This window comes from Sphingomonas sp. 7/4-4, assembly GCF_027941955.1.
GTDB lineage: Bacteria > Pseudomonadota > Alphaproteobacteria > Sphingomonadales > Sphingomonadaceae > Sphingomonas.
Map to the genome: position 1 here is coordinate 1,260,218 of NZ_CP115960.1, position 113,994 is coordinate 1,374,211.

At 66.1% G+C, this 113,994-nt stretch carries 90 protein-coding genes, 1 tRNA gene and 28 pseudogenes (2 of these 119 only partly in view); 63 read left to right on the forward strand and 56 right to left on the reverse strand.

The window, feature by feature from the left end:
• The 4 genes and pseudogenes from cobA (PIB19_RS06410) to nirB all read right to left on the reverse strand — a co-directional run.
• A protein-coding gene (gene cobA / locus PIB19_RS06410; protein ID WP_271240132.1) for a uroporphyrinogen-III C-methyltransferase crosses the window boundary here: on the reverse strand, positions 1 to 407 show its 5' portion. The gene continues 373 nt to the left of window position 1, outside the view; 407 of the gene's 780 nt are visible here — the first part of the coding sequence; its start codon is at positions 405 to 407; its stop codon lies off the left edge, out of view.
• Positions 400 to 2,986, reverse strand: a pseudogene (locus tag PIB19_RS06415) (molybdopterin-dependent oxidoreductase). Before PIB19_RS06415 ends, cobA (PIB19_RS06410) begins: the two are co-directional and overlap by 8 nt.
• A gap of 184 nt (positions 2,987 to 3,170) precedes the next feature.
• The gene (nirD, locus tag PIB19_RS06420) at positions 3,171 to 3,509 is read right to left on the reverse strand and encodes a nitrite reductase small subunit NirD (protein WP_271240133.1); all 339 of its coding nucleotides are present in this window, start codon (positions 3,507 to 3,509) and stop codon (positions 3,171 to 3,173) included.
• A pseudogene (gene nirB, locus PIB19_RS06425) lies at positions 3,506 to 6,030 on the reverse strand (nitrite reductase large subunit NirB). The gene nirD and the pseudogene nirB overlap by 4 nt, the downstream one beginning before the upstream one ends.
• Between nirB and PIB19_RS06430 the strand changes: the two are divergent.
• A complete protein-coding gene (locus PIB19_RS06430; protein ID WP_271241077.1) occupies positions 5,989 to 6,261 on the forward strand; it encodes a hypothetical protein in 273 nt (90 codons plus the stop codon). The pseudogene nirB and the gene PIB19_RS06430 sit on opposite strands and share 42 nt — an antisense overlap.
• Positions 6,262 to 6,373: 112 nt before the next feature.
• Here the strand turns inward: PIB19_RS06430 and PIB19_RS06435 are convergent, their stop codons facing one another.
• The 5 genes and pseudogenes from PIB19_RS06435 to PIB19_RS06455 all read right to left on the reverse strand — a co-directional run bounded on the left by PIB19_RS06435 (position 6,374) and on the right by PIB19_RS06455 (position 12,609).
• Positions 6,374 to 7,573: an alginate export family protein gene (locus tag PIB19_RS06435; protein ID WP_271240134.1), complete on the reverse strand. Its 1,200-nt coding sequence runs from the start codon at positions 7,571 to 7,573 to the stop codon at positions 6,374 to 6,376.
• Positions 7,574 to 7,619: 46 nt separating this feature from the next.
• Positions 7,620 to 8,875 (reverse strand): annotated as a pseudogene (locus PIB19_RS06440) (nitrate/nitrite transporter).
• A 223-nt stretch (positions 8,876 to 9,098) separates the two neighbouring features.
• Positions 9,099 to 10,304 carry a CmpA/NrtA family ABC transporter substrate-binding protein gene (locus PIB19_RS06445; RefSeq protein WP_271240135.1) on the reverse strand — a complete coding sequence of 402 codons (1,206 nt, stop codon included), beginning with the start codon at positions 10,302 to 10,304 and terminating at the stop codon, positions 9,099 to 9,101.
• A 4-nt stretch (positions 10,305 to 10,308) separates the two neighbouring features.
• Positions 10,309 to 10,881 (reverse strand): annotated as a pseudogene (locus tag PIB19_RS06450) (ANTAR domain-containing response regulator); the annotation flags it as partial.
• A gap of 54 nt (positions 10,882 to 10,935) precedes the next feature.
• Positions 10,936 to 12,609, reverse strand: coding sequence for an MFS transporter (locus tag PIB19_RS06455; protein ID WP_271240136.1), 1,674 nt, complete (start codon positions 12,607 to 12,609; stop codon positions 10,936 to 10,938).
• A 101-nt stretch (positions 12,610 to 12,710) separates the two neighbouring features.
• On the opposite strand from PIB19_RS06455, the gene PIB19_RS06460 reads away from it, so the two are divergent.
• From PIB19_RS06460 to PIB19_RS06485, 6 genes and pseudogenes are all read left to right on the forward strand, one after another.
• On the forward strand, positions 12,711 to 12,977 hold the full coding sequence (locus PIB19_RS06460; RefSeq protein ID WP_271240137.1) for a DUF6356 family protein: 267 nt from the start codon (positions 12,711 to 12,713) through the stop codon (positions 12,975 to 12,977).
• Between the two features lie 4 nt (positions 12,978 to 12,981).
• Positions 12,982 to 14,328 carry an FAD/NAD(P)-binding protein gene (locus PIB19_RS06465; protein WP_271240138.1) on the forward strand — a complete coding sequence of 449 codons (1,347 nt, stop codon included), beginning with the start codon at positions 12,982 to 12,984 and terminating at the stop codon, positions 14,326 to 14,328.
• 161 nt (positions 14,329 to 14,489) lie between these two features.
• Positions 14,490 to 15,530: a 4-hydroxyphenylpyruvate dioxygenase gene (gene hppD, locus PIB19_RS06470; RefSeq protein WP_271240139.1), complete on the forward strand. Its 1,041-nt coding sequence runs from the start codon at positions 14,490 to 14,492 to the stop codon at positions 15,528 to 15,530.
• A gap of 126 nt (positions 15,531 to 15,656) precedes the next feature.
• Positions 15,657 to 16,932 (forward strand): annotated as a pseudogene (gene hmgA / locus PIB19_RS06475) (homogentisate 1,2-dioxygenase).
• 26 nt (positions 16,933 to 16,958) lie between these two features.
• Entirely contained in the window at positions 16,959 to 17,312 is a 354-nt protein-coding gene (locus tag PIB19_RS06480; protein ID WP_271240140.1) for a Rieske (2Fe-2S) protein, read from the forward strand.
• Positions 17,313 to 17,395: 83 nt separating this feature from the next.
• Positions 17,396 to 18,610 (forward strand): isovaleryl-CoA dehydrogenase, encoded by a 1,215-nt coding sequence (locus PIB19_RS06485; RefSeq protein WP_271240141.1) that lies wholly within the window; start codon positions 17,396 to 17,398, stop codon positions 18,608 to 18,610.
• Here PIB19_RS06485 and PIB19_RS06490 read toward each other — a convergent pair.
• From PIB19_RS06490 to PIB19_RS06505, 4 genes are all read right to left on the reverse strand, one after another.
• Positions 18,598 to 19,095 (reverse strand): hypothetical protein, encoded by a 498-nt coding sequence (locus PIB19_RS06490; RefSeq protein ID WP_271240142.1) that lies wholly within the window; start codon positions 19,093 to 19,095, stop codon positions 18,598 to 18,600. The genes PIB19_RS06485 and PIB19_RS06490 overlap by 13 nt on opposite strands.
• Before the next feature lie 435 nt (positions 19,096 to 19,530).
• Complete coding sequence (locus tag PIB19_RS06495) at positions 19,531 to 20,148, reverse strand: SGNH/GDSL hydrolase family protein (RefSeq protein ID WP_271240143.1); 618 nt, start codon at positions 20,146 to 20,148, stop codon at positions 19,531 to 19,533.
• A complete protein-coding gene (locus PIB19_RS06500; RefSeq protein WP_271240144.1) occupies positions 20,108 to 20,707 on the reverse strand; it encodes a hypothetical protein in 600 nt (199 codons plus the stop codon). Before PIB19_RS06500 ends, PIB19_RS06495 begins: the two co-directional genes overlap by 41 nt.
• 21 nt (positions 20,708 to 20,728) lie before the next feature.
• Positions 20,729 to 22,801, reverse strand: a complete 2,073-nt coding sequence (locus PIB19_RS06505; RefSeq protein ID WP_271240145.1) for a M13 family metallopeptidase — start codon at positions 22,799 to 22,801, stop codon at positions 20,729 to 20,731.
• A 125-nt stretch (positions 22,802 to 22,926) separates the two neighbouring features.
• Between PIB19_RS06505 and PIB19_RS06510 the strand changes: the two are divergent.
• From PIB19_RS06510 to PIB19_RS06545, 8 genes and pseudogenes are all read left to right on the forward strand, one after another.
• Positions 22,927 to 24,566, forward strand: a pseudogene (locus PIB19_RS06510) (carboxyl transferase domain-containing protein).
• A gap of 62 nt (positions 24,567 to 24,628) precedes the next feature.
• A complete protein-coding gene (locus PIB19_RS06515) occupies positions 24,629 to 25,135 on the forward strand; it encodes a hypothetical protein (RefSeq protein WP_271240146.1) in 507 nt (168 codons plus the stop codon).
• Entirely contained in the window at positions 25,132 to 25,608 is a 477-nt protein-coding gene (locus tag PIB19_RS06520; protein ID WP_271240147.1) for a DUF4440 domain-containing protein, read from the forward strand. The genes PIB19_RS06515 and PIB19_RS06520 overlap by 4 nt, the downstream gene beginning before the upstream one ends.
• Positions 25,605 to 25,928 carry a DUF3088 family protein gene (locus PIB19_RS06525; RefSeq protein ID WP_271240148.1) on the forward strand — a complete coding sequence of 108 codons (324 nt, stop codon included), beginning with the start codon at positions 25,605 to 25,607 and terminating at the stop codon, positions 25,926 to 25,928. Before PIB19_RS06520 ends, PIB19_RS06525 begins: the two co-directional genes overlap by 4 nt.
• Positions 25,925 to 27,862 (forward strand): annotated as a pseudogene (locus PIB19_RS06530) (acetyl/propionyl/methylcrotonyl-CoA carboxylase subunit alpha). The gene PIB19_RS06525 and the pseudogene PIB19_RS06530 overlap by 4 nt, the downstream one beginning before the upstream one ends.
• A 96-nt stretch (positions 27,863 to 27,958) precedes the next feature.
• Positions 27,959 to 28,459, forward strand: a complete 501-nt coding sequence (locus PIB19_RS06535; protein ID WP_271240149.1) for a GNAT family N-acetyltransferase — start codon at positions 27,959 to 27,961, stop codon at positions 28,457 to 28,459.
• Positions 28,460 to 28,464: 5 nt separating this feature from the next.
• A complete protein-coding gene (locus PIB19_RS06540; RefSeq protein ID WP_271240150.1) occupies positions 28,465 to 28,917 on the forward strand; it encodes a MaoC family dehydratase in 453 nt (150 codons plus the stop codon).
• A gap of 16 nt (positions 28,918 to 28,933) precedes the next feature.
• Positions 28,934 to 30,142 (forward strand): flavin monoamine oxidase family protein, encoded by a 1,209-nt coding sequence (locus PIB19_RS06545; protein ID WP_271240151.1) that lies wholly within the window; start codon positions 28,934 to 28,936, stop codon positions 30,140 to 30,142.
• On the opposite strand, the pseudogene PIB19_RS23530 reads toward PIB19_RS06545, so the two are convergent.
• The 7 genes and pseudogenes from PIB19_RS23530 to PIB19_RS06570 form a co-directional block, all read right to left on the reverse strand.
• Positions 30,139 to 31,604, reverse strand: a pseudogene (locus PIB19_RS23530) (flavin-containing monooxygenase). The gene PIB19_RS06545 and the pseudogene PIB19_RS23530 sit on opposite strands and share 4 nt — an antisense overlap.
• A gap of 158 nt (positions 31,605 to 31,762) precedes the next feature.
• Positions 31,763 to 32,526 (reverse strand): annotated as a pseudogene (locus tag PIB19_RS23535) (translocation/assembly module TamB domain-containing protein).
• Between the two features lie 23 nt (positions 32,527 to 32,549).
• Positions 32,550 to 33,221, reverse strand: coding sequence for a translocation/assembly module TamB domain-containing protein (locus tag PIB19_RS22895; RefSeq protein ID WP_336297276.1), 672 nt, complete (start codon positions 33,219 to 33,221; stop codon positions 32,550 to 32,552).
• Positions 33,152 to 35,875, reverse strand: a complete 2,724-nt coding sequence (locus PIB19_RS22900; RefSeq protein ID WP_336297277.1) for a hypothetical protein — start codon at positions 35,873 to 35,875, stop codon at positions 33,152 to 33,154. The genes PIB19_RS22895 and PIB19_RS22900 overlap by 70 nt, the downstream gene beginning before the upstream one ends.
• Positions 35,876 to 35,998: 123 nt before the next feature.
• Positions 35,999 to 38,068 carry an autotransporter assembly complex protein TamA gene (locus PIB19_RS06560; RefSeq protein ID WP_443018737.1) on the reverse strand — a complete coding sequence of 690 codons (2,070 nt, stop codon included), beginning with the start codon at positions 38,066 to 38,068 and terminating at the stop codon, positions 35,999 to 36,001.
• A 178-nt stretch (positions 38,069 to 38,246) separates the two neighbouring features.
• Positions 38,247 to 40,323, reverse strand: a pseudogene (locus PIB19_RS06565) (malate synthase G).
• Between the two features lie 66 nt (positions 40,324 to 40,389).
• A complete protein-coding gene (locus tag PIB19_RS06570; RefSeq protein ID WP_271240153.1) occupies positions 40,390 to 40,845 on the reverse strand; it encodes a MarR family winged helix-turn-helix transcriptional regulator in 456 nt (151 codons plus the stop codon).
• Positions 40,846 to 41,102: 257 nt separating this feature from the next.
• Here PIB19_RS06570 and PIB19_RS06575 point away from each other — a divergent pair, with 257 nt between their 5' ends.
• Positions 41,103 to 41,681 carry a hypothetical protein gene (locus tag PIB19_RS06575; protein WP_271240154.1) on the forward strand — a complete coding sequence of 193 codons (579 nt, stop codon included), beginning with the start codon at positions 41,103 to 41,105 and terminating at the stop codon, positions 41,679 to 41,681.
• Between the two features lie 9 nt (positions 41,682 to 41,690).
• On the opposite strand, the gene PIB19_RS06580 is transcribed toward PIB19_RS06575, so the two are convergent.
• The 4 genes and pseudogenes from PIB19_RS06580 to PIB19_RS06595 all read right to left on the reverse strand — a co-directional run.
• Positions 41,691 to 42,095, reverse strand: coding sequence for a hypothetical protein (locus PIB19_RS06580; RefSeq protein ID WP_271240155.1), 405 nt, complete (start codon positions 42,093 to 42,095; stop codon positions 41,691 to 41,693).
• Positions 42,070 to 42,363 (reverse strand): hypothetical protein, encoded by a 294-nt coding sequence (locus PIB19_RS06585; protein ID WP_271240156.1) that lies wholly within the window; start codon positions 42,361 to 42,363, stop codon positions 42,070 to 42,072. Before PIB19_RS06585 ends, PIB19_RS06580 begins: the two co-directional genes overlap by 26 nt.
• Positions 42,364 to 42,421: 58 nt before the next feature.
• Positions 42,422 to 42,961 carry a 16S rRNA (guanine(966)-N(2))-methyltransferase RsmD gene (gene rsmD / locus PIB19_RS06590; protein ID WP_271240157.1) on the reverse strand — a complete coding sequence of 180 codons (540 nt, stop codon included), beginning with the start codon at positions 42,959 to 42,961 and terminating at the stop codon, positions 42,422 to 42,424.
• An 835-nt stretch (positions 42,962 to 43,796) separates the two neighbouring features.
• A pseudogene (locus tag PIB19_RS06595) lies at positions 43,797 to 44,345 on the reverse strand (pseudouridine synthase); the annotation flags it as partial.
• A gap of 209 nt (positions 44,346 to 44,554) precedes the next feature.
• On the opposite strand from PIB19_RS06595, the gene PIB19_RS06600 reads away from it, so the two are divergent.
• A complete protein-coding gene (locus tag PIB19_RS06600) occupies positions 44,555 to 44,986 on the forward strand; it encodes a response regulator (protein WP_271240158.1) in 432 nt (143 codons plus the stop codon).
• Between the two features lie 17 nt (positions 44,987 to 45,003).
• Here PIB19_RS06600 and PIB19_RS06605 read toward each other — a convergent pair whose 3' ends face one another.
• Positions 45,004 to 46,140 (reverse strand): aromatic ring-hydroxylating oxygenase subunit alpha, encoded by a 1,137-nt coding sequence (locus PIB19_RS06605; protein ID WP_271240159.1) that lies wholly within the window; start codon positions 46,138 to 46,140, stop codon positions 45,004 to 45,006.
• Between the two features lie 327 nt (positions 46,141 to 46,467).
• Here PIB19_RS06605 and PIB19_RS06610 point away from each other — a divergent pair, with 327 nt between their 5' ends.
• Genes PIB19_RS06610 through PIB19_RS06620 form a run of 3 tightly spaced genes read left to right on the forward strand, consistent with a single transcriptional unit; the run spans position 46,468 to position 49,102 of the window.
• A complete protein-coding gene (locus PIB19_RS06610; RefSeq protein ID WP_271240160.1) occupies positions 46,468 to 47,844 on the forward strand; it encodes an AmpG family muropeptide MFS transporter in 1,377 nt (458 codons plus the stop codon).
• Positions 47,844 to 48,605 carry a tetratricopeptide repeat protein gene (locus PIB19_RS06615; protein ID WP_271240161.1) on the forward strand — a complete coding sequence of 254 codons (762 nt, stop codon included), beginning with the start codon at positions 47,844 to 47,846 and terminating at the stop codon, positions 48,603 to 48,605. Before PIB19_RS06610 ends, PIB19_RS06615 begins: the two co-directional genes overlap by 1 nt.
• The gene (locus PIB19_RS06620) at positions 48,602 to 49,102 is read left to right on the forward strand and encodes a DUF2939 domain-containing protein (protein WP_271240162.1); all 501 of its coding nucleotides are present in this window, start codon (positions 48,602 to 48,604) and stop codon (positions 49,100 to 49,102) included. The genes PIB19_RS06615 and PIB19_RS06620 overlap by 4 nt, the downstream gene beginning before the upstream one ends.
• Positions 49,103 to 49,708: 606 nt before the next feature.
• Here PIB19_RS06620 and PIB19_RS06625 read toward each other — a convergent pair.
• From PIB19_RS06625 to PIB19_RS06635, 4 genes and pseudogenes are all read right to left on the reverse strand, one after another.
• Positions 49,709 to 51,117, reverse strand: a pseudogene (locus tag PIB19_RS06625) (coniferyl aldehyde dehydrogenase).
• Positions 51,117 to 51,371, reverse strand: coding sequence for a hypothetical protein (locus tag PIB19_RS22905; protein WP_336297278.1), 255 nt, complete (start codon positions 51,369 to 51,371; stop codon positions 51,117 to 51,119). Before PIB19_RS22905 ends, PIB19_RS06625 begins: the two are co-directional and overlap by 1 nt.
• Before the next feature lie 291 nt (positions 51,372 to 51,662).
• The gene (locus PIB19_RS22910) at positions 51,663 to 51,923 is read right to left on the reverse strand and encodes a prepilin peptidase (protein ID WP_336297279.1); all 261 of its coding nucleotides are present in this window, start codon (positions 51,921 to 51,923) and stop codon (positions 51,663 to 51,665) included.
• Complete coding sequence (locus PIB19_RS06635) at positions 51,913 to 52,173, reverse strand: hypothetical protein (protein ID WP_271240163.1); 261 nt, start codon at positions 52,171 to 52,173, stop codon at positions 51,913 to 51,915. Before PIB19_RS06635 ends, PIB19_RS22910 begins: the two co-directional genes overlap by 11 nt.
• Before the next feature lie 86 nt (positions 52,174 to 52,259).
• On the opposite strand from PIB19_RS06635, the gene PIB19_RS06640 reads away from it, so the two are divergent.
• The 3 genes and pseudogenes from PIB19_RS06640 (at position 52,260) to PIB19_RS06645 (ending at position 54,466) form a co-directional block, all read left to right on the forward strand.
• A complete protein-coding gene (locus tag PIB19_RS06640) occupies positions 52,260 to 53,447 on the forward strand; it encodes an acetyl-CoA C-acyltransferase (RefSeq protein WP_271240164.1) in 1,188 nt (395 codons plus the stop codon).
• Positions 53,448 to 53,501: 54 nt separating this feature from the next.
• A pseudogene (locus tag PIB19_RS23540) lies at positions 53,502 to 53,792 on the forward strand (Gfo/Idh/MocA family oxidoreductase); the annotation flags it as partial.
• A 140-nt stretch (positions 53,793 to 53,932) separates the two neighbouring features.
• Entirely contained in the window at positions 53,933 to 54,466 is a 534-nt protein-coding gene (locus PIB19_RS06645) for a Gfo/Idh/MocA family protein (protein ID WP_271240165.1), read from the forward strand.
• A gap of 5 nt (positions 54,467 to 54,471) precedes the next feature.
• Here the strand turns inward: PIB19_RS06645 and PIB19_RS06650 are convergent, their stop codons facing one another.
• The gene (locus tag PIB19_RS06650) at positions 54,472 to 54,948 is read right to left on the reverse strand and encodes an SH3 domain-containing protein (RefSeq protein ID WP_271240166.1); all 477 of its coding nucleotides are present in this window, start codon (positions 54,946 to 54,948) and stop codon (positions 54,472 to 54,474) included.
• Between the two features lie 92 nt (positions 54,949 to 55,040).
• Here PIB19_RS06650 and PIB19_RS06655 point away from each other — a divergent pair, with 92 nt between their 5' ends.
• Positions 55,041 to 56,039 (forward strand): 2-hydroxyacid dehydrogenase, encoded by a 999-nt coding sequence (locus tag PIB19_RS06655; protein WP_271240167.1) that lies wholly within the window; start codon positions 55,041 to 55,043, stop codon positions 56,037 to 56,039.
• Between the two features lie 52 nt (positions 56,040 to 56,091).
• Positions 56,092 to 56,523: a DUF6766 family protein gene (locus PIB19_RS06660; protein WP_271240168.1), complete on the forward strand. Its 432-nt coding sequence runs from the start codon at positions 56,092 to 56,094 to the stop codon at positions 56,521 to 56,523.
• A gap of 6 nt (positions 56,524 to 56,529) precedes the next feature.
• Here PIB19_RS06660 and PIB19_RS06665 read toward each other — a convergent pair.
• The 4 genes and pseudogenes from PIB19_RS06665 to PIB19_RS06680 form a co-directional block, all read right to left on the reverse strand.
• A pseudogene (locus PIB19_RS06665) lies at positions 56,530 to 57,226 on the reverse strand (glutamine amidotransferase).
• 95 nt (positions 57,227 to 57,321) lie between these two features.
• Positions 57,322 to 58,724, reverse strand: a pseudogene (locus PIB19_RS06670) (NAD(P)H-dependent flavin oxidoreductase).
• Positions 58,725 to 58,790: 66 nt separating this feature from the next.
• A complete protein-coding gene (locus PIB19_RS06675) occupies positions 58,791 to 59,924 on the reverse strand; it encodes a glycosyltransferase family 4 protein (RefSeq protein ID WP_271240169.1) in 1,134 nt (377 codons plus the stop codon).
• Positions 59,925 to 60,041: 117 nt separating this feature from the next.
• Positions 60,042 to 60,905: an alpha/beta fold hydrolase gene (locus PIB19_RS06680; protein WP_271240927.1), complete on the reverse strand. Its 864-nt coding sequence runs from the start codon at positions 60,903 to 60,905 to the stop codon at positions 60,042 to 60,044.
• Between the two features lie 18 nt (positions 60,906 to 60,923).
• On the opposite strand from PIB19_RS06680, the pseudogene PIB19_RS06685 reads away from it, so the two are divergent.
• A pseudogene (locus PIB19_RS06685) lies at positions 60,924 to 62,275 on the forward strand (protein adenylyltransferase SelO family protein).
• A gap of 88 nt (positions 62,276 to 62,363) precedes the next feature.
• Positions 62,364 to 63,778: pseudogene (astD, locus tag PIB19_RS06690) on the forward strand (succinylglutamate-semialdehyde dehydrogenase).
• On the opposite strand, the gene PIB19_RS06695 reads toward astD, so the two are convergent.
• The 3 genes from PIB19_RS06695 to PIB19_RS06705 are packed head-to-tail and all read right to left on the reverse strand — an operon-like array spanning position 63,709 to position 65,526.
• The gene (locus tag PIB19_RS06695; RefSeq protein WP_271240170.1) at positions 63,709 to 64,698 is read right to left on the reverse strand and encodes a DUF899 domain-containing protein; all 990 of its coding nucleotides are present in this window, start codon (positions 64,696 to 64,698) and stop codon (positions 63,709 to 63,711) included. The pseudogene astD and the gene PIB19_RS06695 overlap by 70 nt on opposite strands.
• Before the next feature lie 31 nt (positions 64,699 to 64,729).
• Positions 64,730 to 65,200 (reverse strand): SRPBCC family protein, encoded by a 471-nt coding sequence (locus PIB19_RS06700; RefSeq protein ID WP_271240171.1) that lies wholly within the window; start codon positions 65,198 to 65,200, stop codon positions 64,730 to 64,732.
• Entirely contained in the window at positions 65,197 to 65,526 is a 330-nt protein-coding gene (locus tag PIB19_RS06705; RefSeq protein ID WP_029935101.1) for an ArsR/SmtB family transcription factor, read from the reverse strand. Before PIB19_RS06705 ends, PIB19_RS06700 begins: the two co-directional genes overlap by 4 nt.
• A 101-nt stretch (positions 65,527 to 65,627) precedes the next feature.
• On the opposite strand from PIB19_RS06705, the gene PIB19_RS06710 reads away from it, so the two are divergent.
• From PIB19_RS06710 to PIB19_RS06755, 10 genes are all read left to right on the forward strand, one after another.
• A complete protein-coding gene (locus tag PIB19_RS06710) occupies positions 65,628 to 65,828 on the forward strand; it encodes a hypothetical protein (RefSeq protein ID WP_100281514.1) in 201 nt (66 codons plus the stop codon).
• A gap of 466 nt (positions 65,829 to 66,294) precedes the next feature.
• Positions 66,295 to 66,510, forward strand: coding sequence for a YdcH family protein (locus PIB19_RS06715; protein ID WP_271240172.1), 216 nt, complete (start codon positions 66,295 to 66,297; stop codon positions 66,508 to 66,510).
• Positions 66,511 to 66,600: 90 nt separating this feature from the next.
• A complete protein-coding gene (locus tag PIB19_RS06720) occupies positions 66,601 to 67,236 on the forward strand; it encodes a Bax inhibitor-1/YccA family protein (protein WP_336297321.1) in 636 nt (211 codons plus the stop codon).
• Positions 67,237 to 67,240: 4 nt separating this feature from the next.
• Positions 67,241 to 67,543: a TFIIB-type zinc ribbon-containing protein gene (locus PIB19_RS06725; protein ID WP_271240174.1), complete on the forward strand. Its 303-nt coding sequence runs from the start codon at positions 67,241 to 67,243 to the stop codon at positions 67,541 to 67,543.
• Positions 67,544 to 67,658: 115 nt separating this feature from the next.
• Positions 67,659 to 69,002: a glycoside hydrolase 5 family protein gene (locus PIB19_RS06730; RefSeq protein WP_271240175.1), complete on the forward strand. Its 1,344-nt coding sequence runs from the start codon at positions 67,659 to 67,661 to the stop codon at positions 69,000 to 69,002.
• A gap of 106 nt (positions 69,003 to 69,108) precedes the next feature.
• Entirely contained in the window at positions 69,109 to 69,894 is a 786-nt protein-coding gene (gene cobA, locus PIB19_RS06735) for a uroporphyrinogen-III C-methyltransferase (protein WP_271240176.1), read from the forward strand.
• Positions 69,891 to 70,187, forward strand: coding sequence for a DUF2849 domain-containing protein (locus PIB19_RS06740; protein WP_271240177.1), 297 nt, complete (start codon positions 69,891 to 69,893; stop codon positions 70,185 to 70,187). Before cobA (PIB19_RS06735) ends, PIB19_RS06740 begins: the two co-directional genes overlap by 4 nt.
• A gap of 121 nt (positions 70,188 to 70,308) precedes the next feature.
• Entirely contained in the window at positions 70,309 to 71,943 is a 1,635-nt protein-coding gene (locus PIB19_RS06745; RefSeq protein ID WP_271240178.1) for a nitrite/sulfite reductase, read from the forward strand.
• A gap of 114 nt (positions 71,944 to 72,057) precedes the next feature.
• A complete protein-coding gene (locus tag PIB19_RS06750; protein ID WP_271240179.1) occupies positions 72,058 to 72,486 on the forward strand; it encodes a DUF934 domain-containing protein in 429 nt (142 codons plus the stop codon).
• On the forward strand, positions 72,479 to 73,258 hold the full coding sequence (locus PIB19_RS06755; protein WP_271240180.1) for a phosphoadenylyl-sulfate reductase: 780 nt from the start codon (positions 72,479 to 72,481) through the stop codon (positions 73,256 to 73,258). The genes PIB19_RS06750 and PIB19_RS06755 overlap by 8 nt, the downstream gene beginning before the upstream one ends.
• A 57-nt stretch (positions 73,259 to 73,315) precedes the next feature.
• Here PIB19_RS06755 and PIB19_RS23545 read toward each other — a convergent pair.
• Positions 73,316 to 74,175 (reverse strand): annotated as a pseudogene (locus PIB19_RS23545) (DUF1521 domain-containing protein).
• A 360-nt stretch (positions 74,176 to 74,535) separates the two neighbouring features.
• Between PIB19_RS23545 and PIB19_RS06765 the strand changes: the two are divergent.
• From PIB19_RS06765 to PIB19_RS06775, 3 genes and pseudogenes are all read left to right on the forward strand, one after another.
• Positions 74,536 to 76,046: pseudogene (locus PIB19_RS06765) on the forward strand (tryptophan halogenase family protein).
• Positions 76,047 to 76,282: 236 nt separating this feature from the next.
• Positions 76,283 to 78,784: a TonB-dependent receptor gene (locus PIB19_RS06770; RefSeq protein WP_271240928.1), complete on the forward strand. Its 2,502-nt coding sequence runs from the start codon at positions 76,283 to 76,285 to the stop codon at positions 78,782 to 78,784.
• A gap of 446 nt (positions 78,785 to 79,230) precedes the next feature.
• Positions 79,231 to 79,983: an MBL fold metallo-hydrolase gene (locus PIB19_RS06775; protein WP_271240181.1), complete on the forward strand. Its 753-nt coding sequence runs from the start codon at positions 79,231 to 79,233 to the stop codon at positions 79,981 to 79,983.
• A 401-nt stretch (positions 79,984 to 80,384) separates the two neighbouring features.
• Here the strand turns inward: PIB19_RS06775 and PIB19_RS06780 are convergent, their stop codons facing one another.
• The 3 genes from PIB19_RS06780 to PIB19_RS06790 all read right to left on the reverse strand — a co-directional run bounded on the left by PIB19_RS06780 (position 80,385) and on the right by PIB19_RS06790 (position 83,825).
• Complete coding sequence (locus PIB19_RS06780; protein WP_271240182.1) at positions 80,385 to 81,080, reverse strand: hypothetical protein; 696 nt, start codon at positions 81,078 to 81,080, stop codon at positions 80,385 to 80,387.
• A 138-nt stretch (positions 81,081 to 81,218) separates the two neighbouring features.
• Positions 81,219 to 82,067 (reverse strand): LytR/AlgR family response regulator transcription factor, encoded by an 849-nt coding sequence (locus PIB19_RS06785; protein WP_271240183.1) that lies wholly within the window; start codon positions 82,065 to 82,067, stop codon positions 81,219 to 81,221.
• A gap of 261 nt (positions 82,068 to 82,328) precedes the next feature.
• The gene (locus PIB19_RS06790) at positions 82,329 to 83,825 is read right to left on the reverse strand and encodes a replicative DNA helicase (protein ID WP_271240184.1); all 1,497 of its coding nucleotides are present in this window, start codon (positions 83,823 to 83,825) and stop codon (positions 82,329 to 82,331) included.
• A gap of 82 nt (positions 83,826 to 83,907) precedes the next feature.
• On the opposite strand from PIB19_RS06790, the gene PIB19_RS06795 reads away from it, so the two are divergent.
• The 6 genes and pseudogenes from PIB19_RS06795 to dcd all read left to right on the forward strand — a co-directional run bounded on the left by PIB19_RS06795 (position 83,908) and on the right by dcd (position 88,519).
• Positions 83,908 to 84,390, forward strand: a complete 483-nt coding sequence (locus PIB19_RS06795; RefSeq protein ID WP_271240185.1) for a UPF0262 family protein — start codon at positions 83,908 to 83,910, stop codon at positions 84,388 to 84,390.
• 99 nt (positions 84,391 to 84,489) lie between these two features.
• Positions 84,490 to 84,990 carry a DUF7010 family protein gene (locus PIB19_RS06800; protein ID WP_271240186.1) on the forward strand — a complete coding sequence of 167 codons (501 nt, stop codon included), beginning with the start codon at positions 84,490 to 84,492 and terminating at the stop codon, positions 84,988 to 84,990.
• A gap of 18 nt (positions 84,991 to 85,008) precedes the next feature.
• On the forward strand, positions 85,009 to 85,461 hold the full coding sequence (locus tag PIB19_RS06805) for a cytidine deaminase (RefSeq protein WP_271240187.1): 453 nt from the start codon (positions 85,009 to 85,011) through the stop codon (positions 85,459 to 85,461).
• A 62-nt stretch (positions 85,462 to 85,523) separates the two neighbouring features.
• On the forward strand, positions 85,524 to 85,874 hold the full coding sequence (locus tag PIB19_RS06810) for a hypothetical protein (protein ID WP_271240188.1): 351 nt from the start codon (positions 85,524 to 85,526) through the stop codon (positions 85,872 to 85,874).
• Between the two features lie 77 nt (positions 85,875 to 85,951).
• Positions 85,952 to 87,907, forward strand: coding sequence for a sialate O-acetylesterase (locus tag PIB19_RS06815; protein WP_271240189.1), 1,956 nt, complete (start codon positions 85,952 to 85,954; stop codon positions 87,905 to 87,907).
• A gap of 59 nt (positions 87,908 to 87,966) precedes the next feature.
• A pseudogene (gene dcd / locus PIB19_RS06820) lies at positions 87,967 to 88,519 on the forward strand (dCTP deaminase).
• A gap of 45 nt (positions 88,520 to 88,564) precedes the next feature.
• Here the strand turns inward: dcd and PIB19_RS06825 are convergent.
• From PIB19_RS06825 to PIB19_RS06845, 5 genes and pseudogenes are all read right to left on the reverse strand, one after another.
• On the reverse strand, positions 88,565 to 88,918 hold the full coding sequence (locus PIB19_RS06825) for a tetratricopeptide repeat protein (protein ID WP_271240190.1): 354 nt from the start codon (positions 88,916 to 88,918) through the stop codon (positions 88,565 to 88,567).
• A 172-nt stretch (positions 88,919 to 89,090) separates the two neighbouring features.
• Entirely contained in the window at positions 89,091 to 89,516 is a 426-nt protein-coding gene (locus PIB19_RS06830) for an ExbD/TolR family protein (RefSeq protein WP_271240929.1), read from the reverse strand.
• A 51-nt stretch (positions 89,517 to 89,567) separates the two neighbouring features.
• A pseudogene (locus PIB19_RS06835) lies at positions 89,568 to 90,023 on the reverse strand (ExbD/TolR family protein); the annotation flags it as partial.
• 90 nt (positions 90,024 to 90,113) lie between these two features.
• Entirely contained in the window at positions 90,114 to 90,905 is a 792-nt protein-coding gene (locus tag PIB19_RS06840) for a MotA/TolQ/ExbB proton channel family protein (RefSeq protein ID WP_056613673.1), read from the reverse strand.
• A 77-nt stretch (positions 90,906 to 90,982) separates the two neighbouring features.
• Entirely contained in the window at positions 90,983 to 91,660 is a 678-nt protein-coding gene (locus PIB19_RS06845; protein WP_271240191.1) for an energy transducer TonB, read from the reverse strand.
• A gap of 576 nt (positions 91,661 to 92,236) precedes the next feature.
• On the opposite strand from PIB19_RS06845, the gene PIB19_RS06850 reads away from it, so the two are divergent.
• Positions 92,237 to 92,683, forward strand: coding sequence for a hypothetical protein (locus PIB19_RS06850; RefSeq protein WP_271240192.1), 447 nt, complete (start codon positions 92,237 to 92,239; stop codon positions 92,681 to 92,683).
• A gap of 180 nt (positions 92,684 to 92,863) precedes the next feature.
• Here the strand turns inward: PIB19_RS06850 and PIB19_RS06855 are convergent.
• Positions 92,864 to 93,236: pseudogene (locus PIB19_RS06855) on the reverse strand (dihydroneopterin aldolase).
• A 138-nt stretch (positions 93,237 to 93,374) separates the two neighbouring features.
• Between PIB19_RS06855 and PIB19_RS06860 the strand changes: the two are divergent.
• The 4 genes and pseudogenes from PIB19_RS06860 to PIB19_RS06875 all read left to right on the forward strand — a co-directional run bounded on the left by PIB19_RS06860 (position 93,375) and on the right by PIB19_RS06875 (position 96,264).
• The gene (locus PIB19_RS06860) at positions 93,375 to 93,896 is read left to right on the forward strand and encodes a GNAT family N-acetyltransferase (RefSeq protein ID WP_271240193.1); all 522 of its coding nucleotides are present in this window, start codon (positions 93,375 to 93,377) and stop codon (positions 93,894 to 93,896) included.
• A 25-nt stretch (positions 93,897 to 93,921) separates the two neighbouring features.
• Positions 93,922 to 94,492, forward strand: a pseudogene (locus PIB19_RS06865) (DUF1285 domain-containing protein).
• Positions 94,489 to 95,085, forward strand: coding sequence for a CoA pyrophosphatase (locus PIB19_RS06870; RefSeq protein WP_271240194.1), 597 nt, complete (start codon positions 94,489 to 94,491; stop codon positions 95,083 to 95,085). The pseudogene PIB19_RS06865 and the gene PIB19_RS06870 overlap by 4 nt, the downstream one beginning before the upstream one ends.
• Positions 95,073 to 96,264, forward strand: a pseudogene (locus PIB19_RS06875) (CCA tRNA nucleotidyltransferase). The gene PIB19_RS06870 and the pseudogene PIB19_RS06875 overlap by 13 nt, the downstream one beginning before the upstream one ends.
• Here the strand turns inward: PIB19_RS06875 and PIB19_RS06880 are convergent.
• The 4 genes and pseudogenes from PIB19_RS06880 to PIB19_RS06895 all read right to left on the reverse strand — a co-directional run bounded on the left by PIB19_RS06880 (position 96,234) and on the right by PIB19_RS06895 (position 101,366).
• Positions 96,234 to 97,849, reverse strand: a pseudogene (locus PIB19_RS06880) (putative bifunctional diguanylate cyclase/phosphodiesterase). The pseudogenes PIB19_RS06875 and PIB19_RS06880 sit on opposite strands and share 31 nt — an antisense overlap.
• Positions 97,850 to 98,011: 162 nt before the next feature.
• Positions 98,012 to 100,251 (reverse strand): annotated as a pseudogene (gene parC, locus PIB19_RS06885) (DNA topoisomerase IV subunit A).
• Positions 100,252 to 100,468: 217 nt separating this feature from the next.
• On the reverse strand, positions 100,469 to 100,741 hold the full coding sequence (locus PIB19_RS06890) for a LysR substrate-binding domain-containing protein (RefSeq protein ID WP_271240195.1): 273 nt from the start codon (positions 100,739 to 100,741) through the stop codon (positions 100,469 to 100,471).
• Positions 100,695 to 101,366 (reverse strand): LysR family transcriptional regulator, encoded by a 672-nt coding sequence (locus PIB19_RS06895; protein ID WP_271240196.1) that lies wholly within the window; start codon positions 101,364 to 101,366, stop codon positions 100,695 to 100,697. Before PIB19_RS06895 ends, PIB19_RS06890 begins: the two co-directional genes overlap by 47 nt.
• A gap of 104 nt (positions 101,367 to 101,470) precedes the next feature.
• Here PIB19_RS06895 and PIB19_RS06900 point away from each other — a divergent pair, with 104 nt between their 5' ends.
• From PIB19_RS06900 to purQ, 5 genes are all read left to right on the forward strand, one after another.
• Positions 101,471 to 101,620, forward strand: coding sequence for a hypothetical protein (locus PIB19_RS06900; RefSeq protein WP_271240197.1), 150 nt, complete (start codon positions 101,471 to 101,473; stop codon positions 101,618 to 101,620).
• A gap of 125 nt (positions 101,621 to 101,745) precedes the next feature.
• Positions 101,746 to 102,660 (forward strand): DUF4349 domain-containing protein, encoded by a 915-nt coding sequence (locus PIB19_RS06905; RefSeq protein ID WP_271240198.1) that lies wholly within the window; start codon positions 101,746 to 101,748, stop codon positions 102,658 to 102,660.
• Between the two features lie 180 nt (positions 102,661 to 102,840).
• Positions 102,841 to 103,620 (forward strand): phosphoribosylaminoimidazolesuccinocarboxamide synthase, encoded by a 780-nt coding sequence (purC, locus tag PIB19_RS06910; RefSeq protein ID WP_056613695.1) that lies wholly within the window; start codon positions 102,841 to 102,843, stop codon positions 103,618 to 103,620.
• 191 nt (positions 103,621 to 103,811) lie between these two features.
• Positions 103,812 to 104,042 (forward strand): phosphoribosylformylglycinamidine synthase subunit PurS, encoded by a 231-nt coding sequence (gene purS, locus PIB19_RS06915; RefSeq protein ID WP_271240199.1) that lies wholly within the window; start codon positions 103,812 to 103,814, stop codon positions 104,040 to 104,042.
• Positions 104,039 to 104,704 carry a phosphoribosylformylglycinamidine synthase subunit PurQ gene (gene purQ, locus PIB19_RS06920; RefSeq protein WP_271240200.1) on the forward strand — a complete coding sequence of 222 codons (666 nt, stop codon included), beginning with the start codon at positions 104,039 to 104,041 and terminating at the stop codon, positions 104,702 to 104,704. The genes purS and purQ overlap by 4 nt, the downstream gene beginning before the upstream one ends.
• Before the next feature lie 29 nt (positions 104,705 to 104,733).
• Here purQ and PIB19_RS06925 read toward each other — a convergent pair whose 3' ends face one another.
• Positions 104,734 to 105,432: a substrate binding domain-containing protein gene (locus tag PIB19_RS06925; RefSeq protein WP_336297281.1), complete on the reverse strand. Its 699-nt coding sequence runs from the start codon at positions 105,430 to 105,432 to the stop codon at positions 104,734 to 104,736.
• On the opposite strand from PIB19_RS06925, the gene PIB19_RS06930 reads away from it, so the two are divergent.
• Positions 105,341 to 105,577, forward strand: coding sequence for a hypothetical protein (locus tag PIB19_RS06930; protein WP_271241078.1), 237 nt, complete (start codon positions 105,341 to 105,343; stop codon positions 105,575 to 105,577). The genes PIB19_RS06925 and PIB19_RS06930 overlap by 92 nt on opposite strands.
• Here PIB19_RS06930 and PIB19_RS23550 read toward each other — a convergent pair.
• Positions 105,509 to 105,646, reverse strand: a pseudogene (locus PIB19_RS23550) (LysR family transcriptional regulator); the annotation flags it as partial. The gene PIB19_RS06930 and the pseudogene PIB19_RS23550 overlap by 69 nt on opposite strands.
• A 103-nt stretch (positions 105,647 to 105,749) precedes the next feature.
• Here PIB19_RS23550 and PIB19_RS06935 point away from each other — a divergent pair.
• Positions 105,750 to 106,700 carry an NmrA/HSCARG family protein gene (locus PIB19_RS06935; RefSeq protein WP_271240202.1) on the forward strand — a complete coding sequence of 317 codons (951 nt, stop codon included), beginning with the start codon at positions 105,750 to 105,752 and terminating at the stop codon, positions 106,698 to 106,700.
• Positions 106,701 to 106,749: 49 nt separating this feature from the next.
• On the opposite strand, the gene PIB19_RS06940 is transcribed toward PIB19_RS06935, so the two are convergent.
• From PIB19_RS06940 to PIB19_RS06950, 3 genes are read right to left on the reverse strand one after another with little or no spacing between them, the layout of a single operon-like run.
• A complete protein-coding gene (locus tag PIB19_RS06940) occupies positions 106,750 to 107,577 on the reverse strand; it encodes an alpha/beta hydrolase (RefSeq protein WP_271240203.1) in 828 nt (275 codons plus the stop codon).
• Positions 107,578 to 107,612: 35 nt separating this feature from the next.
• A complete protein-coding gene (locus tag PIB19_RS06945) occupies positions 107,613 to 107,981 on the reverse strand; it encodes a hypothetical protein (protein ID WP_271240204.1) in 369 nt (122 codons plus the stop codon).
• A complete protein-coding gene (locus tag PIB19_RS06950) occupies positions 107,981 to 108,730 on the reverse strand; it encodes a queuosine precursor transporter (protein ID WP_271240205.1) in 750 nt (249 codons plus the stop codon). Before PIB19_RS06950 ends, PIB19_RS06945 begins: the two co-directional genes overlap by 1 nt.
• Before the next feature lie 57 nt (positions 108,731 to 108,787).
• On the opposite strand from PIB19_RS06950, the gene PIB19_RS06955 reads away from it, so the two are divergent.
• The 5 genes and pseudogenes from PIB19_RS06955 to PIB19_RS06975 form a co-directional block, all read left to right on the forward strand.
• A tRNA-Arg gene (locus PIB19_RS06955) sits at positions 108,788 to 108,864 on the forward strand.
• Between the two features lie 143 nt (positions 108,865 to 109,007).
• Complete coding sequence (locus PIB19_RS06960) at positions 109,008 to 112,424, forward strand: BapA/Bap/LapF family large adhesin (protein WP_271240206.1); 3,417 nt, start codon at positions 109,008 to 109,010, stop codon at positions 112,422 to 112,424.
• 288 nt (positions 112,425 to 112,712) lie between these two features.
• A pseudogene (locus PIB19_RS06965) lies at positions 112,713 to 113,135 on the forward strand (TolC family protein); the annotation flags it as partial.
• A gap of 13 nt (positions 113,136 to 113,148) precedes the next feature.
• A complete protein-coding gene (locus PIB19_RS06970) occupies positions 113,149 to 113,856 on the forward strand; it encodes a TolC family protein (RefSeq protein WP_271240930.1) in 708 nt (235 codons plus the stop codon).
• Positions 113,853 to 113,994, forward strand: the 5' end (the start) of a protein-coding gene (locus PIB19_RS06975) for a type I secretion system permease/ATPase (RefSeq protein ID WP_271240931.1). The gene runs 2,015 nt beyond the window's last position; 142 of the gene's 2,157 nt are visible here — the first part of the coding sequence; its start codon is at positions 113,853 to 113,855; its stop codon lies off the right edge, out of view. The genes PIB19_RS06970 and PIB19_RS06975 overlap by 4 nt, the downstream gene beginning before the upstream one ends.

Consider the following 113,994-nt stretch of genomic DNA (forward strand, 5'->3'; position numbering starts at 1 on the left):
GAGATGCCCGCCGAGGCGGCCGCCGCGCTCGCCGCTGTTACGCCGGGGCAAATCCGCGCACGCACGCCGATTTCGGCCAGTGCCGCCATTTCCTCCATCGAACGCCCGAACATCGAGGGGTCGCCGCCCTTCAGCCGCACCACGCGCTCACCCGCCAGCGCCGCCTCGACGAGCAATGCGTCGATCGTGCCCTGATCCTTCGAGTGCCGTCCCGATCGCTTGCCCACCGGCACCTTGCGCACATGATCGGGGATCAGCGCCAGCACGCCCTCGCCCACCAGCGCATCGTAGAACACCACGCTCGCCGCGCGCAGCAGGCGCTCAGCCTTGCGCGTGAGCAGATCGGGATCGCCCGGCCCCGCGCCGACCAGCCAGACCTCGCCCAGCCCGATGCCATCCTCATGCATTGGCGACGCTCCTGTTCTGCTCGATCAACCGGCGGATCGCCGGGCGGCACGAGCCGCAATTGGTGCCGGCCGAAAGCGCCGCGCCGACAGCCTCGACGCTGGTCAGTTGCTGGCTGGCGACTGCACTGACGATCGTCTTCAGCCCAACGTCGAAGCACAGGCAGACGATCGGTCCGCGATCCTCGCGCGCGCCCGGCGGTGCGCCCGCCAGCACGGCCGGGCTCGCCGCCTCGCCGATCTGCGCGATCAGCCACTCGCGCGACGGCAACAGCCCCTCGCGCGTGACGAACAGCGCCGCGGCAAGCTTGCCGTCTTTCAGCACGGCCACGCGCCGCGACCCGCGCGCGCGATCGACTGCCTCGACACGCTCGCCCTTGGGCAGCAGCGCGTCGAGCTGCACCGGATCGCCCTGACCGGCGAGCTCGTACAGCACGCCTCCGGCGACCTGCACGCGCGTCGCCCACAGGCAATCGGGCTGCTTCACTTCGCCTGTCGCGAGCAGGAAGCCGCGCCATTCGATCGCCACCGGCGCGATCGTGGCCGGCGTGGACTTGAACCCGGGCTGCCCCGAATGCGGATCGACCAGCGGCCGCGGCAACAGCCCGGTGCGCCCGCCGGTCGATTGTTGATCGGTCCAGTGGATCGGCACGAACAATTCGCCGCGGCGCTGGCCGGTGCTGAGCGTGACACGGAACACGCTGTCGCCCTGCGGAGTCGACACGCGCGCCAGTCCGCGGTCGGCCAGGCCCAGCTCCACGGCATCGTCGGGATGCACCTCGACCAGCGGCTCGTCGCGGTGCCGGGCGAGCTTCGGGCTCAGCCCGGTGCGCGTCATCGTGTGCCAGTGATCGCGGTAGCGCCCGGTGTTGAGCGTCAGCGGCCATTTGGCGAGCGGATCCTGCAGCGTCATCTGCTGCACCGGCACCAGTCGTGCTTTTCCGTCCGGGGTCGGGAAACGTCCGTCGGCAAACGCATCGCCGCCCCAGCGGAACGGCGCGAGCGCTTCATAAGCGTGGTTGCCGATCGCCACTTGCTCGCGCAGCTCGAACAGTCTGGCGCCCTGGTTCTGATAGGCCGAGAGCCGGGCATGCTCGCGGAAGATCTCGGCGGGGCGATCATAGGGAAAGGCCGTGCGCCACCCCATCCGGCGCGCGACCTGCGTGACGATCCACCAATCAGGCCTCGCTTCGCCGGGCAGATCGAGCACGGCGCGCTGACGGCTGATCCGCCGCTCCGAATTGGTGACCGTGCCGTCCTTCTCGCCCCAGGCGGCGGCGGGCAGGCGGACATGCGCGAACTTGCTGGTGTCAGTATCGGTGACAACATCCGAGACGACGACGAAGGGGCATGCCGCCAGCGCCTCGCGCACGCGGCCGGCATCGGGCATCGAAACCGCCGGATTGGTCGCCATCACCCACAACGCCTTGATCCGCCCCTCGCCCACCGCGCGGAACAGGTCGACTGCCTTGAGGCCCGGCTTGCACGCCATATTGGGCGCAGCCCAGAAGCGCCCGACGCGCGCGACATCGTCCGGCACGAAACCCATATGCGCCGCGAGTGTCGAGGCAAGCCCGCCGACCTCGCGCCCGCCCATCGCATTGGGCTGGCCGGTGATCGAGAAGGGCGCCGCGCCGGGCTTGCCGATCCGTCCGGTGGCGAGATGCAGGTTGACGATGGCATTGACCTGATCGGTGCCGCGCAGCGACTGGTTCACGCCCTGGCTGAACAGAGTGACCGTGCGCGGATGCGCGGCGAACAATTCGAAGAAGCGCCTGAGGTCGGCAGGCGGCAAGTCACAGGCCTTCGCCACCGACCACAGGTCGCTCCTCTCCAACCTTGTCCCAGAAATCGTCGGGTACGCTGACGCTGCGGGACAGGTAGGTCTCGTCGATCAATCCGTTGGCACGGCAATGCGCGAGCAGGCCGTTCATCAGCGCGACGTCGCTGCCCGGCTTGATCGGCAGATGCAGATCGGCCTCGTCGGCAGTCTCGGTGCGCCGCGGATCGATCACCACCAACTTCGCGCCGGCGTCGCAACGCGCGCGGATACGCTGATAGACCACGGGATGGCACCAGGCGGTATTCGAACCGACCAGCACGAACAGATCGGCTGCGTCGAAATCGTCGTAGCTCGCCGGCACCACATCCTCGCCGAATGCGCGGGTGTGGCCGGCGACTGCGCTCGACATGCACAGCCGCGAATTGGTGTCGATGTTCGCCGAGCCGATGAACCCCTTCATCAGCTTGTTGGCGACGTAATAATCCTCGGTGAGCAACTGGCCCGAGACGTAGAATGCGACACTGTCGGGCCCGTGCTCGGCGATCGTCTGGCGGAAGCGCTTTGCCACCAGATCGAGTGCCTTGTCCCAGCTTGCCCGGCGATTGCCGATCACGGGAAAGAGCAGCCGGCCCTCCAACCCCACGGTCTCACCGAGATGCGTGCCCTTGGAACAGAGCCGGCCGTAATTGGCGGGATGCTCGGGATCGCCCTTGATCTCAACCGAGCGCGCGCCGGTGCGCGTTGCGAGAATGCCGCAGCCGACGCCGCAATAAGCGCAGGTGGTGCGGACAACACTCAAAAGCCCCTCCCCTTCAGGAGTATCGGGCCGGTCAGGCTCCCAGCCTGACCTAAATCGCGCGGGGCGCGATTTACCCGATACTGGGTTGGGGTGGGGGCTGTACTGGCGAGGGAAGGTCTCGGTGAGACACCTGCCCCACCCCCAACCCCTCCCCTGAAGGGGAGGGGCTTATATATCGCAATCCTCACGCCGCCGCCTTCATCGCACCCGCGCGGCAGATCAGCACCCGCCCGGCGTTGATCTTGACCGGAATCACCGGCGTGCACCCCTTGTCGCCGCCCTGCGCCTCGCCGGTCCGCAGTGCGATGTTCCAATTGTGCAGTGGGCAGGCGACGCTGTGGCCGTGGACGATGCCCTGGCTCAGCGGCCCGCCCTTGTGCGGGCAGCGATTGACCAGTGCGAAGACCTGATTGTCGCCGGTGCGGAACACAGCGATCTCCTCGCCTCCGTCCACGGGCACGGTGCGGCTGCCGCGCACCGGGATTTCGTTCAGCCAGCCGATGTCGAGCCATTCGCCGATCATGCGATTTCCTCCAGACGGGGTTTGAATGCGGCCATATGCGCGTGCTGCTCGCGCGCCTCGCCGGAGGCGCGTTCGGCCCAGGGATCGTCCTGGCTGAAGGTCTGTGAGTGCCAGAAGCGCGCCGCCATCGCATCGCGGGTTTCGGTGTCCTCGACGATGCGATCCTTGAGGTATTGCAACCCGACGCGCTCGATCCACGGCGCGGTGCGCTCGAGATAGCGTGCTTCCTCGCGGTAGAGCTGCACGAAGGCGGCGGCATAATGCATCGCCTCTTCCTCGGTCGCGACTTTCACCAGCAGGTCGGTCACGCGGACATGGATGCCGCCATTACCGCCGACATGAAGCTCGTAGCCGGAGTCGACGCAGACCACGCCGAAATCCTTGATCGTCGCCTCGGCGCAATTCCGCGGGCAGCCCGAGACCGCCATCTTGAACTTGTGCGGCATCCAGCTGCCCCAGAAGCCGCGCTCGAGCTTGACGCCCAGCCCGGTCGAATCCTGCGTGCCGAAGCGGCACCATTCGGAGCCGACACAGGTCTTCACGGTGCGCAGCGCCTTGCCATAAGCGTGGCCGGAGACCATTCCCGCGGCGTTGAGATCGGCCCAGACCGCCGGCAGGTCCTCCTTCTTGATCCCGAAGATGTCGAGCCGCTGGCCGCCGGTCACCTTGACCATCGGGGCGTTGTACTTCTCGACCACGTCGGCGATCGCGCGCAGCTCGGTGGGGTTGGTGAGCCCGCCCCACATCCGCGGGACGACGGAATAGGTGCCGTCCTTCTGGATGTTGGCGTGCATGCGCTCGTTCACGAAGCGGCTTTGCTGATCGTCGACATATTCGCCCGGCAATGCACAGAGCAGATAGTAATTGAGCGCGGGGCGGCACGAGGAACAGCCGTCTGGCGTCGACCAGTGCAGCATCTGCATCACTTCGGGGATCGAACGCATTCCCTGCGCGACGATCTCGCGGCGGACGTCGTCGTGGCCGAAGCTGGTGCATTTGCACATCGTCTTGGGGCCGGCCTGGACTTCGTCGCCCAGCGTCAGCGCGAGGAGGTTCTCGACCAGCCCGGTGCACGAGCCGCAGCTTGCCGAGGCCTTGCAGCCGGCGCGCACTGCGTCGAGGCTGCACGCGCCCTTCTCGATGCAGGCAACCACCTGGCCCTTGGAGACGCCGTTGCAGCCGCAGATCTCGGCATCGTCCGAGAGCGCCGCAACGGCCGCCTTAGGGTCCGCGGCGCCCCTCCCTGGGCGAAGGCCTGGCCGAAGATCAGCACGTCGCGGAGCTGGGAAACGTCCTCTTGGCGTTTGAGCAGGTCGAAATACCAGCTGCCGTCGCCGGTATCGCCGTAGAGCACCGCGCCGACGATGCGGTCGTCCTTGACGACCACGCGCTTGTAGACGCCGCGGCTGGCGTCGCGCAGCACGATGTCCTCGGCGCCGTCGCCGCCGGAGAAATCGCCCGCCGAGAAGACGTCGATCCCCGAGACCTTGAGCTTGGTCGAGGTGACCGAGCCCTTGTAGCCGCTATGCTTCTCGACCAGCCCGTCGGCGAGCGCGCGGCACATCTCCCAGAGCGGGGCGACGAGGCCATAGACCTGTCCGGCATGCTCGACGCACTCGCCGACCGCGAGGACGTTGGCGTCGCTGGTCACCATGTGATCGTCGACCTGGATGCCGCGGCCGACCGCGAGGCCGGCCTCGCGAGCCAGCGCGGTGTTCGGGCGGATGCCCACTGCCATCACCACGAGGCTGGCGGGGATCACCCGGCCGTCCTTCAGCTTGACGCCTTCGACGGCATCGGTGCCGAGGATTTCGGCAGTGTCCGCCCCGGTCAAGATCGTCTGCCCGCGCGCCTCGAGCGCCGACTTGAGCAGCCAGCCCGCCGCTTCGTCGAGCTGGCGCTCCATCAACGTCGGCATCAAATGGAGCACGGTGACCTTCATGCCGCGCAGGCTGAGCCCGTGCGCGGCCTCGAGCCCGAGCAGCCCGCCGCCGATCACCACTGCGGCGCCGCCCCCATTCGCCTTTCCAGCTTCCGCCGCGGCGAGCATCGCGTCGACGTCGCTCATGTCGCGGAAGCTGATCACGCCGGGCAGATCCTTGCCGGGCACCGGGATGATGAAGGGATCCGATCCGGTGGCGATCAGCAATTTGTCATAGCCGAGCGTGCGGCCGTTCCGCGAGGAGATCGTCTTGCCCATGCGATCGATCGCAGTCACGGGATCGCTCGCGATCAGCTCGATACCATTGTCGCGGTACCAGTCGAGCCCGTTGATCACGATCTCGTCAAAGGTCTTCTCGCCCGCGAGCACCGGCGAGAGCATGATCCGATTGTAGTTCACATGCGGCTCGGCGCCGAAGATCGTCACGCGGTAGCGGTTCGGATCGCGCGCCAGCAATTCCTCGACCGCGCGGCATCCCGCCATGCCGTTGCCGACCACCACGAGATGCTCGCGGCGCACGGGCACGCCGGGAGCCCCTTGCGCCGCCTCGCCGGTCCATTCTTCGCCAATCAGCTCCATGCTCAAGCTCCAGAACGCAAAAAACCGCCATGCGGGCCGCTGGAAAAATCCAGCGCCTGCATGGCGGCCTTGCCAATTCACCCTGACCGGCAGTTGCCGATCGATGCACCGCCGGTTCCCGACCCTGGGAGCGGCAGCTATGTCTCGTTCGGGCGTCCTTGCCCGATCGGCGCCATGATGCTGATCTCGCGCGGACTTGTTCAAGTGCGAATTTTGCATTGCAGCAAATGAGCCGGTGAACCGCGCTCCAAACCGTCACCCCGGCGAAAGCCGGGGCCCAGAGTTTCTGTGCCGTGTCGTTCGCGACTCTGGATCCCGGCTTTCGCCGGGATGACGAAGAAAGTTAAAGCGCCCAATCGAGCTGCAGCCACAGCTTCCTGGTGTCGGTAGCGAACAGGTCCGCATTGTAATCGGCGTAGCGCACCGAAACCGTCGTCTTGCCCAATTTGCCGCTGGCGAGCAGATCGAGCTCGTCGCCATAATGGCGCACCAGCCGGTCGCTTTCGAAGCGATGATAGACCGCCTGCAGCGACACGCCCTTGAACGGCCCCGCGGCCTTCCAGCCATAGCCGAGGCTGCCATAGAGATCGCGCACGCCGTCGGGCGGGGTGGACAGGAACCTGTTGGCCCAGCCCTCGAACTTGACATTGCTGCCTAGCGGAAACTGGAAGGAAGTCAGCGCCACGCCCTTGTCGGCGCCGAGCACTTCATAGCCGGCGCCCAGCTTGAACCCGGAAACCTCCAGCCCGGCATCGAGCAGATAATAGTCCGCGCGATAGTCGTTGGGATTGTGCCCATATTCGGACTGGGTCGCATAGCTCGCCTGGTACGAGAGCTTCGCCGCCGCCGACAGCTTCTGCGCTCCCGCCAGCCGCACGCCATAGCTCTGGCTCGACAGCCGATAGCCCTGCACCGCGGCCTCGTCCTGATCGATCAGATAGGCGAAGCCGGTGAGTGTCCCGACCGGCGTCGCGTACGACAAATTGGCGAAGACATTGTCGCCGCCGATCCCCGGTGGCCGCGCGCCATTGCCCTCGACGCCCCAGACCGTCCGCACGTCCCAGGCGTAGCTGACATCGGCCTTGAGGCCCTTGAGCGGGGTGAGTTCGACCCGCACCGCGTCGAAGGTCTGGCTATTCTGGCGGAAAGCGCCGTTCCCGACGAAGCGCTCATCGTCGAGTGCGATCCGCTGCCGCCCGGCAGTGACCGCGAACGCCTTGGTCTTGTACTGGATCTGGGCGCGGTAGAGCGCGATATTCTCCGGATCCGCCACCAGCGGCCGCGTCGCGGCGCCGTGGAGCCCGTCATAAAACTCGTCGATCACCGCCATCGTGCCCTGCGCCTCGACCAAAGCGGTCCACGGCCCGGTGGAGGCCTGCACGCCCGCGCGCACCCGCACCGTCAGCGCTTCGGCATCCTCGGCCAGCCCGTCCTGCTCGCCATGTTCGTAACGCACGCGCGCCTCGACCAGCGGCTTGATCTCCTGGGCGCACGCCGGCCCCGCAACGGCCAGACCGGCCGCCGTAAACAACGTGAATTTCATATCGGTCCCCTTCTGCGGGACGGAGGCTGAGCCCCGTCCCTCGCGTTCAGATACGCGCGCCGCTGGTCCAGGTCGAGCGCCAGTGCGCCTTGACCAGCAGCAGTCCGGCCAGTGCCACCAGCGCCAGCGCCGCGAAGATCAGGAACCCCGCCGAGAAGCTGCCGGTGAGCTGCTTGGCGAAACCCAGCGACGAGGCGAGATAGAAGCCGCCGATCCCGCCGGCCATGCCGACCAGCCCGGTCATCACGCCGATCTCGGCCTGGAAGCGCTGCGGCACGAGCTGGAACACCGATCCATTGCCGGTGCCGAGCGCGAGCATGGCAAGGACGAAGAGCGCCAGCGCGCTCGTCACGCTCTGGGCCATGCTGACCCCCGCCAGCGCCAGCGCCGCCACCACGAACACGCCCGACAGCGCCTTCACGCCACCGATCCGGTCTGCCAGCGCGCCGCCCAGCGGTCGCACCAGCGATCCGGCGAACACGCAGGCCGCAGTGCAATAGCCGGCAGTGATCGTGCTCAGCCCGAACCGATCGGTGAAGTAGATCGGCAGCGACGCCGCCAGACCGACGAACCCGCCGAAGGTGACGGCGTAGAAGCCCATCAGCCACCACGCATCGGGCAGCTTGAGCGGCTGGAAATAGGCCGTCAGATTCTTGGGCGCGGGCGCATTGGGCGCGTCCTTCGCCATGAACATGTATGCGACGAGGACGATCGCCAGCGGAATGCAGGCCAGTCCCAGCACCGAATTCCACCCGAAGAGCTTGGCGAGCGTCGGCGCGAACAAGGCGGCGAGCACGGTGCCCGAATTGCCCATGCCGGCAAGCCCCATCGCCTTGCCCTGGTGCTCGGGCGGATACCAGCGGCTGGCCAGCGGCAGCGCGACCGCGAAGCTCGCCCCGGCAAAGCCGAGGATCACACCAAGCGCCAACGTGCCGGCAAAGCTGTTCACGCCCATCACCCAGGCCGTGAACAACCCGACGATGACGATGACCTGGCTGATCGCCCCTGCCCTTTTGGGTCCGATCCGGTCGACCAGCAGCCCGTTGACGACGCGCAGCAGCGCGCCCGCCAGCGTCGGCGTGGCGACCATCAGCCCCTTTGCGCTGCGGTCAGCTGCAGCGTCTTGGCGATTTCGGGCGCGAGCGGCCCGAGCAGCACCCAGACCATGAACGCCAGATCGAAATAGAGGAACGCCGCGATCAATGTCGGCGTGTGCCCCGATTGCCAGAAGCTCGACTTCGCACGCGCCGGCGCCGGATCCACGTCCGCGCCGCCCCCGGCATAATCGAAACCTTCGCGCATCAGTTCTGCAATCTTCATCGCCCGAACTCCCCGGTGCCCTGCAGGCACGAAAAAGCCGCCTCCGGCTTCCCGCGCATGCAGGGACCGGACAGCGGCTTTGCTGATGATATGGAGGAAGACCGTCCCGGCGCTGGGTGGCCTTCCGTGGACGCGCTACATCGCGCGTTGGTTCATAGCTTCATCATTCAGAAACATTTCGCAAGTGCAAAAAACTTATCTGCGATTACCGCGCAAGTGCAGCAAGATATCCAGCGATATCGTCGGGATCGAACACCGCGCCATCGAAGAATCGGTCGGGGCCCAGGGTCAATGCGCCCCGATGGGCTCCCACCGGCAGCGGCGCGGTCAGCGCGCCTTCCACCTTCATGCTCGCGCCGGGCATCGGCAGCCCTGCCCCGCCCAATGCGCGGCGATAGATGTCGGGGCGGAACACGTCGGCGGCCTGGCGTTCGGTCGCCGCATCGGCCTTCACCATTCCCCAGCGCACGAGCTGCGAATAGATCCACAGCGCCTGGCTCCGCCACGGAAAACCCGAAGCCTCGCGGTGAAAGAGCAGGAAGTCCGGAATGTCGACCGGCGCGTCGCCGCAGCGCAGCACAAGTCGGCCGCTCAACCCCGCCATGATCCACTCCGCCGGCTGACCGACATGTTCGGGCCGTTCGAGCAAGTGCGCCAGTTCCTCGCGATTGGCCGGATCGTCGCACCACGCCGCCGCCTGCGATACCGCGACCAGCAAGCGATCGACGGTCTCGGCGTTCGCCTCCATCCAGTCGGTGCGCATCGCCAGCACCTTCTCGACGCCGCGCTTCCAGATATCGACTCCGGCGGCAACGATCTCGCCCAGCCCCTCGGCCACGGCGATGCTGTTCCACGGCTCGCCGGCGATGAACCCGTCGATCTCGCCCAGCCGCAACGCCTCGACCATGAACGAGGGCGGCAGCACCCGCAGATGAACGTCGCGATCGGGCTCGACCCCGGCATAACCGAGCCAATAGCGCAGCATCAGCGCGTGGCTGGAGAAGCGATGCACCACGCCGATCACCGGCTTGCGCCTGTAGAGCCCGATCGCATTGGCGAAGTCGTGCGCGACCGCTTCGGGATCGTGCACGCGCTTGGCCGGATCGGGATCGAGCGCCTGCGCGAATTCGCTAGCCATCACCAGCGCGTTGCCGTTGACGTTGAGCTTGAACGGCGCCGAAAGCGCCGCGGGATGCTGGCTGAGGCCGAGATTCACGGCGATGGCGAGCGGCGCGAGCATGTGCGCCGCCTGCACTTGGCCATAAACCAGCCGGTCGCGCAGCGTCGCCCAGGAGGTGGTGCGCACCAGGCTCAGGTCGATGCCCTGCGCCTCCGCAAAACCCTTCGCGCGGGCCGCGACCAGGGGTGCGCTGTCGGTGAGCGGGAGGAAGGCAATCGATAGCGGCGTCATGGCTGCCCCCGAGCAGGCTGTGGGCGGTGATCAGCGCCTCGGCCACGTCGGCGATACGCTTGTTCTGGTTCATCGCGGTCGAGCGCAGCAGTGCATAGGCGTCCGGCTCGGCGAGCCCGCGCGTCTGCATCAATATCGCCTTGGCGCGATCGATCGTCTTGCGATCGGCGAGCGCCGTCCGCGCTTCGTCGAGTTCGCTCTGCATCCGCGCAAAGGCATTGAAGCGCCGGATCGCGAGATCGAGGATCGGCTTCACCCGATCTTTCCGGAGCCCGTCGACGACATAGGCCGAAACTCCGGCATCGATCGCCGCGCCGATCATCGCATCGTCGGACTGATCGACGAACATCGCGATCGGCCGGGCCAGCGCACGGCTGACCGCGAGCATCTCCTCCAGCGTGTCGCGGCTCGGGCTGCCGAGATCCATCAGCACCACGTCGGGCGCCATCCGCTCGATCTTGGCGACGAACGCGCCTTGCGGCGGCACGACATGGATGTCGTCATAGCCCGCGTCCCGCAGCCCCTCTTCGAGCACGGTCGCGCGCAATCCGCTGTCGTCGACGATCACGATCCGCAAGGACGCACTTCCACCACAAGTCGCGGGTCTAATGGAGGCCCGCGATACGTCCGGTCAATCGTCGATCGAGCGCTTGTGAGTCTCGGGCAGCAGGAAAAGCCCCACGATCAGCGTCACGATCGCCGCGACCACCGGATACCAGAGGCCATAATAGATGTCCCCGGTCGCCGCGACCATCGCGAACGCCGTCGCCGGCAGGAAGCCGCCGAACCAGCCATTGCCGATATGATAAGGCAGCGACATCGACGTGTAGCGGATGCGGCTCGGGAAGAGTTCGACCAGCATCGCCGCGATCGGCCCGTAGACCATCGTCACCAGCAGGACGAGCGCAGTGAGCACCGCGACGACCATCGGCTTGTTGATCGCGGCGGGATCGGCCTTGGCGGGATAGCCGGCCTCCGCCAGGGCCGCCTTGGCGGCATCCTGGAAATCGGCGATACCGACGGCGGCGACGGCGCTCTCCTGCAGCGGGTCCTTGCGCGGATCATAGGCCGGCACACGCTGCGCGCCGATCTGGACCACTGCCGTCGTCCCCGCCGGGGCCTCGATATTGCGATAGCCGATGCCCTGCTTGGCGAGGAATGCCTTGGCGATGTCGCAGCTCGAGCGATCGAACTTGTTCCTGCCGATCGGATCGAACTGGAACGAGCATTCGGCGGCATCGGCGGTGACGATCACGGGCGCGTCACGCTGCGCATGCGCCAGCGCGGGGTTCGCGGCTTCGGTGAGCATGCCGAACAGCGGGAAATAACTTGCCGCGGCGATCGCGCACCCGGTGAGGATGATCGGCTTGCGCCCGATGCGGTCACTCAGCCAGCCGAAGAACACGAAGAACGGCGTGCCGATCGCCAGCGCGATCGCGATCAGGATGTTGGTCGTCCAGCCATCGACCTTGAGCGTCTTCTCAAGGAAGAACAAAGCGTAGAACTGGCCGGTATACCAGACCACCGCCTGCCCCACGACCGCGCCGAACAACGCGATCAGCACGAGGCGCAGGTTGCTCCAGCGGCCGAACGCCTCGGTCAGCGGCGCCTTGGATGTGGTGCCCTCGTCCTTCATCTTCTTGAACACCGGGCTCTCGTTGAGCTGGAGCCGGATCCACATCGAGACGCCGAGCAGCACGATCGAGATCAGGAACGGCACGCGCCAGCCCCAGTCGGCGAACGCCGCCTCGCCGATGATCCAGCGCGTGCCGATCACGATGAGCAGAGCTGCGAACAGGCCAAGGGTTGCCGTGGTCTGGATCCAGCTGGTGTAGAGCCCGCGCTTGTTGTTGGGGGCATGTTCGGCGACATAGGTCGCGGCGCCGCCATATTCGCCGCCGAGCGCGAGGCCCTGCGCCAATCGGAGCACGATCAGGATCACCGGCGCGGCGACGCCGATCGACGCGTAGCTGGGCAGAAGGCCGACGGTGAAGGTCGACAGGCCCATGATCGCCATGGTGACGAGGAAGGTGTTCTTCCGGCCGACGAGATCGCCGATTCGGCCGAACACCAATGCGCCGAACGGCCGCACCGCGAAGCCCGCGGCGAAGGCGGCGAGCGCGAAGATGAATCCGGTGGTCTCGTTCACGCCCGAGAAGAACTTGGCCGAGATGATCGTCGCGAGCAGCCCGTAGAGGTAGAAATCATACCATTCGAAGACCGTGCCCAGCGACGATGCCGCGATCACCAGCTTCTCGTTCTGCGTCGCCTGGTGGTGGTCGGGCTGCCCCGCTGCTTCGGCCATGAATCGCTCCCCTTTGTTATCGCTCACCCAAACCACATGCAGGCGCGGCTGCAAACCCCTGGCGCTTCACAGCGCCGCCGCATCGGCCTAAGCAGCGCTCCATGATCGACCGTTTCTTCCTCTCTCACCCGCGCAGCGTCGGCGAGAGCTATGGCGAGCACGCCGCCACCGCGTCGCGCTTCGGCTTCAGCATGATCGTCGGGGGTGCAGCCTGCGTTGTGCACGCGGTACTGCCCTTCCTGTTCGCCCGCACCGCGAGCGACACGGTCAAGAAACTCTACACCCAGATGAAAGCGCGCCAGCCCGCTTTCTCGCAGGAGCGCCCGGCGTTCCAGCAGCCCGAGTGGCAGATCGAATACGAAATCTAGCCGCGTGATCGAGCATGTCGCCATCATCGGCGCGGGGTTTTCGGGCACGCTGCAGGCGATCAACCTGCTCCGCCACGAAGGTCCGCGCGCCACGCTGATCGAGCGCGCGCCGGTGGCGGGCACCGGCCTCGCTTATGGCGCTGCGCATCCGAGCCACGTCCTCAATGTCCGCGCCGCCAATATGAGCGCCTTTCCGGACGACCCCTCGCATTTCGTTCGCTGGCTCGAAGCCCGCGGCGTGCAGGATGCGCCTGCCGCGTTCATCCCCCGCGTCACGTATGGCGAGTATCTGCGCGAGCTGCTCGAGGCCGCGCTCAAGGATCCGAGCGGGCGACTCACGCTGCTGCGCGACGAGGTGCAGGACGTGCGGCTCGACGGCGGCGTAAGGATCGAATTGCGCGGCCGCACGCTCGATGCCGACGCCGCGGTGCTCGCCGTCGGCAATTTGCCGCCGCACGATCCGCCCGGGCTCGACCCAGACAAGCTCTCGGCCGAGCGCTACAAGGGCGATCCGTGGGCCGCGAGCGTGCCCGAGAACCTCTCGGACGCCGATACCGTGCTGATCATCGGCACCGGCCTGACCATGATCGACGTCGTGCTGCTCCTCGATGCGCGCGGCTTTCGCGGCAAGATCGTCGCGCTGTCGCGCCGCGGGTTGCTGCCGCGCCCGCATGGTCCCGGCAGCGACTGGCAGAGGATCGACGAGCGCCCGGCCACCACTGCCTCGCGCCTGCTCCAGACCGTGCGCAGCCGCGGCGAGGCGATCGGCTGGCGCAACGCCGTGGATGAACTCCGCCCCTTTACCCAGGCGATGTGGGGCAATGCCAGCGAGGACGAGCGCGCCCGCTTCCTGCGCCATCTGCGGCCGTGGTGGGACGTCCACCGCCATCGCCTCGCGCCCGAGGTTTACGCGCGCCTGATGGCAGTGATCGAACGTGGTCAGCTCGAAGTGATCGCCGGCAAGACGATGGGCTTCGACGAGCGTGCCGACGGCATCGCGATCCAGCTCCGCCGCCGCGGCGCGGATGCGGTCGAGACCCTGCTCGCCCAGCGCATCGTCAATTGCACCGGCCCACTGGGCGATCTCGCCCGCACCGAGGAGCCCCTGCTCCAGAAGCTCGCCGCGCGAGGGCTGATCCGTCCCGACGCGGCGCATCTCGGCATCGATGTCGACAATCAGGGCCAGACGATCAACGCCGACGGGACGGCGAACCCCGATCTCTACGCGCTGGGGCCGATGACGCGCGGTGCCTTCTGGGAGATCGTCGCGGTGCCCGACATCCGCACCCAGACATGGAATGTCGCGCGCCGCCTCTCCAACGCGCACTGGGTCGGCGGCGAAGGGCTCTAGTCCGCTTTACTTCGTCATCCCGGCGAAGGCCGGGATCCAGAGCGACAAAGGTCGAGACTATGCGACTCTGGGCCCCGGCTTTCGCCGGGGTGACGGACAAGTGCGCCGGCTCGAATTAGTATCAATTGACACTATCTGGCGCCGAGCGTATTTCCCGCGCCATGACCGATTCCGCAAATCCGCTCGGCCTCAACGGCTTCGAGTTCGTCGAATTCACGTCGCCCGACCCTGAGGCGATGGCGCGTCAGTTCGAACAGCTCGGCTTCGTGCCGTCGCACCGGCACCTCACCAAGAACATCACGCGCTACAAGCAGGGGCGCATCAACCTGATGCTCAACCGCGACGCCGACGGCCGCGTCGCGCAGTTCCGCAACGAGCACGGCGCCTCGGCCAGCGCGATGGCGTTCCGCGTCGCCGATCCCGAAGCCGCGATGAAATGGGCGCTGGAGAACGGTGCGCAGCCGACCGATGAGGACGACACCGTCATCACCGGCATCGGCGGTTCGTATCTCTATTTCATCCAGGACGGCATCGATCTCTATGCCGACTGGGCCGAGGTCCCCGGCTGGCAGGAAGCCGAGGCGGAGAACAATGTCGGGCTCGACCTGCTCGATCACCTCACTCACAATGTCCGCCGCGGCCAGATGCGGGTGTGGAGCGAATTCTACAAGACGCTCTTCAACTTCGAGGAGCAGAAGTATTTCGACATCAAGGGCCAGGCCACCGGGCTGTTCAGCCAGGCGATGATCGCCCCCGACAAGGCCATCCGCATTCCCCTGAACGAGAGCCAGGACGACGCCAGCCAGATCGAGGAATTCATCCGCGAATATCACGGTGAGGGCATCCAGCACCTCGCTTTGACCACGCCCGACATCTACGACACCGTCGAGCGCCTCCGCGCCCGCGGCGTGAAGCTGCAGGACACGATCGAGACCTATTTCGAGCTGATCGACAAGCGCGTCCCCGGCCATGGCGAGGATGTCGAGCGGCTGCGCAAGAATCGCATCCTGATCGACGGCAGCGTCGAGAATGGCGAAGGCCTGCTGCTCCAGATCTTCACCGAGAACATGTTCGGCCCGATCTTCTTCGAGATCATCCAGCGCAAGGGCAATGAAGGTTTCGGTAACGGCAATTTCCAGGCGCTGTTCGAAAGCATCGAACTGGACCAGATCCGCCGCGGAGTTATCAAGGTCGACGCCTGAGGAAGGATAATCCACAACGTCACCCCGGCGAAGGCCGGGGCCCAGAGTTTCTCTGCCGGCTCGCCTGCTGCTCTGGATCCCGGCTTTCGCCGGGATGACGGACCGGGCTAAATCCGAGGACGCAGAATGACCGACTATTTCCCCGGCTTCGGCAACCATATCTCGACCGAGGCCGTACCCGGCGCGCTGCCCGTCGGGCGCAACAGCCCGCAAAAGCCCGCTTTCGGCCTCTATGCCGAGCAGCTTTCGGGCACTGCCTTCACCGCGCCGCGGCACGAGAACCGGCGCTCGTGGCTCTATCGCCTGCGTCCCACCGCCGAGCATCCGCCCTTCACTCGCTATCAGGGCGCCGGGAACTTCGCCCCCGGCACGGTGCAGGAGCCCCTGCCCCCAATCGCCTGCGCTGGGACCCGATCCCCGGTCCGATCGAACCGGCCGACCTGATCGACGGCATGACCACGATGCTGGCCAACCGCGATCCCTCCGATCTCGAGGAGTCGCCGTTCACCTCTACGCCGCCAACAAGGACATGACCGACCGGGTCTTCGTCGATGCCGATGGCGAATTGCTGTTCATTCCCCAGGCGGGCCGGCTCCAGCTGCTCACCGAGCTGGGTCGGGTCGAAATAGCGCCCGGCCAGATCGCACTGATCCCCCGCGGCGTGAAGTTCCGCGCCTTGCTCCCCGACGGCGAGGCGCGCGGCTATGTCGCCGAAAACCACGGCGCGCTGTTCCGGCTGCCCGATCTCGGACCCATCGGCGCCAACGGGCTCGCCAATCCGCGCGACTTCGAGACTCCCGCTGCCTGGTTCGAGGATCGCGACGAGCCCACCGAGGTCGTCCAGAAATATCTCGGCAGCCTGTGGACCACGACGCTCGATCATTCGCCGCTCGACGTGGTCGCGTGGCACGGCAACCTGGCGCCATGGCGCTACGATCTGTCGCGGTTCAACACGATCAACACTGTGAGCTTCGACCATCCCGATCCGTCGATCTTCACCGTGCTCACTTCGCCCAGCGACGTTCCCGGCCGCGCCAACGCCGATTTTGTGATCTTCCCGCCGCGCTGGATGGTGGCCGAGGGCACGTTCCGCCCGCCCTGGTTCCACCGCAACGTGATGAGCGAGGCGATGGGGCTGATCACCGGCGCGTACGACGCCAAGGCGGAGGGTTTCGCGCCGGGCGGGCTCTCGCTGCACAATCTGATGTCGGGGCACGGGCCCGATCTCGCGAGCTGGGAGGGCGCGTCGAACGCCGACCTCAAGCCGCACAAGATCGAGGGGACGATGGCGTTCATGGTCGAGACGTGCTGGCCCTACCGCCCGACCCGGTTCGCGCTGGAGCGGGCGCAGCCGGACTATGATGCGGCATGGAAGGGGTTTCCGAAGGCGAAACTCCCTTGATCCTCCCCGGCACGGGGAGGAACTAGATGGACCGCCTCATCACCACACCCGCAGGCGTCACCCTCGGCCCGCTCGCCCTCATCCCCGACGACACCGCCCGCAATTTCGTCCTCGAACTGCGCGCCGGCCGCTTCCACGGCTTCGTCGTGCGCAAGGGCGATGCCGTCCACGGCTATGTCGACATCTGCGCGCACATGGCGCTGCCGCTCGCGCAGAAGCTCGACGACTATCTCACGCCGAACGCCGGCCACATCCAGTGCAGCTGGCACGGCGCGCTCTATCGCATCGAGGACGGTATTTGCGTCGGCGGACCGTGCGTCGGCGCGCGGCTCCAGCCTTGGCCGGTGGCGGTGGCGGACGGCATGATCGTCACCGCCTGAGGCCCTTGTGCCGAGCGGCGAGATCGGCGAAAAGCGAAGCAAATAGGACAGCATTGCTGACAAATCAGCACGGGAGAGGCAGGATGGAACCCACGCTCGATTTCGGTCTCGGCGACACCGCCGACATGATCCGCGACACCACAGCGCGCTTCGCAAAGGAGCGGATCGAGCCGCTTGCCGCGAAGATCGATGCAGAGGACTGGTTCCCCCGCGAGCTCTGGCCGGCGATGGGCGAGCTCGGACTGCACGGCATCACAGTCGACGAGGAATATGGCGGGCTCGGGCTCGGCTATCTCGAGCACGTCATTGCGTGCGAGGAAGTCAGCCGCGCCTCGGCTTCGATCGGCCTCTCCTACGGCGCGCATTCGAACCTCTGCGTCAACCAGATCAGCCGCTGGGCGAGCCCCGCGCAGAAGGCCAAATATCTCCCCAAGCTGATCTCGGGCGAGCATGTCGGCAGCCTGGCAATGTCCGAGGCAGGCGCAGGATCCGACGTCGTCTCGATGAAGCTGCGCGCCGAGAAGACCGCCAACGGCTATGTCCTCAACGGCACGAAATTCTGGATCACCAACGCAACTTACGCGGACACGCTCGTAGTCTATGCGAAGACCGGCGAGGGTTCGCGCGGCATCACGACCTTCCTGATCGAGAAGGACATGCCCGGTTTCTCGATCGGCCAGAAGATCGACAAGATGGGGATGCGCGGCTCGCCGACGGCGGAACTGGTGTTCAACGATTGCGAAGTCTCCGAGGAGCAGGTGATGGGGCCGCTCAACGGCGGCGTCGGGGTGCTGATGTCGGGGCTCGATTACGAACGCACCGTGCTCGCCGGGATCCAGCTCGGGATCATGCAGGCGTGCCTCGACGTCGTCCTGCCCTATCTGCGCGAACGCAAACAGTTCGGGCAGCCGATCGGGCATTTCCAGCTGATGCAGGCCAAGGTGGCGGACATGTACGTCGCGCTCAATTCGGCGCGGGCATATGTCTATACCGTCGCCAAGAATTGCGATGCGGGCCGCACCACGCGGTTCGATGCGGCGGGGGCGATCCTGCTCGCTTCGGAGAATGCCGTCAGGGTGAGCCTCGAGGCGATCCAGGCACTGGGCGGCGCGGGCTATACCAAGGACTGGCCGGTCGAACGCTTCGCCCGCGACGCCAAGCTGCTCGATATCGGCGCGGGGACGAACGAGATCCGGCGGATGCTGATCGGACGCGAATTGGTGGGGGCTGACCTAGCCGCAGTCCGCCGCATCGGTGGCGTTCGCGCTCTCGTCGATGCACCGCTTCATGATCGCTGAGCGCCGCTGCGCCTCCACGGGCAGATAGACATGCTCGAACTCCGCCTTTCGCGCGCGAGCGAATCGGCTTGAGTCATCACCTGACTTCGGCGCGATCCGCCGAGAACCAGTCCGACGAGCGTAGAGATCAGCAATGCGGCGATCGCCAGCGGAATAACCGGACGCCATGCGCGGAGCGTTTCCTTGCCGAAAAGATAGGCGAGCAGCGAGGATACCATGCCGAGCACCGCGGCGAGCACCGCGCCGACGATTCCTTCCAGCGTCCATCCCGCGATCGCTCCGGAAACCACGCCGACTAGCGCGAAGGCGAGAATGAAGATGAACGACAGCGAGAAGCCGGTGCGGGCGCCCGCGGCGCGCACTAGCCAAGCCATCGCGGCCGCAAGCGTGACCGCGACGAGCAGCGCCGGCGCCACGAGCGTGACCAACCCGAACGCGACGCTCGCGTAGAAATCCCGGATCAGCGGAAAGTAAACGGCAGGCAAAGCCTTAGTTTCCGGACCGATTCAGCGCACCGTTTATCGCGCGCATCTCAGTATCGTGCGTCGCTTTGTTGATATTTCCTGCCTTGAAGTCGGCGACGCTGCGGCCCCGATATTCGCGAAGCTTCGCGCGGAATTCGGCCGATCTTGCGAACTGATCGTCTTTCGGAAGGATGATCGGCCCCGTCCTCGGCCCACTGGGCGGCGGTGCGTTTAGGCAAGGCTTGCGGGGCTTCGGCGGACATGTCTCCGTCGCGAGGGCGGATACCGGCAGGATCGATACAATGAAAAGCAAAGCAACGGAGCGTACCATAAGGACCTCCTATGACATCGAGACCCCATGTTCGGCGCCTATCTCGGAATTAAACCAGTATACTTTCCGCCCAACATTATCAAGTATGCAGCAATTCGTATCGATCCACTTGGGAACTATTTCTCTCAACGAAAAAGGCGCAGATCGATCGCCTCGGCCATCGCCGTCTCGCCGCGGCCGTCGGGGTGCAGATTATCCCCGCCCTGCAGATTCGCCGCCAGCCGCTTCGGGTTGGCGGGATCGGCGACGATTTTTTCCATGTCGATCACTGCGTCGAAATCCTTCGACGTCCGGATCCAGTTATTGACCTGCACCCGGATCGCCTCGCCCACGGGCGTCGAATAGCCCGCGCCTTCATAAGGCAGGATCGTCATGGCGTAGATCTTGATCCCGCGCTCATGCGCGCGGATCGCAAGCTGGCGGTAGCCGGCGATCAGCGCTTCGGCAGTGATCGTCGGGCGCGCCACGCCGTTCACGGGACGGCCCGAATTGCCGATGTCGTTGATCCCTTCGAGCAGCACGACATGGCTGATGCCGGGCACCGACAGCACATCGCGATCGAAGCGCGCAAGCGCGCTCGGGCCGGTGCCGTTGGCGAGGATGCGGTTGCCCGAGATCGCCTGGGTGATCACGACATGCGGCATCCCCGCCGCGGCGAAGCGCCGGCCGAGCACGTCGCCCCAGCGGCAGCGCGGCATCGCGTCATTGGCGCAGCCGACATTGTCGGTGATCGAGATCGCCATACGCGACGACTACCGGTCGCGGCTTTGCGGTCAGCACGTCGAGGCCTGCAATCAGCGGACGCAGGCGCCATTGCTCGGCAGGCGCGAAATCCTCGGTGGTGTGGTCGCCCGCTGCCGAAACCAGCGTCTTCTGGCCGCCGACGTCGTGGACCGTGTTGAACGGCGTTGCCTCGGGGAAGAAGAGCGAGACCTCGACCACGTCGAACGCCTTGACCGGCAGCGCAATCGGATCGCTCACCAAAGGCGCGCTCTCGGGCACGCGCACCGAGGCCTGACCTCCGAAGGTCACGCGCACTGCCTGTCCGCCGGGGAGCCGCACCGTCGCCGCGCCGATCGTCAGTGCCGGGCCATAATCATTGGCGAGGCGGAGGCGGAGCTGGGCACCGCCCGCACCGACACGAACCGCCGAGCGGATCGTGACGTTCTCGAGCGTCTTCGCCTGCTCGGCCGGCACCTGCCACATGCTCGCGGTCCAGGCCCGCGTCCAGCGCTCGCCATTCGGTGCCGCCGCGACCAGCAACACTGCCGCAGCCGCGACGAAAACCCGCATCCCCCGCATCGCTCTCTCCTTTTCGGCTTGTTACCAGACCTTCACGCGCTGCTCGGGCTTGAGGAACAATTTCTGCCCCTCCTGCACGCCGAACGCGGGATACCAGGCGTCGAGGTTGCGCACCGTCTGGGCACGCCAGCGCGCCGGCGCATGGGCATCGGTGGCGATGCGTGCGCGCAGCGTTTGCTCGCGCGATTTCTCGCGCCATGCCTGGGCATAAGCGAGGAAGAAGCGCTGGTCGCCGGTGAGCCCGCCGATCACCGGCGCTTCCTTGCCGCCGAGCGAGGCGTGATACGCCTCATAAGCGGCGGTCAGCCCGGCGACGTCGGCGATGTTCTCGCTCAGCGTCTGCTGGCCGTTGATGAACACGCCCGGCAGCACTTCATAGGCATTGAATTGCTTGACCAGCGCCTGCCCGCTCGCCTTGAAGCGCGCCATGTCGGCCGGCGTCCACCAGTTGCGCAGCCGTCCCGTCGCATCGAAATTGGCGCCGAGATCGTCGAAACCGTGGCTGATCTCGTGCCCGATCACTGCGCCGATCGCGCCGTAATTGGCCGCCGCATCGGCGCCCGGATCATAGAAAGGCGCCTGGAGGATCGCGGCGGGGAAGTTGAGCGCGTTCTGCAGCGGCAGATTGACGGCGTTTACCGTCTGCGGCGTCATCCACCATTCGCCGCGATCGGGCGTCTTGCCGATCTTGGCGAGCTGGTGGCGATATTCGGCGAGCTCTGCGCGGCGCAGATTGCCGACCGGATCGTCGGCCTTGACCTCGAGGCTGGCGTAGCTGCGCCACGTCTCGGGATAGCCGATTCCGACCTGCATGCCCGCGATCTTCTTGCGCGCTTCGGCCTTGGTCGTCTCCGCCATCCACGGCAGCGCCGCGACGCGCTTGTCGAACGCGGCGAGGATGCCCTTCACCATCTGCTGGATGTCCGTCTTGGACGAAGCGGGGAAATAGTCCCTCACGTAGAGCTGGCCCACTGCGTCGCCGAGCCAGTTGTTGACACTGACGATCGCGCGCTTGTCACGCGGGCGGGCCTTTTGCTGGCCGTTGAGAGTGCGGCTGAAGAAATCGAAATGCGCCTGATCGAAGGCCGCAGGCAGCACTGCGCTGACTTCGTCGATGCGGTGGAAGGTCAGCCAGTCCTGCCACGCCTGCAGCGGTTCGCTCTCGACCAGCCTGGCCAGTGCCGCGGTGGTCTGCGGATGCCAGACGACGAAATCCTGCTGCCCGCTTAGGCTCGCGGCATTCCAGAAGGCGTCCCAGTCGATCCCCGGCGCCTTCTTCGCGAAGTCCGCCTTCTTCCACGGATTGTTTGCCTTGTGGATGTCCTGGCTGGTGACGATGTCGGTATGCGCCCGCGCGATCTTGGTCTCGAGATCGAACACGCGCTGCGCCCGGGCATCGGGCTCGGTGATGTTGGCCAGGCTCAGCAGCTTGCCGATATAGGCGCGATACTGGCTGCGGATCGTCGCCATTTCGGGCTTGTCGGAGAGATAGTAATCGCGATCGGGAAGCCCGAGCCCGCCCTGCAGCACATAGGGCACATTGGCGTCGGGCCGGTCGAGCGCCTGGCTGATGAACAGCCCGAACAGGTTCCCGGTCTCGAAATTGGTCGCGTTGAGCGGATCGACATCGGCGCGGATATTGGCGCCGAGCATCGCCGACAGCGCCTTCTTGTCCGCCAGTTCCGCGATGGAATCCATCTCGGCGCCCAGCGGCGAAAGCCCGTGCTGCTCGATCGCGGCGGTATCGGTGAATGCGTTGTACCAATCGGCGATGCGCCGCTGATCGGTGCCCGGCGCGGCGTTGGCCTTGAGCGCTGCCTGGATGATCGCGGCGTTGTTCGCCTCGGCCTTGTTGTAGACTTCGAGGAATGCGCCGACGCTCGAGCGGTCGGCCGGGATCTCGGTCTTCGCGCGCCAGCCGCCATTGGCGCGCTCTTCGAAATCGTCGCCGGGGTTTACGCTCTTGTTCAGCCCCGCGACGTCTACACCGATGCCGGTGCCGGCGGTCGCCGTGGTGCCGTTGTCGGCCGGCGTTCCGGGCGTACAGGCCGCGGTTGCGAGAAGAAGTGCAAACAACGCTGCGCGAGTCGTCACGTTCGGGCTCTCCTTTCAGGTCCGTTCGTGCAGGGTGCTACTCCTGCGCGAACGCGCGCGCCAGTCTTCCCAAGTCGCCGGGGCCGGTGTAGGCAGGGAAAAACTAGGACAGGAAGGATGCCCTAATGAGCGCTCCGGTGCTCGACAGCAAGGTATCGCTCGAGGGAGAGGAATATCGCGCCCGCGCCGCGTACAACCGCGCGCTGGCCGAGCGGCTGCGGGCCGATGTCGCGAAGGCGGCCCTCGGCGGATCGGAAGCGGCGCGCGAACGCCACACCAGCCGCGGCAAGCTGTTGCCCCGCGAACGCGTCAAACGGTTGCTCGATCCGGGCAGCCCGTTTCTCGAAATCGGCCAGCTCGCCGCCTGCGACATGTACGAAGGCGAGGTCCCCGGCGCGGGGATGATCGCCGGCATCGGCCGGGTCTCCGGGCGCATGTGCATGATCGTGTGCAACGACGCGACGGTGAAGGGCGGCACTTATTATCCGATGACGGTCAAGAAGCATCTCCGCGCGCAGGAGATCGCCGAGGCTAATCGCCTGCCCTGCATCTATCTCGTCGATTCGGGCGGCGCGAACCTGCCGCACCAGGCCGAGGTGTTCCCTGATCGCGATCATTTCGGCCGGATCTTCTTCAATCAGGCCAATATGTCCGCGCTCGGCATCCCGCAGATCGCCTGCGTGATGGGCAGCTGCACCGCGGGCGGCGCCTATGTCCCGGCGATGAGCGACGAGAGTGTCATCGTCCGCAACCAGGGCACGATCTTCCTTGCCGGCCCGCCGCTGGTGAAGGCCGCGACGGGCGAAGTGATCAGCGCCGAGGATCTCGGCGGCGGCGACCTGCATGGGCGCAAGTCCGGCGTAGTCGACCATGTCGCCGAGAATGACGAGCATGCCCTGACCATCGTCCGCGACATCGTCAGCCATCTGGGCTCTGCTTGTGCTCCGGCGCAGGCCGGAGCCCTGGCCGCCAACGCTCCGGCCTCCGCCGGAGCACTCCGGGAGCCTCGGCCACCGAAGTACGATGTGGAAGAACTCTACGGCATCATCCCCGAGGATGTCCGCGCGCCCTATGACGTCCACGAAGTGATCGCGCGGATCGTCGACGGCAGCGAATTCCACGAATTCAAGGCGCTGTACGGCACCAGCCTGGTCTGCGGCTTCGCGCATATCTGGGGCATGCCGGTCGGCATCATCGCCAATAACGGCATCCTGTTCTCCGAAAGCGCGCAAAAGGGCGCGCATTTCGTCGAGCTCGCCTGCCAGCGTCGCATCCCCTGCTATTCCTCCAGAACATCTCGGGCTTCATGGTCGGCGGCAAATACGAGGCAGAAGGCATTGCGAAACATGGCGCAAAGCTCGTCACCGCAGTCGCCACCGCCACCGTACCCAAGATCACGGTGCTGATCGGCGGCAGCTTCGGTGCGGGCAATTACGGCATGTGCGGGCGCGCTTATTCGCCGCGCTTCCTGTTCAGCTGGCCCAACAGCCGCATCTCTGTGATGGGCGGCGAACAGGCGGCGAGCGTGCTCGCGACGGTCCACCGCGACGCCGAGAAATGGACGCCCGAGGAAGCCGAAGCCTTCAAGGCCCCGATCCGCCAGCGCTACGAGGACGAAGGCAATCCGTGGCACGCCACGGCGCGGCTCTGGGACGACGGCATCATCGACCCTGCGCAGACACGCGACGTGCTCGGCCTGGCGCTGGCCGCGACGCTCAACGCACCGATCCCCGAACGCCCGGCATTCGGCGTGTTTCGGATGTAATGAGGGGCAGCCTCCCACTATTCCCCCGAGACTTGCTCGGGGGAGGATCTGAAAGGTCCGCTATGAAGCTTGTTGTCGCAGTCGCCCTCGGCCTTCTCGCCCCTCTCCCTGCGCTGGCGCAAACCACTCCCGTCGCGCCGATCGTGAAGGGCACCGCCCTGCCCCCGCCCGCTTCCGAGGAAGCTGCGGTGCTCGCCCCGATCAACGGGCTGTTCGCCGCGATCGCCGCGCGCGACGGCCAGGCGGCGCTGCCCTTTGTCCGCGCCGAGGGGCGTGCCACCGCCGCCGGCAACAAGCCCGACGGCACGCCCGTGGTGAACAGCCGCAGCTGGGCCGATTTCGCCGCCGGGCTCAAGCCGGGCGCCGAGAAATTCGAAGAGCGGATGCCCAGCCCGGCGATCGAAGTCGACGGCGATATCGCAATGGCCTGGGGCGACTATGTCTTCCTGGTCGACGGCAAGGCCGTGCATTGCGGAGTCAATCACTTCGATCTGATCCGCGAGAACGGCACGTGGAAGGTGCTCAACGTCACCTGGTCGCGCCGCACGACAGGCTGCCCGGGCCAGTGAGCCTCGCATTGCTTCTCGGCGCCCTGATGGCGCTCTCGCCGGCCGACACCGGCGCCCTCATGACGCTCTCTCCGGCCGACGCCGAGCAAGCCAAAGTGCTGGCGACGATCGACGCGGCCTTCGCCGGCATCACCGCGCGCGACAGCGCGGCGATTGCGGCGCAGCTTCGCGCCACCGGCACCGCGACGGTCATCATGGAGAAGCCCGACGGCACGCGGACCGTGCGCAACGTGCCACTGGCCGCCTGGGCCGAGGCATCTCCCGGCAAGGAGCGCTACGAGGAGCGCATGATCGCGCCGGAAATTCGGGTGGAAGGCGAAATGGCGAGCGTCTGGGGGCCTTACACCTTCGCGATCGACGGCACGGTGCGCCATTGCGGCTTCCAGCATTTCGATCTGGTGCGCGAGACGGGGCAATGGAAAATCCAGAACGTCACCTGGTCGGTGCGCATCGCGGGATGCCCGGCAAAATGACCCGCGACACGCTCTTCCTGCTCGAGCACGAATTCGCCGATCCCGCGCTGGGCGGCGAACGCGTCTTCTATTGCAAGGACTGCATGACGATCGAAGGCCTGCTCGCGACCTTCCCCGAGCGCGCCGCCGCTATCGACGTGGTCCGCGTGCCCTGGCCGCGGCCGCGCGCGGCAGTCGTCGCGGCGATCGGCGAGGCCAACCAGAATTTGCCCGCGCTCGTGTGGCCAAAAGAAGACGGCAGTTTTGGTTTCGCCAACGAAATCGAAGCACTGCTCGCCGCTCTCGCGGAGCGCCACGGCTTTCCGGAGCGGCATCCATGATCGAATCCCTCCTCATCGCCAATCGCGGCGAGATCGCCTGCCGGATCATCCGCACCGCGCGGGAAATGGGCATCCGCACGGTCGCGGTCTATTCGGATGCCGACGCGAAGGCGCTGCACGTGCGGCAGGCCGACGAGGCAGTGCATATCGGCCCTTCCCCGGCGCGTGAGAGCTATCTGGTCGGCGACAAGATCATCGCCGCGGCCAAGGCTACGGCCGCGCAGGCGATCCATCCCGGCTATGGCTTCCTCTCCGAAAATGCCGATTTCGCACAGGCGGTGATCGATGCGGGACTGGTCTGGGTGGGCCCCCGGCCCGACAGCATCCGTGCGATGGGCCTCAAGGACGCCGCCAAGGCGCGGATGATCGCCGCCGGCGTGCCGGTAACGCCCGGCTATCTCGGCGAGGACCAGTCGCCCGATCGGCTCAAGGCAGAGGCCGACGCGATCGGCTATCCGGTGCTGATCAAGGCCGTGGCGGGCGGCGGCGGCAAGGGCATGCGCCGAGTCGACGCGAGTGCCGACTTCAACGACGCGCTCGCCAGCTGCAAGCGCGAGGCGGCTTCGTCGTTCGGCGACGATCGGGTGCTGCTCGAGAAATACATCCTCTCGCCGCGCCATATCGAAGTGCAGGTGTTCGGCGATAGCCACGGCAATGTCGTCCACCTCTTCGAGCGCGACTGTTCGCTCCAGCGCCGCCACCAGAAAGTGATCGAGGAGGCCCCGCCCCCGGCATGGACGAAGCGACACGCGAAGCGATCTGCGCCGCCGCGGTGCGCGCGGCCAAGGCAGTCGACTATGTCGGCGCGGGCACGATCGAATTCATCGCCGACGCGTCCGAAGGCCTGCGCGCCGACCGCATCTGGTTCATGGAGATGAACACGCGGCTGCAGGTCGAGCATCCGGTAACCGAGGAGATCACCGGGCAGGATCTGGTCGAATGGCAGCTGCGGGTGGCGAGCGGCGAGGAACTGCCGAAGCGGCAGGAGGAGCTGGCGATCCAGGGCTGGGCGATGGAGGCGCGGTTGTACGCGGAGGATCCGGCCAAGGGGTTTCTGCCGAGCATCGGCCGGCTCGATTTCTTCGATATCGGCGAGGCGCACTTCGTCCGGATCGAAACGGGCGTCACGCTTGGCAGTGAAATCTCGTCTTTTTATGATCCGATGATCGCCAAGATCGTCAGTCATGGCGATCTCGCGCGCAAGCGCCGCGCGATCCCTGCGCACGGCCTGTTACAACACGGTCATCGCGCCGGTGAAGACTAACGCAGCCTTCCTCGCGCGCTGCCTTTCGGCCCCCGACTTCCTCGCCGGGGATCTTGATACCGGCTTCATCGCCCGGCACGAAGCCGCGCTGGCCGGATCCGGCGCGCCTTCGCAAGCCGTGATCGATTCTGCGGCAATGGCAGTGCTGTATGACGAGATGGGGGATGCCGAATCCGTTCAGCTCTGGCGCTATGAGAGCCGTCGTGAGCCTCGGCCCTATCCCGGTTCGACCTGGCGCAGCCTAGCCGGATTCCGCATTAACGGGCCTCGACGCATGCGGATCGGACTTCGCTATGAAGGCGAAAGCTATGCGATCGATCGTCCCGTCGAGAAACCTGCAATGCTGTCGACCATCATCAGGGGGCACCAGATACTGGTGGCGGACATGGGAGAGAGTTTCCTGTTCCGCCGTGAGCGAACCGACGGGGCTGCGGGAGCCGGCGTCGCCGACGGCGCAATCCTCGCCCCGATGCCGGGCCGCATTACCGCCGTCGAAGTCGCGACCGGCGACACCGTCACCAAGGGCCAGCGCCTCGTCACACTCGAAGCGATGAAGATGGAGCATGGGATGACAGCGCCGTTCGACGGCATGGTCGCCGAACTCAACGCCATAGCCGGCGCGCAGGTGAGCGAGGGCACATTGCTGGTGAAAATCGACAAGCTCGCCTAACCGTCACCCCGGCGAAAGCCGGGGCCCAGAGTCGCGGGCGGGACGACACGAAACCCGGGATCCCGGCTTGCACTGGGACGAAGAAGTGGGAGCAAGATGGACAGCCCGACTATTGCGACCCGGAACGGCAATGCCGGCGCGCTCCTGTTCCGCGACGCGACGCGCGCCGACCTTCCCGCGATCGTCCAACTGCTCTGGGACGACGAAACCGCGCGCCACCGCGAGGACCCGAGCGAGCCGCTCGACCCGCGCTACATCGCCGCGTTCGAGGCGATCCATGCCGATCCCAACCAGCGCCTGATCGTCGCCGAACTCGACGTCCGCATCATCGGCACGATGCAACTGAGCTTCCTTCCCGGCCTGTCGTTTCGCGGATCATGGCGCGGGCTGATCGAGGCGGTGCGGATCGCCGGCGACTTGCGCGGCCGGCGGCTCGGCGAGCAAATGATCCTCTGGGCGGTCGAGCAATGCCGCGCGCGCGATTGCAAGCTCGTCCAGCTCACTTCCACGGCGACACGCACCGCGGCGCATCGATTCTATGCCCGGCTCGGCTTCGTCCAGAGCCATGTCGGCATGAAACTCCATCTGAGGGACTGAGACCAATGGCCGGACGCTTCTTCGATGAATGGCTGGTAGGCGACCGAGTGGAGCACAGCTTGCGCCGAACGGTGACCGAGACCGACAACCTGCTGTTCTCCACGCTCACCCACAACACCCAGCCGCTCCACATCGACGCCGAGGCAGCCAAGGCGAGCGAGTTCGGCCAGATCCTCGTCAACGGCACTTTTACGTTCAGCCTGATGGTGGGGATCACCGTGGGCGACACCACGGCGGGGACGCTCGTCGCCAATCTCGGCTACGACAAGCTGGTGATGCCCAAGCCGGTGTTCCTCGGCGATACCTTGCATGCGTCGAGCGAAGTGACCGAAGTCCGCGCCAGCAAGTCGCGGCCCGGCCAGGGGATCGTCACCTGGCGCCACCAGATGCACAACCAGCGCGACGAACTGGTCTGCGAATGCCTGCGTTCGGCGCTGTTGCGGAGCCGGGCCGCCTGAGCGACGTTGGAGGGCGATGAAAGAGATCGACATAGCGGTGATCGGCGGCGGCGCGGCGGGGATCGCCGCGGCACGCACGCTCGCCGACGCCGGCCGCGAGGTGCTGATCCTCGAAGCGAGCGATCGGCTCGGCGGGCGCGCGCGCACGGTCCATGTCGCCGGCCTGCCGATCGATCTGGGCGCGGGCTGGCTTCATTCGGCGCCGAAGAACCCCTGGGTCGCGATCGCCGAGGCGCACGGGTTCACCGTCTGCCGGGCGCGCCCGCGCTGGGGCGAGCAGTGGCGCGGCCTGGGTTTCTCCAAGGCCGAGCAGGAGGGGCTGTGGAGCGCGTTCGCGGCATTCCAGGAAGCGATGGCCACGCCTCCAGCGAGCGATCTGGCTTCCGACCTGCTGCCGCCCGACGGCGAATGGAATGCAAGCCTCGACGCGCTTTCCGGATACATCAACGGCGCGCCGATGCGCGAAATGTCGGTCACCGACTGGCGCGCCTATGACGAGGCCGCGATCAACGTGGATTGGCGCGTGGCCGACGGCTATGGCGCGCTCGTCGCGGCGCATGCGGCGGGGCTGCGGGCGGCGCTGGCGACGCCGGTGACGGCGATCGGCCCCTCGGGCGCGCGGCTGCGGATCGAGACGCCGCGCGGCACGATCGGCGCCCAAACCGCGATCGTCACCGTCTCGACCAACGTCCTCGCCAGCGGTGCGATCCGCCTTCCCGGGCACGACACGATCCTCCACGCCGCCTCCGAACTGCCGCTCGGCCTCGCCGACAAATTGTTCTTCACGCTCGAGGACGGCGAGGAGATCGACGCCAACGCACATCTGCTCGGCAATCCGCGCAGCGCGATCACCGGCACCTACACGCTTCGGCCCTTCGGCCGGCCGGTCGTCGAGTGCATGCTGGGCGGCGAAGGTGCACGGACGATGGAGCAAGAGGGGCTGGACGGCGCCGCTGCGTTCGCGGTCGGCGAACTTTGCAGCCTTCTCGGCAGCGAATGGCGCAAGAAGCTCCGCTTCGTCGCCGGATCGGCCTGGGGCCGCGAGACCTGGGTGCTCGGCAGCTACAGCCACGCGCTCCCCGGCAAGCACGGAGCGCGCAAAGTGCTGGCGACTCCCGTCGACCCGCGCATCCATTTCGCCGGCGAAGCCTGTTCGGAAGGCGAGTTCTCCACCGCCCACGGTGCCTATAACAGCGGCGTCGCCGTGGCGAAGGCGCTGCTCTAGGCCACCGCCGCCTCCTTCGCCGGCTGGGGGTTGGAGAATTCCATCTCCTGGTCGATTCCGCCGAACTTCAGCGCCATCACGTCGCGCGTATAATTCTGGTGGAGCCGCCATGGCTTCCGCGTTCCCTGCCGCGGCAGGTGCGCCGCGGCGCGCTGGACATAGCCGGAAGTGAAATCGAGGAAGGGCGCCGCCTCGACCGGCGCCTGCACGCGCGGCGTGACTTGCCGCATCCCGCGCTTCTTCATCGCATTGAGCAGCCGGGTCACATAGCCGGCGGTCAGATCCGATTTGAGCGTCCAGCTGGCATTGGTGTAGCCGAACGAAATCGCGAAATTGGGCACGTCGGAGAACATCATGCCCTTGTAGGTCATATGTTTCGCCGGTTCGAATAGCTTGCCGTCGACCGTCACCGGCATGCCGCTGAGCAGCTGAATCTCGAGCCCCGTTGCGGTGACCACCAGGTCCGCCTCCAGCGCTTCGCCCGATGCCAGCCGGATGCCGGTTTGGGTGAAGCGGTCTATCGTGTCGGTGACGACGCTCGCCTTTCCTTCGCGAAGGGAGGCGAACAGATCGGCATCGGGGACGAGGCAGAGCCGCTGGTCCCAGGGGTTATAACGCGGCGTGAAGTGCGTATCGACGTCATGCCCGGGCAATTCCTGCCGCACCATGTCGACGATCGCCTTCTTCGCCTTGTCCGGACGCTTGCGCATCGCCCGGAAAAATACTGCTGGAGCAGCACGTTCTTCCACCGCGTAATCCCATAAGCGGCCTTGGCCGGCAGCCTCCGCCGCAACCACTGGGCAATCTTATCCTCCGACGGCCGCGCCACGATATAAGTGGGCGAACGCTGGAGCATCGTCACATGCGCCGCCTGCTTCGCCAGCTCCGGCACCAAAGTCACGGCGGTCGCGCCGCTGCCGATCACCACGACGCGCTTGCCGGCATAATCGACATCGTCGGTCCAGAATTGCGGGTGGACGATCCGGCCCTTGAAATCCTCGATCCCGGCGAAGTCGGGCGTGTGGCCCCGGGCGTAATTGTAGTAGCCGGTGGCCATGAACAGGAAGGCGCACGTGAAGGTGATTTCGGCGCCGTCGCGATCCGCCACCACGGTCCACAGCGCGTCGGCGCTCGACCAGTTCGCCCGCTTGACGTGGTGACCGTAACGGATGTGCCGATCCACGCCATATTCGCGCGCCGTCTCGTCGAGATAGCGCAGAATCGCAGGGCCGTCCGCGATCGCCTTGGCATCGGTCCACGGCTTGAACGAGAAACCCAGCGTGTACATGTCCGAATCCGAGCGGATGCCGGGATAGCGGAACAGGTCCCAGGTGCCGCCAAGCCGCCCGCGCCCCTCCAGGATCACATAGCTGCGATCCGGGCTGTTGGCCTGAAGGTGATAGCCCGCGCCGATGCCGGAGATTCCGGCCCCCACCACCACGACGTCGAAATGCTCGGTCATTCGCCTCTCCTGACTCGACTGCTTACAGAAGTGTAAGTAGCTGAACCAGTCTATCCGCCACCATTTTCGTCATCCCGGCGAAAGCCGGGATCCAGAGCCAAGCAGTTCCGACAGGGCAGAGCAACTCTGGGCCCCGGCTTTCGCCGGGGTGACGGTGCCTAATAATCGCGAGAATAGCGCAGGCTGACGCTCGATCCGCCGAACGAGGCGGTCTGCGAGAGCAGGCTCAGCGAACGGGTGAGCGCAATCTCGAGCTGGGTGGCGGTGAAGCCGCGGGCGTCGGTGATGATCTCGATATAGATGTCTCTGGTGATGTACTTGCCCGCCGCGAGCGAAGTGCCACGTCCGCTGGTATCGTCGGCGCCGAGGACGCGCAGTCGGTCGATCCCCGTCGCCGAGCGAAGCTTGCCGAGCGGATTGAGCCCCCGCCCGTGCCGCTGAGCGAATTGACCGCCGCAGCGAGCTGGATCGCCTCGGTCGCGGAAAGATTGGTCACGTTGGTGCCGAAGAACAGGCGCGAGAGCACTTCCTCCTGCGGCAGGCTGGGCGACGAATTGAAGGCGATCCGCGGCTGCTGCGCGGTGCCCGATATGTCGATGATCGCCGTGATGCCTTCGGCCGTGGTGCTCGCCTCGACGTCGATGCTGGGGTTGTAGAGCTGCGCACCCTGGAAGCGGATATTGCCGCGGGTAACGTCGAACCGGCGACTGGCGAAGCTATAGGTTCCGCGGACGATCTCCATCGTGCCGCGCACCTCGGGTGCCGCGGTGGTGCCGCGCACGAACACGCGCGCGCTCCATTCGGATTCGAGGCCCATGCCCGATACGAACAACCGGTTTTCGGCGACGAGCCGCAGGTCGAGATCGAAAACATTGACGGACCGGACAGGAGCCGCGGGCCCGGTCGGACCGTTGGCGACCAACTCGCTGCGCCGCCGGATCCCGGTCAGTTCCGGAATCTCGGCTGCCCCTGGCGGATAATCTCGTAACGCGCTTCGGGAATCGCCAGCCGCCCCTCGATCTTCGCGACCTGCGCGTTCCTGGTGATCGTGATCTGCCCGGTCGCGGTCGCCCCGAGAGCGTCGCTGCGCGCGAGCTGGGCGTTCTTGAGGTCCGCGGTCAGGCTCATCGGATAGCCGTTCGCCGCGGAAAAGCCGATCCGGCCTTGCGCGGTGATCGTCCCCTCGCCCGCCTTGCCGCTGGCTTCGTCGAGGATCAGCTCGTCGTCGGAGAAGCGGCCGACAACCCGCATGTTGGTGATCTGGGTGCCATAGGTCTCGTTGCCATAAGCGAGGTTCTCGCCGCGCAGGACGCCGGTGAGCTGCGGCTCACGCACTCGCCCCGAAAAGTCCGCGGCGATTCCGATCGAGCCCGTCAGGTGCTGATTGCTGAGTCCGGCCAGCGAGAAAGGCACCGCCGCCGGTCCGTTATAGCGGATACCGCCGGAGAGCGGCGCGCCGATCAGTCGCTCGGTCCACGGACCTGCACCGGGGCCCAGCGGCCGCAGCGTGGCGACGACCCGGCCGATCGTGGTGGTCCCGCGCTTGATCAGCGCGCGCGCATCGCCGCCGTCGGGAAGCAGCTTTGCGACGAGGCTGACATCCACAGGCGTCGACACGGTGGCGAGGCTGGAGCGCGTGAAGTCGTCGATCTCCAGCCGCGCATCGGCGCTCGGGAAAGCATCCGAATTCGCCTGTGCGAAGTCGAGGCTTCCGGTAGCCGTACCGCCAAGGCCGACGCCGGGCATGAACCCGTTGACGAAAGCCAGATCCAATTTGTCGAGCCGCGCCTGGAGCGCGAGGCCCTCACCATACGTGCCGGCCAGCCGCATGCTGCCCCGATCGAATTCCACCTGCGTCGGCAGCAGCCGATAGGTGTCGCCGGCGATGTGAATGCGCGCCGGATTGACCGTGTGGAACTTGATCCCGCTCCCTGCCCCTGCAGCGCCACCAGCCACTGCTCCGGCGCGAGCCGGGCATTGGCGGCGATCTGGAAGGGAACGCCGGTGGACCCCGTCGCCACCGCCTGCGCGGTGCCGCTGCCGCCTTGATAATTGACCTTGGCGCGGCCGGTCTTGAGCACGAACTGGCCGCTGCGCAGATTGGCGACCTGCACATCGGCGATGATCTGCGGCGTTTCGGTCAGCACGACATTGGCGGAGATCAGCGCGCGGCCGATGGTGAGTTCGGCGTTGCCGGGGATCACTGCGTTGAGAGCACGCGCCTCGATCTGTGCCGCCTGGTATTTGCCCTGCGCGGCGAGCTGGGCATTGCCAGTCACGCCGGAGCCCTGGAAGCGCAACTGGCCCGCAAACGGCCCCGCCGCCGTCTGCTCGACATTGCCGGTTATATCCATCCCCGCGAAGCGCGCGCTTTCGATGTCGACGGCGAGCGTCCGCCCGTTTCGCACCAGGGCATTGGCGTTGAACGGACCGTAATTCGTGCCGCCGCTGGCAGTGACTGCATAGGCATTGCTGCGGCCGCGTATCCGCGCCTCGAGATCGACCAGCCCGACACCCAGCCCCGGCCGCGCCGCGCGCAACAGGACCTGTGGCGCATTGAGCGTGCCCGACACACGCGCGCTGACCGGGCCATAGGCATTGGACACCGCATCGGCATTGATCAGGATCGGCCCGGCCGGATCATAGCGTCCCGACCCGCGCAGGATCCGGAACTGCGGCGCGCGCATGCGGATATCCTCGACTGCGATCACGCCGGTGGGTCCGAGCGTGACGCGCGCCGAGGCGACGGCATTGCCGCCGAGGAAGTCGCGCACGGCGGAATTGGTGAGCCGCCGCGTTTCGGCGGCGACGTGCCCGCGAATGCCCCAGCCGCCGTCACGCGCGGCGAAGAGTTCGGCGTCGGTCCTGAGATCGACGATTCCGACGCCGTTGATCGCATAGTCGTTGATCCGGCCCTTGATCGCGCCGGTGTAGCGGCCCTTGCCCATGTCCGCGGCAATGATTGCAGTCGCATCGACACGGCTAGAGCGCAGGCGCAGATTGTCCGACAGGATCTGGTTGCCCGAAATGGCGAGATCGCCGGCGACGGACAGGTTGGTCACCAAACCACCGACCGCCGCGTTGAGTCCGGAGACCCGCGCCGCGCGGGCACGAACAGGGATGAGGATGCGATCTGCATCGACGCGCGCTCTGCCCTCGGCCTGAAGCCCCTCGACCACAGTCTCGCCGAAGCCGAGCGCGGCGGCGGTGATCTTGTAGTCGACCACCGGCCGGTTGAACGGCCCGTCGAGCGCCAGCGCGGCGCGTACCGATCGGCCGCGCAGATTGGGCGCGATTGCACCGGGCGTGAGCAGCATCGCATCGACATTGAGATTGCCGAAGCGATTGCGGCCGAGATCGACCAGCCCCTTCGCCTCGACCGACAAGGCGCTCGACCGCAGCTTGAGCACTCCGTTCGCGGTGCGGTTTGCCCAGACCGCATCGAGCGCGACGTCGAGCTGCGGCGAGGCGAGCCGCTCGACCGGGCCCTGCATGTACACGCCGGGCCAGGTCGGCCCGCGAAGCTGGAAACGCCCGTTCTGCGCAATGACCGCCAGATCGGCGATCTTCCGCCCACCGAGCGTTCCGGCAGCCTGCCCGCGCCAATTTTGCCAGCTGCCGCGCCCGCCCATGTTGAACGTCAATGGCCGGTCCAGCCCGGCAAGGCCGGTGATGAAGCCCTTTACCGGGGCGTTCACGCGCATGTCGATATCGAGCTTGTTCTGTTCGGGCACTGCATCGAGCTTGAGCGCGAGTGTGTCGCCCCCGGCCACGCCCGGCGCGGCGATGGTCGCGGCGTCCGCGACGATCTGGGCGCGACCGCCGCTGATATGCGCGCTGCCGCGCAACCGCCCGATATGGTGCTGCCCGCTGACCGCAGGATCGATTTGGATCCGCGCGACATCGAGCCTCGCCACGTCGATGTCGAGATCGGGGAGCAAAGGCGCCTTGGGATCGGTCGAAGGCTTGAGCGCGGGCATCCGCAGCAGCCGCACTTCGGGGCTGGTCAGGCTGCGGATGTCGACATGGTTGCGCAGGTAGGCGAACGGCCGCCAGTCGACTGCGATCTCGGGCGAGGTGGCGAACACGCCTCGCGTGTCGCGGACCTGCACGTCGCGCAGCACCATCGCGCCGAACAGCGATCCCTCGATCCGGCCGACACGGAAGTTGAGCCCGGAGGCGAGCGTCAGCCGATTGATCTGCTTCGCCACGAAATCGCGGCCCGGCTGGGTGTTGATCCCGATGACGAGCACGCCCAGCGCCAGCACCATCACCCCGAGCGCGACCGCGCCCCATTTGACGATCTCGCCGCCATAGGGGCCGTTGCTCCACGGCCCGCTCTATCGGCGCCTCTACCGGGTCCGTCTCAGGGGTTTCGGGCGGATCGGTCACCATCAGAAGGCCTGCCCGATCGAGATGTAGAGCGCGATCCGCGATTCGCCCGACTTGCGCTTGATCGGCGTCGCCACGTCGACACGGAGCGGTCCGAAATTGGTGTAGATCCGCCCGCCGATGCCGGCGCCGAAGCGCATGTCCTGCAGCGTCGGATACAGGCCTTCATAGACCTGTCCAGCATCGATGAAGGGCACGATCCCGTAATTGCCGAAGCGATAGCGCGCCTCGAGCGCGAATTCGTTGAGACTGCGCCCGCCCACCGGCCGGCCATCGGGCGAGCGCGGACCCAGTTCCTGATAACCGAAGCCGCGAACCGATCCGCCGCCGCCGGCATAATAGCGCCGCGAGGGCGGCAGATCGTTGCGTGCGATGCCAGGGATCGAGCCGATCCGCGCACGCCCCGCGATGACGATGCTCGACGATACCGGACGGTAGATCGTCCCTTCGGCCATCAACCGCGCATAAGGCCGCGCCGCGCCACGCACCGAAGTCTCCGGACTGACATTGGCCCTGAGCCGGAAACCGCGCGTCGGATTGAGCAGATTGTCCGACGCGTCATAGCCGACAAAGGTCGGCAGCGCGGCGATCAGCCAGGTTCCGCGATCGCGCGCGCCCTTGTTGTAATTATACTGGTCTTCGTTCGAACCGACGATCTCGCCGCCGTAGAAATAGGTCCAGCGTTTCTGCCAGATCGGCGTCGAATCGCGCGACCAGCGGACCGCGAGCGATCCGGTGTAGGATTCGAACGCGGCGTAATCGAGATGGCTGACCCCCGCCTGAACCTGGAAAGTGCGGTCGCGCAAGCCCGCGTTCGAACGGCGGAAGGTGCCCGAAACCCCTTGTTCCTGCGTCCCGATCACGGCGGTGGCGATCAGCGCGCCTTCGGGCGGGAACAGGTTGCGGTGAGTCCACGTCCCCTCCGCGCGGAAGCCCTGGCCGGTGCTGTAGCCGATCTCGGCGGCGAGCGTGCGCGGACGGCCCGCATTCTGCCGCACCAGCAAATTCACTATTTCGGTGCCGTCGGGCCCCGGCTTGCCGGTCTTCACCGGCTCGACCGACACCACCGAGAACAGGCTGGTCGCGATCAGCGCGTCGCGCAGATCGTCGACCTGCCGGCTGTCGTAGATCTTGCCCGGCTTGTAGCGCCGCAGGACGTTGATGTGATCGACGTCGAACACCGGGCGGCGCCCTGTGGTGACGATCTCGCCGAACACCGCGCGGGGGCCCAGGTCGACGGGCAGCGTATAATCGCCGCGATGCGTCTCCTCATCGAGCAGGATGTCGCGATCGCCGAGCTTGACGAAGGGATAGCCCTGCTGCGGCAGCCTCAGGCTCACATTGGCCTCGGCGCCTTGCACGCGCTCGGCCTGAATCGGATCTCCGGGATTGAGGTTGAGCTCGCGGTCGAGCAGCCCGGCGGGAACGGTGGGGCCGCTGACGATCTTGACGTCGTTGAGGCGATAGAGCGCGCCCGGAGTGGCGGTGATCGTCGCACGGACGTTGCCCGAATTCTTCGGGTTCTGCTCGATCGTCGAGATCGCGGTTCCGTCATAATAGCCGAGCGAGCGCATCAGCCGTACCGCGAGCAGTTCGTCCTCACGCGCGCGCGCCGCGACCATCGCGGCGTTGGCGGCCTTGCCGTCGCCGTCCTCGAGCGCGGAAAGATCACGGAAGCGATCCTTGAGCCCGATCGCATCCAGGCCCTCGACCGCCGTCGTGTAGCGGATCGCGGTGACCTTCTCGTCGTCCAGCCCTTCGATCTTAACCGGCTCCACCTTGAACTCGGCGAGCGGCGTCAGCGGCTGGGCGAATTCCGGCGCCTCGGCGGCCGGCGGCGGGAAACTCTCGATCTGATCGGTGACTGCCCCGGGCGTCGGTTGCTGGACCGGCGCGGGCTTGTCGAAATCCTTCATCGGCTCGAGTGGGGCGTTGATATCGTCGCTCAGCTTCGGCAGCGCCGCCTCGAATTCGGCATCGGGGACGATCGTCTCGTCCTGCGGTGTCGTCCCGGTCGAATCGTGCGGGGGCGATGAAACCGGCGCGCCCTGCCCCGGTGTAGGATTCGAGATTTGCGCACAGGCAACGCCTGGCAGGAACGCAGTCCCCGCCAGTGCGGCAATCCAGACCGCTTTCACCCCTTTACGCACGCGCCTCCTCGGGGAGCCGTCAACCCCGGCCCTCTCGCCAGCGTAACGACCCATTTGCGCTTTGGCTCCCCCAAGCGTGATTCGCCAACGAATTCAGCGGTTAGCCGTGCTTTGCACGGGCGCGGAAGAGATGGAGCAGTGGTTCGGTATAGCCATTGGGCTGCACCGCACCGTCGAAGATCAATGCGCGCGCGGCTTGGAAGGCAAGACTCTCGTCCTCGTGACCCGCCATCGGCCGGTAGAGCGGATCGCCCGCATTCTGGGCATCGACCTTCGCCGCCATCCGCCGCAACGCTGCCTCCACGTCGCCGGGGGCGGCCACACCGTGGAGCAGCCAGTTGGCGATATGCTGCGACGAGATACGCAGGGTCGCGCGATCCTCCATCAGCCCGACATCGTCGATATCGGGAACCTTGGAACAGCCGACGCCCTGATCGATCCAGCGGACGACATAGCCGAGAATGCCCTGGGCATTGTTGTCGAGCTCACGCGCGACCTCCTCGGGCGACCAGTTGCGGCCCACCGCAACAGGGATCGTCAGCAGCGGCGCGAGGCCGGGAACTGGTTCGGCCGCGATTTCGCGCTGGCGGGCGAACACGTCGGTGCGGTGATAGTGGAGCGCGTGCAGTGTAGCAGCGGTGGGCGACGGCACCCAGGCAGTGTTCGCCCCGGCCTGCGGATGGGCGCCCTTTGCGCGAGCATGTCGGCCATCCGGTCCGGCGCCGCCCACATTCCCTTCCCGATCTGCGCCTTGCCGGAAAGCCCGCAGGCGAGGCCGATACGGACATTGCGATCCTCATAAGCCTTGATCCACGCCGATGCCTTCATTTCCGCCTTGGGCACCATCGGCCCGGCGCGCATGCTGGTGTGGATCTCGTCGCCGGTGCGATCGAGGAAGCCGGTGTTGATGAAGGCGATCCGGTCCTTCACTGCGTGGATGCACGCCGCGAGATTGGCCGAGGTCCGCCGCTCTTCGTCCATCACCCCGACCTTGATCGTGTGGCGCGCGAGACCGAGCAGATCCTCGACCGCGTCGAACAGCCGATTGGTGAGGCCGCACTCCTCGGGCCCGTGCATCTTGGGTTTGACGATGTAGATCGAACCTGCCCGGCTGTTGCGGAAGCGTCCCAGCCCACGCAGATCGTAGAGTGCGATCAGGCTTGTGACGATCGCGTCGAGAATGCCTTCGGGCGCCTCCTGACCATCGGCAAGCAACACCGCGGGGGTCGTCATCAAATGCCCGACATTGCGGACGAACAGCAGCGACCGGCCGGGCAGATCGCCGCGATCGGGGTTCAGCCGTCGGGTCATGGTCTTGCCGCCCTTGTCAAAGCTTTCCTCAAGATCGCCCTGCATCAGCCCGAGCCAATTGGCGTAGGCGGCGACCTTGTCCTCGGCATCGACCGCCGCGACCGAATCCTCGAGATCGACGATCGTGCTCAGCGCCGATTCGAGCAGAACGTCGGCGATCCCCGCCGGGTCGTGCTTGCCGATTGGATGGTCACGATCGATCACCACTTCGATGTGCAGGCCGTTGTTGCGAAACAAGAAGTTGTCGCCGGGTCGGCCAACCAACTTTTCCGGTTCGCACAGATAGAGTTCGACCTCTTCGGACGTCACTACGTCGGCCCAGTCGATTGCTAGCGGCACCGCTTCGTCAAGGAACGCCTTGGCGCGAGCGATCACCTGATCACCCCGCTCCTCGTCATAACCGCCCGGCTTCGCGGCGCCCGGCAACGCATCGGTGCCGTAGAGCGCGTCGTACAGGCCGCCCCAGCGTGCATTGGCGGCGTTGAGCACGAAGCGGGCGTTGAGCGCGGGCACCACCAGCTGCGGGCCCGCCATCCGCGCAATCTCGTCATCGACGTTCTGCGTGCCGATCTCAAACGGCGCCGGCTCGGGGACGAGATAGCCGATCTCGCGCAGGAACACCTCCTGCGCGGCCGGATCGGCAGCGCGGTGCGGATCGGCCTCGCACCACACATCGATTTGCGCCTGCAGCGAATCGCGCTTCGCCAGCAACGCGCGATTCTCCGGTGCAAAGCGCGCAAAGATGTCCGCAACGCCGGTCCAGAACCCATCCCCTCGATCGCCAGCCCCGGCAGCACGCGCGTCTCGACGAAGCGCGCGAGCACTTCGGCAACCTTCAGACCGGTGCGATCGACATGAGCGGACATGAAAGCGCCTCCTGCAGTGTCATTGTGCCTGGGGAGGGCAAAGGCGAAGTATCCGGCGCGCGGCCGCTAATCAACCCCGCCGTCCAGCGCGATCGCCGCAGCCTCGATCCGCTCGAGCATCGCGCGGAGCTGCTCGCGCTCTTCGTCCGATAGCGTCGCGAAGATCCGCCGCTCGAACTCCAGCGCCTTGGGCGCCACCTGCTCGTAGAGCGACCAGCCCTGCGGCGACAGCGTCAGCAAATGCGAGCGCTGGTCCTCGGGATTGGCGCCGCGCTGGATCAGCCCGCGCTCGGCCAGGGCGATCGCCGCCCGGCTCACCGTCACCTTGTCCATCCGCGTCCGGCCGCACAACGCCTGCTGGCTCATCGCGCCGCCCTCGGCAAGCACCGCAACCAGCCGCCATTCAGGGATGCGCAGCCCGAACAGCGTGCGATACGCCGTCGCCACTGCGTCCGACACCGTGTTGGACGCGATCGAAAGCCGATAGGGCAGGAATTCGTCGAGCTTGAGCGTCTTCGCCATGGCCTCACCGTGCTGCCATCTGCTGTTTGCTGCAAGTGACAACGTTGTACGGTTGCATTTTGTGCAATGATACCGGTATCACTTCGCACTTGCAACATAACGCGCTGCGGCGCAGAAGGATCGGGCCTTTCAGGCATCCTCTCCTAAGACTTTAAACGGCCGTCCCTCGGGGCGGCCTTTTTTGGCTTTCGCCCCTTGCGCGATACGCGCTGGAATGCCGAGAAGGCGTTGCGAAGCTTGCGAGGGAGGGCATGCCCATGAAGATCCGGCCGACATGCATGGGGATTGCGCTTGCGCTGAGTGCCGCGTCCCTCACCACGCCGCTCCCGAGCTTCGGACAAGCTGCATCGCAAATGCCGGCGCAAGCGCGCGACGGCACCCATGATTTCGACTGGGAAATCGGCAATTGGACGACGCAGTTGCGCTATCTGGCGGAACCGCTGACCGGATCGACCCGATGGGTCGAATATCGCGGTACCAGCGATGTGCGTCCCTTGCTGGGCGGCCGGGCTAATGTCGTCGAGCTTTCGGTCGAAGGATCCGCCGGGCGGATCGAGGGCGTGTCGCTCCGGCTCTACAATCCAAAGGCGCGCCAGTGGACACTGAATTTCGCGAGCGTCCGCAACGGCCTTCTCACGCCTCCGGTCACCGGCGCCTTCGACGCGAAGGGCAAGGGCACCTTTTACGGAACGGATACCGTCAACGAACGCATGATTCTCGTCCGCTTCGTGATCTCCGACGTCACGCCGAATTCCGCACGATTCGAACAGGCGTTTTCAGCTGATGGCGGAACCACTTGGGAAACGAACTGGATTGCAGTCGACACCAGGCGCTGACGGCGGGCCTCAGTCGTTGCCGAGGCGATTCAACTCGTTGCGATAACGGGCTATTAGCTCGGGCGGCACGCTGTCGGCGTGGCGGGCGAGGAACTTCTCGATCGCCTCGCGATATTCGCGGCGGAAATCGACATTGTCGGGGCTTGCCTCGACCTGTGCGGCGGCGCGTTCGACGGGCTTGAGTGCCTCCTGCACGAGCAGGCGTTTGCCGAAGGGAGACTCGTCGCGCAGGATCGCGATATTGCGCTCGAAACCCGGAATGTACTTGACGACGAAACGCTCGCCCTTCGGCGGGATTTCGATCGCGTTGCGTGGCGGGTAGAGGCTGGCCGACATCGTGTCGAAGCCGGTCTTCACGTCCCGCCCGTCGGCGGTGCGCACCACCGCATCATATTCCCAGATATTCAGAATCATTGAGCTGCGAACTGGTTTCCACCTCCTGCGTGATCACCGCCGTGCCATAGGTGCCATAGGCATTGAGAAAGATCGCGTTGACCATCGATCCGAGGAAGATGTTGGCGATCCCGATCACGAAGCCGATCACGCCCAGCCCCATCCATCCGGGCTTCCGAAGCAATGCGCTGACCGCACCGCCCAAAGCGAGACCCGCCAGGATCCAGAGCGGCAGCGACAGCAACGAATGCTGGCTGACGAAGAACAAAATCGCCGAGAGCACAACCATCCAGCCGCCACAGCCTCCCTATCCGTCATCACTGTGTTTTGCCGCCGGCATCGCCACCTCAGATAGCGCGCAGCAGCGTGAGCCGTGCCTTGCCGTGGACGCGGCTGGTGTGGACCTCGAAGCCGGCGAGTTCGATTTCCTCGTTCTTCGCGGTCTCGATGCTGATCCACGTCGCCGGCGACGCCCAGCCAAGCCGGCCGAGCTTGTCGAGCGCGACCACGCCTGCGCCGGTGCCGTAAGGCGGATCCATCAGGATCAAATCGAGCGGCTTCACGGCAGGGCCCAGCGCCAGCGCGGAAGTGGCGCGGACTTCGGCACCCTTTGCCCCGAGTTTGGCGATATTGGCCTTGAGCACGTCCAGCGCTGCCTTGTCCTGTTCGACAAACAAGCAGGAAGCGGCGCCGCGTGACAGGGCTTCGAGGCCGAGCGCCCCCGATCCGGCGAACAGATCGGCGACCGCAAGCCCTTCGAAGCTGCCCACCCGGCTGACGAGCATCGAAAACAGTGCCTCGCGGGTGCGATCGGCTGTCGGGCGCGTGGTGTCCCCCTTGGGCGAGACCAAGGGGCGGCCGCGCCATTCCCCGGCGATGATCCGCATTACTTGCGCGTCCTCGGCGGCCGCCCGGGCTTAGCGGGCTTGCCGCGACCGCCTGCCGGGCCCTTGGTCGGACGGCGAGGACCGCGCGGCCGCTCGGCGAGGTCGCCGGCGCGCGGCTCCTGCTGATCGCGATGCGCCTTGGCCCGCGCGGCACGGGCAGGCTTGCCGACGGTCCGGGTCTCCTCGCGCGCCGGACGCTCGGGACGCGCAGGACGATCAGTGCGCGGGGCGGGCGTGGCGCGAGGTGTGAAGCGGGCTTCGCCGCGCGCGGGGCCACGGCTTTCTTCGCGTGCGGGGCGCTCGGTTCGCGCCGCGGGCGTGGTCCGTGGCGTGAAGCGACCTTCCCCTCTGGCCGGGGCACGACTCTCGTCACGTGCCGGGCGTTCGGCACGGGCCGGCGGCCGGGCACCGGGCTTGAAACGGGTCTCCGCGCTCGCGGGGCGGTCTTCGCGGGGTGCACGCTCGATCCGGCCGGGCGGCCTGGCGCCGGGGGCGAAGCGACCTTCGCCGCGCGGTGGGCGGCGTTCCCCTCCGCCGCATCCGCGGCGCGCGCGGGCGGAGTGGTGCGCGGCGTGAAGCGCGGGCCCGCGGGCGCGACGGGCGTGGGCTTTATCGGCGCGCGGCGCAGGCGGCGATCCGGTTCCTCGACCGATTTCGCCTTGGGCGCCGGCGCCTCGGGCACGCGCTCGCGCACCGAGAATTGCAGGTTCGACGCGGCCTTGCCGCCGCTTGGCTTGGACAGCACGGTGCGGAAAGTGATCAGGTCGGCGCGGCGGATTTCGTCGACGTCTCCCGGCGGGAGATCCCCCAGATAGAAGGGGCCGTAGCGCGTGCGGATCAGGCGGCTGACTTCGAGCCCGAGATGCTCGAGTACGCGACGGACTTCGCGATTCTTGCCCTCGGTCAGGGTCATCTCGATCCAGACATTGGCGCCGGTGCGGCGCTCGATATTGGCGTTGATCGAGCCGTAACGGACACCTTCGATCTCGACGCCGAGCATCAACTCCTCGAGCTGGGGCTGGCTCACCTGGCCATAGGCACGGGCGCGATAGCTGCGCTCGACGCCGGTGGCGGGAAGCTCCAGCTCACGCTTGAGCTCGCCGTCGGTGGTCAGCAGCAACAGGCCTTCGGTGTTCAAGTCGAGCCGCCCGACCGGCATCACCCGCGGCAGCCCTTCGGGCAAGCGGTCATAGATGGTGGGGCGACCGGTGAAGTCGCGCTCGGCGGTGAGCAGGCCGGCGGGCTTGTGATAGCGGAACAGCCGGGCAGGCGCAGGCTCGGCGACGGGATTGCCGTCGACGGTGACGCCGTGGAGCGAGGTCAGCAGCGTGGCGGGGGTATCGAGCACCTTGCCATCGAGCGCGATGCGCCCTTCGGCGATCATGCGTTCGATCTCGCGGCGCGACGCGATTCCTGCACGGGCGAGCAGCTTCGCGATGCGCTGCGTTTCGGGGGCTTGGATGGGGGCACGGCGGCGATATAGCGATTATGCTCCGCTCGGCAAAAATTATTGCGGCGCTGAATAGGGTTTTCGCGCGTTAGGAGCGGCTTGCGGGGGCGTTTGGGGGCGCGCCGCGGATGAAAGCGGTGTGAATGTTGTTCGCGAAGAAGAAACGGCTGATCGAGCGGGTATTGCTGGTGGAAGATGAGGCGCTGGAGGCGTTCGACACCGAGCATTTCCTGAATGGCGAGGGGTTCACGATCGTCGCGACGGTCGATTCGGTCGCGGATGCACTCGTCTGGATCGAGACCGACCCCGATATCGACCTGGTGCTGCTGGACGTGCGGCTGGCCGACGGCAGCGGTATCGACGTGGCACGTGCGGCGAAGGCGCGCGGCGTCGAGGTGCTGTTCGTGACGGGCGATTGCCCGGCCGAAGCGCGGGCGCTGGGGGCGGGATGGCTGGCCAAGCCCTATCCGCAGCGCGACCTGCTGGGGGCGATCCTCGCGGTCGAGACGGTGATCAGGGGAAAGAAGCCGCGGAAACTGCCGAGCAGCTTCAACCTGTTCGCCGGGGTCGCCTGAGCCGGGACTCTGCGCGCTCAGGACGCATAGGCCCGCAGTTTCGCCTCGACTGCATCGTGGAACTGGCGGATGCCGAGTTCGAGCGTGCCGAGCGTGAGCCGCTCGATCGCGCCCGAGGCCAGCCCCTGCTGGCCCAGCTCGCAGGCGCGGAAATCCTCCGCGGCGAACACCCCGCCGTCGAGCAGCTGCCAGCTCTTCTCCCAATGGGCGAGTGCCTTGTCGGTGGCGGGCGGCTCGGGGATGAGCATGAAATCCTCGACCAGCACCCGATCGGGCGCCTGGGGCATCAGCACCATCAGGTTGATGTAATCCGGGCTGACGACGAGCACGGTGCCGGGAAACATCTGATAGGTATAGGTGATCGCCGAGCGCAAAGTCGCCCAGTCGCTGGAGGACAGGGCCGCCAACGCAGCCTCGCGGCCCACCGCCGAGCGCTGGTGCGGGCCGATGCTGTCGGCGGTCGAGACGCCGTCCCTGAAGAACGGGGCGATCGTGTCGGCGTGGAGACGCTGGATGTGATAGCCTTCGAGAAAGGCGTCCATGATCAGCTTCCAATTGGCGCGGATGTCGTGCGTGCGGTGGCGGAACAAATGCTGGCCGGCGAGATCGAATGCCTCGAAATCACGCGCAAGCGTCTCGGCCTCGCCGAAATCGGCGCCCTCGTCGAAAGCGAACCAGATCAGCCCGCCCGCCTCGTGCGTGGGCAGGCGCTGGAGGCCGTGTTCGGCCTTGTCGAGGCCGGGGAAGGTATCGGCGCGAGGTAGCCCGGTGAGGCGGCCGTCGAGCGCATAGGTCCAGGCGTGATAGGGACAGACCAGCCGCGGCGACCGGACTGCCTCACATCCTTCGACAAGGCGCGTGCCGCGGTGGCGGCAGACGTTGAGGAAGACATGCGCCTGCCCTGCCTTGTCTCGGGTGATCAGCAACGGCTTGCCGAACCCGTCATGCGGCACCGCCATGTTGTTTTCGGGCAGCAGCGCGGAGGGAGCTATGACCAGAGGCACGCGCGCAAAGATGTGCGCCTGCTCGGCCGCATGGCGCGCCAAGCTGGTATAAGCGGAGGCATCGACATAAGCGATCGCGCCCTCGTCGCGACGACCGCCGCGGGCGAGCTGGGCGGCGAGCGCGAGTTGGCCCTGAGTCGGCGCGTTCATCCTTCCCCTCCGCAACTTTTCGGCAAGGGTCCGTGCTCGGTTCCCGCAACGGCCGTGATCGTCCGGAGACGGGCGCTGGCAAGGAAGCTCGCGCAGTGCGGGCTGGTGGCCCGTGCAAGCGGGCTGACGCAGTCCAGCGTTCGTCTCCGGACGACCGCGAAGCGGCGGGCGGATTTTGGCGCACAGCTACGTCGCTCGTCAGTCACGATGAACACCGCATCGCTCCTTCCTCGCTCCTCCCTGTGCGCCAAAATCCGCTCCGTCACGGCCATTGTGGGAACCGAGTACGGACCCTAGTGTCGCGCGGAAGGCGAGAGGGAGCAAGGGATGGCGGACGGGGCGACTCTGGAGGAAGGCACACGCGGCGGATTCGTCGCGACGATGGCGCCCTATTTCCGCCCGCGGCCGATCGCGGCGCTGCTGCTCGGCATCTCGAGCGGATTTCCGCTGGCGCTGCTCCTCGGAACGATGACCTTCTGGCTCGCCAAGGTCGGTATCGACAAGAAGACCATCGGCTTCGCGATCGGGCTGACGACGCCGTACACGCTCAAATTCCTGTGGGCGCCTTTGGTGGACCGGCTCAAGCTGCCCATCCTTACCGGACTGTTCGGCCAGCGCCGGGCATGGCTGTTCTTCGTCCAGGCATTGCTGTTCGCATCGGTATGGATGCTCGGCGCGAGCCAGCCCGAGCTGCACCTCGGCGTCTTCGCTTTCTGGGCGATCGCGACGGCGTTTCTCGGCGCGACCCAGGACATCATCATCGACGCATATCGCATTGAAATCCTTACCGAAGACGAGCTCGCGCACGGCACTGCGAACAACCAGTTCGGCTACCGCCTCGGAGCCTTCGCTGCGGGCGTGGGCACGATCGCGATGGCCTCACCCGAGGGCCTCGGGCTGGGCTGGGCCAAAGCCTATGGGCTGACCGGCTTCTGCGTTCTCCCCGGACTTCTCGCGGCGCTCTGGGCCGGACGCGGATTGCACGACCGCGTGCTCAGCGCCGAAGGACGCCAGTCGATCGGGCAATGGCTCCAGTCGACGCTGATCGGGCCGTTCCGCGAATTCCTGATGCGGCGCGGCGCCGTGCTCATCCTGCTCTTCGTTCTGGTCTACAAGCTCGGCGACGCGATGGGACAGTCGATGCTCAACCCGATGATCGTCGAGCTCGGCTTCAGCGACACCGAGTTCATCGCGATCAACAAGGTGATCGGCTTTTGGGGGCTGATCGTCGGCACGGCGCTGTCGGCGCCGTTGCTCGCCTGGCTCGGCATGGGCCGCGCGCTGTTCGTCTCCGGGGTGCTGATGATGGTGAGCAACCTGACCTTTGCGATCCTCGCATCGCAGGGGCATTCCAACCTGTGGCTGACGATCGCGGTGGCGACCGAACAGGTGACCAGCGGGCTCGGCCTCACGATCTTCGTCACCTATCTGTCGGGGCTGTCGAGCCTTGCCTACACCGCAACGCAATTCGCTCTGCTCTCGTCGCTCGCGGGTGTCGGGCGGACCTGGCTGTCGAGCCCGGCAGGGATATTCGCCGAGCAGCTCGGCTGGGTCGGATTCTGGATCATGACCACTGTCGTGGCGCTGCCCGGCATGGTGCTGCTGTGGTTCCTGTGGCGGAAGGGCTTCGTGGTCGAGAGCGTGCGCAAGGCGCGCGCGGGCGCCGAGCCAGCGCCGGAGGCAAAGCCGGAAGCCGCCGCCTGATGCCGTTCCTCGTCGTCATCGGGCTGCAGGTGCTCTGCATCGTTCATCTGATGCGCACCGGGCGCAATCCACTGTGGCTCACTGCGTTGATCTTCCTGCCGGTGGTGAGCGCGCTCGCCTATCTGATCGTCGAGGTGCTGCCGGGATTGGGCAGCAACCGCCATGTGCGGACCGCTCGGGCAAAGGCGATCGAGACGATCGACCCCGAACGCGAGTTGCGCGCCGCGCGCGACGCGCTTGGCCTCGCCGATACCGCAGCCAACCGGCTCCGCGTGGCCGATGCGCTGGCGGCGCTGGGGCGGCATGACGAGGCGGTACCGCTCTATCGCGAGAGCATCGCGATGACGCCCGGCGACCCCGACCTGCGCAGCCAGGGCAAGCTCGCTTTGTCGCTGTTCGAAACCGGTCAGGCGACCGAGACCTTGGCATTGCTCGACGCGATCCCGACACCTCTTGGCCAGAGCGAGCGCGATCGGCAGGCACTGCTGCGTGCGCGGACGCTCGATCATCTCGGCCGCAAGCAGGAAGCGCTCGATCTCTATGCCGATTTGGTCATGCGCATGCCGGGCGAAGAGGCGCGTTGTCGTTATGCTGCGCTGCTGATCGAGCAGGGCTGGGAGCGCAAGGCATTGGTGGTGCTCGAGGAAGTCGAAGGGCGAATGCGCCGCCTCAGCCGGCATCAGCGCGCGGCCGATGCGGGCATGTATCGCTGGGCGGGCGAAGCGCTTGCCGGGCTCCGCGCGAAAGGAGTCGCACAATGAAGCGCTGGTGGATCGTGATGGCCGGGTTGCTGGCGGTAGCGGCCGGCGCGTGGCTCTGGGGTTCGCCCTATCTCACGCTGCTGCAGATGAAGAAGGCCGCCGACGCACGCGATCTCACGGCGCTTTCCGCGCGGATCGACTATCCGGCGGTCCGCGCGGACGTGAAGACGCAATTGCGCGGGCGGCTGGAGCATGCCGACGGCTCGCCGCTCGACCGGCTGGGCGCAGCGATCGCCGAGCGGTTCGCCGATCCGGCAGTCGACGCGATCATCACACCCGAGGGCATGCGCGCGCTCTTCGCAAGCGCCGCGGTGGCGCAGGCGGCACGGCCGGGGCTGACCAGCGCGAAGCCGGGCGAGATGCGCGTCCACCGGGAATCGCTGGGCCGCTTCGCACTGACACCGGCGAACGGGACCGGCCCCGAGCTGGTTTTCGAGTTGCAGGGGCTGACCTGGCGCGTGACCGCGGTGCGGCTGCCGGAGGGGCGCTTGCTCTAGCGTTGCGCGGCCTTCGCGCCGACCGCTTGCGCCCAGTTGCGGACGTTCTTGATCCTCCCCGGAACGGGGAGGGGGACCGCCGCCGTAGGCGGTGGTGGAGGGAGTGCCCCAATGGATTTCGCTGGTGGAGAGTCCCCTCCACCAGCCTGCGGCTGGTCCCCTCCCCGTTCCGGGGAGGATCGGAATGACCGCTAACCACCATTTGCAGACATGCTTGCAATGTAGGATTTCGTCTGACAGCCTCATCTAGGACGGATCGACATTCAAAATCCTCCCCGCCAGGGAGGTGGCACGCGCAGCGTGACGGAGGGGCGGAAGCACTGCGCTCGATCGGAGAGTGCGCTGCTTACCTCCCTTCCGACGCCTTCGGCGCCACCTCCCCTTGCGGGGGAGGATTGAAAGCCGTCGCTCGCCTGAATGTCGATCCGCCCTGGCTCTTTGACATCGTAACGCCCCTCCTCCTGCTCGTGCGAAAGCAGGAGTAAAGCGCTGCCTGGCCCACACCATCCTGGATCGCCTGCGCAGGAACACGGCCGGCCAGAACGATGCAGGCAGTGTGACCCTAGTGTGACCTTTCGCGGCTAACCACCAATAGCCGGCGCCTTCCTACCCCTTCATCTGCCGCTTTATCGTCGCCTGCGTCGCCTTCCCATACGGCGGCTTCATCCCAGCCAGCTTCGCCACGTCGAGCCGTGCCTGTTTGTAGATGCTGCGCGCGTGGCTGAAAGTACGGAAGCCCGCTTCGCCGTGATACGCGCCCGTCCCCGAGGGCCCGATCCCACCGAACGGCAATTCCTCCTGGCCGACATGGAAGATCACGTCGTCGAGCGTCACGCCGCCCGAGATCGTGCGATCCAGCACCCTGCGCCGCTCCTCGCCATCGCCGCCGAAATAATAAAGCGCCAGCGGGCGATCGCGCCGGTTCACTTCGGCGATCGCATCGTCGATATGCCGATAGCTCCGCACCGGCAGGACCGGCCCGAAAATCTCCTCCTGCATCACGATCATATCGTCGGTTGCACCGCGGATGATGTGGAGCGGCATTTTCCGCGAATTGGAGGCGGCGAAATCCTCTTGTCCCGGGTTCACCGCGATGACCTCGGCCCCTTGCGGCGCGCATCTTCGACCCAATCATTCAGCCGCGCATGGTGGCGATCGTTGATCACCGCGGTGTAATCGGGATTCGCCAAAAGGCTCGGATACATCGCCGATGCCGCGCGGATCAGCCCGTCCACGACTTCGCTTTCCTTCTCCTCGGGCACCAGCATGTAATCGGGGGCGAGGCAGATCTGCCCGGCATTGAGCATCTTGCCCATCGCCACCCGCTCTGTGGCCCGGCCGATATCGGCCGAGCGGCCCACTATGATGGGCGACTTGCCGCCGAGTTCGAGCGTCACCGGCGTCAGATTGTCCGCGGCGGCGTGGAGGATGTGCTTCGCGATCCCCGTCGCACCGGTGAACAGCAGATGATCGAACGGGAGTTCGGCGAAGGCCTTGCCGACCTCCGGCCCGCCGCTCACGAATGCCATTTCCTCGGGGGCGAAGTGAAGCGGCGCCAGTTCCTCGAACAAGGCGGCCACGACCGGCGTGAACTCGCTGGTCTTGACCATCGCCCGGTTGCCCGCAGCGAACACACCGGCAAGCGGGCTCATCACGAGGTTCACCGGGAAATTCCACGGTGCGATGATCCCCACCACGCCCTTTGGCTGATATTCAACCCATGCCCGCCCGCCGAGCAATCCCAACGGGAACATCGCTGGCTTGCGCTCGGACCGCGACCAGCGCCCGACATGCTTGAGCGCATGTTTGAGCGGCGCCACCGAAGCGGCAATATCGGTGATCATCGATTGCTCGCGGCTACGATGCCGGAAATCCTCCGAGAGCGCGTCGCAGAAGCGCGGCGCATTGTCGGCCACCAGCGCGATAGCGCGCTTGAGTCGATCCTTGCGAATGTCGAGCGACACCGGCAGTTCGGCCATGAATGCGGCGCGCTGGCGGTCGAGCAGGTCGCGCATCATCGGGTCTCCGGCGGGATTTGCGTGATGACGACAATGTCGGCTGGCGTGGGCGCCGGCGTCAATGCCTGGCCGATCCACACCGTGAAGGCCGCCGCTGCGAGCATCACGCCGAACGGCAGCCGATCGGTAGCAGCGATCTTCCGCCCGCCCATCCGCAACCCCAGCACCGCCGCCAGCCCGATCAGCGCCGCGGCAAGCAGCACCAGCGGCAGCGCCTGCCAGCCGAGCCAGCAGCCGATTGCCCCGAACAATTTGGGGTCTCCCCGCCCAGCCCCTGCCGGCCACGCACCAGCCGATAGCCCGCCGCGATCGCGGCCAGCGTCGCGAATCCCCGATCCCGCCGATCAGCCTCGCGTCGATCGGTGGCCAAATGCCGAAGAGTCCCGCCGCCAGCCCTGCTGCCGCCAGCGCACCGGTGAGCAAATTGGGCAGCCAGAATGCAGCGAGGTCGAGAGCCGCCAGCGCCAGAAGCATCCAGCCGAATATCGCCCCGACGACTCCGCCGATCCCGGGGACGAGAATGCCGGCGACGATGCCGATCATCATGCCGGCGAGTTCGGTAACCAGATGGCTCGGATGGACAGACGCGCCGCACCCCGGCACCGTCCGCGCTGGAGCACGAAACTCGCCACCGGCACCAGCTCACGCGCGCCGAGCCCTTTCCCGCACGCGTCGCATTCCGACCGCCCCTGCAGCGCGGACCGGCCTTTCGGCCAGCGGATCGCCACTGTCGCGATGAAGCTGCCGAAGACGAGCCCCAGCACGCCGAGCAGCACCGGCCACAGCCAGAGGTCAGTCGTCATCGCGCGGCGGCCGCTTGCGGATCAGATAGCGATAGACGCCGAACAGGTTGATGCAGAACAATACGAGGTTCTGCGTCCAGAGCGGCTCGTCGTCGGAGAGAAAGGCGCCGCTGATCCAGCAGATGCTGGAAGCGACGAACAGCGCAAAGCCCCAGCCGGTCACACGCCGGCCGAGATCGAGCGACACCATGAAACAGGCGATGATGCCGCTGATCGAAGCTGCCCATTTGAGGATGTCGACGAGCGTCATGTGGGAGCTTCCTTGGCGCGCGGGCACGGCTTTTGCAAACTGCCCCGGGGATGACTAAATCGCCCCCAACAAACGAGAGGAAAACAATGTCCGCCGACGATATCGTCATCGCCTCCTATGCCCGCACGCCGATGGGCAGCTTCCAGGGTTGCCTGACCGACGCCAGCGCGATCGATCTCGGCGCCACCGCGGTGGGCGCGGCAGTCGAGCGCGCGGGGCTGAAGGGCGATGCGATCGAGCGGATCTACATGGGCTGCGTGCTCCCGGCCGGCCTCGGCCAGGCCCCCGCGCGCCAAGCGGCGTTGAATGCCGGCCTTCCGCATCACATCGAGGCGACCACGATCAACAAGATGTGTGGATCGGGGATGCAGGCCGCGATCATGGCCGCCGATGCGCTCGCCGCGGGATCGGTCGACCTGCTCGTCGCCGGCGGCATGGAGAGCATGACCAATTCGCCCTATCTCTCGCTGCGCCACCGCGCGGGCGCGCGGATCGGGCACGACGTGCTCAAGGACCATATGTATCTCGACGGACTCGAGGACGCCTATGAGCCCGGCCGCCTGATGGGCAGCTTCGCCGAGGAGACTGCGCAGGAATATCAATTCACCCGTCAGGCGCAGGACGCGTTTGCGATCGCCTCGCTCCAGCGCGCGCAGAAGGCGCAGCAATCGGGTGCGTTCGATCGCGAGATCGTCCCCGTCGAAGTCAAGGGCCGCAAGGGCGTCACCACGATCACGTTCGACGAGCAGCCGGCGAAGGGCGATCTCGCCAAGATCCCGACGCTCAAGCCCGCTTTCTCGAAGGACGGCACGATCACCGCCGCCAATGCTTCGTCGATCTCGGACGGCGCGGCGGCGCTGGTGATGACTCGGATGAGCGTCGCCGACCGGCTCGGGCTGAACCCCGTGGCCCGTGTCGTCGCCCACGCCGCGCACGCGCATGCCCCTGCCCGCTTCACCACTGCGCCCGTGTTCGCGATGCGCAAGGCACTGGAGAAAGCGGGATGGCAGATCGGCGATGTCGACCTGTTCGAAGTGAACGAGGCGTTCGCCTGCGTCGCGATGATCGCGATGCACGATCTCGGCATCGGCCACGACGTGCTCAACGTCCATGGCGGCGCCTGCGCGCTCGGCCACCCGATCGGCGCCAGCGGTGCACGCGTCCTCGCCACATTGCTCTCAGCCCTCGAGACGAACGGCCAAAAGCGCGGCCTCGCCTCGCTCTGCATCGGCGGCGGCGAGGCTACTGCGATGGCCGTGGAGTTGCTCGATTAAGGGCGAATCCTGCTATCGCGATCCGAAGGAGAGTTCGTGAGGATCCGCTGGGGAATGATCGGCACGGGCTCGGTCGCGGAACACAAAAGCGGCCCGGCCTTCCTCCGGGCTCCGGGCGGTTCCCTTGAAGCCGTGGCCTCCCGGCGACACGATCGAGCGCTCGACTATGCGGCGCGCCACGGCGTCCCGCACGTTTTCGCCTCGCCGGACGACCTGATCGCGTCCGAACTGGTCGACGCCGTCTACATCGCCACGCCGCCGGCCTCGCACCTTCCGCTGGCGCTGGCAGCGGCGAAGGCGGGCAAGCCATGCTGCGTCGAAAAGCCGATGACGGTCTATCTGCGCGACGCCGAGAAATTGTGCCGCGCCTTCGACGAGGCTGGCGTGCCGCTGTTCGTCTCTTATTACCGGCGCAGCCTTCCGCGCTTCGCCGCGATCGACGAGGCTATCGACAATGGTGCGATCGGCCCGATACGGTCGGTGACATGGACGTTGGGCCGGGTGGGCGCGACGCCCGTTACCGGCGACAATTGGCGGATCGATCCTTCCGAGGCGCCGGGGGCCTTTTCGAGGATCTGGCCTGCCATGGGCTGGATCTGTTCGACAGCCTGTTCGGGCCGATCACCCAAGTCGACGTCTCGCAGCTGCATATTCCGGCAGCGTCACTGGTACCGGACCGCGTCGAGGCGCGCTGGCGCCACGGCCCCGCGATCGAAGCGCACGGCATCTGGGATTTCGCCGCCGAAGCGCGCACCGACACGATCGTCATCACCGGCGAGCATGGCACGATCCGCTTCGCGATATTCGACGAAGCGCCGATCGAAGTACACAGCCGCGCCGGCGTGGCCACGCACGACATCCCCAATCCGAAGCCGATCCAGTTGCCGCACGTGATCGCGCTCAACCGGGCTCTCGGCGCAGGCGTGCCGCATCCGTCCACCGGCCATTCGGCATTGCGCACGGCGCGCGCGAGCGAAGCAATCCTCCGCGGGCCGCGCACCCGTGTCGAACGCGGCTGACGTGCCTAGCGCAGCACTTCGCCGGGCTCGACACCCCAGATGTGCGACTGCTCGATATAGCCCGTGCGGCCGCCCACGTCGAAGCGGCACCAATTGTCGGTGCATTTGCTGATCGCCCCGACCACGCCGGGTTCGACTCGCCAGTTGATATGCGCATCGAGCTGGGGCGCGGAGCGCAGTTCGGTCACGCCGCCCACTACGATCGCAGTGCGCTTCTCGTCGAGGAAGTTGCGCAGCATCCAGCCCTGGGTGCCGCCCGGATCCTCGACCTTGCGCCACTCGCCATAGACGTCGAGCACCTTGAGCGGGAGATCGCGGCGCTTGTAGAGCCAGATTGCCGGATAGTTGCGGCCCGGGCCGCTGCGCAGGTGCGCCTTGTCGACGTCGATCGACACCCAATAAGGCGGCTTGCGCTGCGCGATCGCCGGCATGGCGAGCGCCAGCGCCGCGATCCCCAGCATCATCCAAGCGCCGAGCCGCATTCGATCCCCTGTCATGAGTCCGCTGATACTGCGAGCATGCGCCGCGCTTCAACCCGTTGACTGGCGCCTCGGCACCGGCCAATCCGCCCTGAATGGCACAGCCCGCGCGCCCCTCCCGTCCCCAGGTGACCGTCACCCGCGCATTGCCGCAGGCGATCGAGACGCGCATGGCCGAATTGTTCGACGCCGTGCTCAATGGCGATGACCGTCCGATGGACCGCACCATGCTCGCCGCGGCGATGGCCGATGCCGATGTCTTCGTGCCCACGGTGACCGACCGGATCGACGCGGAACTGATCGCCGCGGCCCCCGATCGCCTTCGCCTGATCGCCAATTACGGCGCGGGATTCGGCCATATCGATCTGAAAGCGGCGCGCGAGCGCGGCATCACCGTCACCAACACCCCTGGCGTGCTGACCGAGGACACCGCCGACATGGCGATGGCGCTGATCCTCGCCGCGCCGCGCCGGCTGATCGAGGGCGACAAGCTCGTCCGCTCGGGCGAATGGACCGGGTGGCGCCCCACCGGCATGCGCGGCCACCGCATCGGCGGCAAGAAGCTCGGCATCCTCGGCATGGGCCGGATCGGCCAGGCTGTGGCGCAGCGCGCCCGCGCCTTCGGGCTGCAGATCCATTATCACAACCGCCACCGCATCCCCGAAGTCGCCGAGGCCCAGCTTGGTGCGACCTGGCATGCCGATCTGGATGCGATGCTCGCCGCGGTCGACATCCTGACCATCCACACGCCGCACACCGAGAACACCGGCGGGCTGATCGATGCGCGCCGGCTCGACCTGCTCGGCCCCCAGGGCTGGCTGATCAACACCGCGCGCGGCGAGATCGTCGATCCGGAAGCTTTGGTGGCGGCGCTGACCGGGGGCCACATCGCCGGCGCCGGGCTCGACGTCTATGTGAACGAACCCGCGGTCGATCCGCGGCTGATCGCGCTCGACAACGTCGTGCTGCTTCCGCATCTCGGCTCCGCGACCTTCGAGGGCCGCGAGGCGATGGGGCTCAAGGTCATCGCCAATATCCGCTCCTGGGTCGACGGCCATCGACCGCCCGATCAGGTCCTCGAGGGCTGGCTCTAGCTCCCGGAACTCCTTGCTTCTGAAGCGGTTCTCCGCCGAAAAGGAGGCACCAATGAAGAAATACAGCTATGCGTGGATCACGCTCGGCTTCTTCCTCGTTTCGTTCGCGCTCCATTGGCTGTTCGGCTGGAAGGCTTTCGTCGAAGAGGCCCGCGCGCATGGCCAGATCGCCGAGACGTCGAGCTATCTGAACGAGATGCTGCGCGACACCTTCGAGAACTGGCAGTCCGAATTCCTGCAATTGCTCTGGCAAGTCGTGGGGCTCGCTTATTTCCTCTATATCGGATCGCCCTCGTCGAAGGAAAATGACGACCGGATGGAGGCGAAGATCGATTCGCTGCTCCGCCTCCACGCCGGTGTGGACCGCGGGCAGGAGATCATCGACGAGCTCGACGACCGCTATCTGCGCGCCCACGGCCACGCCAAGCCGCACGCCCACGGCGCGGACCCGGTGGTAGGCAGCGGCAAGGAAGACGCCGCCTGAGCGCGGTCAGAGGCCGCGAAGCCACTCCGTGATCATCGCCTTGCCGGCGGCCACCGCCGCACTGCCGTGCGCCTCATGCTCGCCGCGCAGGCGCTCGGGCGAAGTGCCTGCCTCGGCGATGAAGGCCGGGCCATTCTCGATCCACGCCTCGAAGCGCGGATCCTCGCCCATTTCGGCATGGAACTGGAGCGCGAGCAATTCGGGGCCACGGCGGAAGGCCTGGTGGGCATAAGACGGCGTCGAGGCGAGAAGCTCGACATCGTCCGGCAAACCGAAGGTATCGCCGTGCCAATGCAGCATCGGCACTCCGGCGACGTGGCGGAGCGGCGAATCCGCCCCCGGATCGTTGAGCTTCACCGGCGCGAAGCCGATCTCCTTCACCGGACCCGGCCGGACTTCGGCGCCCATCGCCGCTGCGATCATCTGTGCGCCGAGGCACACGCCGAGCGTGGGCAGCCCGCGCGCGATTCTGCTCGGCAAGCCGCTCGAGTTCATGCGCGATCCACGGATGCGCCTCGCGTTCATAGACCCCCATCGGCCCGCCCATCATCAGCAGCAGGTCGGGCGCGTCGAAATCGAGGCTGGAAAAGCCCGGATCGGTGACGTCGACGCGATCGAGGACATAGCCCGCAGCCTCGATCGGCTCGCGGAACCCGGCGATGCCCTCATACGGGGTGTGGCGGATGATGAGACCGGTCTTCATGTCGCCAGCCTAGCGGGATGGGCGCCGATCGGAAGGCTAGGGTTTCTTGGGATGCCTAAAATTCCTCCCCGCTTCGCGAGGGAGGATTTTTGGGGTCAATCCCCGGTCAGGATCCGGTCGACGAGCTGCTTCACCGTCGGCACGAAGCCGTTCGAATAGAAGGGATCGCGCTTGAAATTGTAAGCGCCGTGCCCGGCGAACATGAGGTTTTCCTCCACCGGCCCGCCATGGGCGATGTCCTGCAGAGTCTTCTGGATGCAGAAACTGCGCGGATCGGCGAGGCGGCCGGTCGAGTTGGTCTCGGTGTCCGCCCAGGACGAGAACTGGCATTGGCTGAGACAGCCCATGCAATCGGCCTGGTCCTTGCGGATCACGCTCTTCTCTTCCTCGCTGACGAAGACCAAAGTGTTGTCCGGAGTCTTGAGCGCGGAGGTGAAGCCGAGCCCGAACCATTCGCGCGCGCGCAGCAGATCGTTGCGGGTCACCCAGAAATTCTTGCCCTTCACGCCCACGTCGAGCTGGAAGACGTGGTCCCCGGCATGCTCGGTCGAATAAGCGATCTGGCGCTCCGATCGCGCCTCGAGGCTGCGCAGGAACGGATTGCGCACCGCCGAAGAATAGAAGCCGGTGGGCGAGAAGCGGTGGAGCAGGATGTCGCCTTCCTCCAGCGTCATCAGCGCGTTCTTCCACCCCTCGGGGATCGGGCTTTCCTTGGTGAGCAGCGGCCGCGTGCCGAACTGGAACGCGATCTTGCCGAGCTCGGGATTGTCGATCCAGTCGCTCCAGTCGCGCAGATACCAGACGCCGCCGGCCATCACGATCGGCACGTCGTCCGAGATGCCACCCTCGCGCATCGTCGCGCGCAGATCGCGGACGCGGGGATAGGGATCCTGCGGCACCAGAGGATCCTCCGCGTTGGACAAGCCGTTATGCCCGCCCGCCAGCCACGGGTCCTCATAGACCACCGCGGCCAGCCATTCCGACGCCTTCGAATAGGCCCGCTTCCACAGCGCGCGGAAGGCGCGGCCCGAGCTGACGATCGGCAGGTAGCTGACGCCGTAAGAGGCAGTGATCTCGCTGAGCTTGTACGGCATGCCCGCGCCGCAGGTCACGCCCGCGACCATCCCGCGCGTACGTTCGAGCACGCCGTGCAGGATCCGCTGCGCGCCGCCCATTTCCCACAGCACGTTGATGTTCACCGCGCCCTTGCCGCCGGCGATCTCGAAGGCCTTCTTGACCTGGGTGACGGCGCCTTCGATCGCGTATTCGACCAGCTCCTCATGACGCTCGCGTCGGGTCAGCGCGCGATAGATCTGCGGGATGATCTTCCCTTCGGCATCATAGCTGTCGGCATTTACCGCACTGACGGTGCCGATGCCGCCGGCCGCCGCCCAGGCGCCAGCGCTCGCGTGGTTCGTGGCCGCGACGCCCTTGCCCCTTCGACCAACGGCCAGACTTCCCGGCCGTTATAGTTGATAGGCGTCAGACCCTTGAACAAATGTGCCTCCGGTAAAAACTCCGGCGCTTGCTAGCGCCAACCACCCCAACAAGCGAGCCGCAATCTTTATTGCAACCCGTCAGGGCGTCCCATCGCTGCACCATAGAGCCGCGCATAAGACGCGATCATGGCAGCTTCATCGAATAACGCACGGGCGCGCGCACGGTTCTGCTGACCGATATAATGCATCGATTCCGGGTTTCTGGCCAGCGTGTCGATGCGATCGCGCAGATCGACCTCATGGTGCCGCGGCGCGAGGAACGGCACGTTCTCGGGCGATACCATCACCGGAATATCGCCCACCCGGGTCGATACGACCGGCAGCCCCGCCGCCATCGCCTCGATCACCGAGATCGGCGCCTGTTCGCTCCTCGACGACAGTGCGAAGATGTCGAACAATCCCATGTAGCGATGCGGTTCGGCCAGGAATCCGGGCAGGATCACCTGATCCTCGATCGCCATCGCTTCGGCAGCATCGAGGATGTTCTGCCGCTCGGGGCCTTCGCCCAGGATCACCAGCTTGAAACGCGCATTCACGCCGGCGACGGCGCGGATGAGCATCGGCAGATCCTTGACCGGCCTGAGGCCCGCGACGCAGCCGATGAACACTTCGCCTTCGCGGCGCTCCTGCAGCTGCGGGATCAGCTTCGCGTCGGGCTTGCCTGCATAGAGCATTGTCGGGACGCCATTGGCGATCCGGTGGACGCGATCGGGCGGCTGGCGCCAGTGCTTGAGCGCGACCTTTTCCAGCACGTTGCTGGGCACCACCAGCGCATTGGCCGCGGGCAGCGCGATCCGGCGATACATGTTGCGCACCGGATTGAGGCGTTCGGCCTCGTCCTGGTTGAACCCGTCTTCATGATGCACGATCGGCGGCAGCCCCTTGCCGAACACCCGCGCCGCCATCACGCCGTCGATCGCCCCCCAATTATAGGTGAGGACGAGATCGAAGCGCCGCATGAACCCCGCGATCGCCTCATAGCGCTTGACCGAGGGCCGGCCGGAGAGCGGCGGCGGGTTCTGCGCGATCTCGTATTTGATGCCCTTCGCGATCGCGTCGCGCGCGCCGAGCTGATCGGGCATCGCCGAGACGATCGTGTGCCGCGCTCTGTCGCCGAACGCGTTCATCAGCCGTACGGCACGCGCTTCCTTGCCGCCGTAATTGAAGGTCGAGTGGAGGTGGAGGATGTGGATTGGCATGTCGGGGGCCGTGCTTAGCGGCCTAACATGCGTTCGTCATCCCGGCGCAGGCCGGGATCCAGAGTTACGGGCGCTGGAGCTTATGGCTCTGGGCCCCGGCTTGCGCCGGGGTGACGGTTAGACTTTCGCCAACAATCGCCCGATCGCCGCAACGACCTCGGGCTCGTCGAGCGTCGGCGCGTGGCCCACTCCGGCGACGGTCACCAGCTTCGCGCCCGGCACCCTTGCGACCATCTTCGCCGCGGTTTCTGCGCTCAGGATATCGGAGCGCTCGCCGCGCACGATCAGCACCGGCTTGCCCTTCAGCGCGTCGATGGTCGGCCACATGTCCGGCCCTGCCTCGTTGCCCGGCACGCGGAACGGCTCGGCGATCTTCATGTCGTAATCGAGCACGATCCGCCCCGAGCTGTTCACCCGGTACAGGCGCTTGGCCATGCGCAGCCAGTCCTCGATGCCATAATCGGGATACACATCGGCATTGCTCTCGGCCACCGCCCGCGCGGCGTGCATCCAGGTCGGGTGCCATACCGCCTTGCCGACATAGGTGCGGATCCGCGCCAGCCCGCCGGGGTCGAGCTCGGGGCCGACGTCGTTGAGCACCACGCCCGCCAGCTTGCCCCCGTCGGTGGCAGCCAGCAGCATGGTGACGATGCCGCCCAGCGACGTCCCCACCGCGACGAAGCGCGTGATGCCCAATTCGTCCAGCAGCGCCTCGACATCCTGCAGATAGGTCAGCGGGACATAGGACATCGGATCCTTGGCATAGGCGCTGTCGCCGCGCCCGCGGAACTCGACGAGGATCACCCGGCGCTCGCCCGCGATCCGCTCCGCCAGCGGCGCATAATCGCGCGCATTGCGGGTCAGCCCGGGGAAGCAGAGCACCGGCGGCTTGTCGTCGGCACCGGCATAATCGCGGTAATGCAGCCTCAGGCCGTCTTTCGACCACCAATAGCCATCGCTGTAGTTGCGCCGCTCACCCATTGCTCCCCATATCGCCGCATGGCCTTCACTCCGCAACAGGCGATCCTCGAACTCGGCGACGCCTTCTACGATCCCGTCCATGCCGCCCGCTTCCCCCAGGCGATCCTGCGCTTCCGCAACGATCGCGCGGCGGCCGAAGTCGGGCTCGACGCGCTGAGCGACGAACAATGGATCGCGCACTTCGGCCGCTTCGAGCCGCTCCACGGCGGTCTTCAAGAGCCGCTGGCGCTGCGCTATCACGGCCATCAGTTCCGCGTGTACAATCCCGAGATCGGCGACGGCCGCGGCTTCCTGTTCGCCCAGATGACCGACGACCGGGGCCGCCTGATGGACCTCGGCACCAAGGGATCGGGCCAGACCCCCTGGAGCCGCTTCGGCGACGGCCGCCTCACGCTGAAGGGCGGCGTCCGCGAGATCCTCGCCACCGAAATGCTCGAGGCGCTGGGAGTCGAGACCTCGCGCACTTTCTCGCTGATCGAGACCGGCGAGGAGCTCCATCGCGGCGACGAGCCCTCCCCCACCCGCTCGGCGGTGCTCGTCCGGCTCAGCCACGGCCATATCCGCATCGGCACTTTCCAGCGCCTCGCGCATTCGCAGGACACCGAGAATCTGCAGCGGCTGACCGGCTATGTGCTCCGTCATTATTATGGCGAGGAAGCCGGCGACGATGCCCCCAGCGCCTGCTCGCGCATGTCGCCGCGCGCACCGCGCGGATGGCGGGCCGGTTCATGGCCGCGGGCTTCGTCCACGGCGTGCTCAACAGCGACAATATCAACGTGACTGGCGAGAGCTTCGATTACGGCCCATGGCGCTTCGCCCCGAGCTGGGCACCCGGCTTCACTGCCGCCTATTTCGATCAGTCCGGGCTCTATTCCTTCGGCCGCCAGCCCGAGGCGATCTATTGGGACGTGATGCAGCTCGCCAGCTCGCTCCGGCTGATCTCCGAAGAGGAGCCGCTGATCGAAGCGATGGAGGTGTTCCCCGAGACCTTCCAGCGCGAGGTCGCCATTGCGATGCTCTGGCGGCTGGGCGTAGTGCCCCGAGGCCCTGAGTTTGACCGCCCGCTGATCGGTGCCATCGAGGCGGCGCTGGTCGAAACGGACACGCCGATCGATCGCTTCTTCTTCGACGGGTTCGGCGGCACGCTCCCGGAAAGCTACGGCGAAGCCTTCGCCGCTCTCCGCGCCCAGCTCGCCGGGTACGAACCGCGCAAGCCCGGCGACCACGCTTATTGGTCCGATCCCGCCCCGTGCGCGATGCTCATCGACGAAGTCGAGGCGATCTGGGCGGCGATCGCGCAAGGCGACGACTGGGCACCGCTGACCGCCAAGGTCGTCGCGATCAGGCGAATGGGCGAGGCGCTTCGATAATAGCACCGACGGCATCCGAGGGGTTGGCAAGCCTCCGCCATTTCGGGCAATAGCATTGCCATTCTTCCGGGGACGCACGCAGAACATAATGCCGGGAACGGAAATCATCTCGACGGAGCCTGCAACCGGCGCCGTGCTCTGGCGCCAGAAGATCGGCGATGTCGACGTCGAGGTCGCGCATGCCCGCCGAAGCTGGGCCGAATGGGCCGCGCGTCCGCTCGCGTACCGAATCGAGGCGCTGCGCCGTTTCGCCAATGTCGTCCGCCAAAAAGCCGACGCCTTCACCGACCTGCTCGCGCGCGAGACCGGCAAGCCGCTCTGGGAGGCGCGCACCGAAGTCGAGACGGTGATCGGCAAGGTCGACATCTCGGTCTCCGCTTATTCGGAGCGCACCGGCCAGCGCCGGATCGAAGCGCCGATGAACACGCGGCTGGCGCTGCGGCACAAGCCGCACGGCGTGCTCGCGGTGCTCGGCCCCTATAATTTCCCCGCGCACCTTCCCAACGGCCACATCGTCCCTGCCTTGCTCGCCGGCAATGCCGTGGTGTTCAAACCCTCCGAGAAGACCCCGCGAGCGGCGCATTCCTCGTCGATTGCTTCCACGCCGCCGGCATTCCCGAAGGCTGCATCCGCCTGCTGATCGGCGGCCCGGAAGAAGGCAAGGCGCTCGCCGCGCATCCCGATATCGACGGGTTGCTGTTCACCGGATCGGCCAATACCGGCATCGCGCTCAACCGCCAGTTCGCCACCCGGCCGGAGAAGATCCTCGCGCTCGAAATGGGCGGCAACAACCCGATCGTCGTCTGGGACACCCCCGATCTCTATTCCGCCGCGGTGCTCGTCATCCAGTCGGCCTTCACCACCGCCGGCCAGCGCTGCACAGCTGCGCGCCGGCTGATCGTCGACCAGAATCTCTACGATCCGCTGATGGAGGAAGTGAACAAGCTGATCGGCCGGCTGATCATCGGCGAGCCGCACGCCGATCCCGCGCCGTTCATGGGCCCGGTGATCGACAACGATGCCGCGGACCTGCTGACCGAGAGCTTCCTCGCGCTCTCGACGATGGGCGGGCGACCGCTCAAGCACATGGAGCGCCCGATCGAGGGTCGGCCGTTCATCACTCCCGGCCTGATCGACATGACCCAGGCCAACGACAAGCCCGATGTCGAACTGTTCGGCCCGGTCCTGCAGATCTATCGCAAGGCGACGTTCGAAGAGGCGATCGCCGAGGCCAACGACACGCGTTATGGCCTGTCGGCGTCGCTGGTCAGCCAGAATCCGCGGCTTTACGACCAGTTCTGGGCCAATATCCGCGCCGGCATCGTCAACTGGAACCGCCCGACCAACGGCGCGTCCTCGTCAGCCCCGTTCGGCGGAGTCGGCTGGTCGGGCAATCACCGCCCCAGCGCCTATTACGCCGCGGACTATTGCGCTTATCCGGTGGTCTCGTCGGAATCCGAGCAGGCACGCGCCGCCATCGGGCTGGGGTTGCGCGACGCCTGAGCGAACCGCCGCAGCCACGGGCCCGCGTGGACGACGCTCATCAGCAGATACATCGGCACCATCCCGCCAAAGGGCGATGCCGCCGCGCAGAGCATATCCGCTGCGCCACCGCCCTGCGCCGTCAACAGCGCCATGAGCGCGAAGCCCGGGGCCGCCGCCAGCGCGAGCGCGTCGGCGGCCCGGCTCGCGATCATGGCGCCTTGTCGGCGTTGCGGAACGCCGCCTCGCCTGCGTCCGACACTTCGACCCATTTGGGATCGGGAGCGGCCTCGGTTTCGTAATTGTCGTGCCAGTTCCACCATTTGTACGTCGGCGTCTGCGGATAGCCCTCGGGCGAGATCTTCCCACACTTCCTGCCGGCCGAGTGGAGTCAGATCGAGATAGCTCCACACCGTCCCCACCGCCTCGTCGCCGCGATTGTTGATGAAATAGGTGCGGTAGATGCGGTCGCCGTCGCGGATGAAGACATTATGGCCATGCCATTCGTCGACGCCGAAATCCTTGTCGAAATCGTCGGTCATCGTCACCCACGGCATATCCCAGCCCATCCGCGCCTTGAGCCGCGCGATATCGGCCTGTGGCGCGCGCGAGGCATAGACGAGCGTGGTGTCGCGCGCGTTCAGATGTGCGAGATGCGACACCTGATCGGCGCCGAGCGAGCAGCCGCGGCAGGCATGATCGGGCCAGCCGAACACACCGGGCTCGAAAAAGGCGCGATAGACGATCAGCTGGCTGCGTCCGGCGAACAGGTCGAGCAGGCTCATCTTTCCGCCCGGTCCTTCGAACACATAGTCCTTGTCGACCGCCATCCACGGCATCCGCCGCCGCTCGGCGGCCAGCGCGTCGCGGGCGCGACTATGCGCCTTCTCCTTGACGAGCAGGTCCGCGCGAGCGGCTTCCCATGCCTCCGGTGCGACCACGGGGGATGATTTTTCGGCAATTCCTGCATGCTCACTGCTCCTGTTCGCCGGTGACTGCACCGATGCGCGCGATGACCGTGCCCCAGCCGTTGCTCATGTTCCGATAGGTGCTGTCGTTGCGCGGCAGGACGAAGCCCGAATGGATGACCCGCAGGCGTGTGCCGCCCTCCGCCGCCTCCAGCGTGTAGGTGACCACGGTATCGAGCAGCGAGCCGTAACCCGCATTGCCCTCGTGGCCGCCCTTCCACGAATAGGCGAAGCGCTGGTTGGGGATCACCTCCAGCACCTGGCAGTGGATCGTCCCGTCCCACTCGCCCGCCGGCGTCGTCTGGTAGGTGAAGCGGTTGCCCGCCACGGGCGCGAAGTCGCTCGGCACCATGCCCAGCCAGCGCGCCATCAATTCGCCCGAGGTCAGCGTCTTCCAGATCGTCTCGGGAGCGTGCGGAAACACTTCGTCGACCGTGATCTCGCGGGCGCGGGTCTGCAATGCGGCGTCGTTCATGGATCGATCTCCTTCAAAAGGTTACGCAGCGTATCGAGGCGTTCGCGCCAGAAGACCTCGTAATGGTCCAGCCAGTCGAACAGCGGCGCCAGGCCTTCGGGCTTGGCGCGATAATAGACGTTCCGCCCCTGCGGACGCTCGGCGACGAGGCCCGCCAGCTTGAGCGACTTGAGATGCTGCGAGACCGCGCCCTGGGTCACTCCGCTCGAGCGGGTCAGTTCGGCGACGTTGATTTCCTTCGCGCGGGCAATCCGCTCGAACACGGCGCGCCGCGTCGGATCGGCGAGCGCGCGCATGACGGAATCGATGGGGCTGGGCTGGATCATGCGAATCAATTAGGCTGCGCTAATGCATTAGTCAATGCTAATTTGTGTTCCGCGTGATGCACGGGTGGACAGCCGGGCCTGAAGCTGGCTATCGGCGAGCGATGCCAGTCACTGCCACGATCATGAATTCCACCACCGGCCAGCCGATCCAGAAGCTGACCTTCGGCCGCATGCCCAAGCCCTGGGCTTCGTTCACGCTGGAAAGCGGCGAACTCGTCACCGCCGATCGCGTCGATGTCGGCAAGCCCGCACCCGGCAAGGTCGTGGTGCCGGTCTCGGTGTGGGTCACGCCGAAGAAATAGCGAGCAGCGCCAAGGCGTATCGGCATTCATTTCCCTCTCCCGTCGGGAGAGGGTTGCGCAGACTTGGACCCGCTTCTTCAGCGGGCCCTAGTCGGAGCTGGGTGAGGGATCACCCTGTCGATAGCAGGACACCCTCACCCAGCTACGCTAGGCAGCAAGCTGCCAAGCTTCGCTACCTCTCCCACAGGGAGAGGAGAAGAGCACCCGAATGTCGGCCTAGCCACGCCGTCTTCCCACCACTCCGATTGTAACGAAACATTGCCGCTATCCGCGGCGCATTGAATCCCCCGACCCGCCTCCCTAGATTCAAACCTGCGGGACCGGGCCCCTCTGGCGGCGGCTTCACCTGAAGCCCCGTGATGTCGGACCGCATCGAGCTAGCTCGGTGCAGGTTTTGGCGGCTATCCGTCACCCCCTCACCGAGAGACCGGCTCGATCGATGTAACTGTCGATTGGAGTGGCACGCGTGAGTAACCTTATCGAGCGGCTGATCGCCGCACACCGCATCCTCAACCGCGAAATCCGCCGCGAGCTCGCTCGCCGGTTTCCTGATCGCTTGCGCCTCACCCGGCTCAAGAAGGAGCGGCTCGCGATCAAGGACCGGCTGTTCCGTCACTTCCCCGATGCGGCCGAGATGCGCCGCGTCGCGCGCGGTGCCATCGCCCGCGCCCGCCACGCCTAGGAGAAACCACCAGTGGACAATCTTTCCGCCTTCAACCGCGGCGCCGCCAGTGCCGCGCAGGTCCGCTACGATGAGGGCCTGCGCCGGCACATGCTCGGCATCTATCGCAACATGGGGCTAGGCCTCGCCATCACCGGCGCGATCGCACTGCTCGTGGCGAGTTCACCGCCGTTGGTCGCCCTGATCTTCGGCACGTCACTGAAGTGGGTGGCGATGCTGGCCCCGCTCGCCTTCATCTTCTTCTTCACCTTCCGGGTGGAGCGGATGACCACCGCCGGCGCGCGCACGGCCTTCTTCGCCTTCGCGGGCGTGATGGGCGTGTCGATGGCGAGCATCTTCCTCGTCTTCACCGGCACCAGCATCGCGATGGCGTTCTTCACTGCCTCGGCGATGTTCGCGGGCCTCAGCCTGTGGGGCTATACCACCAATCGCGACCTCACCGGCATGGGGACCTTCCTGTTCGTCGGCCTGATCGCCGTGATCGGCGCGAGCCTCGTCAATCTGTTCCTCGGCTCGAGCCTGTTGCAGATGGCGCTCTCGGTGGTCGGCGTCGTCGTCTTCGCGGGCCTCACCGCCTGGGACACGCAGCGCCTGAAGAGCGAATATATCGTCTACGGCAACAGCCAGGCCGCCGAAAAGCTCGCGGTGATGGGCGCACTGTCGCTGTATCTCAACCTCATCAACATGTTCCAGCTGCTGCTGGGGCTGATGGGCGAACGGGAGTAATCGCATGACCGGCACTTTCGCCTGCCCCGTCGACGGCACCAAATTGGTGCCGATGGAGCGCTCGGGCATCGAGATCGATCATTGCCCCAGCTGCCGCGGCGTCTGGCTCGATCGCGGCGAGCTCGACAAGATCATCGAGCGCAGCGCCACCTCAGCGGCGCCGGTGCTCCCCCAGCAGTCGCAGCCCGCGCCGCAGTCTGTCCCCTGGTCGGACGAGCGTCCGCGCTATGACGATCGCCAGCGCCACCATGGCGGCCATTATCCGCACAAGAAGCGCAAGTCCTTCCTCGAAGAGCTGTTCGACTAAGTCCCCCTTTCCCCGAACAGCTTGAACCTCGCCCGTCGCCGATCCTTCGGCGGCGGGCGTTTCTTGCCCGTCCGCCGTCGCTATCGTCCTCCTCCAACGATCGGGAGAGCAAGCAATGGTCACGCGCAGAACAATGCTCGGTACCGCCGCGGCACTTACGGCGACCGCCATTCTCCCGGCCCGCGCTGCCCCCGCCCCGGCTTTCGTCCGGCGGGAAGGCACACGGCTGATGCTCGGCGGCAAGCCGTATCGCTTCGCCGGGGCGAACCTCTGGTACGCCGCCTGGCTCGGCGCCGACGCCCCTTATGGCAATCGCGCGCGACTGAAGCGCGAGCTCGACACGCTCGCCGCCACCGGCGTCACCAACCTGCGCATCGCCGCCTCGGCCGAGGATTCGCCGCTCAGGAACTCGGTCAAACCGGCCTTCCACGGCGCCGCGCCCGATTCCGCCGATCCGGCGCTGCTCGGCGGGCTCGATTTCTGCCTCGCCGAGATGGGCAAACGCGGCATGACGGCAGTGCTGTATCTGACCAATTTCTGGGAATGGTCGGGCGGGATGATGACCTATCTCTATTACGTCACCGGCAAATACATGGACGTCAACGATCCGGCGCATCCGTGGCCGGCCTTTCCCAACGCCGTCGCCCAATTCTACGCCAATCCCAAGGCCGTCGCACGCAATCACGCCTGGGTCCGCCGCATCGTCGGCCGCACCAACAATGTCACCGGCATCGCCTATCGCGACGATCCGACGATCATGGCGTGGCAGCTCGCCAATGAGCCGCGCCCCGGCGGCGACCTCGCCACCGCAACGCCCTTGCTCTCCGCCTACAACGCGTGGATCCAGGACAGCGCGAAGCTGATCAAGTCGATCGACCGCAACCACCTCGTCTCGACCGGCAGCGAGGGCCTGAAGGGCAGCGTCGAGAGCGCCGACATCTTCCGCAAGGCGCACAATGTTCCCGAGATCGACTATCTCACCACGCATATCTGGCCGCTCAACTGGAGCTGGGTCGACGCGAAGGACATATCCGGCACGCATGCCGCCGCCACGGCGAAGGTCGCCGAGTATCTCCGGCAGCATCAGGCGCTGGCGAAAGAGCTGGGCAAGCCGTTGGTGATCGAGGAATTCGGCTATCCGCGCGACGGCGGCGGCTATGATCCGGAAGCAAGCACGCACTTCAAGGACCTGTATTACCAGCAGATCTATGATGCTGTGCTCAACAGCGCGCGCACCGGCGGCCCGATCATGGGCTCGAACTTCTGGGCATGGAACGGCGCCGGCCGCGCGGCCCATGGCGACCACCGTTTCCGCCCCGGCGACACTGCCTGGCTCGGCGATCCCCCGCACGAACCGCAGGGCTGGTACGGCGTATTCGACACCGACGCGACTACTCGCGCGGTGATCGCGGCGCACGCAAAGGCCTTGGCGAGCGTGGGCGAGCCGATTGCGGCGTAACTGATCCTCCCCCGCAAGGGGAGGATATACGCCCCGCGAAAGCTCCGCTACGCCCCCCAAGCATCCTTCGATTGCCCCTCGCGCCGCAGAAGCCCATCTGCCCTCCATGGCATCTCTGCTCGATCCTTCCGCGCGTGGGCGCGTCATCCTTGTCGGTGCCGGCCCGGGCGATCCCGGGCTGCTCACCGTGCGTGCCGTCGAGGCGCTCAAGCAGGCGGACGTGCTCGTCCATGACGGCCTCGTCGATCCGCGCGTGCTCGATCTCGCCCCGCGCGCGCACCGCATCTCGGTCGCCAAGCAGCGGGCCCGCCACACGCTGTCGCAGGAAGCGATCAACGCGCTGATCATCGCGCATGTGAAGACCGGGGCGATCGTCGTGCGGCTGAAGGGCGGCGACCCGTTCATCTTCGGCCGCGGCGGCGAGGAAGTCGAAGCCGTGCGCGCGGCCGGGCTCCCCGTCGAAGTCATTCCCGGCATCTCCGCCGCTTTGGGCGCTGCCGCCGAGGCGATGCTTCCGCTAACCCATCGCGACTGGTCGAGCGCGGTCAGCTTCGTCGCCGGCCAGTGCAAGGGCCTCAGCGAACAGGATTGGTCGGGCCTCGCCGGCAAGGGCCGCACGCTCGTCATCTACATGGGCGTCGCGACCTGCCCCGACATCGCCGACAAGTTGATGGCCGACGGCGTCGCCCCCGACATGCCCGTCGCGGTGCTCGAGCGCGGCACGCTCGAAGGCAGCCGCGCGCTGCGCACCCTGCTCGCCGATCTCGGCCCGATGGTCGCGCGCGAAAAGGTCCGCAGCCCGGCGATCATCGTCGTCGGCGAAGTCGTGATGCTCGCCGATGCGGAGGACAAGCTCGCCGCATGGGCCCAGGCTGCGGAGGCACTCGCATGAAGATCCTGACCGGCAACGATCTGCGCACCGGCGCGGTCATCTGGTGGACCGGCGAGGGCTGGTCGCTCCACATCGAGGACGCATCCGATGTCGGCGATCGCGGCGAGGCGCTCCTGGCCGAAGAAACCGGCGCGCGCCGCGTGAACGGCGGGGTCGTCATCGACGGCACCATGACGCCCGAGGGCCCCCGCCCCGCGCACATCAAGGACCGCATCCGCGCCTATGGCCCGACGGTGCGTCCGGATCTGACGCTCAAGCCGGCGGATCCGAACGCAGGGAGCTGGGTGATATGACTCCCGCCCCCTCCCCGTTCGCGCTGAGCTTGTCGAAGCGCCGTCCTTCTTCTCGCACCGAAGCCGAAGTGGAAAACAGCCCTTCGACAAGCTCAGGGCGAACGGTTGTGGAAATTCGCTGATGTACCGCTACGACAAATACGATCAGGCCATCGTCGACGCCCGCGTCGAGGAATTTCGCGACCAGGTCGCCCGCCGCATCTCGGGTGCGATGAACGACGATCAGTTCAAGCCGCTCCGGCTCAAGAACGGCCTCTATCTCCAGCTCCACGCGTACATGCTGCGCGTCGCCATTCCCTATGGCACGCTCGACGGCCGCCAGATGCGGATGCTCGGCCATATCGCGCGCAAGTACGATCGCGGCTATGGCCACATCACCACGCGCCAGAACATCCAGTATAACTGGATCAAGCTCGAGGAAGCACCCGATATCCTCGCCGATCTCGCCACGGTCGAGATGCACGCGATCCAGACCAGCGGCGAGAGCATCCGCAATCTCTCGGCCGATCAATATGCTGGCGCCGCCGCCGACGAGATCTGCGATCCGCGCCCCTGGGCCGAATTGCTCCGCCAGGCGACGACCTTCCATCCCGAGTTCAGCTACCTGCCGCGGAAGTTCAAGATCGCGGTGATCGCCTCGGAAGAGGATCGCGCGGCCTTGCGCTGGCACGATTTCGCGCTGCGCATCGTGCTTGACGAAGCCGGCGAGCAGGGCTTCGAAGTCTATGCCGGCGGCGGCATGGGCCGCACGCCGATCATCGCCTACAAGATCCGCGACTTCCTGCCCGCCGCGCAGATCTTCTCCTATCTGCAGGCGGTGCTGCGCGTCTGGAACACGCATGCCCGTCGCGACAACATCCACAAGCAGCGGATGAAGATCCTCGTCCACGAGCTGGGCGAGGAGGAATTCCGCCGCCAGGTCGAGGAGGAATTCCAGCATTTCCTGACCCTCGGCACCGATTTCCCGCAGGCCGAATACGACCGGATCGCCGCCTATTTCGCGCCGCCGCCGTTCGAGATCGGGCTCGGCGAAGAGATCGACCGCAGCGATCCCGAATTCGCGCTCTGGGTCGATCGCCAGACCGTCCGCCACAAGGCGCCGGGCTATGCGATCGTCAACATCAGCCTAAAGCCGATCGCCGGCATCCCCGGCGACATCTCGGCGGACCAGATGGACGTCGTCGCCGATCTCGCCGAGCGCTACAGCTTCGACGAACTACGCGCCACGCACGCGCAGAATCTCGTGCTGCCTTATGTTCGCAAGCAGGACCTGCACGCGGTGTGGCAGGCGCTCGACGCCGCGGGGCTGGCCGACGTCAATCTCGACCTGATCACCGATCTCATCGCCTGCCCGGGGCTCGATTATTGCAGCCTCGCCAATGCCCGCTCGATCCCGGTGGCGCAGAAGATCGCCGCGCGCTTCGCCGATCTCGACCGCCAGCGCGATCTCGGCGAGCTCAAGATCAAGATCAGCGGCTGCATCAACGCCTGCGGCCATCACCATGCCGGCCATATCGGCATCCTCGGCGTCGACCGTAAGGGTACCGAGAACTATCAGCTGCTGCTCGGCGGCTCGGGCGCGGAGGACACAAGCCAGGCCAAGATCACCGGCCCCGGCTTCGACGAGGACGGCGTGGTCGATGCCGTGGAGAAGGCCACCAATGTCTACTTACGCGAACGCCAGCCCGGCGAGCGCTTCCTCGACACCTATCGCCGGATCGGCATGGATCCGTTCAAGGAGGCGATCTATGGGTAAGCCACAAGCCATATCCCCGTTCGCCCTGAGCTTGTCGAAGGGCGGCTCTCCTTATGGGCTGCCGCTTGGGGCAAGCCGGCGCTTCGACAGGCTCAGCGCGAACGGAATGACGGCATGACGGACACCCTCCTCCGCTTCCGCGACGACGAGCCGCACGAGGAGCCCGCGGTCTCGATCGACGCGTTCCTCGGCCAGTCCAACGCCACTGCGGTCCGCATCGAGGCTGGCGAGGACGCCCGCGCGCTGATCCCCTATCTCGATCGGCTGGCGCTGGTGGAGATCGACTTCCCGCGCTTCCGCGACGGCCGCGGCTATTCCTCCGCGCGCATCCTGCGCGAAGCGGGCTACAAGGGCGAGATCCGCGCTTCGGGCGACGTGCTGGTCGATCAGATTGTGTTCATGCGCCGTTGCGGCTTCGACAGCTTCGCACCTTATGCGCCGATCGACGAGACCGTGCTTGCGGCCACGCTCAATCGCTTCGACTATGTCTACCAGCACGCGGCCGACAATGCGGTGCCGGTGTGGAAACTGCGCCATGGCTAATGTCGCAGCGCGGAAGATAGACCGGCTGGACCTCGCCCCGCGCTTCACCGAGCAGGACGCGATCCGCCTGAACAACATGTTCCGCGGCAGCTCGACCGACGAGATGCTGCGCGCGGTGATCGGCGACCAAATGGTCGGCGACCTCGCGGTGGTCTCGTCCTTCGGCGCCGAATCCGCCGCGTTGCTCCACCTCATTGCCTCGGTCGATCCTTCGGTGCCGGTGCTCTTCCTCGAGACTGGCCGGCATTTCCCCGAGACGCTCGCCTATCGCGACCAACTCGTCGACCGGCTCGGCCTCAAGGACTTCCGCAACCTCCGGCCCGACCCGGAAGTGCTCGCCGCGCGCGACGCCAACGAACTGCGCTGGTCGTACGACCCCGACGGCTGCTGCGAGATCCGCAAGGTCGTGCCGCTGGCCAAGGGGCTGGCGGCGTTCGATGCGACGATCACCGGCCGCAAGGCGTTCCAGGCGAAGACCCGCAACGCGCTGCCCCGCTTCGAGATCGACACTTCGGACGCCTCGGGCCGGCTCAAGGTCAACCCGCTCGCCGACTGGACCAAGGCCGATCTCGACGCCTATTTCGTCGAGCACGATCTGCCGCCGCATCCTCTGGTCGAGCAGGGCTATCTGTCGATCGGCTGCGCGCCGTGCACCAGCGTGGTCAAGCCCGGCGAGGACCCACGCGCCGGCCGCTGGCGCGGCTGGGACAAGACCGAATGCGGCATCCACACGCTTATCCCGGATGGCGATCCCAACCAGCCGTCTTTCTAACGGGAATCGCCGGAGCCACCCTGCGGTAGCCCCGGCGATCCGCTCCTGCTGACGAACTCAGAACAAAATCGGCAGCCGCGGCGCGATGTGCCCGCGCACGCTGTCGCTGCTCCTCTGTTCGACCCCGAGCCCGCCGAACAGCATCGCGCCGCCGAGGAAGGCCCCCAGCAGGAAGCTCAGGCTGGCCAGCGTCTGGCCCTCATTCGAATCCGGCCCGAAAATCTGCCCCGGCTTGGTTGCGTTGAGGTCCGCCTGCGTCGCCACCTCGCCAGTATAGGCCGAGCGCCAGCCCGCGCCGCTGTCATTCTCCTGCAGCACGAAGCCGTCGGCATTCGCCCGATCGAGCGCTCGTCCGTTGCTGCCCATGCTGATCTCGAGATCGCCCAGCTTCTGCTGGCTCAGCCCGGTCACTTCGATCGCCTGGTCGCCCTTGGTGATCGCCACCGAACTGGCGAAATAGACGTTCGGATTGCCCTGCCCCTGCTCTGTGTTGATCGTGATCTTGGTGCCGTTGTCCAGCGTGAAGGTCGTCGTCCCCCAAAATCATAGACGTGCTGGCCGTTCACATCGACGTGCGGATCGCCCCAGATCCGGGTAGTCTCGCCGGTATTGGCGTTGGTGATCGTCATCTCGCTGTTATTCTCGTTGAGCTGCAGGCTGTAGCCGTCGCCCAGGTCGATCGCGGCCTTGCCCTCGCCGCCGGTCTTCACCGTCCAGTTCGCCTGCGTCTCGCCGCCGCAGCGCGCGTCGACGTTCCAGCCGCGCGGGAAGCAGGACGAGGCGAACGGCCCCGCACCGAGCGGATTGAGCATCTTGCCCATGATCCCGGCCGCGAGCACGAAATTGGCCGAAGCCGATCCGGCGGCGAGCGCCTTGAATGCGCCCGAGAAAGTAGTGTTCGCAGCGATAGCGGTCATGTCGCGTCCCCTGTGGGTGGTGAACAGGAGAGACGTTACGCCCCCGCCCCGATCCGCGCGCTCCGCATTCCGACTAGACGCGCTAGTCGCTTCGATTAGCCGCGCGTCCGCCCCGGCCTGTCGGCCGGCTCAGCTGAAAGCCGTAGGTACGTGCCTACCTTGTTGCGGCCCTACAACAGACATCCGGATTTGCCGGAAAATCGTTCGATTGCGCCGTCCGTGTGTTGGAAAAGCGCTTGTCTGTTAGCGCAAACATTGCCCTCTTGGCCCCGCAATCAGCCGCAATTCCGCCCTGAACTTCCCCTGGCCCGGCGTGCTCCCCCAAGGCGCCGGGCCTTTTCCCGAGGATCGGAGACAAGCATGCAGGACGCGCCTTCGTCGGAGCGGATCGTCAAGCGCGTAGTCGTCGCAGGCGGCGGCACCGCGGGCTGGGTTACCGCGACCGCATTGGTCCGGCATCTCGGGCCGCTGATCGACATCACGCTGGTCGAATCGGACGAGATCGCGACGATCGGAGTCGGCGAATCCACTGTGCCGACCTTTCGCGGCTTCCACAATCTGATGAAGATCAAGGAAGACGTATTCATGTCGGCCACCCAGGCGACGATCAAGCTGGGGATCGAGTTCAAGAACTGGGCGCGCGTCGGCGATCGTTACGTCCATCCCTTCGGCCTCCTCGGGCACCGCTGGAGTTGGATGGCCGATTTCCACCATTTCTGGCTGCACGCCCGGGCGCGGGGTTTCGGTGGCGATCTCGGCGAATATTGCCTCGAATGGGTGGCGGGCGAAGCGAACCGGATGTCGCTCGATCCCCCGCTGGCACCCAGCTACGCTTATCATATCGACGCGGCACGCTATGCCCGCTTCCTGCGCGGGCTTGCCGAACCCGCGGGGTCAAGCGCGTCGAGGGTACGATCCGCAATGTCGAGCTCAACCCCCAGAGCGGCTTCATCGATGCGCTGGTGCTCGCATCGGGCACGCGGATCGAGGGAGACCTGTTCATCGATTGCACCGGCTTCCGGTCACTGTTGTTGGGCGAGGCGCTGGGCGTGGCGTTCGAGGATTGGGGGCACTGGATCCGGACGAACCGCGCCGTTGCCGTTCAATCGACCTCGGAAGGTCCCAGCCAGCCTTATACCTCCGCGATAGCGCACGAGGCGGGCTGGCGCTGGCGCATCCCGCTGCAGCACCGCGACGGCAATGGTTTCGTCTTCGCCAGCGATTTCATGTCCGACGACGAGGCGCATGCGCGCCTGCTCGCCGAGATCGAGGGCGAACCCATCGTCGATCCCTGGCTGGTGCGCTTCAAAACGGGAACGCGGGCCAAGGCCTGGCACAAGAACTGCGTCGCGCTGGGACTGGCCGGCGGCTTCATCGAACCGCTCGAATCAACCAGCATCCACCTGATGATGGCCGCAGTGACTCGGCTGATCGAGGATTTCCCGTTCCACGGCGTGGACGATGCGCTGGTCAGCTATTTCAACGGCAAGTCGCGGCAGGAATTCGAGAATATCCGCGACTTCATCATCCTCCATTACCACATTACCGAGCGCGATGATTCAGCCTTCTGGCGGCAGTGCCGGACGATGGACATCCCGGACAGCCTGAAGGAACGGCTGGCGCTGTGGCAGGAAAACGGCCGCGCCTATCAGCTCAGCCACGAGCTCTTCCGGATCGACAGCTGGGCAATGGTGCTGCTCGGCCAGCGCCGGTTCCCGCGCGGCTATCACCATCTCGCCGAGATGATGCCCGAGCAGCGGCTCCGCGACGAGCTCGACAGGATGCGGCGCGAGATCGCGGATCTGGCCGCGGGCATGCCGAGCCATCCCGACTTCCTCAGATCCTATTGTCCCGCGGAAGCGCCGCGCTGAACATTCGTCCGCAAGGCCGCGCGGCGGAAAATATCGGCTCGCGCAATACCGTCACAACTCGGCATGAATTCGTCACGCAACTGCAACGAGTCCGTCACCGCACCGGCGCAAATCCCTCCTAACGCCGCCCCAGCTGCATTTCGCATCTGCAGCAATTTGGGGAATGAAAAAGATGATCTCGCACGTCGGTTTCGCTGTTGGCCTTGACGATTTCGCTGCTCCTCCCGGCCGCCGCCATGGCGCAGGACACCGACGCAGCCGGCGCCGCCGCGCCCGCCGAAGCCGCGCCCCCGGAAACCACGGATTCGTCCGCGATCGTCGTCACCGGCCGCGAGACCCGCACCTCGGTGGTGCTGCCCGGCACCGAGATGCAGAAGATCCTCCCCGGCGTCAGCCCGTTGAAGGCGATCCAGACGCTGCCCGGCGTGCTCTACATCACTGCCGATCCCTGGGGCTATAACGAGCAGAACGCCCAGATCTTCATCCATGGCTTCGCCGGCAACCAGCTCGGCTACACGATGGACGGCATCCCGCTCGGCGACCAGAGCTACGGCAATTACAACGGCCTCTCGCCGCAGCGCGCGGTGATCTCGGAGAATGTCGGCCGGGTCGTCGTGTCGACCGGCGCGGGCGATCTCGCCACCGCCTCGAACAGCAATCTCGGCGGCACCGTCGAGACCTATTCCTCCGATCCGCGGCCCGCTTTCGGCATCGACCTGGCCCAGACCATCGGCAGCTACGACACCTCGCGCACCTTCGCCCGGGTCGACACCGGCACCTTCGGCGGCAACAATTCGGCCTATATCTCGGCCGCCCGCCAGCGCGCCCGCGCCTGGGATTTCCGGGGCTATCAGGGCGGCTGGCAGGCCAATGCCAAGTTCGTCCACGACGATTCCATCGGCAAGCTGACGCTCTATTTCGACTATAACGACATGACCCAGCCGAACGAGGACTCGACGGTCTTCTTCAAGCCCTCCGCAGGGAACACGGCCACACCGGTCCAGCTCTACACGCCCTACACCAAGCCGTTTTTCTATCCCGAGTTCGATACCTACCGGAATTCGTACCTCAGCCCGCTCGGCAATTCGCCGGCGACGGAAGGCAGCAATTACCGCAATTATTATTCGGACGCGCAGCGCACCGATTATCTGGCCTATGGCCGCTACGACGCGCATTTCTCGGACAAGGTCACCTTGTCGACCACCGCCTATTTCCACCACAATGACGGCGCCGGCGTCGTCGCCGGTCCGCTCGGCCAGTCGATCACCACCGCACAGCCCTATCTCGATCCTGCCTATGCGAGCCTTCCGGCCAATTGCCGCTTCACTGCCAACGCCAACGGCGTGCGCCCCGCCGCCTGCACTGCGCTGACCCCGGCCCAGGCGGCCGCGGCCGGCGCGGCTTTGGTCGCGGCAACCGGCGGCTCGGGCCTGATCACCCGCACCACTGAATATCGGATCGATCGCTACGGCGTGATCTCCGCGCTCGCCATCGACCTAGGCGCGCACAATATCGAGATCGGCGGCTGGTTCGAGCATAACAGCACCACCCAGTGGCGCCGCTGGTATGGCGTCGATGCCGGCGATCCCGCCTCGAGCACGCCCTATATCCGCCCGCTCGAGGCCGCGCAGCCGCTGTTCACCCAATATCAGGGCGAGGCACGGATCAACCAGCTCCAGCTCCATGTGCAGGACAGCTGGCACGTATTCGATCCGCTGCGCGTCCAGTTCGGGTTCAAGACCAGCGCGCAATGGGCCAATGGCTGGTTTCCGGTGCAACCGAAGGTCGGCTCGCTCTCCGGCCTCACCGGGGGCCTGCCGCAGGGCAAGATCGATACGAAGAACTGGTTCCTGCCGGCGGTCGGCGCGACCTGGGACTTCAACGGCCACGAGCAGGTCTATTTCAACGTCCAGAAGAACCTGCGCCAGTACCAGGCCTATCTCGCCGGCGGCGGCGGCCCATGGTTCACCGGCAGCCAGGCGGCGTTCGATGCCTTTGCCGACGAGGGCAAGCCCGAGAGCAGCTGGACCTATGAGGGCGGCCTGCGCACCAGCCGCAGCCTGGCGAGCGACGTCAGCCTGAGCGCGCAGGTCAACTATTACCACGTCGTCTTCAACAACCGCCTGCTCGCCATCTCGACCAATCCGGGCGGCATCGCCGGCGGCGGCATCACCGGCGGCACGTCGATCCTCGTCAATGTCGGCGACGTCCACACCGACGGCGTCGATGCCGCCTTCACCCTGCGCGTCGGCGCCTTCTCGCTCTACAACGCCACGTCGTACAATCTGTCCAAATATCAGAGCGACTATACCTCCACCGCGTCGGGCATCGGCGCCGCCACCGGAACCTGCATCGGCGGCTATCTCGTCACCGCCGGCGTGGTGCCGACCTGCGGCAAGCAGCTGCCCGGTACGCCGAAATGGATGAACAAGAGCGTCGCGACGCTGGCGATCGGCCCCATCGAGGCGCAGGTGATCGGCGACTATGTCGGCCGCCGCTACGCCACCTTCTCCAACGACGCGAGCGTGCCGTCCTACTTCCTGACCTCGTTCCGCCTCGCCGCCCGCATGCCGGACGGCATCCTGCCGCTCCGCAAGGCGGAAGTCGCGCTCAACATCACCAATCTGATGGACAAAAAGGGCGTATCGACCCTGTCGGTCGGTTCCGCCACCAACGGCTATTCGGCCTATCCGATCGCACCGCGCCAGTGGTTCCTGACGTTCTCGGCGGCGTATTGAGGCAACGGGGACGGCCGGCGCGAGGCAAGCCGTCCCCCAGCCAGTTGCGTGAACGTACATGTCCCAGCATTATGGGCGACGTTTGCAACGGGAATGCGCTTGATGAGTCCGCCGACCGAAGCTTCGATGACCCGCCGCACCGTGCTCGGCATGGGCGGCGCGACTCTCGCCGGGTTGGCGCTGGCGCCCGCCGCCGCGCAGGCAGCGATCCCCACCGTCGATTCGCTCACGCTGCAGGTGCTGGTCGATAACGCCACCTTCGGCCCGTTTCTGCCCGATCTCGACCAGCCGGGTCTCAAGCTTCTACGCCGCGGTAGCGGCCCTGCCGAGGCGGTGATGTCGCGCCGCGCCTTGCAGGCCGAGTTCGGGCTCTCCTCCTCGCCACCTCGCGGCGCGCCGGTGAGACCGCGAAGCTGCTGGTCGATTTCGGTTACTCGCCCGAGACCGTGCGCAACAATCTCGCTTTGCTCGGCATCGACCTGTCGGACCTCGACGCGGCGGTGCTCAGCCACGGCCATCTCGATCATTATGGCGGCTTTGCCGGTTTTTTCGGCGCCGACGCGCGCCGGAAAGTGCCACTCTATGTCGGCGGCGAGGAAACCTTTTGCGAGCGGATCGCGCTGATTGGCACCCCTCCGCCGGTAATGGGTGCGCTCGACCGTGCCGAACTCGCCCGCGCCGGCTTCGCAGTGCAAATCGCGCCGACGCCGCAAGTGATCAAGGGCCAGGCCTTCACCACGGGCACGATCCCGCTCAGCAGCTTCGAACGGGCCGCCATCCCCACCCAGATGCGCCCGGGGAAGGGTTGCGCGCTGGCCGGGCTCGATCTCGCCAAGCGCGCCGCTACGCAGCTCCCCGACGATGGCGAACACGAGCTCGCGACTTGCTATGCGATCAGGGGCTTGGGGTTGGTCGTGATTGCCTCATGCAGTCATCGCGGCGTGATCAACAGCATACGCCAGGCACAGAAGGTGTCGGGCGTCGGCAAGGTGCACGCCGTCGTCGGTGGCTTCCACCTCGTCCGTCCGCGCACCGAGGAAGAAGCCCGTCGCACCGTCGCCGAGCTAAAGGCAATCGATCCGGCCTATATCGTGCCGATGCACTGCACCGGCGAGGTTTTCATTGCGGAAGCTATCCGGCAGATGCCGGAAAAGGTCGTCCGCACCTATGTCGGAAACCAGTTGATCTTCGCGGCCTGAACAGCGTCCCTCTCGCTGCTGGCGCTCGCTAGCTCCCGCGCTTGCAAAGTAGGATTTCGCCTGCTTGCCTGATCGCTGGCCCCACGCCCGCTCTTTGACGCCGTCGATTCCCTCCGCCGCTCGCGCAATCAAATTTCCTACTCGCGCAACTTCATTGCCGATTCGCCGTGCAAACCGTGAAATTGTGCGCGCCAAATCCAACAAGCCGCGCCTGCGACTCGTCTCAATATGCCTTGTGTGCCAGGTCGCTGAACTCGGTGAACTGCCGGTCGAAGCGCATGTGCACCGAACCCGTCGCGCCTTGGCGCTTGGCGATGATCACCGTCGCCTTGTTCGCCACTTCGAATGCTTGACCTGCTCTCAGGGCCTCCCGGGCGACACCTCCGCAACCATCCATTTCATCAGTTGCTCGCGGCCGGGCGTGGCGCCTCTATGCTCGCCAGCCACGCCGACGACGAGACCAAGCGGCCAGCGGCGATCCCGCGGACTGCGTCCTCCAGCTGGCCGCGATTGCGGTAGCTGCCGATCACGAGCACGCGCTTGCCCGGTCGCGAGCGGACCGTGCGAGTCACGACCTGCGCCATTTCGTCGTCCCATGCGGACTGCACGGTCGCGAAAGCCGGGCCGACGATCGCAGCGCGAAGCGCGACATGGCTGTCGACCATGCGTGCGGTGGTCTCGTCCTGAGTCCGGCTCGGGCGCCGCCAATAAGCGAGCAATGCCGTTTCCAGCGCCTCGTCGAACGCGGTCAGCGCGGCCGCGCCTTGCGGGTCGTTCCGGCCGAGCGCGGCGAAGGCGGCGCCCGCCGCGCCGGCAAGCGCCTCGAAGCGCTTGCCGCCCGGCTCCATCGCCACGGCCTCCGCTCCGCTGGCGCCGAGCCAGGGCCAGACCATCTTGGGATATTCCGGGCGGCCGGGCGTGTCGGTACGGCCGGCCAGTTCGTCGGGGCGCACCTCCAGCACGACGACATCCGGCCGGAATGTCACGAGGATCTGCCGCAGCCGATCATAGCCGAAGCTTTCCTCACGGGCGTGAAGATCGTGCAAGGCGCCGAGCACCAGCACCGCGTCGGGGCGCGGTGCAGTTTGGGCGTGCACGGGAAGCGCGGAGAGAAGGACGGCGGCTAGGGCCAGCGGGCGAATACGAGACAGGATCATGCGCCGGACCTGCGGCACGCGCCCCGCTCAGGCACGGCCAAATCGCCGAGCGGGATCGCCGTTCCGCCAGCCGGGCGATCAGCCCAGCGCCGCCCATCCGGAGAGCGCCCGCCGATAGCGGCGGCTGAGGCGAACCCTCGCTCCGCCGGCGAGCTCGAGAAGCGCATCGCCCCGCCCGAGGCGCTGGACCGCACGCACCTTGTCCAGCCGGACGATCGCGGTGCGGTGTACGCGCGCGAACTCCGACGGGGGCAACGCCGTGCCGAGCGCCGAAAGCGAACTGTCGACCAGCATGGTTCCGGCGCCGGTATGGACCTCGACATAGTCGCCGGCCGTCGCGACCCATTCGATTGCCTCGAGCGGAACATGCTGCCGCCGGCCGCCGGTGCGCACCCACAGCCCCTCGATTGCGGCCGCAGGCGGCGTCTCCGCCGGCTCCCGCACCGCCGCTGCGGCCGCGCGCCGGCGATGCAGGACGGCGATCGCTACGATGGTCGCATAGGCCAGCGTGCCCGTGTCCATATTGGCGGCAAGGACCCAGGGTATCATCTCGCCCGGGGAGGAGAAGGTCCGGCCGTAGACCGGCCAGTAGAGGACGCAGAACAGTCCCACATGAAGCAGCAGCGCCAGCGGCAGCCCCAACACCAGCGCCGCGCCCCGAATACGCCGCGAACCGCCGGCGGCGAGTATCCGGCGTGCAATCTCGAGGAAGACGGGCCCGAGCAGCGCCCAGGCAGAATAGATCGCCGCCGTGTAACCGAGCGCCGGCCAGAACGGCTGCGGGCGCTCCTCCAGCACGCCGAGCGTCTGGGTTTTCAGCGTGACCAGCAAGGTGAGCGCAACCCATGGCAGCACGCCGACGAGAAACAGGTTTCGTACCCGCAGGCCGTGGGACGTCGTCAACAAGGCCTGCGCAGTGCCGGTCATGCGCGCTTCCCTACGCCACTCGTCCCCCGATTGTCAGCCTAACTGGGCAGGAGATCCCGAAGCTCGGGCCCTTCGGCACCTTGCAATGTAGGATTTCGCCTGCTTGCCTGATCGCCGGCCTCGCGCCCGCTCTTTGACGCCGTCGATCCGCTCTCATCGCTACGCAATGAAATTTCTTGGCCACGCAATTTTATGAGCGAAACTGCGGGCAAAGTGTGAAGCTAAGCCGCCTTCCAACAAGCCGCGCCCGCGACTCGCCGCTCAATACGCCTCGTGCGCGAGGTCGCTGAACTTGGTGAACTGCCGGTCGAAGCGCATGTGCACCGATCCCGTCGCGCCGTGGCGCTGCTTGGCGATGATCACCGTCGCCTTGTTTGCCACTTCGAGCTGCTTGGCCTGCCACGCCTCATACGCCATCCGCTCCTCGGCGGTCTCGGTGCCGTCGGGAACCTTCGTCGGCGCCTTGAAATCGTGATAATATTCGTCGCGATAGACGAACATCACGATGTCGGCGTCCTGCTCGATCGATCCCGATTCACGCAGATCCGAGAGCTGCGGCCTCTTGTCCTCGCGGCTTTCCACCGCGCGGCTCAGCTGGGAGAGCGCCAGCACCGGCACGTTGAGTTCCTTGGCCAGCGTCTTGAGCCCACGGCTGATCTCCGAGATTTCCTGCACGCGGCCGTCGCCCGATGCCTTTGCGCTGCCGGTCAGCAGCTGAAGATAGTCGACGATCACCATCCCGATCTTGTGCTGGCGCTTCATCCTTCGGGCGCGAGTGCGCAAGGCTGCGATGGTCAGGCCCGGCGTGTCGTCGATGAACAAGGGCAGCCGCTCCAGATCGCCCGCGGCGCGCGCGAATTTCTGGAATTCGGCATGGCTGATCTGCCCGGTGCGCAGCTTTTCCGAGACGACCTCGGCCTGCTCCGAAAGGATACGCATCGCCAGCTGGTCGGCCGACATTTCGAGGCTGAAGAACGCGACCGGGGCACCGATCGACTTCTCCTCGGGGATGCCCGCTTCGAGATCGTCGGCCCAGCGCTTGGCGGCGTTGAACGCGATATTGGTCGCAAGCGAGGTCTTGCCCATGCCCGGGCGCCCGGCGAGGATCAGCAGGTCGGATCGGTTGAACCCGCCGGTCGAGGCATTGAGGTCGCTGAGCCCGGTGGTGACCCCCGAAATGCCGCCGCCCGAGTTCATCGCCTTCTCGGCCTGCCGCACCGCCAGCGTCGCCGCGCGGGTGAAGCTCTTGAGGCCCGCGTCCGAATCGCCCTTCTCGGCGACTTCGTAGAGCTTCATCTCGGCCTGCTCGATCTGCTTGGCCGGATTGATGTCCTGGCTCGTGTCGAGCGCACCGTCGACGAGGTCGCGCCCCACCGTCACCAGCGCGCGCAGCATCGCGAGGTCATAGATCTGGTCGGCGAACGAACGCGCGCCGATCAGGCTGGCCGGGTTGCCGGTGAGCTGCGCCAGATAGGCTGGGCCGCCGACTTCCTTCATCGCCGGATCGGCGGCGAACAGCGGCCGCAGCGTCACCGGCGTGGCGAGCCGGTTGTCGCCCACCATCGCGGCGATCGCTTCGTAGATCCGCCCGTGCAACGGCTCGAAGAAATGTTCCGGGCGCAGTTTCTGGAGCACGTCCTCCGCCACGCGATTGTCGATCATCATCGCGCCGAGCAACGCCGCCTCGGCCTCGATATTCTGGGGCAGGCTGACGCCTTCGGGGGTCTCGGGTGCGGGAAAGGGAATCGGTTGTGCCATGTGACTCTCTAGTCGCGCACGCCGGCCGCCGCTTCAACCGTCGCGCTTGTGAATAACGGGCATGAGCGGATAGGAGCCGTCAATGGCCGATCCGCGCATCATAGACGTGACGCTCGACGAACGCACGATCCTGTGGCGCTCGGCCGATATCGAGCAGGAACGCCGCATCGCGATCTTCGACCTGCTCGAGGAAAACCGCTTCGCCCCCCAGCGCAAGCACCCCGACGGCTATGAAGGGCCCTACAAGCTCCACCTCCGCGTCGAGGAGGGCCGGCTGGCGCTGGAAATCCATCGCGCCGACGATTCGCACCTCGAGACGCTGGTTCTCGGCCTCGCCCGCTTCCGCCGCCCGATCCGCGACTATTTCGCGATCTGCGACAGCTATTACCAGGCGATCCGCAACGCCTCGCCTGCGCAGATCGAGACGATCGACATGGCCCGCCGCGGCATCCACAATCAAGCTGCCGAGCTGCTCCAGGAGCGGCTCGAGGGCAAGATCCATGTCGATTTCGACACCGCGCGCCGCCTGTTCACGCTAATCTGCGTGTTGCACATCAGGGGCTAGACGACGGCTGAGGGCGGGCCGACCAAGGGGGACGAGATGCTGATTTCAGATGCGCAGCGAGATATTGGGCGTGCCTATGTCGGGGGTGGCCCCGGCGTTATGGTCTCGGCACTCATCTGGTTCGTCGCTGCATTCGTCCAGCACAGCCAAGGAACAGGCGCCGCGTTCGCGGTCCTGTTTTTCGGCGGCATGTTCATCTTCCCGGCTTCCAAGCTGATTGCGCGCCTTGCGTTCCGCAGGGAAAATGAATCGCCGAACAATCCGCTCGGCATGACAGCGCTGGAAAGCACCATCGCGATGATTGGCGGGCTTCTCGCCGCCTGGCTGTTCCTGCCATCGCAGCCAGGATTGGTCTTCCCGCTCGCCGCGATCGCAGTCGGTACGCATTATGCGGTCTTCAAGACAGTCTATGGCGATCGCCTGTTTTGGGCGCTCGGCGGCATCGTCACCGCAATCGGGTTGTTCGACATCTTTGCCGCCCCGCTCCAGGGCGCCGTGGCATTGCTGGTTGCGATCGCCGAACTCGCCTTCGGAATCCTCCTGACGGCCCGCGCACTGCGCCCAGGCATAGGCGCACACACTGGCCGTTCACGCGCCTGACGGGTAGAGACTCGGCATATGAACGAAAACGCACGTGCACTGATCGATGCCGCCCGCGAGGCGGCGAAGAACGCCTATGCGCCTTATTCGAACTTCGCGGTCGGCGCCGCGGTGCTGCTCAGCGACGGCACCATCGTCACCGGCGCCAATTTCGAGAATGCGAGCTACGGCCTGTCGCTCTGCGCCGAGACAGTGGCGCTGGCGACGGTAAACGCCCAGGGCCGCTTCCGCGACGTCGTAGCGATCGGCGTGATCGGCGGCCGGATGGGCCATGCCGACACCGCGCCGGTCAGCCCGTGCGGGCGGTGCCGCCAGATCATCAACGAAGCGGCACAGGTCGGCGGGCGCGACCTGCCGGTCTATTGCGGCGGCGCGGCGGGCGACGCGATCGCCGCGTACAAGCTCTCTGAACTGCTCCCCCATGCGTTCGGACCAGCGGACCTCGGGCTCGTCGAGCCGCGCCCGGCCTGAACCCGTTGAACCAAATAGCCGTTGAGGCGTCGGTTCGGCCCCAGTCAAAACCGGAGCCGCGCATGACCGTCCGCAAGTTCGCCGTCGCAGACGCCCCGTTCGAACGCTCGCCCGGACAGGATGGCGACGTCTTCGCCGGAAATGTCATCGATCAGCGCGACGGCGCGCCGATCACCATCGGCTTCGGCCGCTACGGGCCCGACCAGCACATCGAAGAGACCCTCAAGGTGGACGACGTGATGATCGTGCTCGAAGGCCAGCTGTCGGTCTCATCCGATGCTGGCACAGTCATCGCGGGCCCGGGAGAAATCGTCCACATGCCCAAGGGCGACACCGTCACGATCCGCGCGCACGCGCACGGCGCGGTTACCGCCTACGTCACCTACCCGCACTGGCAGGAAGCCCTGGGCTGAGACGCGCGCCGCCGCCCCGAATCCACTTGCCTCCGCCGTCCAAGCTCTGCTCTGGTAGCGCTAACCGAGGAGATGCCATGAAGACGACGTACCGGAGCGCGCTCGCGCTGCCGATCCTGCTCGCCACGCCCGCATTCGCGCAGGATGCCCCGCTCCTTCATCCGATGTTCCAGGATCATGGCGTACTCCAGCGCGACCGGCCGATCGCAGTGTGGGGCGATGCGGCGGCGGGCGAGCGCGTGGAAGTGACGCTGGGGGATCGGAAGGCGCTGACGCGCGCCGACAAGGGCGGCCATTGGCGCACCGATCTTCCATCGATGCCCGCGGGCGGCCCGTACACGCTCTCCGCCGTCACGCGAGGCGGCAAGAGTCAGCGCGCCGAGGACATCATGATCGGCGACGTCTGGCTCTGCTCGGGCCAGTCGAACATGGAATATCCGGTCAGCGGCGTGCTGGGCGCGGCGGGCGAGATCGGCAAGGCGAACGATCCCGATCTGCGGCTGATGACGATCGAGAAGAAGACCAGGCTCAGCCCCGAGCGCCAGTTCCCCACGCCGGTCCAGTGGCAGCGGACCACGCCCGATACGGTTCGCGAATTCTCCGCGGCTTGCTACTTCATGGCACGCGATCTGCGCGCGTCGCAAAAGGTGCCGATGGGACTGATCGATGCGACCTGGGGCGGCACCGCGATCAACGCCTGGCGTCCCGAAAGCGCGCTGGCAAAGGATCCGGCCGCGGCGCAGGATCTCGCGCTTTTCCGCGTCTATCGCGCCGATCCGGCCGAGGCGAGCAGGCAGTTCGGCGAGCGCTGGATGGCATGGTATCGCGGCAAATCGGGCGATGCTGCCGGCACCGAGCCGTGGCAGGCCGACGCGCCCGGCGAGTGGCGCGCATTGCCGTCGTTCGACGCCTGGGAGAAATGGGGCGTCGCCGAACTGGCGCAGTATAACGGCATGCTCTGGTACCGCACCGAAGTGACGCTGACGGCGGAACAGGCGGCCAAGAGCGCCAGGCTCGCGCTCGGCCCCGCCGACGATATGGACGCTAGCTTCGTCAACGGCGTGCCGGTGGGCGTGACCTACGCCTGGGGCGTGCCGCGGCTCTACGCACTCGCGCCGGGCACGCTCAAGGCCGGCCGCAACGTCATCGCCGTGGGCGTACTCGACACCTGGGCCGAGGGAGGGCTGCTCGGCACCGCCGACCAGCGCGCGATCCGCTTCGCCGACGGCACCAGCGTGCCGCTGGCGGGCCCCGAAGGCTGGCGCTGGCGCCGTGCCCCCGCCGGCGTGGACGATCCGCCGCACGCGCCGTGGGAGGCGATCGCCGGCTTTTCGGGGATTTACAATGCGATGATCGCCCCGATCGGGCCCTATGGCCTGCGCGGCGCGGCCTGGTACCAGGGCGAGGCGGATGCCGGTTCGCCCGACGGCTACGCAGAGAGGCTCGGCAGCATGATGGCGGCGTGGCGCGGTCAGTTCGGCAAGCCTGACCTGCCCTTCCTCATCGCCCAGCTCTCGGGCTGGGGACCCCGCGTGCCCAAGCCGGTCGAAAGCGGCTTTTCGCAAATCCGCGACGAGCAGCGCCAGGCCGTCGCCGCCGATGCCCATGCCGCGCTCGCCGTCACGGTCGATCTCGGCGACGTCGTCGACATCCACCCCGCCAACAAGCTCGATGTCGGCCACCGCCTCGCCCGGGGCGCCGAGGCGCTGACCTATGGCGGCAAGGCCTCGCCTTCAGGCCCTTGGCCGGTAGAGGCGCGGTTCGAGGGCGCGGTCGTGCGCGTCCGCTTCACCGGCGCCGACAAGGGGCTGGTGACGTACAGCGCCGCGCAGCCGATCGGCTTCGAACTCTGCGGCACTGCTCCCGGCAGCTGCCGCTTCGCCACGGCCACGCTCGCGGGAAGCGACGTGCTGGTGGCTGTGGGCACCGGCGCTGCGGATCGGGTGCGCTTCTGCTGGGGCGACAGCCCGATCTGCAATCTCTACGACGACACCGGCCTTCCAGCGACACCGTTCGAATTGCCGGTTCGTTAGCCCTTGCGGAGTGCCGCGCTTCCCGCGAAACGAGTGTCCCATCTCGTCCGGAGTCCCGAATGATCCTTTCCGACCGCTGGATCTCGCGAACACGCCCTCGCCACCGGCATGATCGAGCCGTTCGTCGAGGCGCAGCGGCGCGAGGGTTGCATCAGCTACGGCCTGTCGTCCTACGGCTACGACGCGCGCGTCGCCGATGAGTTCAAGATCTTCACCAATGTCGATAGCGCCGTGGTCGATCCCAAGGATTTCGCCGCGAACAGCTTCGTCGATCGCAAGACCGATGTGTGCATCATCCCGCCCAACAGCTTCGCGCTCGCCCGCACCGTCGAATATTTCCGCATCCCGCGCGACGTGCTCGTGATCTGCCTCGGCAAATCGACCTATGCGCGCTGCGGGATCATCGTCAACGTGACCCCGCTCGAGCCCGAATGGGAGGGCCACGTCACGCTCGAATTCTCGAACACCACGCCGCTGCCCGCGAAAATCTATGCCAATGAGGGCGCCTGCCAGTTCCTCTTCCTCAAGGGCAACCAGCCCTGCGAGACGAGCTATGCCGATCGTGCGGGCAAATATATGGGCCAGCGCGGCGTGACTCTCCCGCGGCTGTGAGACGGTAATTCAAGGCCCTGCATCGGGCAGTCAGACGGAACGCAATCAGCGCGCGCTGAATTGCACCGCGTCGAGTCTGCTCAGGCCGCGCTGCGCGAGCGCATGCGAACCGGCGGTCTGATCAATGCTGATGTCCATCAGCACGTCGTCCCTGCTCAGCACCTTGGTGTAGAGGTTGCGCGCCTCTCCCGTGCGGCCGGTCTTGGCATAGACGGCAGCGAGATTGAGCAGCAGCTCGGGACGGCCCGGATGGATGCGCAACTCCGCGAGAAGCTTCGATTCGGCCTGCGAGTAGTCGCCCTGCGCAATCTGTGTGCTGGCGACGGCGCTGTCCTGCGCCTGGGCCGGGAGTGCCGCAATCAGAGGTGCGGCGGCGAGGACAATAAGACCAATACGCATGGCATCCTCCACGAATCATTGCATCACGGTGACTCTTCCGTGACATCTTAATGACTCTTGTGTGACACTTTCGTTGCATATGATCAATTGCGCAAATTGCACGCGCAAAAGAAAGGCGGCCCCGAAGGACCGCCTTTCCGAAGTTTCCAGGGCAGCGCCGAAGCGCGACCTGTCAGAAGTCGTTGCGATACTGCTCGTTGCCGACGAAGCCGAGCTTGCTCACGTTCGCACGCTTGACGATCGCGAGCACGCGATCGACCACGTCGTAACGCGCCTGCGGATCGGGCTGGAAGTGCAGCTCGGGCTCCGGATCCTGCTGGAGCGAAGCATCGAGATACTGACGCAGCGTCACATCGTCGATCTGCACGCTGTTCCAGAACACGTTGCCGTCCGCGTCGATGTACAGCTTGTTCTTCTGCGGCTCCACCGGAGGCGCGGATTGGTTGCTGTTCTGCGGAAGATCGACCTTCACCGCGTGCGTCTGGATCGGGATGGTGATGATGAACATGATGAGCAGAACGAGCATGACGTCGATCAACGGCGTCGTGTTCAGTTCCATCATCGGCTGGCCGTCTTCCTGGCCACCGCTCATTGCCATGTAGAAAACTCCTTTGAATCGGTCATCGTCACATCCGGGTCGTGGTCGCGCCGGGCGGGGTTCGGAAATGAAGCCCACCTTCACGAAACCAGCCATCTGCATCGTGTAGATCGTGGCGCCGATGCAGCGATACGGCGTGTTCACGTCGCCGCGGATATGCACTTCGGGAAGCTCGAGACCGGCGGCATTGATGCCGCCCTGGCGATCGATTTCCTTCTTGAGCTTCTCGACGCCGCGGTCGAGCAGTTCCTGGTGGCTCACCTTGGTCATGCCCCAGTAAACCTGGCACTGCCCGCCGGCACCCGTCACCGAAAGCGCCACATTCTCGGGCTTGGTGGTTGTCGGTTCGAACTGCACCTTGGGAAGTGCGAGATCGATGGTCTGGATCACCACGGGAACGGCGATCAGGAAGATGATCAGGAGCACCAGCATCACGTCCACCATCGGGGTCGTGTTGATGTCCGACATCGGTGCGTCGTCGCCGCTTTCGCCTACGCTCATCGCCATTGGGCGCTATCCTATCCTTCTATCTCGCCACAGGGTCTTGACCTGCGGCGAAGGGCCGCGCGCCGAAACGCACGGCCCGATGCGTTCAGCTTATGCGCGGGTCTGCACGCCACCGGCCTGGCCGGCGGTCGTGGTGGTGCCGGCCGGCTTGGCGCCGGTTGCCGGAGCGCCAACCTTCTTGACTTCGGGGCGGACGCGGCCGTCCGAAGCCAGGAAGCCGAGCACGTCGTTCGAGAACGCGTTCAGATTCTCTGCGATCGCCTTGTTGCGGCGCTGCAGGAAGTTGTACGCGAGCACGGCGGGAACCGCGACGACCAGACCGAGCGCGGTCATGATCAGCGCTTCGCCGACCGGGCCGGCGACGGCGTCGATCGATGCCTGACCTGCCGCACCGATCTTGATCAGCGCGCGGTAGATGCCGATGACGGTACCGAACAGGCCGATGAACGGCGCGGTGGCGCCGGTCGTCGCGAGGAACGCGAGACCGCCGTTGAGCGACGAATTGATCGTCGCTTCCGAGCGGGCGAGCGAGCCGTGCAGCCAGTCATGGGCCTCGACGGGATCGGTGAGCTCCTTGTACTGCTCCTGGGCCTGCAGGCCGTCGTCGACGATCTGGCGATAGGCCGAGTTCTTCTCGAGCTTCGCCGCGCCTTCGCGCAGGCTGTTCGACGACCAGAAGCCGGCGCGGACGCGCTTGGCCTGGTTCATGATCTTCTGCTGCTCGAACAGCTTGGTGAACAGGATGTAGAGCGAGACGAAGAGCATCAGCACCAGGATGCCGAACACCGTCTGGGAGATGAGGCCGCCCTCACGGAGCGCGGGGAGCAGGCCGTACGGGTTTTCGCCCTTGGGCGCCGCAGCGGCGAGAATGGTGGTGAGCATTGTCGGTTCTTTCCTCTAAATAGATAGCGCTTGTTCCACACTCCGGCGCGCCGAGGAGCGGCGCGCCGGCCACTCAATCAGTTCTTCGGCAGTTCCCAGCGGAAGCGGCTGGAAAACGTCGCCGGGATCTTGTTTCCGCCGGCGTCTTCTGCAGGCGTGAAACGCGCACGGCGCCGCAGCAGCGAGCAGGCGGTGCTGTCGAGAACCGACGAACCGCTGGACGATGTTACCTGACAGTCGGTCACCTTGCCGCTGCCATCGACCGAAAGGCGGAAGCCCGTCGTTCCCTGCTGCTCGGCGCGGATGGCGGCCGCCGGATAATCGTCGTTGGTCACCCAGCTGCCCGGAGGCGTGCGGGGCTTGAGCTGCTTTGCGACGCGCGGCGGTGCCGGCGGCTGCGGCGGCGCCGGAGGCGCAGGCGGAGCCGGTGGCGTGATCGGCGGCTGAGGTGGAATAGTCGAGGTGACGCTCATCGGCGGCGACGGCACCTGGACCTGCACCTGGGCCGGCGGCACCACGACCTGAGTCGGGGGCGGCGGCACGGGGCTGTCCGGCGGCGGCGGCGGCGGCGGCACTTCCTCGGGCGGGGGCGGCGGCTCTTCGACCTCGAAGGTCTTCAGCTCTTCCGCCTTCTTTTTGATATATTGGTATGCCAAGCCCGTGACGAAGGCATATCCCATGCCAGCCACGATTATTGCGACGACTACGATCGCAACGAACCGGCTGCCACTTACATTCCGGTCAGCGTAAGCCATTCGGCAACGTCACTCCTCTAATCTTGGCGACCCTGAGCGCCGGAATGTTCCGCGCACAAGCCCGTCCGCCGTTCGCTTGCTTGCGTCGGTGCGGCAGAGCGCGAGTCTCTATCGCGGGCTTTCGGGGTACGCAAACGCTTTGTCGGACAAACCGCGCCTACCGGCTCTCGATGACGGAATTATTTCTGTATAAGAACGCCGCGATCCGGTAACGGAAGAGCATGATCCGCGTCTCTTTGATGGCCTTTTGTTGCGCGTTATCCTTAACCGCGCCTGCCCAATCCGCCCCGCAACCCACGCAAAACCAAGCTTCTGCGGCAACTGTATTGCCCAGCTATGCCACTGTTGCGGGCCTGGTGTTGGGCGCGCCTCTGATCTTGGATGCGCGTATTCGCAGCGCCGTGCGGATCAAGGGGCCCGAAGCGGCAAATGTCGCGCCCGGGAGGGCCAGATTCTATGTCGAGGCCGATGTCACGGCACTGATTCGGGGCTCCGGGGGTTGCGCAGAGAATCGGGTACGTCGTCGATCTGCCCCTCGATCAGCGCGGACGCGAGCCCAAACTCAAGAAGCAGCGCGTGCTCCTGTTCGCCCGCGCCGTCGCCAACCGGCCCGATCAGGTCCAGCTCGCCAATCTCGACGGCCAACGCACATATTCGCCCGAACTCGACGCCCTGGTGCGCGGAATCGTGCGCGAGACGATCGCCGGAGACGCACCGCCGGCGATCACCGGCGTCGGCAATGCGTTCCACGTCCCCGGTTCGCTGCCCGGCGAGGGCGAAACCCAGGTATTCCTGCAGACCGCCGGCGGCGCGCCGGTGTCGCTCCAGATCCTGCGCCGCCCCGGCGAACAGCCACGCTGGTCTGTCTCATTAGGGGACATTGTCGACGAGATCGGCCGGGCCGCCCCAGCCGAACACGTTGCTCTGGTACCGCCTCGCCTGCGGATTGCCGCGCCAATTGCCGGCGGGCAGCATCGAATCGGGCGATCCCGCCAATGCGGCAGTCGCACGGCAGGACTATGAACTCGTCCTGCACGCGCTGGGGCCCTGCACCTGAGCTGAGGTCAGCGCCTTTTTGGATCGGGTTGATTCGCTTTCTCCGTTCGCCCTGAGCTTGTCGAAGGGCCGCTCTGTCTTCGCGCGGCCCCCGAACGAGGACGGTGCTTCGACAAGCTCAGCACGAACGGAAAGCGGCGATCGCGCTCAGCGCCGGTGGCGCACCATGTTGATGCCGATCGATTCGCCCTGTTCGGCGATCGCCAGCTTGACGATGCGCACCTCCACGCGCTGAACGCGCGCGTCCGAGACGAACAGAGTCTCGCAGACATGCTCGGCGACTGCCTCGATCAGCGTGAAGTGCACGTCCTTGGGCAGCGCGGTGGTCGCGGCGTGCTTGAGATCGATATAGCTCTTGGAGGCGCTGAGCGGCGTATCGGGTGCGAAGCGCTCGGGCATGTCGATATCGACGGTCACCGAGATTCTGCAGCGGCTGCGGCAGATGCGTCTCTTCGGAATAGATGCCGGTCAGCACCTCTACTTCGAGGTCGTGCACCTGGAGCTGGAGCAGATCGCGCAATTAACGGCCTTTCGTGGAAACCGCGCTCCCTTAAGGGTGGGAAGTGCCGGGCGCCATCCATTAATCCTTGCGTGCGCGCGCAGCGACGCTAAAGCGCGCGGCCCCGGCGAGCGCGCCGGATGGTTGCAGGGAATGGACGTGATCGCATTGGTGCCGCTGGCTGCTGTCGACCCCCTGGCCGTGGAGGCGCTGCTCGACCGCGCCTTCGGCCCGGGCCGACGCACGCGCACCGCATACAAGATCCGCGCCGGCACCCTGCCCGTTCCCGAGCTGAGCTTCGCCGCGCTCGATGCCGGGGGCACGCTGCTCGGCACGATCCAGTGCTGGCCGGTCGAGCTCGCCTGCGACGACGGCGGAATCGTTCCGCTGGTGATGGTCGGCCCCGTTGCCGTCGAGCCCGATCGGCAGCAGGGCGGCATCGGCCGCGCGCTGATGGAGCGGATGCTCGAAGCGGTTCCGGGCTGCTCGTCCGAGGGGTGCGATTCGCTGATGCTGGTCGGCGATCCCGAATATTATGGCCGCTTCTTCGGCTTCACCGCCGATCGTACCGCCGGCTGGCGCCTGCCCGGGCCGTTCGAGCCGCATCGCCTGCTCGCCCGCGGCGACGGGGTGCCCGATTGCGCGGGCGCTCTGGGCCCACGCGTCCGCCAAGCTGCTTGAGGGGGCACGCGCTCGCCTAACGAGCTTGGATGCCCGCGCCGCCGCCCCCGATTTCGCCAGCCTGTCTCTCGCGGAGATCGCACGGCTGGCCGAAGAGAATCGCCTGCCGCCGGTCGAGAGCTGGAACCCCGAGCATTGCGGCGACAGCGAAATGCGAGATCGCACGCGACGGGACCTGGTATCATCAGGGCTCGCCGATCGGCCGTGCGCCCATGGTACGCCTGTTCTCGACCATCCTCCGCCGCGAACCCGACGGCCGCTTCGTGCTCGTCACGCCGGCGGAAAAGCTCGACATCGATGTGGAAGACGCACCCTTCACTGCTGTCGAGATGAAGGTCGAGGGCGAAGGCGAGGCGCTGAAGCTCGCCTTCCGGCTCAACACCGGCGATCTCGTCACTGCGGGTCCCGAGCATCCGCTGCGATTCGAGGAGCGTGGGGACGGCCCCCGCCCCTATCTCCATGTCCGCGGCGGGCTGGAGGCGCTGATCGCACGGCCGGTCTATTACGAGCTCGCCGGTATCGCGCTCGCCAATGACGGCGCGCCGCACGGCGTATGGAGCAACGGCGCCTTCTTCGCACTGGAACCGCGGCCATGAGCCTCGCCGATCGGCTGCGTGCCGCGCTCGACGCTCCGCATGGCGAGGAAACCATCTTCCTCCCCGGCGACCATTTCGATTTCGACCCCGAGATCGCCGGCCAGCCCGCCGCGGTTTTGATCGCGATCACCAATCGCGCCGAACCGGGAATCATCCTCACCCAGCGCACCGAGACGCTACGCCGCCATCCCGGTCAGGTGGCCTTTCCCGGCGGCCGGATCGATCCCGGCGACGACGGCCCGGTCGGTGCCGCGCTGCGCGAAGCCGAAGAGGAAATCGCCCTCCCCGCCTCCGCAGTCGAGGTGGTCGGCACCGCGGACCTCTATCGGACGGTGACCGGCTATGAAGTCACGCCCGTCGTCGGCGTCGTGCCGCCTGACCTGGCATTGATCCCCGCGGAGGCGGAGGTCGCCGCCGTTTTCGAAGTCCCGCTCGCCTTCCTGCTAAACACCGCCAATCATGTCGAGGCGACCGCGCAATATCAGGGCCGTGAACGGCATTATTACGAGATACTCTGGGGTGAACGCCGGATCTGGGGGGCAACCGCGGCCATGATCGTCAATCTTTCACGGCGGCTGCGATGGGCGGCATGATCCTTCCCGAGGCCGAATGGCGGCACCGCGACGGGCTCGATCGGCTCGTCGAGGTGCTGGGCGACACCCGCTTCGTCGGCGGCTCGGTGCGCGACACCTTGCTCGGAATCCCCGTTTCGGACGTCGATCTCGCCACGCCGCTCGCGCCCGGGCGGGTGCTCGAATTGCTCAAGGCGGCCGGCATCCGCGCGGTGCCGACCGGGATCGATCATGGCACCATCACCGTGGTGCTCGAAAGCGGGCCGGTCGAAGTCACGACGCTGCGCCGCGACGTCTCCACCGACGGCCGCCGCGCCACGGTCGCCTTCACCGACGACTGGCGCGAGGACGCTGCGCGCCGCGACTTCACGATGAACGCACTCTACGCCGATCCCCTGACCGGCGAGATATTCGACTATTTCGGCGGGATCGCCGATCTCGATGCGCGCCATGTCCGTTTCATCGGCGATCCGTTCAAGCAGAATCGCCGAGGACCATCTCCGCATCCTGCGCTTCTTCCGCTTCCTCGCCCGATTCGGTGATCAGGCCGATCCCGCGGGGCTCGACGCCTGTACCGCGCGCGCGAAGGACCTGATGGCGCTGTCGCGCGAGCGGATTCGCGACGAATTGCTCAAGCTCCTGGTCGCGCGGGATGCCGTGCGCGTTATCCGCCTGATGATCGAGCGCGGCATATTGGAGCCGGTCCTTCCCGAAATCGTCTCGGCCGATCTGCTCGCCCACCTTTGGGAACGCGAAACCGCCACCGGAATCCTCCCGGATCCGATCCGGCGGCTCGCCGCAGTGCTGCCGCGCGACGGCGCGGCCGCCGACCAGATCGGCGCGCGGCTCAAGCTCTCGAACGCCGAACGCAAGCGTCTCGTCGCGGCGACGGGCGAGCCGTTGGAGGCGCCCAAGCCCCTCGCTTACCGACTGGGCAGGGAAACCGCACTCGACCGGTTGCTCCTCTCGAACCGCGACATCGCACAGATCGAGGAGATCAAGTCCTGGGAAGCGCCGCGCCTTCCGCTGAGCGGCGGCGCACTGGTCGCACGCGGGCTCGCCAGGGGCCCGGACGTCGCCCGCGCGCTGCGCGCAGTCGAGGATCGCTGGATCGCGGAAGGGTTCCCCGGCGAGGAGCGCGCCGCTGCGCTTGCCGACGAAGTGGTCGCTCAGGCCTTGCTGGCGAGCAGCAGCGAATAGGCCTCGGCCTCAGGCAGCGGCCGTGCATAGAGATAGCCCTGGCCATAAGTGCAGCCGAGCGCGGCGAGCGTCTGGGCGAGCTCGTTGGTCTCGATCCCCTCCGCAGTGGTCTGCATGCCCAGCGCCTGCGCGAGGCTGAGGATCGCACGCACGATCGCGATCTTGTCGCGATCGGCGAGCATGCCCGAGATGAAGCTGCGGTCGATCTTGAGCAGGTCGATCGGCAGCTTCTGGAGATAAGCGAGGTTCGAATAGCCCGTGCCGAAATCGTCCATCGCCAGCGTGGCGCCCAGATCCTTGAGCGCCAGCATCGTCCGGCTGATCCGATCCGGATCGCTGACGATCGCGCTTTCGGTGAGTTCCAGCGTGAGGCGCGTGCCCGACACGCCATATTGCTCGAGCGCCGCCTGGACCATCTCGGGGATCCGGTCGCGCTGGAGCTGGATCGCCGACAAGTTGACAGCGATCTTGACACCATCGTCGCCGCCGATTGCGGCATCCCACGCCGCCAGCGTCCGCGCCGCTTCCTCCATCGCCCAGCGGCCGAGCGGGATGATCAGGCCCGATTCCTCGGCGACAGGAATAAATTCGTCGGGCGAGATCGCGACGCCGTTCTCGTTGGTCCAGCGCGCCAGCGCCTCGAACGAAATGATCTTGCCCGATCCCAGATCGCAGATCGGCTGATAGGCCAGGGTCATCTGGCCGTTCTCGATCGCGCGCCGCAGCTCGGTCTCGACGCTGAACTGCTCGCGGGCGATGTCGAATGCCCGGATGTGATAGACTTCGGTCCGCCCGCTGGTCTTGGCGCGCTTCACGGCGAACTGGGCGTGACGGATCAGATCCTCGGGCTCGCCCTTGTTGTCGGCGCCCAATGCGATGCCGATCGAGCAATCGACGCGAATCTCGAAATCGGAGAGCTTGAACGGGGTGGCGAGCGCCGCCTGGATGCGCTTGGCGACGTGCAGCGCGTCGCCCGGCCCGTCGTCGAGCGTCAGCAGCACGCCGAATTCGTCGCCGCCCATCCGCGACAGGATGTCGCGGCCGCGAAGCGCACCTTGAGGCGGCGCGCGACCGAGATCAGCAGCTCGTCGCCGGCGAGGCCGCCCATGCAGGCATTGACGCGGCTGAAGCGATCGAGATTGACCACGAGTACCGCAAAGCTCTCGGCATTGTCGGTGGTGATCAGATCTTCGAGCTGATCGCTGAACCCGGCGCGATTCGGCAGGCCGGTGAGGCTGTCGGTCGCCATTTCGCGGCGCAGGCTGTGTTCGGTGCGCAGCTCGGAAGTCTGATCAACCAAGGTGACGAGGCACCGCGGAATGCAGCGATGCGCGGCGTGGCGCGCGAACAGGACGCGGAAATAGCGGCAATCGACTTCCTCGCCGAACTGCCACGCGATCTCGTGATGCGTCTCATCGGATTCGAGGAAGCGGCGAAGCTGGGTGCCGAGCAGGCGGATCAGCGGCGATTCACCCGCTACCGTCCCCAGCCCGCCCATCCGGAAGGGGCGGTTCAGCGCACCGAACTGGAACTTGCCATTCTCGAGCGTGACCATCACCGCCGGCACCGGCAGCAGATCGAGCATCGGCCCGGTCTCGAGCAGGTTTATGGCGCATGCGTCCGCATCCTCCGGAGCAAAGTCCACAGGCACGGCCGAAACTGGCTTGAGCTTACCAAACGCCATCGCGATGCGGGGCTAACCGGAATTGGTTAAGACCGACTGAAGCCAGCGGCTTTTCCCGCGCTTCTAGAAGCGGTTGTCGCGCGGGAAGCCGTTGGGCGCCATTCGCCCCGCCGCGCCGCGGGCTGCGCGCCAGGCCGACAGATCGGTTTCACTGCGCGTACGGCCGCTGTCGCCGCCCATCGGCCAGCTCAGCCCCTCCTCCATGCGGAAGGTCTTGGCGTCGGAGAGCCCGCCGTCGCGGTAGCGCTGGAGCTGCACCCCTGCCCGCGCGCCAGCTCGGCGACTTCGGAAAGCGGGAAGACCAGCATCTTCCGATTGTCGCCGATCGCCGCCACCGCATCGTCGCCGGGTGCGATCGGGCGGACCAGCTTGAGCTGTGCGCCGGCGCGCGGCGTCACCACCTGCTTGCCCTTGCGCGTCTCGGCGACGACATCGGCGGCGTTGACCACGAAACCACGGCCGTCAGTCGCGGCCACCAGCAGCTTCGCCGCGGCGCTCGCGGGCAGCAGCGCGATGATCTGCCGCTCGCCTTCCAGATCGACCATCAGCCGCACCGGTTCGCCGAAGCCGCGCCCGCCGGGCAATTTGTCGCCGCCCAACGTGTAGAAACGGCCATTGTCGGTGGCGAGCAGCAATTTGTCGGTGGTCTGCGCGTGGAAAGCGAAATGCGGGCCGTCGCCTTCCTTGAACTTCAGCGTCTCGGCCGACGCCAGCTCGACATGCCCGCGCATCGCCCGAATCCAGCCGCGCTGCGACAGGATCACGGTGATCGGCTCGCGCTCGATCATCGCCTCGAGCGGGATCTCGCGGGTCGGGCCTGCCTCGCGGATCGCGGTCCGGCGCGCGCCGAGCGGGGTTTCGAGCCCATAGCGCTCGATCATCTTGCCGAGATCACGCTTCATCCGCGTGCGCTGGCGCGCGTCGGACGAGAGCAAAAGCTCCAGCTCGGCCTGTTCCTTCTGCAGTGCCTCCTGCTCGCGGCGCAGCTCCATCTCCTCCAGCCGGCGCAGCGAGCGCAGCCGCATATTGAGGATCGCCTCGGCCTGGCGATCGGTGAGCTGGAATTCGGCCATCATCACCGGCTTGGGCTCATCCTCGCCGCGGATGATCTCGATCACCCGGTCGAGGTTGAGGAAGGCGATAATATAGCCCCCGACCAGCTCCAGCCGGTCGGCGATCTTGCTCAGCCGATGCTCGGAGCGCCGCCGCAGTACGACGAACTGGTGCTCGATCCAGGCGGCGATCGCCTCATGCAGGCTCATCACCCGCGGCGTGCGATGCTTGTCGAGCACGTTGAGGTTGAGCGGGACGCGCACTTCGAGATCGGAAAGCCGATAGAGGCTCTCCATCAGCGTATCAGCATCGACGGTGCGGCTACGCGGCTCGAGCACGATGCGGACATCGTCGGCCGATTCGTCGCGCACATCGCCGAGGATCGGCAGCTTCTTCTCGTTGATGAGATCGGCGATCCCCTCGATCAATTTGCCCTTCTGGACGCCGTACGGGATCTCGGAGACGATCAGGTGCCAGCCCCCGCCCTTCTCGACGACTTTCTCGATCTTCGCCCGCACCCGGAAGCCGCCACGCCCGGTGGCATAGCTTTCGGCAATCGCCGCGGGGCTGTCGACGACCACGCCGCCAGTCGGGAAATCGGGGCCGCTGACATAATCGAGCACGTTCGCCTGCGGATTGTCGATCAGCGCGACCGCAGCGTTCATGATCTCGGCGGCGTTGTGCGGCGGGATCGAGGTGGCCATGCCCACTGCGATACCTGCGGCGCCATTGGCGAGCAGATTGGGGAACAGCCCCGGGAACAGCTCGGGCTCTTCCTCTTCGCCGTTGTAGGTCAGACGGAAATCGACCGAATTCTCGTCGAGCCCGGCCATCAAATCGATCGCGACCTGAGTCAGCCGCGCCTCGGTGTAGCGATAGGCCGCGGCGTTATCACCGTCGATATTGCCGAAATTGCCCTGCCCGTCGACGAGCGGGTACCTGAGCGCAAAGGTCTGGGCGAGGCGAACCATCGCGTCATAGACCGACTGATCGCCATGCGGATGGTATTTGCCGATCACGTCGCCGACGACACGCGCGCACTTCTTGTAGCCGCTCGCCGGATCGAGCTTGAGCAGCCGCATCGCCCAGAGCAGCCGGCGATGCACCGGCTTCAGCCCGTCGCGAACATCGGGCAGCGAACGCGCCGTGATCGTCGACAGCGCATAGACCAGATAGCGCTCGGAAAGCGCGCTATCGAAGGGGACGTCAGTGGGACCGGAGGGTTCGAGAATTTCGGTGTCTAGGCTCATTGTAGCCCCGGACTAGCAGGCCCCGGGCGGCACGCAAAGCCGGGACGGGATCGAGATCAATCTGAAGCGACACCTTCTCTCTTCCGTCACCCCTGACCTGTTCCGGGGTCCACTCAGCCTCACCGGCTGATCTCTGGCCTCTTTCCTTGTCGATGCCTCCCGGGACCCCGAACACGTCCGGGGTGAACGCCAGTGGTGGCCGCCACGCTCGAATGTTCTAGACCGGTGCCGGCCGCTCGCGTCCGATCTCGCCGAGCAGCCATTCGCGGAAGCGCTTGATCTTGGGAACGTTGCGGCGGCTCTCCGGAGCGGCGAACCAATAGGCATAGCCGCGCGTCGAGACCTGCTCGAACGGCCGCACCAGCCGCCCCTCGGCGAGGTCGTTGCGCCAGAAGAACGGCGTGAGCATCGCCACGCCCTGCGCGGCCATCGCGGCGTGTCCCTCATGCGCCTGCGAGATCGAGGCGAACGCCGGGACGCGGCGGTCCATCGGGTACGTCGACGCCCGCCTCGCGCAGCCATACCGTCCACCACGGATCGTGCGGGCTGATCAGTTGCAGGCGCAGCAGGTCGGCGGGTTGCAGCGGGCCGTGGCGCGCGAGGAATTCGGGGCTCACCATCGGCGTGAAGTCGATCGCCATCAGCTGATCGGCGGCGAGACCCGGCCAGCCGCCGCGCCCCGCCCGGATCGCACAATCGGCGCCTCCGCCCTCGAGATCCACCAACGCATCGCTGGTCTCCAGCCGCACCGCCATTTCGGGATGGCCGATCTGGAAGCTGCCCAGCCGCCATGCGAGCCAGGTGTTGGCGAAGGTGTTCGACGTCGAGATGACCAGCAGCGCCTCGTCCTCGGCGCGGATATTGGCGAAGGCCGAGTCGATCGCGTCGAATGCGCGCGAAATCTGGGGCGCGGCACGCGTGCCTGCGTCCGTGAGCACCACGCGGCGCTTGTCGCGGCGGAACAGCGCCGCGCCCAGTCGCTCCTCGAGCAGCTTCACCTGATAGCTCACTGCCGCCTGTGTCATGCCCAGTTCCTCGGCGGCGCGGGTGAAATTGCCGTGGCGCGCGGCAGCTTCGAACACGCGGACGGCGGAAAGAGGCGGAAGGCGGCGCATCGCGCTATCATAAGGCCTGCTTATCACCTGAGTCCAACCATTTGTTGGCGCCGACTCCGATTAAGGCCCAGATGAAGGAGGCCAGCAGCACAGGAGAAACCGACATGGACCGCGATTACGCAAGCGCCGCCTGGGCCGACAACCATCACCATCTCAGCACGGCAATCCGCCGCTTTTTCAAAAGCATGACTCATGTATTCAAGCGCCTGAACGCCATCGAATACGACGCCCCCTGGCGGTACATGCGTCCGTGATTTCGCCGCTCCAGGGCATCCCGAACTCCCTCGCCACAATCTTGCCATAAATGTGGCAAGATTGTGGCTTGACGGCTTTCCCAGTCATGTGATGTCATATCCTCCTCGTTGCAGGAGATATGCCCATGCGCTTTATCACTCTCGTCGCCGCAGCCGCGACGCTCGCCGCCTGCTCTGCCTCTGAAACCTCCGACCCCACCAAACAGGGTTCCACCGTCACGGCGTTCGCGCCGGAAGAGACCGCGGCGGATCGCGCGCTGACCGAAAGTCCCGCGGTCACGCGCCCCGGCACTGCGAAATCCGATGCCCCGCTTAAGCTGCCGGTATCGATCCCCAAGCTCGCTTACGCTTATGCACTCACCTACCTGCTGCCCGGCGACAAGATCGCCGCCACGCAGGACGCCCATCGCGATCTGTGCGAGGAAATGGGCCCGGCACGGTGCCAATTGCTCGCGCTCGAGCGCGGCATCGGCATCGGCAACGAGCAATCGAGCAACGCGTCGCTCAAGCTGCGCGTCGCCGCGTCCGAAGCCCGACGCTTCCAGATATTGCTCGAGCACGACGTCACCGAAGCCGGCGGCCGCACCGATAATGCCAAGATCGCTACCGACGAAGTCTCGAAGCAGATCGTCGATACCGAGGCTCGCATCCGCCAGCGCGAATTGCTCGTGTCACGGCTCACCGAAGCGCTGCGGACGCGCAACGGCACGCCCACCGATCTGCTCGCCGCCGAGCGCGGCGTCACCCAGGCGCAGGAAGAACTCGATCAGGCCAAAAGCTGGCTGAGCGAGCTGCAGGGTCGCGTCGCAATGTCGGAATTCGACATCCGCTACGGCGCGATCGCCCCCTCGGCAACGACCCAGGGCGTCGGCGCCCAGCTTGGCGAAGCAGCGCAGGGCTCGGGCGCTGTCTTCCTGATCGGCCTGCGCTTCGTCCTGTCGCTGGCGATCTATCTGCTGCCGTGGCTCCTCCTCATCGGCCTGCCGGTGTTCGCGCTCCGCGGCCTTCGCAAGCGGCGCCTCGCGATCGACAAGGCCTGAACGATCCGCAAGCACGCTTCGCGGGGCCCAATGTCCGGTGCCGGCACAGCCGCTGCCCGGCGAAGCGTGATTGCACCGCAACACTGCATCCAGTATAGGCCCGAGCCTTCCAGAGCCCCGGCTGTCGTGCGGTCCTTATCCGCGCCGCCGGGGCGACGCTTTTCAGGGGTAAGAGCCGACATGGCACGCCGCCGGCAGATCTACGAAGGCAAGGCAAAGATCCTCTATGAGGGTCCGGAGCCCGGCACGCTGATCCAGTATTTCAAGGACGATGCCACTGCGTTCAACGCGCAGAAAAAGGGCACGATCAACGGCAAGGGCGTGCTCAACAACCGCATTTCCGAGCATGTCTTCACCCTGCTCGGCGGGATCGGCATCCCCACCCACTTCATCCGCCGCCTCAACATGCGCGAGCAATTGATCCGCCAGGTCGAGATCGTCCCGATCGAGGTCGTGGTGCGCAACGTCGTCGCCGGCAGCCTCGCCAAGCGCCTCGGCATCGAGGAAGGCACCCCGCTGCCGCGCACGATCGTCGAATATTATTTCAAGGACGACGCGCTCGGCGATCCGATGGTCACCGACGAGCACATCCTCGCCTTCGGCTGGGCGGCGCAGGAAGAACTGCACGACATGGCCGACATGGCGATCCGCGTGAACGACTTCCTCTCTGGGCTGTTCGCTGGGATCGGCATCCGCCTCGTCGACTTCAAGCTCGAATTCGGCCGCATCTGGGACAATGACTATGCCCGGATCATCCTTGCGGACGAGATCAGCCCCGACGGCTGTCGCCTGTGGGACATGGCGACCAACGAAAAGCTCGACAAGGATCGCTTCCGCCGCGATCTCGGCGGCGAAGTCGAGGCCTATCAGGAAGTCGCGCGCCGGCTCGGCCTCTTCCCCGAGGGCGCCGATTCGGCGGTTCTCGACCTCGAGAGCCATCGCAAGCGCCGCGGCAAGTAGATTTCCCCATCTTCGTCACCCCGGGCTCGACCCGGGGTCCCGCTTCTGTCGTTTCAAGCGGGATCCCGGCTCAAGGCCGGGATGACGGATTTAAGCTCTAGCAGCGCCGAGCCGGGCCCCGAGCCCCACACATGGGCACAAACCACGCTTTCGGGTTGCAGCGCGGCGCGTGGGACGCCATAGGCGCGGCCATGAAGCTCCGCATCATCGTGACGCTCAAGAACGGCGTCCTCGACCCCCAGGGCAAGGCCATCCAGCACGCGCTCGGCGGCCTCGGTTTCAACGGCGTCGAAGACGTCCGCGCCGGCAAGATCTTCGAGCTCGAAGTCGCCGACGGCACCAGTGACGAGAGCATCGACGAGATGTGCCGCAAGCTGCTCGCCAACACGGTGATCGAGAACTATCGGGTCGAAAAGCAATGAAGACCGCGGTCATCGTCTTCCCCGGCTCCAACTGCGATCGCGACATCGCGACCGCGCTGGAAGACGTGACCGGGACCGCCCCGCACATGGTGTGGCACGGCGAGAGCGAACTGCCTTCGGGCATCGGCCTGATCGCCCTGCCCGGCGGCTTTTCCTATGGCGATTACCTGCGCTGCGGCGCGATCGCGGCGCGTTCGCCGGTGGTCCGCGCGGTGGTCGAGGCCGCCGAGCGCGGCGTGCCGGTGATCGGCATCTGCAACGGATTTCAGGTCCTCACCGAAACCGGGCTGCTCCCCGGCGCGCTGATGCGCAATTCGGGGCTCAACTTCGTCTGCCGCAACGTCGCGCTGACGGTGGACAACAGCCAGTCGATCTTCACCAGCGCCTATCAGAGCGGCGAGACGATCACCGTCCCCGTCGCGCATCACGACGGCAATTATTTCGCCGATGCCGAGACGCTCGACCGCCTCGAAGCCGAAGGCCGCGTCGCCTTCCGCTATGCCGAGGACGTCAACGGCTCCGCACGCAACATCGCCGGGCTACTGAACAAGAGCGGCAACGTGCTCGGCATGATGCCCCACCCTGAACGCCGTATCGAAGCCGCCCATGGCGGCACCGACGGCCGCCGCCTGTTCGAGGGACTGCTCGAAGCGGTGGCTTGAGCGTTCGGTCGCCGGATGCGAACATACCACTACCCGATACCGGGCAATGCCTTGAGGGCAGCGCTAATCGCATCGATCAGCGAGCGGATACGCTTGATGCGCGCGCGGCCGGGTACGATGAGGATGGATAGCGGCACCGGCTCTGGCGCGTAGTCTGGTAATACCTGCTCCATTGCCCCGGCCTGCAGAAGGTCGTCCACCAACCAGACATGCGCGGGAGCGATGCCACGCCCCTGTCTCAAGGCTTCCCGGGCGGCGAGGCCGTGATCAACCAGCAGCCGACCGTCGAACGGTATCGAGCATGGCCGCCCCTCCTGCGGGTGGAGAACGAGCATATCGCTTCCGACTATGTTGCTCATGCAGATCGTCTGATGGTGCCGCAAATCATCCGGCCTCTGCGGGCGTCCGTGCTCTTCCAGATAGGCGCGTGAAGCCACGAGCACCCGGCGTGAATTGCCGATGTGCCTGCGCTGCATGGAACTGTCGGCAAGCGGCCCCAATCTGATCGCGATATCCACTGCCTCGCGAACCAAATCGATTTGCACGTCGGACAGTCTGAGGTCGACGCTCACATTTGGATGCTGATCCTGAAACGCGAACAACGCCCGCTGGACATGCCGTACCCCCAATGCGGCGGTGCAGGAAATCCGAATTTTCCCTCCAGGCGATCCCCGCGCTGCGAACCTCATCGGCGGCCTCGTCCACGAGATGCAGGATAGTGCGCGCATTATCGACGTAATCCGTACCCTCGGCCGTGAGCGTGACGCGCCGGGTGGTCCGACTGAGAAGGGTCACGCCAAGCGCGCCCTCCAGCTCGGTGATATGGCGGGTGATGGTCGCCTGGCCGACGCCCTGTTCGCGGGCCACGGCTGAGAAGCTGCCGCGTTCTGCAACGCGGACGAAGCTCCGCATCCTCTCCAACGTGATCGCCGACTTATCCATTTATCGGAACTATCCTATGCGTTTCCGCTATCTACCGAATAACTCGCGCAAGGAATAGCTTTCCGGCCAACCCACAAGCCAACCACCGGACCGGAGAACGTGAATGTCGCCGACCAAGCCCCTTATCACCATCGTCGGCGCATTGAGTAAGCAAGGCCGCAGTGCCGCGCGATCCTTGCTTGAAAGCGGGAATTATCGCGTCCGGGCGCTGACTCGCTGCACGGACTCGGTGGAGGCGCGAAGGCTGGCGCATGACGGCGCAGAACTCATGAACGTGCCGCTGGAGCCGGGGCAAAAACAGGCGATGGTGACGGCCTTCGAAGGCTCCCACGGCGCGTTCCTTATGACGCCCCCTATCGCGCCGCCAGATACCCATGAAGCCGCACTTGGCAGGGAATTAGCCGATGCGGCCGTTGAGGCGGGCGTCCAGCATCTTGTCTTCAGCAGTCTGGAAAACGTCGATCAAATCACGCAGGGAGAAAAATTCGCTCCACATTTTACCGACAAAGCGAATATCGAGAATCATATCCGCACACTACCTGTACAAAGTACCTTCATCATACCTGCCTTCTTTTATACCAACCTGCTTGAATACTATATTCCACGTATGGATGGGGACACTCTTATATTTCCGATCTATCTACCAGAGGATTTCCGGGCGCCTTTCGTCGATCCCACGAGCGCAACCGGGCCCGCGATCCTGGAGATATTCTCCCATCCGGAGAAATATGCAGGCAAGTCCATGCCGATCGTCGGCGACATTCTCTCGCCCCGGGAAATGGTTGCCACGTTCACTCGCGTTACGGGTCGGAAGGCCGCATATAGTTCGGCTTACACACGAGAGGGATTGCTCCATCACTTCCCCGATTTTGCGGCAAACGAACTCTTTGTGCGCGAACTGTTGGGGATGGCGGAATATGCGGCCGAATATGGCTATTATCGCCCGGATCGTGATCTGGCGTGGAGTCGGAAAATAGATCCGAACAGCCTCACATGGGAGCAATTTCTGCGATCGACCGGGTGGCAAGGACAGGCCCAATCCTTCGGCGTTTGATTGGCGAGATCACAAAGGCCCGTGTCAACTTACCCGGCCGCAGCCCGCCTTACAGATGCGCCTCCAGCCACGTCCTGATGTCCGCCATCACTTCTTCCTTGCCCAGATCCGCGAGCAGGTCGTGATAATGATCCTTGTAGAGCTTGAGTGTCTTGTCGGCCGATCCGGCGGTCTCATGGAAGAACACGCTGCCCTCGCACACCGTCGCCTTGTCGGCGGTGCCGTGCAGGATCAGCAATGGCAGCGTGATCGTTGGAAATTCCGCGCGCAGCCGCTCGTCGGCGCGGACCAGAGCCGCCACCGTCGCCGCGGGCTGAGTCTCGTTCTGGGTATAGGGATCGGCGTTCAGCGCCGCGACCCATTCGGGATCGCGTGAGAAATCCTCGTTCTTCAGCTTGAGCACGCCCAGCCGCGGCGCGATGTGGCTGAGCCCCTTGATCGCGGCGAGCGCGAAGCCCGGCGCCGGCACCTGGAAAGCGAAGCTCTCGCAGATGAACCCGTCGATCGTGTCCTGATGATCGAGCGTGTAGAAGGCCGAAGTCACGCCGCCCGCGCTGTGCCCGAGCAGGAACAGCTTGCGGCCGGGATAGCGCGCCCTCGCGATGGCAATGGTGCCGCCGACGTCACTGGCGTAATCGGCGACATCCTCGACATAGAAGCGTTCGCCTTCGGATCGCCCGCGGCCGCGCAGATCGAGCGCGAATACCGCATAGCCGCTCGCGACGAACTGGTCCGCCGCCCAGAGATATTGCCCGCCATGCGAATTGACCCCGTGGCAGATCACCACCACCGCGCGCGGTTCGCCGGCCGGTTCCCAGCTCCGATAGAAGATGTTGAGCCCACCCACTCCCTCGAACGTCGCTTCGGTCGCCGCCATCGTCATTTCCCCTCGCTCGTGGTGGGGCGAGATTGTTACGCATGTGCATCTTCATGCAAGTGCGACGATTGCATCAGCGCGCTTGTGCCGTATTTCCAAATAATTGCGTGGTCCGCGCGAGGAGGAGCAGCGCGCTTGGCCAGACCATGGTGTTCCAGACGTCGTGGAAATTGCCCCAGAGTTCGATCTCGCAGATGATAGACCACGCTGTCGCGCAGGTCCCATGCCTCGCCGATCAGCGCTCCCGCCAGCGCCACTGCCCAGGGCTTCCAGCTGCGGATCGGCCAGCGGAAGATCAGCGCGCTGCCGACGAACAGCAACAGCCCGACATGGACGTGCAGCGCATCCTTGGCGAGGCCGAGATGCTGGATCAGCCAGAATTTGCTCGCCTGGAGCGGGCTCATCAGACCCGGGTGGCGAAGGGCGTGAAGTCGGTCCCCTCGTCATAGACGTCGACGCCCTCGCGCCGCTTGAGGAAGCCGACCACGGCATAAGTGACCGGCGTCAGGATCGCCTCCCATGCCACCTTGAGCGCCCATTGGGTGAACAGCACCTGGATCACCAGCTGCGTCGTCCAGCCTTCGGCCCACAGGAAGGCGAGCGGATAGAAGATCAGGCTGTCGATCCCCTGCCCTGCGATCGTCGAGCCGATCGTGCGTGTCCAGAGCATCCGGCCGCGAGTCCATAATTTCATCCGCGCGAGCACATAGGAATTGACGAACTCGCCCGCCCAGAAGGCACAGACCGAGGCGAGCACGATCCGCGGCACCTGGCCGAAGATCGTCTCATATGCCGCCTGATTGCCCCAGCTCGGTGCGGGCGGCAGTGCCACCACTACCCATGACATCAGCGCCATGAACAGCACCGCAACGGTCCCGGCCCAGATCACCCGGCGCGCGCGGGCATAGCCATAGACCTCGGTCAGCACGTCGCCGATGACGTAGGAGACGGGGAAGAACAGGATGCCGGCGCCGAACGGCCAGTAATCATCGTAGAGCGGCAGCCAGATCTGCGAGACTTTGCCCGCCCCCAGCACATTGGAGAGCAAAAGGATCGTGACGAACGCCGCCATCACGAAGTCGAAATAGCGGAAATGCCCGCCGGCGATGTCGCGCGCGGCGATCGGCGCCGGTCCGTTGTCCCCCTGAGTCATGCCGCGACTATATGGCGGTTCCGCCGCGGCGCAATCCGCGCTAGATGCGCCCCGCGCGCGCCCGTAGCTCAGCTGGATAGAGCACATGCCTTCTAAGCCTGTGGTCGTTGGTTCGAATCCAACCGGGCGCGCCAATCCTTCCATCCTCGTCGCGTGCTGGCGGCCCGGTCCTTAGTCGGAAATCGATTCCGCTTTCGGAATCGATCCCTTCAAGATGTGCTGTCAACTGTACTTTGCCTGCGCAGAACCAGCTCAGCTGCTTGTGAGGGTGTGAAGTATGGACGTGGAAGTAATCGATCGGACCACCGGCAAGGTAACCCATGTCCCCTTCTCGTCCACGCTCGATCTCGACACACCCAGTGTCGTCCGCCTGCACCTCGAACGCTCCGAAGTCGCCAGCGTAGAACGCCAGGGCAATGATCTCATCGTCCGGCTGAAGGACGGAGAGCAGATCCGGATCGTCGATTTCTTCACCGCCGAGCATGGCCTGGGCAGCGAACTCGTCCTGCTCGAGGATGATGGCGCGCAATGGCTCGTCCACACCGGCCCGACGGGGACGCGATACACGCTCCTGAACGACATCGATGAGTTGATCGCGGCCCACAACGACTCGGGCGGCGGCATCAGCTCCGATCTGCTCGGCTTCCTCGGCGTGGGCAGCATCGTCACGGGCGGAGTAATTCTCGCTTTGTCGGACGACGATTCCGATGCTGACGCGGACGCCGACGCCGATGCGGACGCCGACGCCGACGCTGACGCCGACGCGGATGCCGACGCGGATGCCGATGCAGACGCCGATGCGGATGCCGACGCCGATGCCGACGCTGATGCGGATGCCGATGCCGATGCTGACGCCGATGCGGATGCCGATGCGGATGCGGATGCGGATGCCGACGCGGACGCGGATGCTGACGCCGATGCGGACGCCGACGCCGACGCCGATGCGGACGCCGACGCCGACGCTGACGCCGACGCGGATGCCGACGCGGATGCCGACGCCGACGCGGATGCCGATGCCGACGCTGACGCCGATGCGGATGCGGATGCCGATGCGGATGCGGATGCCGACGCCGATGCGGATGCCGACGCCGATGCGGACGCGGATGCTGACGCCGATGCGGACGCCGATGCGGACGCCGACGCCGACGCGGATGCCGATGCCGATGCCGACGCTGACGCCGATGCGGATGCGGATGCCGATGCGGATGCGGATGCCGACGCCGATGCGGACGCCGACGCGGACGCCGATGCGGATGCGGACGCCGATGCCGATGCGGATGCCGACGCCGATGCCGATGCCGATGCCGACGCGGACGCGGATGCTGACGCCGATGCGGACGCCGACGCCGACGCCGATGCGGACGCCGACGCTGACGCTGACGCCGACGCGGATGCCGACGCGGACGCGGACGCGGATGCCGACGCTGACGCCGACGCGGATGCCGACGCTGACGCCGACGCGGATGCCGACGCTGACGCCGACGCGGACGCCGATGCCGACGCCGATGCCGACGCAGATGCCGACGCAGATGCGGACGCCGACGCCGATGCCGACGCTGACGCCGACGCGGATGCCGACGCTGACGCCGATGCGGACGCCGATGCAGACGCCGATGCCGACGCCGATGCGGATGCGGATGCAGACGCAGACGCAGACGCGGATGCCGACGCCGACGCCGATGCCGATGCGGACGCAGATGCCGATGCCGATGCCGACGCCGATGCCGATGCCGACGCCGATGCCGATGCCGACGCTGATGCGGATGCCGACGCAGACGCAGACGCGGATGCCGACGCCGACGCAGACGCAGACGCAGACGCAGACGCCGATATCGACGCCTTCGACAACAACGACACGGTGAACGTGGACCTGTTGCCCGACACGCAACCGGTCGACCACGGAACAGCCGCTTATCTTGCTTTAGTCTCCGTCGGTCTGCTCGACCTTCAGGCCCAGGTGCTGGGTACGCCAAGCGTCCAGTTCACGGTCGAGGACGGTCACACGCTCGACGCGGTGTTCACGTACGACGCCACCCTCAGCATCGGATTGCTCAGCGGCTATTCCGTGATGATCCAGCGTTTCGACGGGACCAACTGGGTCGCGGTCGAGGGTCCCGGAAGCGGCACCTTGCTCGATATCGGATTGCTGAACGGCGATCTCGTTGCCCAGGAAGCGCTCGGGCCTGGCCAGTATCGCGCCTTCGTCACCTTCGAAGGCGTGGGAATCGGGTTGCTGGGCGGCCTCCATGTCACCGGCACGGATTCGGACTTCACCGAAATCGGCGGCGTCGCACCCGGCACCGCGACCGGGAACGTCATCACCGATCCCGGCCCGGGCGGCGAGGTCGATATCGTCGACGCCGGCACCCATGTGCAGAGCGTGACCGTCAACGGCGCGACCACCGCGGTAGTCGCCGACGGCACGGTCGTTGCGGGGCAATATGGAACGCTGACGATCAATCTCGACGGCAGCTACAGCTATACGCCGAGCGCCAGCACGACGGTGATCGGGCAGACGGAGGTTTTCCAATACACCATCATCGACCCGAGCGACGGCGAGCTGGAGACGGCGACGCTGACGATCTCGATCGGCAGCGACGACATCACCGGCGCCCCGCTGGCGGTCGATGACGCCGGAATCGCCACCGTGACCTTCGAGAATGTGGTCACGACAATTCCGCCGACGCAGGAGTTCAGCTTCAACACGCCCATCGCGGTGGTATTGCCGGTCACCCGCAGCGGATCGGACAGCTTCACCGTCGAGCCGAACGCGACCGGCGACGTCACGATCACTGCGATCCGCACCGGTCTGCTGTCGGTCCTGCCGACCTATACGATCACGGTGCAGGACGATGGCGGAGCTGTCGTCGGGACGATCACGCAGACGGCGATAGCCGGCCTGCCGCTCGGCTCGGGCGTCGTCTTCACGCTCGAAGATCTGCCGGCAGGTACGTACACCTACACGGTGTCCAGCACGAACATACTCGGCACCGGGTACGACACGACGGTCTATGTGGGACAGTCGGTCACGCATCTCGACCAGTTCGAAGTGCAGGACACGACTGCCGCCGAGGGCAATCTGCTCGACAACGACAACACCGGCACGGCCTTCGCGGTCGTACGGGTCGAAAGTGGCGGCAGCTTTGTCGAGGTCGGCGATGCACCGCTCGTGGTGACCGGCCTCCACGGCACGCTGACGGTCGATGAGACCGGCAACTATGTCTACGAGCCGAACCCGGCACTGCCCTATTCGGCGACTGATCTGACGGACAGCTTCACGTACCAGATCGTGCAGCCCAACGGGCAAATCGCCACCGCGACACTGGAGGTCACGATCGACGTGCCGGCGGATGGCCCCGCCGCCCTGGCGTTCTCCACATTCATGCAGGACGAGGGTTTCGGCCACGACGTGATCCCGCTCGATGGGGTCGAGGCGACGTCCAATAATCTAGAAGTGCCGGCCAACGGGCTGGATTCACTTGCTTATGAGATGTTCGAAGGTCAGGGCGAACTTGAGGACGTGCTCAATCGCTATCTCGATACACCCGCCGAGACAGATAATGGAACAGACGTTCAAGTTTTGGAGATTGGTACAAATACCATCTTGTCGAGCGAGCCTTCTGACCCATTGGAGTATCTCTCGATTGATGATGAGATAAATAAGATTGGACAAAATTTGTCAGATTTTTCGTAGTCGCAACTATAAATAAGACTAAGTAAGAACACCTATAACTAATGGTATACGGATAGATTTACCCCTGTTAAGATGAATATGTGAACCTTTGTGTCGTCAGGAGGAACGGCACGAATGGTTTTGCCATCGCGATCCAATGATATCAGCAAGACGACATGCGTGGTTACATCGCTCATGCTTGTGCTGATGGCGGCTGGAGCCGCCGCGCAGCGGCAAACGAAGGTGACGCTGGAGAGCGCTGCATTGGAAGCAGTGTCCTGGCACCCTTCGGTCACCCAGGCGGCCGGCATGCTGAATGCGCGCAGCGAAGACATCAACGTAGCGCGCGCCGCTTATGGCCCCCAGATCACCGCCGGCGCCGGCGCCGGCTATGACAGCCGGATCGGCGACAGCTGGCGCCCGCGTCCCCAGTTCGGGGCCTCGCAGACATTGTTCGACTTCGGCAAGACGAAAAGCGATGTCGATGCCGCCCGTGCCGGAACCCGCGCGGGGCATGCGGAAATGCTGCTCACCATCGACACGCTTCTTCGCGACACCAGTTACGCCGTCGTCGAAATGCAGCGCGCCGCAGTGCTGCGCACCGTCGCGGTGGCGCAACAGGCCCGGATCGGCGAAATCACTCGGATGGTGCGCGCGCGCTACGAGCTCGGCGCCGCGACCAAGTCCGACGCGCTTCAGGCCCAGGCCCGGCTAGAAGCCGCCGAGGCGACGCTCACCCAGATCGATGCCTCGCTGCGCCGCTGGGGCAGCAACCTCGCCTTTCTGCTCGGGCGCGACGCGCCCCGCCGATGTCTCGGCCGAAGTACCGGCATGGCTCGACAGGAGCTGCAACCGCGGCCCGCGCACTTTCGGCGATGTGCCGGCGGTGATGGTGGCGGATGCGCTCAAGGATCGCGCGGCCGCCGATCTGCGGCGCAGCCGGGCCGATCGGATGCCGACGATCTCGCTCGCCGGCGATGCGTCACCCGACATCACCCGGCCTTTCAGCAACCGCGGAATCTACAATTTCGGAATACGGATCTCCACCAGCGTCTTCAACGGCGGTGCGGCGCGTGCGCGCGAACGCGGCGCCGGCTATGCGCTGAACGCCGCCGAGGCCGCGGCCGAGCAGGCGCGCACCGAATCGGGCCTGCGCCTGAGCGAAGCGCAGGAGCAGATCGGCGGACTTCGGCAGCTGCTCACCACGCTGGCATCGCGCGAGCGCAACATGGAGCAGACCGGAAAGCTCTACCGGCTTCAATATCTCGACATGGGAACACGCACCCTCGTCGATCTGCTCAACGCCGAACAGGAACTGCATCAGGTTCGCTTCGACGAAGTGAACACCGTTCACGACCTGCGCCGGCTGCAAGTCGAGTGCCTCTATTATTCGGGACACGCTCGGGAGGCGTTCGGTTTGTCGGGCAAGGTTATGCGGGGAATTACCTTGTGACCGTCCAGGCGCTGGCCCCGATCGAGCCTACCGAGACCGCCCCCATCGACGGCTGGATCGAAGTGCTTGGACAGGCGGCGCGTCATTTCAGGCTGCCGGTTTCCGAACAGCGCGCCCGGCTCGCCGGCTTGTGGCGCG

Coding starts and splice junctions, on each gene's coding strand:
- nirD (WP_271240133.1), bottom strand. CDS start 3,509: ATGATCGGCGAATGGCTCGACATCGGCTGGCTGAACGAAATCCCGGTG.
- PIB19_RS06435 (WP_271240134.1), bottom strand. CDS start 7,573: ATGAAATTCACGTTGTTTACGGCGGCCGGTCTGGCCGTTGCGGGGCCG.
- PIB19_RS06445 (WP_271240135.1), bottom strand. CDS start 10,304: ATGACGCCGCTATCGATTGCCTTCCTCCCGCTCACCGACAGCGCACCC.
- PIB19_RS06455 (WP_271240136.1), bottom strand. CDS start 12,609: ATGGCCGAAGCAGCGGGGCAGCCCGACCACCACCAGGCGACGCAGAAC.
- PIB19_RS06460 (WP_271240137.1), top strand. CDS start 12,711: ATGATCGACCGTTTCTTCCTCTCTCACCCGCGCAGCGTCGGCGAGAGC.
- hppD (WP_271240139.1), top strand. CDS start 14,490: ATGACCGATTCCGCAAATCCGCTCGGCCTCAACGGCTTCGAGTTCGTC.
- PIB19_RS06480 (WP_271240140.1), top strand. CDS start 16,959: ATGGACCGCCTCATCACCACACCCGCAGGCGTCACCCTCGGCCCGCTC.
- PIB19_RS06485 (WP_271240141.1), top strand. CDS start 17,396: ATGGAACCCACGCTCGATTTCGGTCTCGGCGACACCGCCGACATGATC.
- PIB19_RS06495 (WP_271240143.1), bottom strand. CDS start 20,148: ATGGCGATCTCGATCACCGACAATGTCGGCTGCGCCAATGACGCGATG.
- PIB19_RS06500 (WP_271240144.1), bottom strand. CDS start 20,707: ATGCGGGGGATGCGGGTTTTCGTCGCGGCTGCGGCAGTGTTGCTGGTC.
- PIB19_RS06515 (WP_271240146.1), top strand. CDS start 24,629: ATGAAGCTTGTTGTCGCAGTCGCCCTCGGCCTTCTCGCCCCTCTCCCT.
- PIB19_RS06525 (WP_271240148.1), top strand. CDS start 25,605: ATGACCCGCGACACGCTCTTCCTGCTCGAGCACGAATTCGCCGATCCC.
- PIB19_RS06535 (WP_271240149.1), top strand. CDS start 27,959: ATGGACAGCCCGACTATTGCGACCCGGAACGGCAATGCCGGCGCGCTC.
- PIB19_RS06540 (WP_271240150.1), top strand. CDS start 28,465: ATGGCCGGACGCTTCTTCGATGAATGGCTGGTAGGCGACCGAGTGGAG.
- PIB19_RS06545 (WP_271240151.1), top strand. CDS start 28,934: ATGAAAGAGATCGACATAGCGGTGATCGGCGGCGGCGCGGCGGGGATC.
- PIB19_RS22900 (WP_336297277.1), bottom strand. CDS start 35,875: ATGGTGCTGGCGCTGGGCGTGCTCGTCATCGGGATCAACACCCAGCCG.
- PIB19_RS06570 (WP_271240153.1), bottom strand. CDS start 40,845: ATGGCGAAGACGCTCAAGCTCGACGAATTCCTGCCCTATCGGCTTTCG.
- PIB19_RS06575 (WP_271240154.1), top strand. CDS start 41,103: ATGAAGATCCGGCCGACATGCATGGGGATTGCGCTTGCGCTGAGTGCC.
- PIB19_RS06580 (WP_271240155.1), bottom strand. CDS start 42,095: ATGATTCTGAATATCTGGGAATATGATGCGGTGGTGCGCACCGCCGAC.
- PIB19_RS06585 (WP_271240156.1), bottom strand. CDS start 42,363: ATGGTTGTGCTCTCGGCGATTTTGTTCTTCGTCAGCCAGCATTCGTTG.
- rsmD (WP_271240157.1), bottom strand. CDS start 42,961: ATGCGGATCATCGCCGGGGAATGGCGCGGCCGCCCCTTGGTCTCGCCC.
- PIB19_RS06600 (WP_271240158.1), top strand. CDS start 44,555: ATGTTGTTCGCGAAGAAGAAACGGCTGATCGAGCGGGTATTGCTGGTG.
- PIB19_RS06605 (WP_271240159.1), bottom strand. CDS start 46,140: ATGAACGCGCCGACTCAGGGCCAACTCGCGCTCGCCGCCCAGCTCGCC.
- PIB19_RS06610 (WP_271240160.1), top strand. CDS start 46,468: ATGGCGGACGGGGCGACTCTGGAGGAAGGCACACGCGGCGGATTCGTC.
- PIB19_RS06615 (WP_271240161.1), top strand. CDS start 47,844: ATGCCGTTCCTCGTCGTCATCGGGCTGCAGGTGCTCTGCATCGTTCAT.
- PIB19_RS06620 (WP_271240162.1), top strand. CDS start 48,602: ATGAAGCGCTGGTGGATCGTGATGGCCGGGTTGCTGGCGGTAGCGGCC.
- PIB19_RS22910 (WP_336297279.1), bottom strand. CDS start 51,923: ATGACGACTGACCTCTGGCTGTGGCCGGTGCTGCTCGGCGTGCTGGGG.
- PIB19_RS06635 (WP_271240163.1), bottom strand. CDS start 52,173: ATGACGCTCGTCGACATCCTCAAATGGGCAGCTTCGATCAGCGGCATC.
- PIB19_RS06640 (WP_271240164.1), top strand. CDS start 52,260: ATGTCCGCCGACGATATCGTCATCGCCTCCTATGCCCGCACGCCGATG.
- PIB19_RS06645 (WP_271240165.1), top strand. CDS start 53,933: ATGGACGTTGGGCCGGGTGGGCGCGACGCCCGTTACCGGCGACAATTG.
- PIB19_RS06650 (WP_271240166.1), bottom strand. CDS start 54,948: ATGCGGCTCGGCGCTTGGATGATGCTGGGGATCGCGGCGCTGGCGCTC.
- PIB19_RS06655 (WP_271240167.1), top strand. CDS start 55,041: ATGGCACAGCCCGCGCGCCCCTCCCGTCCCCAGGTGACCGTCACCCGC.
- PIB19_RS06660 (WP_271240168.1), top strand. CDS start 56,092: ATGAAGAAATACAGCTATGCGTGGATCACGCTCGGCTTCTTCCTCGTT.
- PIB19_RS06675 (WP_271240169.1), bottom strand. CDS start 59,924: ATGCCAATCCACATCCTCCACCTCCACTCGACCTTCAATTACGGCGGC.
- PIB19_RS06680 (WP_271240927.1), bottom strand. CDS start 60,905: ATGGGTGAGCGGCGCAACTACAGCGATGGCTATTGGTGGTCGAAAGAC.
- PIB19_RS06700 (WP_271240171.1), bottom strand. CDS start 65,200: ATGAACGACGCCGCATTGCAGACCCGCGCCCGCGAGATCACGGTCGAC.
- PIB19_RS06705 (WP_029935101.1), bottom strand. CDS start 65,526: ATGATCCAGCCCAGCCCCATCGATTCCGTCATGCGCGCGCTCGCCGAT.
- PIB19_RS06710 (WP_100281514.1), top strand. CDS start 65,628: ATGCCAGTCACTGCCACGATCATGAATTCCACCACCGGCCAGCCGATC.
- PIB19_RS06720 (WP_336297321.1), top strand. CDS start 66,601: ATGCTCGGCATCTATCGCAACATGGGGCTAGGCCTCGCCATCACCGGC.
- PIB19_RS06725 (WP_271240174.1), top strand. CDS start 67,241: ATGACCGGCACTTTCGCCTGCCCCGTCGACGGCACCAAATTGGTGCCG.
- PIB19_RS06730 (WP_271240175.1), top strand. CDS start 67,659: ATGGTCACGCGCAGAACAATGCTCGGTACCGCCGCGGCACTTACGGCG.
- cobA (WP_271240176.1), top strand. CDS start 69,109: ATGGCATCTCTGCTCGATCCTTCCGCGCGTGGGCGCGTCATCCTTGTC.
- PIB19_RS06740 (WP_271240177.1), top strand. CDS start 69,891: ATGAAGATCCTGACCGGCAACGATCTGCGCACCGGCGCGGTCATCTGG.
- PIB19_RS06745 (WP_271240178.1), top strand. CDS start 70,309: ATGTACCGCTACGACAAATACGATCAGGCCATCGTCGACGCCCGCGTC.
- PIB19_RS06750 (WP_271240179.1), top strand. CDS start 72,058: ATGACGGACACCCTCCTCCGCTTCCGCGACGACGAGCCGCACGAGGAG.
- PIB19_RS06755 (WP_271240180.1), top strand. CDS start 72,479: ATGGCTAATGTCGCAGCGCGGAAGATAGACCGGCTGGACCTCGCCCCG.
- PIB19_RS06770 (WP_271240928.1), top strand. CDS start 76,283: ATGGCGCAGGACACCGACGCAGCCGGCGCCGCCGCGCCCGCCGAAGCC.
- PIB19_RS06785 (WP_271240183.1), bottom strand. CDS start 82,067: ATGACCGGCACTGCGCAGGCCTTGTTGACGACGTCCCACGGCCTGCGG.
- PIB19_RS06790 (WP_271240184.1), bottom strand. CDS start 83,825: ATGGCACAACCGATTCCCTTTCCCGCACCCGAGACCCCCGAAGGCGTC.
- PIB19_RS06795 (WP_271240185.1), top strand. CDS start 83,908: ATGGCCGATCCGCGCATCATAGACGTGACGCTCGACGAACGCACGATC.
- PIB19_RS06800 (WP_271240186.1), top strand. CDS start 84,490: ATGGTCTCGGCACTCATCTGGTTCGTCGCTGCATTCGTCCAGCACAGC.
- PIB19_RS06805 (WP_271240187.1), top strand. CDS start 85,009: ATGAACGAAAACGCACGTGCACTGATCGATGCCGCCCGCGAGGCGGCG.
- PIB19_RS06810 (WP_271240188.1), top strand. CDS start 85,524: ATGACCGTCCGCAAGTTCGCCGTCGCAGACGCCCCGTTCGAACGCTCG.
- PIB19_RS06815 (WP_271240189.1), top strand. CDS start 85,952: ATGAAGACGACGTACCGGAGCGCGCTCGCGCTGCCGATCCTGCTCGCC.
- PIB19_RS06825 (WP_271240190.1), bottom strand. CDS start 88,918: ATGCGTATTGGTCTTATTGTCCTCGCCGCCGCACCTCTGATTGCGGCA.
- PIB19_RS06830 (WP_271240929.1), bottom strand. CDS start 89,516: ATGGCAATGAGCGGTGGCCAGGAAGACGGCCAGCCGATGATGGAACTG.
- PIB19_RS06840 (WP_056613673.1), bottom strand. CDS start 90,905: ATGCTCACCACCATTCTCGCCGCTGCGGCGCCCAAGGGCGAAAACCCG.
- PIB19_RS06845 (WP_271240191.1), bottom strand. CDS start 91,660: ATGGCTTACGCTGACCGGAATGTAAGTGGCAGCCGGTTCGTTGCGATC.
- PIB19_RS06870 (WP_271240194.1), top strand. CDS start 94,489: ATGAGCCTCGCCGATCGGCTGCGTGCCGCGCTCGACGCTCCGCATGGC.
- PIB19_RS06890 (WP_271240195.1), bottom strand. CDS start 100,741: ATGGACCGCCGCGTCCCGGCGTTCGCCTCGATCTCGCAGGCGCATGAG.
- PIB19_RS06895 (WP_271240196.1), bottom strand. CDS start 101,366: ATGCGCCGCCTTCCGCCTCTTTCCGCCGTCCGCGTGTTCGAAGCTGCC.
- PIB19_RS06900 (WP_271240197.1), top strand. CDS start 101,471: ATGGACCGCGATTACGCAAGCGCCGCCTGGGCCGACAACCATCACCAT.
- PIB19_RS06905 (WP_271240198.1), top strand. CDS start 101,746: ATGCGCTTTATCACTCTCGTCGCCGCAGCCGCGACGCTCGCCGCCTGC.
- purC (WP_056613695.1), top strand. CDS start 102,841: ATGGCACGCCGCCGGCAGATCTACGAAGGCAAGGCAAAGATCCTCTAT.
- purS (WP_271240199.1), top strand. CDS start 103,812: ATGAAGCTCCGCATCATCGTGACGCTCAAGAACGGCGTCCTCGACCCC.
- purQ (WP_271240200.1), top strand. CDS start 104,039: ATGAAGACCGCGGTCATCGTCTTCCCCGGCTCCAACTGCGATCGCGAC.
- PIB19_RS06925 (WP_336297281.1), bottom strand. CDS start 105,432: ATGCGCGCACTATCCTGCATCTCGTGGACGAGGCCGCCGATGAGGTTC.
- PIB19_RS06935 (WP_271240202.1), top strand. CDS start 105,750: ATGTCGCCGACCAAGCCCCTTATCACCATCGTCGGCGCATTGAGTAAG.
- PIB19_RS06940 (WP_271240203.1), bottom strand. CDS start 107,577: ATGGCGGCGACCGAAGCGACGTTCGAGGGAGTGGGTGGGCTCAACATC.
- PIB19_RS06945 (WP_271240204.1), bottom strand. CDS start 107,981: ATGAGCCCGCTCCAGGCGAGCAAATTCTGGCTGATCCAGCATCTCGGC.
- PIB19_RS06950 (WP_271240205.1), bottom strand. CDS start 108,730: ATGACTCAGGGGGACAACGGACCGGCGCCGATCGCCGCGCGCGACATC.
- PIB19_RS06960 (WP_271240206.1), top strand. CDS start 109,008: ATGGACGTGGAAGTAATCGATCGGACCACCGGCAAGGTAACCCATGTC.
- PIB19_RS06970 (WP_271240930.1), top strand. CDS start 113,149: ATGCCTCGCTGCGCCGCTGGGGCAGCAACCTCGCCTTTCTGCTCGGGC.